The organism is Streptomyces sp. NPDC090119 (assembly GCF_044747085.1).
Lineage (GTDB): Bacteria > Actinomycetota > Actinomycetes > Streptomycetales > Streptomycetaceae > Streptomyces.
On sequence record NZ_JBIVDK010000008.1, the window covers coordinates 1 to 115,343 of the forward strand.

General features: G+C 72.4%; 90 protein-coding genes, 2 pseudogenes and 2 riboswitches (1 of these 94 running past the window's edge). Of the genes and pseudogenes, 42 read left to right on the plus strand and 50 right to left on the minus strand.

Features of this window, described 5'->3' with window-relative positions:
• Window positions 1–90 precede the first annotated feature (90 nt).
• Window positions 91–2,004 carry a glycoside hydrolase family 5 protein gene (locus ACIPPM_RS29150; protein ID WP_401453148.1) on the minus strand — a complete coding sequence of 638 codons (1,914 nt, stop codon included), beginning with the start codon at window positions 2,002–2,004 and terminating at the stop codon, window positions 91–93.
• Between the two features lie 112 nt (window positions 2,005–2,116).
• The gene (locus ACIPPM_RS29155) at window positions 2,117–4,189 is read right to left on the minus strand and encodes a SpoIIE family protein phosphatase (protein WP_401453150.1); all 2,073 of its coding nucleotides are present in this window, start codon (window positions 4,187–4,189) and stop codon (window positions 2,117–2,119) included.
• A 107-nt stretch (window positions 4,190–4,296) separates the two neighbouring features.
• On the opposite strand from ACIPPM_RS29155, the gene ACIPPM_RS29160 reads away from it, so the two are divergent.
• Window positions 4,297–4,884 carry a thioredoxin domain-containing protein gene (locus tag ACIPPM_RS29160; protein WP_401453152.1) on the plus strand — a complete coding sequence of 196 codons (588 nt, stop codon included), beginning with the start codon at window positions 4,297–4,299 and terminating at the stop codon, window positions 4,882–4,884.
• A 106-nt stretch (window positions 4,885–4,990) separates the two neighbouring features.
• Window positions 4,991–5,377 (plus strand): NUDIX hydrolase, encoded by a 387-nt coding sequence (locus ACIPPM_RS29165; protein WP_401453154.1) that lies wholly within the window; start codon window positions 4,991–4,993, stop codon window positions 5,375–5,377.
• Window positions 5,378–5,561: 184 nt separating this feature from the next.
• Here the strand turns inward: ACIPPM_RS29165 and ACIPPM_RS29170 are convergent, their stop codons facing one another.
• Both ACIPPM_RS29170 and ACIPPM_RS29175 read right to left on the minus strand, forming a co-directional pair.
• Entirely contained in the window at window positions 5,562–8,087 is a 2,526-nt protein-coding gene (locus tag ACIPPM_RS29170) for an ATP-dependent Clp protease ATP-binding subunit (RefSeq protein WP_401453156.1), read from the minus strand.
• A gap of 100 nt (window positions 8,088–8,187) precedes the next feature.
• A complete protein-coding gene (locus ACIPPM_RS29175; protein ID WP_401453158.1) occupies window positions 8,188–9,942 on the minus strand; it encodes an FUSC family protein in 1,755 nt (584 codons plus the stop codon).
• Between the two features lie 298 nt (window positions 9,943–10,240).
• On the opposite strand from ACIPPM_RS29175, the gene ACIPPM_RS29180 reads away from it, so the two are divergent.
• A complete protein-coding gene (locus tag ACIPPM_RS29180; RefSeq protein ID WP_401453160.1) occupies window positions 10,241–10,876 on the plus strand; it encodes a DUF1345 domain-containing protein in 636 nt (211 codons plus the stop codon).
• Here ACIPPM_RS29180 and ACIPPM_RS29185 read toward each other — a convergent pair whose 3' ends face one another.
• From ACIPPM_RS29185 to ACIPPM_RS29215, 7 genes are all read right to left on the minus strand, one after another.
• Window positions 10,877–11,320 (minus strand): molybdenum cofactor biosynthesis protein MoaE, encoded by a 444-nt coding sequence (locus ACIPPM_RS29185; protein WP_401453162.1) that lies wholly within the window; start codon window positions 11,318–11,320, stop codon window positions 10,877–10,879.
• Between the two features lie 52 nt (window positions 11,321–11,372).
• Window positions 11,373–11,648 carry a MoaD/ThiS family protein gene (locus ACIPPM_RS29190; protein WP_401453164.1) on the minus strand — a complete coding sequence of 92 codons (276 nt, stop codon included), beginning with the start codon at window positions 11,646–11,648 and terminating at the stop codon, window positions 11,373–11,375.
• Window positions 11,649–11,695: 47 nt separating this feature from the next.
• On the minus strand, window positions 11,696–12,907 hold the full coding sequence (locus ACIPPM_RS29195) for a molybdopterin molybdotransferase MoeA (protein ID WP_401453166.1): 1,212 nt from the start codon (window positions 12,905–12,907) through the stop codon (window positions 11,696–11,698).
• Window positions 12,904–13,161, minus strand: coding sequence for a DUF6457 domain-containing protein (locus ACIPPM_RS29200; protein ID WP_401453459.1), 258 nt, complete (start codon window positions 13,159–13,161; stop codon window positions 12,904–12,906). Before ACIPPM_RS29200 ends, ACIPPM_RS29195 begins: the two co-directional genes overlap by 4 nt.
• Window positions 13,162–13,201: 40 nt before the next feature.
• Window positions 13,202–14,257, minus strand: a complete 1,056-nt coding sequence (gene moaA / locus ACIPPM_RS29205) for a GTP 3',8-cyclase MoaA (protein ID WP_401453168.1) — start codon at window positions 14,255–14,257, stop codon at window positions 13,202–13,204.
• 326 nt (window positions 14,258–14,583) lie between these two features.
• Window positions 14,584–15,618, minus strand: a complete 1,035-nt coding sequence (gene cydB / locus ACIPPM_RS29210) for a cytochrome d ubiquinol oxidase subunit II (protein WP_401453170.1) — start codon at window positions 15,616–15,618, stop codon at window positions 14,584–14,586.
• A 23-nt stretch (window positions 15,619–15,641) separates the two neighbouring features.
• Window positions 15,642–17,207: a cytochrome ubiquinol oxidase subunit I gene (locus tag ACIPPM_RS29215; RefSeq protein WP_401453172.1), complete on the minus strand. Its 1,566-nt coding sequence runs from the start codon at window positions 17,205–17,207 to the stop codon at window positions 15,642–15,644.
• Between the two features lie 315 nt (window positions 17,208–17,522).
• Between ACIPPM_RS29215 and ACIPPM_RS29220 the strand changes: the two genes are divergently transcribed.
• The 3 genes from ACIPPM_RS29220 to fdhD all read left to right on the plus strand — a co-directional run bounded on the left by ACIPPM_RS29220 (window position 17,523) and on the right by fdhD (window position 22,325).
• Window positions 17,523–19,823, plus strand: coding sequence for an FdhF/YdeP family oxidoreductase (locus ACIPPM_RS29220; protein ID WP_401453174.1), 2,301 nt, complete (start codon window positions 17,523–17,525; stop codon window positions 19,821–19,823).
• Between the two features lie 319 nt (window positions 19,824–20,142).
• Window positions 20,143–21,321 carry an MFS transporter gene (locus ACIPPM_RS29225; RefSeq protein ID WP_401453176.1) on the plus strand — a complete coding sequence of 393 codons (1,179 nt, stop codon included), beginning with the start codon at window positions 20,143–20,145 and terminating at the stop codon, window positions 21,319–21,321.
• 167 nt (window positions 21,322–21,488) lie between these two features.
• Entirely contained in the window at window positions 21,489–22,325 is an 837-nt protein-coding gene (gene fdhD, locus ACIPPM_RS29230) for a formate dehydrogenase accessory sulfurtransferase FdhD (protein WP_389000087.1), read from the plus strand.
• A 50-nt stretch (window positions 22,326–22,375) separates the two neighbouring features.
• Here fdhD and ACIPPM_RS29235 read toward each other — a convergent pair whose 3' ends face one another.
• Entirely contained in the window at window positions 22,376–23,311 is a 936-nt protein-coding gene (locus ACIPPM_RS29235; RefSeq protein ID WP_401453179.1) for a LysR family transcriptional regulator, read from the minus strand.
• Window positions 23,312–23,623: 312 nt separating this feature from the next.
• Between ACIPPM_RS29235 and ACIPPM_RS29240 the strand changes: the two genes are divergently transcribed.
• The 4 genes from ACIPPM_RS29240 to ACIPPM_RS29255 all read left to right on the plus strand — a co-directional run bounded on the left by ACIPPM_RS29240 (window position 23,624) and on the right by ACIPPM_RS29255 (window position 30,583).
• A complete protein-coding gene (locus ACIPPM_RS29240) occupies window positions 23,624–25,393 on the plus strand; it encodes an FUSC family protein (RefSeq protein WP_401453181.1) in 1,770 nt (589 codons plus the stop codon).
• Window positions 25,394–25,598: 205 nt separating this feature from the next.
• Window positions 25,599–26,567, plus strand: coding sequence for a Dyp-type peroxidase (locus ACIPPM_RS29245; protein WP_401453183.1), 969 nt, complete (start codon window positions 25,599–25,601; stop codon window positions 26,565–26,567).
• Window positions 26,568–26,683: 116 nt separating this feature from the next.
• Window positions 26,684–28,120 (plus strand): glutamate decarboxylase, encoded by a 1,437-nt coding sequence (locus tag ACIPPM_RS29250; protein WP_401453185.1) that lies wholly within the window; start codon window positions 26,684–26,686, stop codon window positions 28,118–28,120.
• A gap of 165 nt (window positions 28,121–28,285) precedes the next feature.
• Window positions 28,286–30,583 (plus strand): FdhF/YdeP family oxidoreductase, encoded by a 2,298-nt coding sequence (locus ACIPPM_RS29255; protein WP_401453187.1) that lies wholly within the window; start codon window positions 28,286–28,288, stop codon window positions 30,581–30,583.
• Between the two features lie 63 nt (window positions 30,584–30,646).
• Here the strand turns inward: ACIPPM_RS29255 and ACIPPM_RS29260 are convergent, their stop codons facing one another.
• The gene (locus tag ACIPPM_RS29260) at window positions 30,647–31,090 is read right to left on the minus strand and encodes an Hsp20/alpha crystallin family protein (protein ID WP_401453189.1); all 444 of its coding nucleotides are present in this window, start codon (window positions 31,088–31,090) and stop codon (window positions 30,647–30,649) included.
• A gap of 189 nt (window positions 31,091–31,279) precedes the next feature.
• Between ACIPPM_RS29260 and ACIPPM_RS29265 the strand changes: the two genes are divergently transcribed.
• Entirely contained in the window at window positions 31,280–33,922 is a 2,643-nt protein-coding gene (locus tag ACIPPM_RS29265; RefSeq protein WP_401453191.1) for an ATP-dependent Clp protease ATP-binding subunit, read from the plus strand.
• A 19-nt stretch (window positions 33,923–33,941) separates the two neighbouring features.
• Complete coding sequence (locus tag ACIPPM_RS29270) at window positions 33,942–34,229, plus strand: hypothetical protein (protein ID WP_393597613.1); 288 nt, start codon at window positions 33,942–33,944, stop codon at window positions 34,227–34,229.
• Between the two features lie 74 nt (window positions 34,230–34,303).
• Here the strand turns inward: ACIPPM_RS29270 and ACIPPM_RS29275 are convergent, their stop codons facing one another.
• Entirely contained in the window at window positions 34,304–34,780 is a 477-nt protein-coding gene (locus tag ACIPPM_RS29275; RefSeq protein WP_401453194.1) for a GreA/GreB family elongation factor, read from the minus strand.
• Window positions 34,781–34,823: 43 nt separating this feature from the next.
• Window positions 34,824–36,239, minus strand: coding sequence for a glucose-6-phosphate dehydrogenase (locus ACIPPM_RS29280; RefSeq protein WP_401453196.1), 1,416 nt, complete (start codon window positions 36,237–36,239; stop codon window positions 34,824–34,826).
• Between the two features lie 217 nt (window positions 36,240–36,456).
• Here ACIPPM_RS29280 and ACIPPM_RS29285 point away from each other — a divergent pair, with 217 nt between their 5' ends.
• Window positions 36,457–36,534, plus strand: a complete 78-nt coding sequence (locus tag ACIPPM_RS29285; RefSeq protein ID WP_370443954.1) for a 50S ribosomal protein bL37 — start codon at window positions 36,457–36,459, stop codon at window positions 36,532–36,534.
• Between the two features lie 85 nt (window positions 36,535–36,619).
• Here the strand turns inward: ACIPPM_RS29285 and ACIPPM_RS29290 are convergent, their stop codons facing one another.
• Complete coding sequence (locus ACIPPM_RS29290) at window positions 36,620–38,065, minus strand: sugar porter family MFS transporter (protein WP_401453198.1); 1,446 nt, start codon at window positions 38,063–38,065, stop codon at window positions 36,620–36,622.
• A gap of 241 nt (window positions 38,066–38,306) precedes the next feature.
• Between ACIPPM_RS29290 and ACIPPM_RS29295 the strand changes: the two genes are divergently transcribed.
• Window positions 38,307–39,296: a cation diffusion facilitator family transporter gene (locus ACIPPM_RS29295; RefSeq protein ID WP_401453200.1), complete on the plus strand. Its 990-nt coding sequence runs from the start codon at window positions 38,307–38,309 to the stop codon at window positions 39,294–39,296.
• Window positions 39,297–39,303: 7 nt separating this feature from the next.
• On the opposite strand, the gene ACIPPM_RS29300 is transcribed toward ACIPPM_RS29295, so the two are convergent.
• Window positions 39,304–40,593, minus strand: a complete 1,290-nt coding sequence (locus ACIPPM_RS29300) for a YhgE/Pip domain-containing protein (protein WP_401453202.1) — start codon at window positions 40,591–40,593, stop codon at window positions 39,304–39,306.
• Between the two features lie 269 nt (window positions 40,594–40,862).
• Between ACIPPM_RS29300 and ACIPPM_RS29305 the strand changes: the two genes are divergently transcribed.
• Together ACIPPM_RS29305 and ACIPPM_RS29310 are read left to right on the plus strand one after the other, a co-directional pair.
• Window positions 40,863–41,405: a DoxX family protein gene (locus ACIPPM_RS29305; RefSeq protein ID WP_401453204.1), complete on the plus strand. Its 543-nt coding sequence runs from the start codon at window positions 40,863–40,865 to the stop codon at window positions 41,403–41,405.
• A gap of 306 nt (window positions 41,406–41,711) precedes the next feature.
• Window positions 41,712–44,015: an FdhF/YdeP family oxidoreductase gene (locus tag ACIPPM_RS29310; protein ID WP_401453461.1), complete on the plus strand. Its 2,304-nt coding sequence runs from the start codon at window positions 41,712–41,714 to the stop codon at window positions 44,013–44,015.
• Between the two features lie 82 nt (window positions 44,016–44,097).
• Here ACIPPM_RS29310 and cydB (ACIPPM_RS29315) read toward each other — a convergent pair whose 3' ends face one another.
• From cydB (ACIPPM_RS29315) to ACIPPM_RS29325, 3 genes are all read right to left on the minus strand, one after another.
• Window positions 44,098–45,099 carry a cytochrome d ubiquinol oxidase subunit II gene (gene cydB, locus ACIPPM_RS29315; RefSeq protein ID WP_401453206.1) on the minus strand — a complete coding sequence of 334 codons (1,002 nt, stop codon included), beginning with the start codon at window positions 45,097–45,099 and terminating at the stop codon, window positions 44,098–44,100.
• Window positions 45,100–45,111: 12 nt separating this feature from the next.
• Entirely contained in the window at window positions 45,112–46,647 is a 1,536-nt protein-coding gene (locus tag ACIPPM_RS29320) for a cytochrome ubiquinol oxidase subunit I (RefSeq protein WP_401453208.1), read from the minus strand.
• A gap of 289 nt (window positions 46,648–46,936) precedes the next feature.
• Complete coding sequence (locus ACIPPM_RS29325; protein WP_401453210.1) at window positions 46,937–48,196, minus strand: helix-turn-helix domain-containing protein; 1,260 nt, start codon at window positions 48,194–48,196, stop codon at window positions 46,937–46,939.
• 155 nt (window positions 48,197–48,351) lie between these two features.
• On the opposite strand from ACIPPM_RS29325, the gene ACIPPM_RS29330 reads away from it, so the two are divergent.
• Complete coding sequence (locus ACIPPM_RS29330; protein ID WP_401453212.1) at window positions 48,352–50,094, plus strand: DUF3556 domain-containing protein; 1,743 nt, start codon at window positions 48,352–48,354, stop codon at window positions 50,092–50,094.
• Window positions 50,076–51,524, plus strand: a pseudogene (locus tag ACIPPM_RS29335) (phytoene desaturase family protein); the annotation flags it as partial. The gene ACIPPM_RS29330 and the pseudogene ACIPPM_RS29335, both read left to right, overlap by 19 nt.
• On the opposite strand, the gene ACIPPM_RS29340 reads toward ACIPPM_RS29335, so the two are convergent.
• From ACIPPM_RS29340 to ACIPPM_RS29350, 3 genes are all read right to left on the minus strand, one after another.
• Window positions 51,509–52,087 carry a hypothetical protein gene (locus ACIPPM_RS29340; RefSeq protein ID WP_401453214.1) on the minus strand — a complete coding sequence of 193 codons (579 nt, stop codon included), beginning with the start codon at window positions 52,085–52,087 and terminating at the stop codon, window positions 51,509–51,511. The pseudogene ACIPPM_RS29335 and the gene ACIPPM_RS29340 sit on opposite strands and share 16 nt — an antisense overlap.
• A 52-nt stretch (window positions 52,088–52,139) precedes the next feature.
• Window positions 52,140–53,135 carry a type I glyceraldehyde-3-phosphate dehydrogenase gene (gene gap / locus ACIPPM_RS29345; protein WP_401453216.1) on the minus strand — a complete coding sequence of 332 codons (996 nt, stop codon included), beginning with the start codon at window positions 53,133–53,135 and terminating at the stop codon, window positions 52,140–52,142.
• A 94-nt stretch (window positions 53,136–53,229) separates the two neighbouring features.
• Complete coding sequence (locus tag ACIPPM_RS29350; protein ID WP_401453218.1) at window positions 53,230–54,186, minus strand: GlxA family transcriptional regulator; 957 nt, start codon at window positions 54,184–54,186, stop codon at window positions 53,230–53,232.
• Between the two features lie 129 nt (window positions 54,187–54,315).
• On the opposite strand from ACIPPM_RS29350, the gene ACIPPM_RS29355 reads away from it, so the two are divergent.
• The 4 genes from ACIPPM_RS29355 (at window position 54,316) to ACIPPM_RS29370 (ending at window position 59,151) form a co-directional block, all read left to right on the plus strand.
• The gene (locus ACIPPM_RS29355) at window positions 54,316–57,066 is read left to right on the plus strand and encodes a BTAD domain-containing putative transcriptional regulator (RefSeq protein ID WP_401453220.1); all 2,751 of its coding nucleotides are present in this window, start codon (window positions 54,316–54,318) and stop codon (window positions 57,064–57,066) included.
• Between the two features lie 144 nt (window positions 57,067–57,210).
• A complete protein-coding gene (locus ACIPPM_RS29360; protein ID WP_401453222.1) occupies window positions 57,211–57,906 on the plus strand; it encodes a DUF4232 domain-containing protein in 696 nt (231 codons plus the stop codon).
• 60 nt (window positions 57,907–57,966) lie between these two features.
• A riboswitch (cobalamin riboswitch) is annotated at window positions 57,967–58,116 on the plus strand.
• A 35-nt stretch (window positions 58,117–58,151) separates the two neighbouring features.
• Window positions 58,152–58,373, plus strand: a complete 222-nt coding sequence (locus ACIPPM_RS29365; protein WP_130330563.1) for a CbtB-domain containing protein — start codon at window positions 58,152–58,154, stop codon at window positions 58,371–58,373.
• Window positions 58,374–58,395: 22 nt separating this feature from the next.
• Complete coding sequence (locus ACIPPM_RS29370; protein ID WP_401453224.1) at window positions 58,396–59,151, plus strand: CbtA family protein; 756 nt, start codon at window positions 58,396–58,398, stop codon at window positions 59,149–59,151.
• Between the two features lie 35 nt (window positions 59,152–59,186).
• Here the strand turns inward: ACIPPM_RS29370 and ACIPPM_RS29375 are convergent, their stop codons facing one another.
• The 3 genes from ACIPPM_RS29375 to ACIPPM_RS29385 form a co-directional block, all read right to left on the minus strand.
• A complete protein-coding gene (locus tag ACIPPM_RS29375) occupies window positions 59,187–59,756 on the minus strand; it encodes a histidine phosphatase family protein (protein WP_401453226.1) in 570 nt (189 codons plus the stop codon).
• A gap of 70 nt (window positions 59,757–59,826) precedes the next feature.
• Window positions 59,827–62,139, minus strand: coding sequence for a 5-methyltetrahydropteroyltriglutamate--homocysteine S-methyltransferase (gene metE / locus ACIPPM_RS29380; RefSeq protein WP_401453228.1), 2,313 nt, complete (start codon window positions 62,137–62,139; stop codon window positions 59,827–59,829).
• Between the two features lie 157 nt (window positions 62,140–62,296).
• Window positions 62,297–62,516, minus strand: a riboswitch (cobalamin riboswitch).
• Between the two features lie 69 nt (window positions 62,517–62,585).
• Window positions 62,586–63,914 carry an amidohydrolase gene (locus ACIPPM_RS29385; RefSeq protein ID WP_401453230.1) on the minus strand — a complete coding sequence of 443 codons (1,329 nt, stop codon included), beginning with the start codon at window positions 63,912–63,914 and terminating at the stop codon, window positions 62,586–62,588.
• Window positions 63,915–64,099: 185 nt separating this feature from the next.
• Between ACIPPM_RS29385 and ACIPPM_RS29390 the strand changes: the two genes are divergently transcribed.
• Complete coding sequence (locus ACIPPM_RS29390) at window positions 64,100–64,273, plus strand: thiazolylpeptide-type bacteriocin (protein WP_018548797.1); 174 nt, start codon at window positions 64,100–64,102, stop codon at window positions 64,271–64,273.
• A 110-nt stretch (window positions 64,274–64,383) separates the two neighbouring features.
• Here the strand turns inward: ACIPPM_RS29390 and ACIPPM_RS29395 are convergent, their stop codons facing one another.
• From ACIPPM_RS29395 to ACIPPM_RS29435, 9 genes are all read right to left on the minus strand, one after another.
• Window positions 64,384–66,315: a TOMM precursor leader peptide-binding protein gene (locus ACIPPM_RS29395; RefSeq protein ID WP_401453232.1), complete on the minus strand. Its 1,932-nt coding sequence runs from the start codon at window positions 66,313–66,315 to the stop codon at window positions 64,384–64,386.
• The gene (locus ACIPPM_RS29400) at window positions 66,312–67,064 is read right to left on the minus strand and encodes an ABC transporter permease (protein WP_401453234.1); all 753 of its coding nucleotides are present in this window, start codon (window positions 67,062–67,064) and stop codon (window positions 66,312–66,314) included. Before ACIPPM_RS29400 ends, ACIPPM_RS29395 begins: the two co-directional genes overlap by 4 nt.
• A complete protein-coding gene (locus ACIPPM_RS29405) occupies window positions 67,061–69,322 on the minus strand; it encodes an ATP-binding cassette domain-containing protein (RefSeq protein ID WP_401453236.1) in 2,262 nt (753 codons plus the stop codon). Before ACIPPM_RS29405 ends, ACIPPM_RS29400 begins: the two co-directional genes overlap by 4 nt.
• Window positions 69,319–70,434: a lantibiotic dehydratase C-terminal domain-containing protein gene (locus ACIPPM_RS29410; RefSeq protein WP_401453238.1), complete on the minus strand. Its 1,116-nt coding sequence runs from the start codon at window positions 70,432–70,434 to the stop codon at window positions 69,319–69,321. Before ACIPPM_RS29410 ends, ACIPPM_RS29405 begins: the two co-directional genes overlap by 4 nt.
• Entirely contained in the window at window positions 70,431–73,148 is a 2,718-nt protein-coding gene (locus ACIPPM_RS29415; RefSeq protein WP_401453240.1) for a lantibiotic dehydratase, read from the minus strand. The genes ACIPPM_RS29410 and ACIPPM_RS29415 overlap by 4 nt, the downstream gene beginning before the upstream one ends.
• Before the next feature lie 64 nt (window positions 73,149–73,212).
• Window positions 73,213–74,799, minus strand: a complete 1,587-nt coding sequence (locus ACIPPM_RS29420) for a nitroreductase family protein (RefSeq protein WP_401453242.1) — start codon at window positions 74,797–74,799, stop codon at window positions 73,213–73,215.
• A 94-nt stretch (window positions 74,800–74,893) separates the two neighbouring features.
• Window positions 74,894–76,810 carry a TOMM precursor leader peptide-binding protein gene (locus tag ACIPPM_RS29425; protein WP_401453244.1) on the minus strand — a complete coding sequence of 639 codons (1,917 nt, stop codon included), beginning with the start codon at window positions 76,808–76,810 and terminating at the stop codon, window positions 74,894–74,896.
• Window positions 76,800–79,028, minus strand: coding sequence for a TOMM precursor leader peptide-binding protein (locus ACIPPM_RS29430; RefSeq protein ID WP_401453246.1), 2,229 nt, complete (start codon window positions 79,026–79,028; stop codon window positions 76,800–76,802). The genes ACIPPM_RS29425 and ACIPPM_RS29430 overlap by 11 nt, the downstream gene beginning before the upstream one ends.
• A 38-nt stretch (window positions 79,029–79,066) precedes the next feature.
• Complete coding sequence (locus ACIPPM_RS29435; protein WP_401453248.1) at window positions 79,067–80,155, minus strand: BTAD domain-containing putative transcriptional regulator; 1,089 nt, start codon at window positions 80,153–80,155, stop codon at window positions 79,067–79,069.
• 269 nt (window positions 80,156–80,424) lie between these two features.
• Here ACIPPM_RS29435 and ACIPPM_RS29440 point away from each other — a divergent pair, with 269 nt between their 5' ends.
• A complete protein-coding gene (locus ACIPPM_RS29440) occupies window positions 80,425–80,616 on the plus strand; it encodes a hypothetical protein (RefSeq protein WP_393597672.1) in 192 nt (63 codons plus the stop codon).
• Window positions 80,617–80,637: 21 nt separating this feature from the next.
• Here the strand turns inward: ACIPPM_RS29440 and ACIPPM_RS29445 are convergent, their stop codons facing one another.
• On the minus strand, window positions 80,638–81,615 hold the full coding sequence (locus ACIPPM_RS29445) for a DUF5996 family protein (protein WP_401453251.1): 978 nt from the start codon (window positions 81,613–81,615) through the stop codon (window positions 80,638–80,640).
• Between the two features lie 266 nt (window positions 81,616–81,881).
• On the opposite strand from ACIPPM_RS29445, the gene ACIPPM_RS29450 reads away from it, so the two are divergent.
• The 4 genes from ACIPPM_RS29450 (at window position 81,882) to ACIPPM_RS29465 (ending at window position 86,567) form a co-directional block, all read left to right on the plus strand.
• The gene (locus ACIPPM_RS29450; protein WP_401453463.1) at window positions 81,882–82,994 is read left to right on the plus strand and encodes an LLM class flavin-dependent oxidoreductase; all 1,113 of its coding nucleotides are present in this window, start codon (window positions 81,882–81,884) and stop codon (window positions 82,992–82,994) included.
• Window positions 82,991–83,596 carry a CE1759 family FMN reductase gene (locus tag ACIPPM_RS29455; protein ID WP_401453253.1) on the plus strand — a complete coding sequence of 202 codons (606 nt, stop codon included), beginning with the start codon at window positions 82,991–82,993 and terminating at the stop codon, window positions 83,594–83,596. Before ACIPPM_RS29450 ends, ACIPPM_RS29455 begins: the two co-directional genes overlap by 4 nt.
• 165 nt (window positions 83,597–83,761) lie before the next feature.
• Window positions 83,762–85,621, plus strand: coding sequence for an arabinofuranosidase catalytic domain-containing protein (locus tag ACIPPM_RS29460; RefSeq protein WP_401453255.1), 1,860 nt, complete (start codon window positions 83,762–83,764; stop codon window positions 85,619–85,621).
• Between the two features lie 151 nt (window positions 85,622–85,772).
• On the plus strand, window positions 85,773–86,567 hold the full coding sequence (locus tag ACIPPM_RS29465) for an SDR family NAD(P)-dependent oxidoreductase (RefSeq protein WP_393597679.1): 795 nt from the start codon (window positions 85,773–85,775) through the stop codon (window positions 86,565–86,567).
• Here ACIPPM_RS29465 and ACIPPM_RS29470 read toward each other — a convergent pair.
• Window positions 86,543–86,869: pseudogene (locus ACIPPM_RS29470) on the minus strand (GNAT family N-acetyltransferase); the annotation flags it as partial. The gene ACIPPM_RS29465 and the pseudogene ACIPPM_RS29470 overlap by 25 nt on opposite strands.
• 99 nt (window positions 86,870–86,968) lie before the next feature.
• Between ACIPPM_RS29470 and ACIPPM_RS29475 the strand changes: the two are divergent.
• Window positions 86,969–87,766: an SAM-dependent methyltransferase gene (locus tag ACIPPM_RS29475; RefSeq protein WP_401453257.1), complete on the plus strand. Its 798-nt coding sequence runs from the start codon at window positions 86,969–86,971 to the stop codon at window positions 87,764–87,766.
• 95 nt (window positions 87,767–87,861) lie between these two features.
• On the plus strand, window positions 87,862–89,502 hold the full coding sequence (gene pgm / locus ACIPPM_RS29480; protein ID WP_401453259.1) for a phosphoglucomutase (alpha-D-glucose-1,6-bisphosphate-dependent): 1,641 nt from the start codon (window positions 87,862–87,864) through the stop codon (window positions 89,500–89,502).
• A 28-nt stretch (window positions 89,503–89,530) separates the two neighbouring features.
• Here pgm and ACIPPM_RS29485 read toward each other — a convergent pair whose 3' ends face one another.
• The gene (locus ACIPPM_RS29485; protein WP_401453261.1) at window positions 89,531–90,430 is read right to left on the minus strand and encodes an SGNH/GDSL hydrolase family protein; all 900 of its coding nucleotides are present in this window, start codon (window positions 90,428–90,430) and stop codon (window positions 89,531–89,533) included.
• Window positions 90,431–90,623: 193 nt separating this feature from the next.
• Between ACIPPM_RS29485 and ACIPPM_RS29490 the strand changes: the two genes are divergently transcribed.
• From ACIPPM_RS29490 to ACIPPM_RS29505, 4 genes are all read left to right on the plus strand, one after another.
• Window positions 90,624–91,280, plus strand: a complete 657-nt coding sequence (locus ACIPPM_RS29490) for a 1,4-alpha-glucan branching protein (RefSeq protein ID WP_401453263.1) — start codon at window positions 90,624–90,626, stop codon at window positions 91,278–91,280.
• A gap of 203 nt (window positions 91,281–91,483) precedes the next feature.
• The gene (locus tag ACIPPM_RS29495) at window positions 91,484–93,337 is read left to right on the plus strand and encodes a M1 family aminopeptidase (protein ID WP_401453265.1); all 1,854 of its coding nucleotides are present in this window, start codon (window positions 91,484–91,486) and stop codon (window positions 93,335–93,337) included.
• A 126-nt stretch (window positions 93,338–93,463) separates the two neighbouring features.
• Window positions 93,464–94,315, plus strand: a complete 852-nt coding sequence (locus ACIPPM_RS29500) for a lysozyme (protein WP_401453267.1) — start codon at window positions 93,464–93,466, stop codon at window positions 94,313–94,315.
• 137 nt (window positions 94,316–94,452) lie between these two features.
• Window positions 94,453–95,073, plus strand: a complete 621-nt coding sequence (locus ACIPPM_RS29505) for a hypothetical protein (RefSeq protein WP_401453269.1) — start codon at window positions 94,453–94,455, stop codon at window positions 95,071–95,073.
• On the opposite strand, the gene ACIPPM_RS29510 is transcribed toward ACIPPM_RS29505, so the two are convergent.
• Entirely contained in the window at window positions 95,070–96,248 is a 1,179-nt protein-coding gene (locus ACIPPM_RS29510) for an AI-2E family transporter (RefSeq protein ID WP_401453271.1), read from the minus strand. The two genes, ACIPPM_RS29505 and ACIPPM_RS29510, sit on opposite strands and share 4 nt — an antisense overlap.
• 118 nt (window positions 96,249–96,366) lie before the next feature.
• Window positions 96,367–97,794 carry a carotenoid oxygenase family protein gene (locus tag ACIPPM_RS29515; RefSeq protein WP_401453273.1) on the minus strand — a complete coding sequence of 476 codons (1,428 nt, stop codon included), beginning with the start codon at window positions 97,792–97,794 and terminating at the stop codon, window positions 96,367–96,369.
• 213 nt (window positions 97,795–98,007) lie between these two features.
• Between ACIPPM_RS29515 and ACIPPM_RS29520 the strand changes: the two genes are divergently transcribed.
• The 7 genes from ACIPPM_RS29520 (at window position 98,008) to hypE (ending at window position 106,098) form a co-directional block, all read left to right on the plus strand.
• The gene (locus tag ACIPPM_RS29520) at window positions 98,008–99,717 is read left to right on the plus strand and encodes an enoyl-CoA hydratase-related protein (RefSeq protein ID WP_401453275.1); all 1,710 of its coding nucleotides are present in this window, start codon (window positions 98,008–98,010) and stop codon (window positions 99,715–99,717) included.
• Window positions 99,714–100,307: a hydrogenase maturation protease gene (locus tag ACIPPM_RS29525; RefSeq protein ID WP_401453277.1), complete on the plus strand. Its 594-nt coding sequence runs from the start codon at window positions 99,714–99,716 to the stop codon at window positions 100,305–100,307. Before ACIPPM_RS29520 ends, ACIPPM_RS29525 begins: the two co-directional genes overlap by 4 nt.
• 66 nt (window positions 100,308–100,373) lie before the next feature.
• Entirely contained in the window at window positions 100,374–101,168 is a 795-nt protein-coding gene (hypB, locus tag ACIPPM_RS29530; protein WP_401453279.1) for a hydrogenase nickel incorporation protein HypB, read from the plus strand.
• A complete protein-coding gene (hypF, locus tag ACIPPM_RS29535; protein ID WP_401453281.1) occupies window positions 101,165–103,516 on the plus strand; it encodes a carbamoyltransferase HypF in 2,352 nt (783 codons plus the stop codon). Before hypB ends, hypF begins: the two co-directional genes overlap by 4 nt.
• 47 nt (window positions 103,517–103,563) lie before the next feature.
• Window positions 103,564–103,854, plus strand: a complete 291-nt coding sequence (locus tag ACIPPM_RS29540) for a HypC/HybG/HupF family hydrogenase formation chaperone (RefSeq protein ID WP_393597707.1) — start codon at window positions 103,564–103,566, stop codon at window positions 103,852–103,854.
• Window positions 103,851–104,996 carry a hydrogenase formation protein HypD gene (gene hypD / locus ACIPPM_RS29545; RefSeq protein ID WP_401453283.1) on the plus strand — a complete coding sequence of 382 codons (1,146 nt, stop codon included), beginning with the start codon at window positions 103,851–103,853 and terminating at the stop codon, window positions 104,994–104,996. Before ACIPPM_RS29540 ends, hypD begins: the two co-directional genes overlap by 4 nt.
• 112 nt (window positions 104,997–105,108) lie before the next feature.
• Entirely contained in the window at window positions 105,109–106,098 is a 990-nt protein-coding gene (gene hypE, locus ACIPPM_RS29550) for a hydrogenase expression/formation protein HypE (RefSeq protein WP_401453465.1), read from the plus strand.
• 60 nt (window positions 106,099–106,158) lie between these two features.
• Here the strand turns inward: hypE and hypA are convergent, their stop codons facing one another.
• From hypA to ACIPPM_RS29595, 9 genes are all read right to left on the minus strand, one after another.
• Entirely contained in the window at window positions 106,159–106,506 is a 348-nt protein-coding gene (gene hypA / locus ACIPPM_RS29555; RefSeq protein ID WP_401453285.1) for a hydrogenase maturation nickel metallochaperone HypA, read from the minus strand.
• Between the two features lie 7 nt (window positions 106,507–106,513).
• Window positions 106,514–106,723, minus strand: a complete 210-nt coding sequence (locus tag ACIPPM_RS29560) for a hypothetical protein (RefSeq protein WP_401453467.1) — start codon at window positions 106,721–106,723, stop codon at window positions 106,514–106,516.
• A 29-nt stretch (window positions 106,724–106,752) separates the two neighbouring features.
• Window positions 106,753–106,959, minus strand: coding sequence for a hypothetical protein (locus ACIPPM_RS29565; protein ID WP_401453287.1), 207 nt, complete (start codon window positions 106,957–106,959; stop codon window positions 106,753–106,755).
• A gap of 20 nt (window positions 106,960–106,979) precedes the next feature.
• Window positions 106,980–107,570 carry a DUF5947 family protein gene (locus ACIPPM_RS29570; protein WP_401453289.1) on the minus strand — a complete coding sequence of 197 codons (591 nt, stop codon included), beginning with the start codon at window positions 107,568–107,570 and terminating at the stop codon, window positions 106,980–106,982.
• Window positions 107,567–108,133, minus strand: a complete 567-nt coding sequence (locus ACIPPM_RS29575) for a NifU family protein (protein ID WP_401453291.1) — start codon at window positions 108,131–108,133, stop codon at window positions 107,567–107,569. The genes ACIPPM_RS29570 and ACIPPM_RS29575 overlap by 4 nt, the downstream gene beginning before the upstream one ends.
• On the minus strand, window positions 108,126–109,919 hold the full coding sequence (locus tag ACIPPM_RS29580; RefSeq protein ID WP_401453293.1) for a nickel-dependent hydrogenase large subunit: 1,794 nt from the start codon (window positions 109,917–109,919) through the stop codon (window positions 108,126–108,128). The genes ACIPPM_RS29575 and ACIPPM_RS29580 overlap by 8 nt, the downstream gene beginning before the upstream one ends.
• Window positions 109,920–109,985: 66 nt before the next feature.
• On the minus strand, window positions 109,986–111,077 hold the full coding sequence (locus tag ACIPPM_RS29585) for a hydrogenase expression protein HypE (protein ID WP_401453295.1): 1,092 nt from the start codon (window positions 111,075–111,077) through the stop codon (window positions 109,986–109,988).
• A gap of 85 nt (window positions 111,078–111,162) precedes the next feature.
• Window positions 111,163–112,668 (minus strand): hypothetical protein, encoded by a 1,506-nt coding sequence (locus tag ACIPPM_RS29590; RefSeq protein ID WP_401453297.1) that lies wholly within the window; start codon window positions 112,666–112,668, stop codon window positions 111,163–111,165.
• Window positions 112,669–112,799: 131 nt separating this feature from the next.
• Window positions 112,800–113,450, minus strand: a complete 651-nt coding sequence (locus tag ACIPPM_RS29595) for a DedA family protein (protein ID WP_401453299.1) — start codon at window positions 113,448–113,450, stop codon at window positions 112,800–112,802.
• A gap of 163 nt (window positions 113,451–113,613) precedes the next feature.
• Here ACIPPM_RS29595 and ACIPPM_RS29600 point away from each other — a divergent pair, with 163 nt between their 5' ends.
• Window positions 113,614–115,170 carry a hypothetical protein gene (locus ACIPPM_RS29600; RefSeq protein WP_401453301.1) on the plus strand — a complete coding sequence of 519 codons (1,557 nt, stop codon included), beginning with the start codon at window positions 113,614–113,616 and terminating at the stop codon, window positions 115,168–115,170.
• Here ACIPPM_RS29600 and ACIPPM_RS29605 read toward each other — a convergent pair.
• A protein-coding gene (locus ACIPPM_RS29605; protein WP_401453303.1) for a LysR substrate-binding domain-containing protein crosses the window boundary here: on the minus strand, window positions 115,137–115,343 show its final stretch. Its footprint extends 825 nt past the window's final position; the window shows 207 of its 1,032 coding nt (coding positions 826–1,032); the start codon falls outside the window, past its right edge — the gene reads right to left on this strand; its stop codon occupies window positions 115,137–115,139. The genes ACIPPM_RS29600 and ACIPPM_RS29605 overlap by 34 nt on opposite strands.

Consider the following 115,343-nt stretch of genomic DNA (forward strand, 5'->3'; position numbering starts at 1 on the left):
AACGGAGCGATCAACGCCCACGACTCATCGGTCAGTTCATGCCTACGCACCACGAACGGACCAACGAGCCATCGACTTTCCGGACACCCCCTAGGGCAGGGTGCGGCACAGCAGCGCCGCCGGACCCTGCCGGGCACCCAGCCGCGTGGTGAACGCGATCCCGGCCGCGTACTCGTTCACCTGGCACTGGCCCTTGTACGCGCCCTGGGCGAACTCGCCGCCCACCCCGTCCGGGGGCCGGTTGTCCGAGCGGTCGAACCACACGGTCCGCCCGCCGCCCGCCAGCGCCGTCCGGGCCGGTGCGCACAGCGCCGACGACACCCGCTCGCCCCGCAGGCCGTAGCCGATCAGGAACGCGCCCGACGGGCACTGGAGCTTGGTGTACCCGGACGCCCAGTCGCCGCCCGAGACGAACCGCTCGTCCTTGACGACGCTCTGCGCCCCGTCCGCCGCCCGGAGATCGGCCGCACCCGCGTCCGTGCACAGCCCGCGCCCGCCGGTGCTGCTCAGCCCGGCCAGCCGCAGCCCGTCCGGGCAGGCCGCCTTGTACGCGCCCGCGTCCCAGTCCCCGGTACCGCGCACCCGCAGCGACTCCACGGAGTCCCCATGGTCGGTGTTGAGCATCTTCCACACGGCGGCCGTCGGTACGGGCCCGGTCTTCCCCGGTGTGTCCATCAGGTGCCGCCAGGCGGTGGCCCGCCAGTCGCCCGAGTCGAGGAGACCGGAGCGGCGGCCGCCCTCGTCGTACCGCAGCAGCGCCCAGTCGTCGTGTCCGTCGAAGCCGACCAGCGGCCAGTACGCGAAGTCGGCGTCGTGGTCGGTGAAGTAGTCGGTGATGTTGCCGAACCAGGCGCGGGTCGCGGGGTTGGTCTCCCCGGCACCGGCGCCGAACTCGCTGATCCACACCGGCGCGGTGTAGTGGCGGCCGGACTCCTCCACGAAGAACGCCTCGTCGGTGAGCGCCGCGTTCAACTCGCCCCGTGACAGGTCCTGGTAGCGGGCGTCGTGCGTCTCGCCGATCCCCGTGGCACCGCTGTGCCGGGGGCCGGTGTAGCCGTAGAAGTGGGCCGAGTAGACCAGCTTGTGCGAGTCGACCAGGGTGTGCGAGAGGGTACGGGCCGGGGCCAACTGGGGGCGGCCGTGCGGGAGTCCGTCCACCGGGAGGCCGGTCCAGTTGATGCCCTCGATCACGATGAGCAGCCTGGGGTTGGCCTCGGTGAGGATGCGGTCGCCCGCCGTCTGGGCCGCCGCGTACCAGTCGTGCGCGTCGCCCAGGCCCCAGTTGGGGTCGTCCAGGATGTCCCGGCGGACCTCGTTGTACAGGTCGGCCCCGACCACGCCGGGTACGTTCGCGTAACGCCGGGCCATGAACACCCAGTCGTCCGCCCATGCTTGCGTGGACTGGCCGCTGTTCCAGCGCTCGTTGCCGTCGATGCCGCAGCACCAGCGGGACGTGTTGGTGTGGTTGTTCAGGATCACCGCGAACCCGGCCTGACCGAGCGCGTCCACCACCGCGTCGTACACCTGGAGCGGGGTCTTGCCGCGCAGCTGCGGGTTGGCGGTGACCGCCGCGTCCGGGACGGGAGTCGTGCGGTGGACCAGCTCGTTGGAGAAGGGCAGCCGGATGGTGTTCACGCCCAACTCGCGGAAGTCGGCGAGCAGTCGGGCGATCGGCACCCGGTCCAGGCCCAGCGGGATGTCGTGCGCGTTCTGCCCCGCGTGGTGGTTGGCCGGGTCGTCCACACTCCCGCTGCCGGTCCAGGAGCCCTGTGCGCCGTCCCAGTTGGCCGCCTTCAGCCGGAACCGGTTCCCCCGGCTGTCCACGATGTACCGGCCCCGCGTCGACAGCGGGGCCGACCAGTCGGCGGCAACCTGCTTGGCGGACTGCGCGACCGGCGCCGGTGTGGGCACCGGTGCGGCGTGGGCCGTGATGGTCAGGCTGGAGGCGAGCAGCAGCCCGGCGGCGGTGGCGGCCAGACGCAGGGAACGGGGAGCGGTCGGCATGGAGGCGGCCCTCGGCTGTGATGGGGGGTGGGAGCGCAGTGTCCACCACGGCGCGGCCGTCACGGAAGGCACCCGGGCGGCCGGTCCCGTCACATCCGTTCACACCCAACTCTCAAGCGTTCACGGCCAGTTCGGCCCAGATGGTCTTACCCCGGTGCTCCCGCCGGGTGCCCCAGCGCTCGGTGAGCTGGGAGGTGATGGTCAGACCGCGGCCGTGCTCGTCGTCGTCCTCGGCCTGCCGCAGCTGCGGGGCCGTACTGCTGTCGTCGGTGACCTCGATGATCAGCGCCTCGTCCCGGACCAGGCGCAGCCGGATCGGCCCCTCCGAGTAGCGGACCGCGTTCGTGACCAGCTCGCTGACCACCAGGGTCGCGGTGAACGACAGGTCCCCCAGATGCCAGTGCCCGAGCCGCTCGTCGGTGCGCTCACGGGCCAGCGAGACCGCCTGCGGCTCGTTCGGCAGCGACCAGGACGCCACCTTGTCGGCGCCCAGGGTGAGCGTGCGGGCGACCAGCAGCACCCCGTCGTCGGCCGGGTGGTGCGGCGCCAGATCATGCAGCAGCGCGTCGCAGATGTCCGGCAGCGGCCGGTCTCGTGGCTGCAACGCGCTGTTCAGCCGGGTCAGTTGGTCCCCGGAGTCCGGACTCGCGTCCCGCAGCAGCACCGGGTTGCACAACACCATCAGCGTGCCCGCGGGCACGTCGAAGTGCCCCGCGCGATAGCGGGGCGCGCCCCGGCCCAGCGCCGGGCCGACCGGCACCTGCGCGAAGGTCACCGGCTCGTCCGGCCGGGCCACCGCGGGCGGCGGATGGCCCGCGCTGGCCACCGTGCACCGGCCCGCCATCGGGTCGTACACCGCGTACAGACACGAGGTGCCCGCGCGCAGGCTGTCCAGGGACTCGTCCGGGTGCCGCGACTCCTCCGCGTCCAGCCGTCCCACCAGGTCGTGCAGCCGCTCCAGCAGCTCCTCGGGCGGCAGGTCGAGCGAGGCCAGCGCGCCGATCGCGGCCCGCAGACCACCCATCGTGACGGCGGCCCGGATGCCCCGCGTGGGCGGCTCCCCGACGACCAGGGCCACCCGCGCCCCGGACAGCGGGATGATGTCGAACCAGTCCCCGCTGGTGCTGCTCGGCAGATAGCTGTGCGCCGTGGCCACCGCGCTGTGCCCCGGCACATGTGCCGGACGCAGACTGAGCTGGAGGATACGGGCCACCGAGCGCTCCCGCGTGTACAGGCGCGCGTTGTCCAGGCACAGCGCGGTGTGCCGGGTCAGCTCGGTCGCCAGCCGCAGATCGTCCTCGGAGAACGGCGCGGTGCCCCGGCCCCGGTAGAAACGCGCGAGCCCCAGCACCCCGCCCCGCGCGGCCAGCGGCACCGCCATCTTTGAGTGCGCGCCGTCCGCCTGGGCGACCTCCTGCCCGCGGTGTCCGACAGGTGCCTCCTCGTGCCCGGTGTCGAGCAGCGGGCGCCCCTCGGTCAGCACCTGCTTGAACTGCGAGGTGAGCCCCGGTTCCATCACACAGCCGACCTCCACCGCCCGGTGCCCGTTGGCCGCGCGCACCGACCGGTACCCGGCGCAGCGCAGCAGCAGATCGTGGCCGAGCGCCTCCGCGTCCGGCACATCGCCCCGCAGCACCGCGTCCAGCACGTCGATCACCACCGTGTCGGCCAGGTCGGGCACGCTGACGTCCGCCAGCTCCTGCGCCGTGCGCACCGTGTCGAGGCTGGTGCCGACCCGGGCGCTCGCCTCCCGCAGCACGCTCAGCCGGACCTGCGCCCGGTGCCGCTCGGTGGCGTCCACGACGCTGAGCGCCACCCCCGGCCGCCCGCCGTCCGCGTCCCGCAGCCGGAACGCGGACAGCGCCAGCACCCGGTCCGGCGCGTCCGGCGTGGCCCCGCCCGCCACCTCCACGTCCCGCCGGGGCTCCCCGGTGGCCAGCACCTCCCGCAGCATGGCCTCCACCGGCTCCTGGTGCAGTCCCGCCGCCCAATGGTGGAACGGCTGCCCGAGCGCCCCGCCCAGCGGCAGCGCGCCGAAGTCCCCGGCCGCGTCGTTGAAGCCCACCAGCCGCAGCGTGCCGTCGAGCACGTACAGCGGGTGCGGCGAGTCGGCGAACAGCGCGTCGAGCACGGCCCGGTCCAGGTCACGTCCTCGGTCGGGGGCCCTGTGGTGGGATGTGTTCACCCCTCCAGACTGCGCCGCGAGCCACGTCGTGTCGTGCCGACCGCACCCCCGCCCACCTGCCGTGCGCACCGTTCGTGCGCCACGCCCATCTGTGCCAAGCTCGACACATGACTCCCGCAAACACGACCGGCAACGAGGGCACCACGCTGTACTACGGCGACCTGTCCGCGCCGCACGTGCTCCAGGTCTTCCTGGAGATGCGCGACCGTGCCTCCGCCCGTATGGCCAAGACGCTCCTGGACACCATCCAGCAGGGCGCCGACGACGGAAAGTACGCGGTGAAGTTCCACTTCGCCGGGACGATGGACGACACCGTGGGCGGCAACGGCGACCAGAAGGCGCTCAGCGCCCTCGCCGCCGCCAGTGACGAGGGGCAGAAGCAGTTCATCGAGTACCTCGGCGCCCTCTTCGACCACCAGCCCTTCCCGCCCGCGGAGGACAAGTTCTCCCAGGGCTCGGTGCTGCTGTCGGTCGCCGGTGACGTGGACGGCCTGCGCTCCACCGACTTCGACCACAAGGTCTCCGACGAGACCTATCTGACCTGGGCCGGGGAGTCCATCGCCACCTTCGAGACCTTCGGCCTGCCCGGCACCCCGGCCGTCTGGTACGACAAGGACAACATCCCCGTCACCACGGTCGAGGGTGAAGTGGACACCGATCCGCAGAAGTTCCTCGCCGCGATCAAGTCGTCCTGACCGCACCGGATGCGCGGCCCGGCCGCTGGGTAGGGAACGACCGTCCGGCCGTCGGGCCGGGCGGTCGACGCGTGTGTGACGGGCACGCAGGGAGGGGACAGGGCACATGACTTCCGAGCGGGAGGCCGGTGGCCGGGTGCTGGCGGTCGCGGTGTACGACGGGCGGCTGCTGCTGGTGAGCCAGGGGGACGACGCCTCCTGGACCCTGCCCTCCGGCACCGCCGAACCGGCCGAGACACCGGGCGCGACGGCCGAGCGCGTCGTGTACGAACTCACCGGCTACCTCGTCGACGGCACCGAACCGCTCGGCCCGCCGGACGGAGAGTCCCCGGACGCCGTCCCGGCCGTGGTGTGCCAGCTGCTCACCGACTCGCCCTCCGGCGGGGCCTCGCTCCCGGCCGAGCAGATCCGCTGGGTCCCCTTCGCGGACGCCGACCGGGACGCGCTGCCGTCGGCCGTGCGGGCCTACCTCCAGGGCCACCGTCCCGTCTGATCAGCCGCCGAGGAACTTCTCCCGGTCGACCACCGCCCGGTCGATCCCGCCCTCCGCGACCGGCGCGCCCGAGCCGTCGACGGCCCGCACCACGAAGGTGAGCCGTCCGCCCGACGTGCCCGGCTACGACAGGGGCGGTACGGAGAGATCCCCGTACCGCCCCTTCACCGGCCGCCGTGCGGTGTCACTCGGCGGACGCCTGCTCCTTCTCGCCGGACTCGTCCGGCTCCGGGTGACGCACACTCAGGTGCAGTGAGTCGTCCCGCACGTCGGCGACGATCGTGTCGCCCTTCTCGACCCCGCCGGACAGCACCAGCTCCGCGATCCGGTTGTCCAGCTCGGTCTGGATCGTGCGGCGCAGCGGACGCGCGCCGAACTCCGGCTTGTAGCCGTGCGCCACCAGCAGCTTCTTCGCCGCCTCGGTGACCTCCAGACCGATGCCCTGCGCCCGCACCCGCTTGGCGCTGCGCGCCAGCAGCAGGTCGATGATGTGCCCGAGGTTCTGCTCGCTGAGCGCGTGGAAGACGATCGTCTCGTCGATCCGGTTCAGGAACTCCGGCGGGAAGTGCCCCTGGAGCACCGACTCCAGCTCGCCCCGGATCTCGTCCACCTTGCCCTGGTGGGCGAGGATCAGTTGCGAGCCGATGTTGCTCGTCAGGATGACCACCGTGTTGCGGAAGTCGACGGTACGGCCCTGCGAGTCGGTGAGGCGGCCGTCGTCCAGCACCTGGAGCAGGGTGTGGAAGACATCCGGGTGCGCCTTCTCCACCTCGTCGAACAGCACCACGCTGTACGGCTGGCGGCGCACCTTCTCGGTGAGCTGGCCCGCCTCGTCGTAGCCGACGTAGCCGGGCGGGGAGCCGACCAGGCGGGAGACCGTGTGCTTCTCCTGGAACTCGCTCATGTCGAACCGGATCAGCCGGTCCTGGTCACCGAAGAGCAGCTCCGCGAGCGCCTTCGCCAGCTCCGTCTTGCCGACGCCCGTCGGACCGAGGAACAGGAAGGAACCCACCGGACGGTCCGGGTCGCCCATGCCCGCCCGGTTGCGGCGCACCGCCTGGGCGATGGCGAGGACCGCCTCGTCCTGGCCGACCACGCGGTCGTGCAGCGCGTCCTCCAGCTTGAGCAGGCGCTCCTTCTCGCTCTCGGTCAGCTGCGCCACCGGGATGCCGGTGCGGCGGGACACGATCTCCGCGATGTCGTTCTCGGTGACCGCGACCACGCCCTCACGGCGCTCCTCGATCTGCGCGAGCTCGGTCTCGATCTCGGCGATGTGGTGCTTGAGCTCCTTGGCGCGGTCGAACTCCTCGGTGGCGACCGCCTCGTCCTTCTCCCGGTTCAGCCGGGCGAGGGAGTCCTCGCGGTCCTGCACCTCCTTGGACTTGCCGCGCGAGCGCAGCCGCACCCGCGCACCGGCCTGGTCCAGCAGGTCGATCGCCTTGTCGGGCAGGAACCGGTCCGCGATGTACCGGTCCGACAGCTCGGCCGCCGCGACCAGCGCCGCGTCGCTGAACCGGACCTGGTGGTGCGCCTCGTAGGCGTCCCGCAGCCCCTCCAGGATCTGGACGGTCTCCTCGACGCTGGGCTCGGGCACCTTCACCGGCTGGAAGCGGCGCTCCAGCGCGGAGTCCTTCTCCACGTACTTGCGGTACTCGTCCAGCGTGGTGGCGCCGACGACATGCAGCTCGCCGCGGGCCAGCGCGGGCTTGAGGATGTTCCCGGCGTCCATCGAGCCCTCGCCGCCGGAACCGGCGCCGACGACCGTGTGCAGCTCGTCGATGAAGAGGATCACGTCCTGGGACGCGGACGTCACCTCGTCGATGACCTTCTTCAGCCGCTCCTCGAACTCGCCGCGGTACTTCGCCCCGGCCACCAGACCGGCCAGGTCCAGCTCGACGACCCGGCGGCCCTCCAGCGTGCGCGGCACGTCACCGGAGACGATCCGCTGGGCGAGGCCCTCCACGATGGCGGTCTTGCCCACACCGGGCTCACCTATCAGCACCGGGTTGTTCTTGGACCGGCGGGACAGGATCTCGATGGTCTGCTCGATCTCCTCACCGCGCCCCACCACCGGGTCGAGCTTCCCGGAGCGGGCGTCGGCGGTGAGATCGCGCCCGTACTCGTCCAGCGTGGGTGTGCTGCTCGGCTCCTGCCGGGCCTCGGCCTTCGCGGCGGAACCGGCGTCGCGGGCCACCTTGCCGGTGTCCACGCCCAGATTGCGGGCCACCGAGGCGGCCTGGTCGTTGCCCGGGTCGAGCAGCGCCTGCAGGATGTGCTCCGGGCCGATGTACGAGGCACCGGTCGCCTGGGAGACGGCGTGCGCCCCGATCAGTACGCGCTTGGCGGCCGGGGTCAGCCCCGGCTCGGCCGACGGGGTGCCGCTGCCCGCGGGCAAGGCCGCCTCCAACTCCTTGGCCAGGTCGTCCGGGTCGGTACCGGAGCGGGCGAGCAGGGTGCGGGACGGCTCGACCTGGGTGGCCGCCCACAGCAGATGCTCGGTGTCCAGGTCCTCGCTGCCGTCCTCGGCGGCGCGCTGCGAGGCACGCGCGATCAGCTCACGCGCGGAGTCGGTCAGCAGCCGGCCGACCGGAACGCGCTGTACCGCCGGTGGCGAGGACGCCGCGGACATCCCGAAGAAACGATTCAACAGGTCGGAAAACGGGTCTGACGATCCGAAAGAACCGAACGCACCCATAGGTGGCACTGACATATGCGCATCAGCCTCCTCTGTCTTCCCTCACGGGAACCCCAGCTAATCACAGAGGAGTTACGGAAGTCGCCGTCCATCACACATCCAACTCCGGCCGTGCTCAGTGGTGGAGAAGCCGCGCGAGCAGCAGGTAGGCGCGTTGTTCCGCCGCCGCGAGCGCCGCCGGATCGATGCCCGCCGAGAGCAGTTCGCCCGCCGCCGCGTCGTCCGCCTCACGCAACTCCACCACGGCCACGGCGAGATGGACCGGGATCACCGGATGCGGTGGCCGGGAACGGAACACCAGCGCGCGCTCGGCCCGTTCGGTCGCCTCGGTGCACTGCGCGAGCGCCCGCTCCACCCGCACCGCCGCCCGGTCGTGCACCACCAGCAGCGCGCACACCAGCCCGATCGTGATGCCGAGCAACGACCCGAGCCCCCGGTCCACGATCAGCTCCTCCGGGGACTCCGGGTCGGCCAGATCGCTCAGCAGCAGCGCCAGCGGGGTCAGGAAGACCACGCCCAGGCCGTAGTTGCGTACGACCATGTACTCCATCAGGAACTCCAGCGCCACGACCACCAGCGCCAGCAGCACCGGACCCGGGTGACCCGCCAGCACCCCGAGGGCGATCATCAGACCGAGGGCCGTGCCCAGGGTGCGCTGGACGGCCCGCTGGACCGTGGTGCGGACGTTGACCGAGTGCAGCACCGCCGCCGCCGAGATCGCCGCCCAGTATCCGTGCCCGAGGCCCAGTGCCAGCGCCGCACCGCCCGCCACCAGCGTGCCCAGCACCATCCGCAGCGCGGGCACCAGCAGCACCGACACCGGCTTGCGCCCGCCCGGCCGACCTCGCACCAGCACCCAGGCCCGCCGCGCCCCCGGATCGTCCGGCACCGGCGCGCGCGGCGAGAAGCGGCGGCCCGGCTCGCGGGGCAGCGAGGAGTACGCGGCGAGGTCGGCCAGCACCTGCGGATACCGCTGCTGCCGGTCGGCCAGCATGGCCGCCTGGGTGCGCAGCAGCCGGGCCAGCTCCGGCGGGTCCTCGGGAGTGCCGCGTGTGGAGTCGATCAGCAGCGACCAGGACAGGTCCGTCAGCCGCACACAGGTGTTGTCCTCACCGGGCCGCTTGGCGGTGGTCGGCGGCGCCAGCCCGAGCGAGTCGTACGCCTGGAGCACCGCCCCCGTCGCCCGGTGCCGGGAGCGGCCCACCCCGCCCATCGCCGTGTCCAGCAGCTCGGCGAGCTGGCGCAGGGCGGCGGCCACCGCCAGCCGCTGCGGGCGGTCGGGATGGACCAGGCGGCCCAGCACCGCCAGCACCCACGCCAGCAGCGAGCCCGCCACCGCCATGCCGGTGCGCGGCAGCACCTGGCCCGGCGTGGTGGTGGCGTTGGCGGCCACCGCGAAGGAGAACAGCAGCAGGATCGCGCCCAGCCCGCCGAGCCCGGTCGCGTCGCAGACGTACTTGCACACGCCCGCCACCAGCGCCGTCGCCGCGACCACCACCGCCGCTCCGGCCACGCTGGACCAGGGGCGCGCCACCGACGCCAGCGCCGAACCGAGGCCCACACACGCCGTCATGGCCAGCGCGACCCACGCCAGCGCCTTCGCCCGGCGGCGGTAGGGCAGATTCCGGCCGAACGTCGTGGTGAACGCCCCGAGCATCCCGTACACCGCGAGATCGGGCCGTCCGGCCAGCACCACCGGCAGGCCCGCCAGCGCCATGGCCAGCGCCGCGCGCACCGCGAACAGCAGCGCGCCGTCCACTCGCTGCAGGGCCAGCACCCCGCGCGGGAACAGCACCTGCCCGACGCCGGAGGTGTCCCACCGACGCCCGCCGCCGCTGCCGGCGGGGGAGGAACGGCGCGAAGGGGACATGTTCGGTGTATACCACCTGGCCCGGCCCCAGTCCTGATCGACTTGGGGGGAGAGGAGGGGCCTTGTGCGGGCGATGTCATCTGCCGGGCCGGAAGCGGCGGACGGGCTAGGCCCTGTCGTCACATTCCCGGCGTCCGCCCGAAGGGCGGGCGGGGCGGCGTCAGGTGCGTGCTCTCGGCGTGCCGGGCGCGGGCCCTCGTACTGGACGTACGTGGGCTCGCGTCCGGTGCGGCGAGAGTGCGTGCATGGCGTCGCCCCGCAGGCGGGAATGTGACGACAGGGCCTAAGGTGGGGCCGTATGAGCATGTGGCTGTCCGCGGTTCCCAGGCTTGCCGGTTCGCTCGTCGTCGGAGCGGTCGTCGGTGTCGTCATCGGGCTGACCGGTCATCCGGCGTCGCTGGCCACCCTGTGCGGCATCGCCGCGGTGGGCACCGTCTTCGTGGTCACCGGCTGGATCGCGCTGTGGCCCATGGACGCCGAGGCCACCCACGCCAACGCCCGGCGTGAGGACTTCCGGCCCGCCGTGGACGAACTCGTGGTCGTCGGCGTCTCGCTGTGCGGGCTCGGCGGCATCGTGCTGATGCTGGTCGCCCACCGCAGCGACGACGACACCGGCGCGGCCGCGGCCGTCGCCCTGCTCGGCGTCCTGATGGCCTGGGCCGCGCTGCACCTGATGTACACGACCCGCTACGCCTACCTGTACTACGGCCCGGCCAAGGGCGGCATCGACTTCAACTCCGAGCTGAAGCCCGCCTATCCGGACTTCTTCTACTTCAGCTACAACCTCGGCATGACCTACCAGGTCTCCGACACCAGTGTCTCCCACCCGCTGATCCGGTCGGTGGCGCTCCGGCACTGTCTGCTGTCGTACCTGTTCGGCATCAGCGTGCTGGCCACCACCATCAACCTGGTCGCGGGCGTCGTCACCGGCTGATCAGCAGGCGCCGACCCACTCGGTGGCGCCGTCCGTGAAGATCTGCCGCTTCCAGATCGGCACGTCGTGCTTGAGGGTGTCGATCAGCTTGCGGCACGCGGCGAACGCCTCCGCGCGGTGCGGGCAGGAGACCGCGGTGATCACCGCGACGTCCCCGATCGCCAGCAGACCCGTACGGTGCACGGCGGCCAGCGCGCGCACCGGGAACTCGGCCGCGATCTCCTCGGCCACCCGGCGCAGCTCGGCCTCGGCGGACGGGTGCGCGCTGTACTCCAGGGACGACACGGACCTGCCGCCGTCGTGGTCGCGGACCGTGCCGACGAACAGGGCGGTGCCGCCCGCCGCGTCGTCACCGACCGCGCCGTACACCTCGTCGAGGGAGAGTGCGGTGTCGCGCAGGCCGAGCAGGCGGATGGGGGAGGGGAGCAGGGTGGGGAGCGACATGAGGTGATCCGGTTTCCGGGTGAGAGGGGAGATGGGCGGGGTACGGGGCCGGTCAGCCGCCCGCGAAGGGCGGGAGCACCTCGACCGTGGCGCCGTCCCGCAGCGTGACCGAGGCGTGGTCGCGGACGCCGACCGGGTCGCCGTCCACCAGGAACGAGCAGACCTTCAGCACCTGCGCGAAGCGCGGCTCGTGCGCGTGGCGGGACCGCGCCTGCTCCAGTGCCTGCGCGAGGGTCCCCGCGCGGTAGGGCTCCTCCGCCGTGCCCGCCGCGCCCTTGGCCGCGGCCCAGTAGCGGATGGTCCCCGTGGATGCCGTCTTCGTCTCCATGTCCTTCGCCTTCTCGGGTGGGTCGTGTCTGAGGTGGTCGGAGTGGGTCAGCCGGTGGGCAGCGGCAGCAGCTCCACCGCGTCCCCGGCCGCCGCGCCGCCGGGCGGGACCACGGCCAGCGCGTCGGCGAGGGCCAGCCCGCGCAGCATCGCCGGACCGTCGTACGGCAGCGGGGCCACCCCGGTGCCCGCCGCGCGCACCGGCAGCAGCCGGGTGTCACGCGGGTGGCCGGGGAGCGCCTCGGCGGTCACCGCCGTGCGCGGCCCGGGGTCGGCGTGGCCGCCCAGCGCGCGCAGCAGGGGCGCGGCCAGGGTGGCCGTACCGGCCACGGCGGCCAGCGGGTTGCCGGGGAGCCCGACCAGACGGCGGGCGCGGCCGTCCGGCGTGGCGGGCAGCTCGGCCAGCAGCATCGGGTGCCCCGGCCGTACCGAGACGGAGTCGACGATCAGCCGCGCGTCCAGCAGCCGCAGCGTCTCGTGCAGGAAGTCCACGGGTCCGGCCGCCGTGCTGCCGGTGGTGATCACGACGTCGGCGGGGGAGTGCGCCACGGCCTCCCGCAGCTCCGCCAGCCGGTCGGCCACGCGGTGGTGACCGATCACCTCCGCGCCGAGCCCGCGCAGCCAGGACGGCAGCAGCGGACCGAGCGCGTCCCGGACCCGGCCGCCGCGCGGCACCCCCGCCTCCAGCAGCTCGTCACCGAGGACGAACAGCTCCACGCTGGGCCGCCGGTGCACCACCAGCCGGTCGTAGCCGCTCGCGGCCGCGAGGCCCAGGACGGGCGGGGTGACGGCGGTCCCGGCCGGGAGCAGCGGCTCGCCGCTCGCGCACTCCTGCCCGCGCGGGCGCACGTCGTGGCCCTCGGGGAGCGGACCGGCGCCGGGGGCGGCGAGGTGGAGCAGGCTCGTGGACCGCTCCACCTCGCCGTGCTCGCGGCGCAGTACGGCGCTCGCACCCGGCGGCAGCGGCGCGCCGGTGGCGATCGGCACGGCGGCGCCCGCCGCGAGCGGTTCCGGCTGCTGACCGGCGAGTACGCCCCGCTCGCCCAGCCGCCACGGGCCGGGACCGGACACGGCCCAGCCGTCCATGGCGGAGGTGGCGAACGGCGGCAGATCGGTGAGCGCCGTCAGCGGCTCGGCCAGCGCGTGGCCGAGCGCGTCCTGAAGGGTGCGCGGCACACCGGGCAGCGGAAGCCCGGCGGTGGCACGCGCCAGGGACCGGGCCCGCTCCCAGGACGGGTGGTGTGCCGGGAGGCCGGTCATAGCGCCGCCGTGCCGTTCTCACGCTCGGCGGCCCACTGCTCGGCCAGCTCGGTCACCTTGCGGTTCGCCTCGGACACCGCGTCGGCGCCGCCGCCCTGCAGCGCGGCCGCGTAGCCGACCAGGAAGGAGGTGAGCGGGGCGGCCGGGCGGGCCACCTCGTGCGCGACCACCTTGGTCATGTCCAGCAGCCCGGCGACGTCGACATCGAGGTCGATGCCCAGCTCGGACTTGGCCGCCGCGATCCATTCGTGCATCTTGTTCACTTCGTCGGTCCTCACTCGTGGGTTACGGGTCTCAGCCGCCGATGGCCGACATGGGCCGGTCGGGACGGCGGAAGTCTTCGCTGTTGATGGCGTGGCCCGGGCCCTTGACGGCGATGCAGGAGCGCCAGGCGGCCTCCAGCGCGTCGTCGTCGGCGCCCGCCCGGAGCAGGGCGCGCAGGTCGGACTCCTTGGTGGCGAACAGACAGTTGCGCAGCTGCCCGTCGGCGGTGAGCCGCACCCGGTCGCAGTTGCCGCAGAACGGCCGGGTGACGCTCGCGATGACCCCGACGAACGAGTCGGTGCCGTCGATCCGCCACTCCTCGGCCGGCGCGTTGTCCTCGCGGGGTACGGGGGTGAGGGTGAAGCGCTCGCCGATCCGGTCCAGGATCTCGGCGGCGGTGACCATCTTCTCCCGCTCCCAGGCGCCCTGGGCGTCCAGCGGCATCGACTCGATGAACCGCATCCGGTAGCCGTTCTCCACGGCGAACGCGGTCAGGTCCGCGATCTCGTCGTCGTTGACCCCCCGCACCGGTACCGCGTTGACCTTGACCGGGTCGAGACCGGCGGCGCGGGCCGCGCGCAGCCCCTCCAGCACGTCGGTGAGCCGGTCGCGCCGGGTGATGGACGCGAACCGCTCCGGACGCAGGGTGTCCAGGCTGACGTTGACCCGCCCGAGCCCCGCCTCGCGCAGCGCGACCGCGGTCCGGGCCAGCCCGATGCCGTTGGTCGTGATGGACAGCTCGGGCGGCGTGTCCAGCGCGGAGATACGGGCGATCAGACCGGGCAGACCCCGGCGCACCAGCGGCTCGCCGCCGGTCAGCCGGACCTCGGTGATACCGAGCCGCCCGGTGGCGATGCCGACCAGGCGGACGATCTCGTCGTCGCTGAGCAGCTCGTCCTTGGGCAGCCAGGCCAGCCCCTCGGCGGGCATGCAGTACGTGCAGCGCAGGTTGCAGCGGTCGGTCAGGGACAGGCGGAGGTCGGTGTGGACGCGGCCGAAGCGGTCCACCAGCGGCTCCGGGGCGGGGCGCCGACGCGTACCGGTGACGGCGGAGTCGCTGTGCTGGTCGGTGAGCGGTCGGGACACGGGCCTGCCTTCTTCCTGTGCTGCCGGGCGGCGGTCGTACGGTGTGCGGTCTTCCCGCATCGGGCGGCGGTGGCGTGCTCCGGGTGGGCGTGTGGTGCGCACCGGCCACCCGGCGCCGGGGACGCCGCCCGGCCCGACCGGACGCGGCCGGGGCGCGACGCGTCCGCGACGCCGACGCGACCGGGACACACTCCGATGATCATCTCGGTCGGCGCCCCGGCCCCCGGACATCGCCACGCCGTCGGCCGCCTCCCCCCGGCCCGCGCGCTCGGCGCGGGCACGGGAGAGGCGGCGCAGGGCGCGGCACGTCATGGCGCGTCGGGTGTTCACGACGCGACGCGGTGGACCGGTGCGTGGGCGTGCGCGCTGACGGGGATGTGCTGGACGCCGATCCGCTTGCGGAACACCCAGTAGGTCCAGCCCTGGTAGAGCAGCACCAGCGGGGTGGCGAACCCGGCGACCCAGGTGATGATCCCCAGCGTGTACGAGCCCGCCGCCGCGTTGGTCGCGGTCAGGCTCCACGCCGCGTTCAGGCTGGACGGCATCACCTCGGGGAACAGCGCGAGGAAGAGCATCGCGGTGGACGCCACCACACTCAGCCCCGAGGCGATGAACGCCCGCCCCTCGCGGGCACCGAAGTTGAAGCCCAGCGACACCAGCACCGCGAGGACGGCGACCGCCTCCGCGATCAGGCTGCGCACGTTGCCGGTGTCGACCTGGGTCCAGGTCAGGAAGGCGAGCAGCAGCAGGACGGTCAGCACACCGGCGTTCTGCGCCAGATGCCGCGCCCGGTGCCGGATGCTGCCCACCGTCTTCAGCGAGGCGAACACCGCGCCGTGGAAGGTGAACAGCACGGTCGTGGTCACACCGCCCAGCAGCGCGTACGGCTGGACCAGTTCGGCGAGGCCGCCGTGGTACTCGTGGTCGGCGCCGATCGGCAGCCCGTGGACCATGGCGGCGAACAGCACGCCCCACAGGAAGGCCAGCACCAGCGAGGTGACGAAGACGATCGCCTCCCAGTTGCGCTTCCAGCGCTCACCGTCGCGCTTGTGCCGGTACTCGAAGGCCACGCCGCGCAGGATCAGGCAGACCAGGATGACGAACATCGGCAGGTAGAAGCCGCTGAACATCGTCGCGTACCAGTCCGGGAAGGCGGCGAAGGTCGCACCGGCCGCGGTGACCAGCCAGACCTCGTTGCCGTCCCAGACGGGGCCGATGGTGTTGAGCAGGACACGGCGCTCGGTCTCGCCGCGGGCGAGCACGCGGGTCAGGATGCCCACGCCGAAGTCGAAGCCCTCGAGGAAAAAGTACCCGACCCACAGCAGGGCTATGACGAAGAACCAGAGGTCATGGAGATGCACGGTTCCGGACTCTCTCTAACTGATCAGTAGGCGAAGGCGAGCGGCTTGTCGGCGTCCGCGGGGGCGCCTTCGAGCGTCGAGGCGCCGCCGAGCTTGATGTCCCGCAGCGGTGGCCGCTCGGAGGTGACCGGCCCGCCGCCCGCGTACTTCACCAGCAGCTTCAGCTCGACCACGGCGAGCGCGATGTACAGCAGGCTGAAGCCGATCAGGGTGATGAGCTGCTCGGTGAGCGAGACGTTCGGGGAGACCGCGTCGACGGTGCGCAGCAGGCCGGTGACGGCCCAGGGCTGACGGCCCATCGCGGTGAAGATCCAGCCGAAGGAGTTGGCGATCACCGGGAAGGCCATGGTGAGGATGCCCGCCCGCCAGGCCAGACCGCTCGCCATCGCACCGAGTTCGCGGTTCCTGGTGAGCATCAGCTTCGGCACGTCGAAGGAGCCGGTGCGGTGCTCGGGGGCGACCCAGAACTTCCGCCGCGTCAGCCAGAGTCCGGCCGCGCCGAGGGAGAAGGAGGTCATGCCGAACAGGATCATCGCCCGGAAACCCCAGTACGTCATGGGGACGTTCGGGATGTACTCGGCCGGTGAGCCGCCGTACTTGGCCGCTTCGGCCTTGGCGGTGTCGTTGATGCCGGGGACCGCCGAGTGGAAGTCCTTGTGGGCGAGGAACGAGAGCAGGCCGGGGACCTGGATGTCGACGCTGTTGCGCTGATGGGCGACGTCCGGGACGGCGAGGGCGGAGAAGGGGGCGGGTGCCTCCTTGTCCCACAGAGCCTCGGCGGCGGCCATCTTCATCGGCTGCTGCTCGAACATCACCTCGCCGAGCTTGTCACCGCTGATCGCGGTGCCCAGGCCGAAGACCACGGCCAGCACCAGGCCGAGCCGCAGCGAAGTCCGCATCGCCGCGACCTTCTTGAGGTCGGTGGGCCTGCCGCGGCGCTGGAGGCGGGCGGCGCGCCAGAGGTGGATGGCGGAGATGCCGATGACGAAGGCCGCGCCGGTCAGGAACGCGGCGGTCAGGGTGTGGGCGACCACCACCAGGTTGAGCTTCTGGAAGAGCACCGCGCCGATGTTCGTCAGATGCGCCTTGCCCGCCGCCTTGTCCAGGCTGAAGCCGACCGGGTTCTGCATGAAGGAGTTGGCGGCGAGGATGAAGTACGTCGACAGGATGGTGCCGATCGAGACCATCCAGATGCACGCGCAGTGGATCTTCTTGGGCAGCTTGTCCCAGCCGAAGATCCAGAGCCCGATGAAGGTGGACTCGAAGAAGAAGGCCAGCAGGGCCTCCAGGGCGAGCGGTGCGCCGAAGACGTCGCCCACGAAGCGGGAGTAGGCGGACCAGTTCATGCCGAACTGGAACTCCTGCACCAGCCCGGTGACGACACCCATGGCGATGTTGATCAGGAAGAGCTTGCCCCAGAACTTGGTGGCGTGGAAGTACTTCGTCTTCCCCGTGCGGACGTACGCCGTCTCCAGTCCCGCCGTGATCGCCACCAGGCTGATGGTGAGGGGCACGAACAGGTAGTGGTAGACGGTGGTCATCCCGAACTGCCATCGCGCGATGGTGTCCGGGGCCAATGCCAGGTACACGGCAGGTCGCTCCTGAATGTGAATTATTGCTTGCTGTTCGTCGGCCAGCGTCGGGGAATTTCCCGACCAAGTCAAAGAGGGGCGGTCGATCGGGTAATAGGCGGTAGTTATCCTCGCCTCCCGGCACCCTGCCCCGTCCACATCATGCCTGGTCACGCCCCTGTTGGGAAATGTGTCATGCTTCCGATGGCGAACGGAACCGGAAGATAAGCGATACCTATCGCGTGATCGATACGACCTCTTTGACTTTCCCTCGCGGAATCAAAGAAAATGCCGTTCGGCGGGATTCGTATTCACGAAAGAGGCAGACACACCATGAGCAGCAGCATCGAGGACCCGATCGACGAACTGACGGTCACGCCTCCCAAGACGTGGGCGACGGGTGTCCCGGCCGTGACGCACGCGCTGGAGTACTCCCTCAGCCAGACGTCCCCGCGGCGCACCATGCTCACGCTGCTGAACATCAATCAGATCGACGGCATCGACTGTCCCGGCTGTGCCTGGCCCGAGGACAAGAAGCGGCACTTCAACGAGTACTGCGAGAACGGCGCCAAGCACATCAACGACGAGGCCACCTCGCGCCGCGTCACCCGTGACTTCTTCCAGCAGTACTCGATCGCCGAGCTGGACTCGAAGTCCGACTACTGGCTCAACCAGCAGGGCCGGCTCACCGAGCCCATGGTGAAGTGGCCCGGCGCCACCCACTACGAGCCCATCAGCTGGGAGAAGGCCTTCGAGGTCCTCGCCCGGGAGCTGAAGCAGCTCACCTCCCCCGACGAGGCGATGTTCTACGTCTCGGGCCGACTGAACAACGAGGCCGCCTTCCTCCTCCAACTGTTCTCCCGCGCCTTCGGCACCAACAACCTCCCCGACTGCTCCAACATGTGCCACGAGTCCACCGGCTGGGGCCTGGGCGCCGCGCTCGGCATCGGCAAGGGCAGCGTCTCGCTGGACGACATCCACCACTCCGACCTGATCTTCCTGGTCGGCCAGAACCCCGGCACCAACCACCCGCGCATGCTCGCCGCGCTGGAGGAGACCAAGCGCAACGGCGGTGAGGTCGTCGCGGTCAACACCCTCCCCGAGGCCGGCCTGATGCGGTTCAAGCACCCGCAGAAGGCGCGCGGTGTCCTCGGCAACGGCACCCAGATCGCCGACCAGTTCGCGCACATCCGCGCCGGTGGCGACATGGCCCTCTTCCAGGGCCTGAACAAGCTGCTGCTGGACGCCGAGGACGCCGCCCCCGGCACCGTGCTCGACCACGCCTGGATCCAGAAGAACTCCCGCGGCTTCCTCGAGTTCACCGAGAGCGTCCGCAAGATCTCCTGGGACGACATCCTCCTCGCCACGGGCATGACCATGGACGAGATCAAGGAGATCCACGAGCGGGTCATGAAGAGCAAGAGCGCCATCGTCTGCTGGGCGATGGGCGTGACCCAGCAGAAGCACGGTGTCGCCACCATCCGCGAGATCGTCAACTTCCTGATGCTGCGCGGCAATCTCGGCAAGCCCGGCGCCGGTGTCTGCCCCGTCCGCGGCCACTCCAACGTGCAGGGCGACCGCACCATGGGCGTCTGGGAGCAGATGTCCGACGCGTTCCTGGACGCGCTGGGCCGCGAGTTCGGCTTCGAGCCGCCCCGCCACCACGGCTACGACGCCGTACAGGGCATCCGGGCCATGCACGAGGGCAAGGCCAAGTTCTTCCTCGGCGTGGCGGGCAACTTCGTCCGGGCCACCCCGGACAGCGAGTACACCGAGCAGGCCATGCGCAACTGCAGCCTGACCGCGCACATCTCGACCAAGCTCAACCGCTCCCACACCGTCTGCGGCGACACCGCGCTGATCCTGCCCACCCTGGGCCGCAGCGACCGGGACATGCAGAACGGTGTCGAGCAGTGGATCACCGTCGAGGACTCGATGAGCGACGTCCACCGCTCGCACGGCAAGCTGCCCCCGGCCTCCAAGCACCTGCTCAGCGAGGTGGCCATCATCAGCCGCCTGGCGGTCGCCACCCTCGGCGACAAGTACGGCATCCCGTGGAAGAGCTTCGAGGCCGACAACGACAAGATCCGTGACCGGGTCTCCCGCGTCGTGCCCGGCTTCGAGAACTACAACGAGCGCGTCCGCCGGCCCGGAGGCTTCAACCTGCCGAGCCCGGTGAACAGCGACACGTTCCCGACCCCCAGCGGCAAGGCCGAGTTCTGGGCCAGCAAGTTCGAGATGCCGCACGTGCCCGCCGGTCACCTGCTGCTCCAGACGTTCCGCTCGCACGACCAGTGGAACACCATCTGGTACGCGCCCAACGACCGCTACCGGGGCATCCACAACGCCCGCCGCGTCGTCATGGTCAACCCGGCCGACCTGGAGCAGTTCGGCTTCCGGGACGGCGACATGGTCGACCTGGTCAGCGTGTGGACCGACAAGGAGCGCCGCGCCGAGTCCTTCAAGGTCGTCGCCTACCCGACGAGCCCCGGCTCCGCCGCCGCGTACTACCCGGAGACCAACGTGCTGGTCCCGCTGGACAGCGTCGCCGACATCAGCAACTGCCCCACCTCCAAGGGCGTGCTGATCCGGCTGGAGCCGTCCCGCGTCCCGGCCCCCGGCCTCGTCGGCTGATCCGGCCCATGAACTCCCCTCCCGACGGTCCGGGAGGGGAGGTGAGCCGTGGACGGCCCGGTACCCGCTGCCCCGGCGGGACCGGGCCGTCCACGGCTGCCACCGGAACCCGCACCACCCCCGCGGGCCCCGGCGTACGACCGCGCCGCCCCGGCACCGGCAGACCCCCGGCCCGGCCCGGCGGCCCCTTCCGCCCCCGCCCGCGACCGGCACGCCGTCACCCCGCCGGTCCCCGGGCGACGGACCGGCGCCCCCAGCAGACCTCGTCCGCACGATGCCCATTCGCGTGACCCACGCGTACAGAAAGGCACTTCACGGCATGTCCGCTTCCCGCACCGCGCACGGCTGGCTCCCGGCCGCCGGCGCGGTGTTCGCCGCAGGATGGGGCGCGAACCAGTTCACCCCGCTCTCCTCGGTCTACCGCACCCGCGAGCACTGGCCCTCCCTCCAGGTCGCCCTGATGTTCACGACCTACCTGGCCGGCTTCCTGCCCGCGCTCCTCACCGGCGCCACGGTCGCGGGCCGCCACGGGCGGCGCCGCGTGGTGCGGCCCGCGCTGCTCCTGTCCGCCGCCGCCAGCACGCTGCTGGCCGCGGCCGCCTTCGTCCGCCCCGCCGTCTACGCCAGCCGGTTCGCCACCGGCGTCGCGGCCGGACTCCTCCTCTCGGTGGGCAGCGCCTGGCTGCGCGAACTCTCCGCCGCCGACGGCCCCGCCAAGGCCGCCCGGCGCGTCACCTGGGCCACCGGCTCCGGCTTCGCCGCGGGCGCCCTCACCGCGGGTGTCCTCGCCCAGTGGCTTCCGCACCCCCTGGTGCTGCCCTGCCTCCTGCACGGTCTGCTCGCCCTCAGCGTCCTCGTCGCGCTGCGCCGCACACCGGAGACCGCGCCACCCCCGGCACGCGACGACCCGGCCGGTCCGTGGCCGCCCACCGTGACCCACCCCCGCTTCGTCCGCGTGGTGCTCCCGGCGGGCCCGGCCGTCTTCGCCGCCTCCACCGTCGCCTACGTCGTGCTGCCCCCGCTGGTGGCCGAACGGACCTCCGGCTACGCGCCGCTGTTCAGCGGACTGGTCACCGCCCTGACCCTGCTCACGGGCCTCGCCGTCCAGCCGCTGGCCGCACACCTCGACCACGCCCACAGCGCCCGCGCCACGCTCACCGCCATGGCGACGGTCATCTGCGGCCTGCTGCTCAGCGCGCTCGCCGTCCACGACGGCTCCATGGGCCTGGTCCTGCTCGCCGCCGTCCTCCTGGGCGCCGGATACGGGCTCACCCTGGCCTCGGGACTGCGCGAGATCGAACGGCTGACCAGGCCACGCGCCTGTCCTTCCACCGTCTCCGTCTACCACGGTGTCACCTACAGTGGATTTCTCACACCACTGCTGCTTGCCGTCACCGCAGGAGCCGCCCCCTACCCCGCCCTGCTGGCGGGTCTGGCCGCCATCGGCCTACTGTGCCTCATGATCACGGCGTGGCACAGCCGCCGGCACCTTCCCTGACCCGCGGGAGCGGCGGCTGCGCGAACCGCAGACCCGCCGCCGACCCGACCCACCCAGACCCCGGCGGCACCGGCACGGTCCGGCCCGCCGACCCCACCCAACCAGGCACACACCGGCTCCCGGCGACCACACCGCCCCGGCCGGAGCCCGAGGAGAGGAACAAGACCATGGGACGAGTGACCGTGCGGCGTCGAGTGCTCCGCATCCGCGACGGCGCGTCCTCGCACCGCCCGGACACGCTGGCCGCCGAGGAGCCGATGGAGATCCGGGTCGGCGGCCGCCCCCTGACGGTGACCATGCGCACCCCCGGAGACGACTTCGACCTCGCCGCCGGATTCCTGGTCAGCGAGGGCGTCGCGCACGCCGAGACCGACGTCGCGGGCATCCGCTACTGCCTGGGCGCCACGGACGACGGCTCCAACACCTACAACGTGGTCGACGTCGTCCTCGGCCCCGGAGTCGAGGCCCCCGACGCCTCCCTGGAGCGCAACTTCTACACCACGTCCTCCTGCGGCCTGTGCGGCAAGGCCAGCCTGGACGCGGTCCGCACGGTCGCCGCCTGGTCCGTCGCCGAGGACGAGCTGCGGATGAGCCCGGAGATGCTGGCGACGCTGCCCGAGAAGCTGCGCGCCGCGCAGAAGGTGTTCGACAGCACCGGCGGCCTGCACGCGGCCGGGCTCTTCTCCTCGGACGGCGAACTGCTGTGCCTGCGCGAGGACGTGGGCCGTCACAACGCCGTCGACAAGGTCGTCGGACACGCCCTGCGCTCCGGGCTGCTCCCGCTGCGCGGCTGCGTCCTGATGGTCAGCGGCCGCGCCTCGTTCGAGCTGGTGCAGAAGGCGGTCATGGCGGGCATCCCGATGCTCGCCGCGGTCTCCGCCCCGTCCTCGCTCGCCGCCGACCTCGCCGCCGAGAGCGGCCTGACCCTGGTCGGCTTCCTGCGCGGCGACTCGATGAACGTCTACACCGGCGCCGAACGCCTGGAACCCCAGCCCGTCGCCTGACGGCACCCGCCCCGGTGGCCGCGCCTCACCGGGCGCGGCCACAGCCGGTGCTACGCGAGCGGCAGCGCGGGGCCGCCGGGCAGGCGCTCCAGGGCGCCCGCCACGTCCGTGTCCCTGGCCACCTCGGCCAGCGCGCGGGCCATCACCGACCCCGGCTGCTGGGACGTCGTCACCAGGCCCACCGGCACCGTCCAGTCCGGCTCCACCAGCGGCACGGCCCGCATGCCGTGCGGCACCCCGAACACGTGCAGCCAGGCATGCGGGACGACGCTCGCCCACCGGCCGGTCCTGACGTGCGCGAACAGCGCGGCGACGGAGTCGGTCTCCACCCGTGGCGTCGGCTTCGCCCCGGCCTTGGCGAACACGTCGTCCAGCACCCGCCGCCCCTGCATCGACTCGTTCAGCAGACACAGCGGGAGCCGGGCGGCCTCCGCCCAGGTCGCCGTCGACTGATGCGCCAGACCGTCGGCCGCCGTGATCAGCAGTACATAACGTTCCTCGTACAGCGGAATGGCGTGGAAATGCCCCGAAAGTTCCTCAGGGAGATACGTGATTCCGGCGTCGATCTCGAAATGCTGGAGCTGGCGGAGAATGTCCTCCGACTGGAGGTCCGCTATCACTTCCACGGTGACCAGCGGATGCTCCGTGCAGAACGGACCGGTCAGCAGCGAGACGGCCGCGGACGCGGTCGGCACCGAGCCGATCCGCATCCGGCCGCTGAGCCCGCAGCGCAGGGCACCGACCTCGTCCCGCAGCGCGTCACGGTCCGCGAGAATCCGCTGCGCCCACACGACGATGCGCTCGCCCTCCGGGGTGAGCCCCTCGTACTTGCGGCCACGGCGGACCAACGGCACGTCAAGCTCGTCCTCCAGCTTCCGGATCGCCTCGGAGAGCGCGGGCTGGGAGACGGAGCACGCCTGGGCGGCGCGGGCGAAATGGTGCTCCCTCGAGAGAGCGACGAGGTATTCGAGTTGGCGAAACAGCACGTCATGGGTGTACCCGACAGCTGACCGAAAAGCCAATCGGCGCAGCGGCCGGACCGCCACCGGCGGACCGCGCGGACGGCCGCCGGGCCGGGGGGAGACGGCGCGCGAGCACCTTCGCCGCATGAAGACCGTATGCGAATTCACACAATGCCGGACTTCCCTTAGGGATTGTTCGGCAATTGACCGAGTGTAATGCGCGAGGGCGCTCGGCCCTCCCCGATTTGCTAGAGTTAGTGATCTATGAACCGCGGCAACACCTCTCAGCTCATCGCTGGACTGGCCCGTGTTCTCTCGCCACGTGGCTCATTCGCCATGGCCAAGGTCAGCGGAGCGCTCCCTTTCGCGCTGCGGGCCGCGCTCACCATGGCGCTGCCCACCCTGCCGCTGGTGCTGCTCGGCCATCCGAACCTCGCCGTCTTCCCGGCTCTCGGCGCCTTCACCATCACCTTCGAGCGCAGCCTGCCGCTCCGTCGCCGCAGTCGGCTCCGGGTGCTCGCGCTGGTCGCCCTGGCGATGACGGCCGCCGTCGGACTCGGCTCGCTGCTCGCCGTCTGGGTGGGCCCCTCCGGCCCCTGGAACCAGGGCCTCGCCGCCGTGGTGGGCATGGCCGCGGTCGCCGGACTCGCCAAGTTCGGCTGTGACTACGCCGGGCTGCGCGGCCTGGGCGCCGTACTGATCCTGGTCGCCTTCGCCATCACCGCCGAAGGCACCCCCGCCCTCACCGACGTACTGCCGCACACCGCGCTCACCGCGCTCGGCGCGGCCATCGCCTGGCTGGTGTGCCTGCCCAACTCCCTCCAGCCGCAGCGGCTCCAGCGGCTCGCGCTCGCGGACGCCCTGGAGTGCTTCGCCCGCGCCCTGGAGGCCGCCGGGCCGATCGAGACCTCCAAGGCCCGCCACCAGGCCATCGTGGCCGCCCTGCGCGCCTACCACGCCCTGAACGACCCCGACGACAGCGACGGCGTCCTCGGCCTCACCCGGCGCCCCTCCGGCCGCCCCGCCGCCACCGGCTACTCCGCCGACTACGTCTGGGCCCTGCTGACCACCGACGCCTGGCGCGACGCCGAGGGCGAGGTCGTCGCCCGGCACCTGCGCGAACAGGCGCGGATGCTCTCCGACCGCCGCTGGCACACCTTGCTGCCGCTCCCCGAGGAACTCCTCGACGGCTCCGGCCACTCCCACCCGGCCGACACCGCCCCCGGCCGTCCCGCCCCCGTGCTCGCTCCGCCCGAGCCCCGCCCACCGACGCCCCTCGCCCCGGCCGCACCCGGCGACGGCCCGCCGCGCAGGCCGCGCGGCCGACGTCGCCGCCGCGCCGCCGCCCTGCTGCCGACCGCCGTACGCACCTTCGTCGGCACCGCCGCCGCGGGCGGACTCGCCCTCTTCCTCGGCGTCGGCCACAGCTACTGGGCCGCGATCTCCGCCGCCGCCGTGCTGCACTCGATCAACGTGTGGAGCACCATGCAGCGGGCCGTGCAGCGCACCCTCGGCACCGCCATCGGCCTGCTGCTGACCAGCGCCGTCCTCGTCCTGCACCCCGGCCCGGTGGCGATCATCTGCCTGATCATCGTCTTCGAGTTCTTCCTGGAGTACGTCGTCGCCCGCAACTACGGCCTCGGCGTCATCTTCCTCACCCCGCTCGCCCTGCTGCTCAGCGAACTCTCCACGCCCGTCTCCGCCTCCCGGCTGCTGCACGACCGCGTCATCGGCAGCGGCATCGGCATCAGCGTCGGCCTGGTCTGCGCCCTGTTGCTGGTGCACGGTCGCGCCGCCGTCCGGATGCGGGAGGCGCTGCACCTGTGCACGGTCGTCTCCGACCAGGCCGACCACGCCCTGCACAGCACGGCCGCCCGGCGCCGGATGGCCCAGGTGCAACTGGCCGCGGCCGCCGTCGAACTGTACGAGGCCAAGGAAGCCGCCAGCGGCGAACTGCGGCCGACCGGCGTCGACCCTGCCGCCATCGCCGACGCCGAGCACCGCGCCTACGACCTGCTGGGCCGACTCAGCCGCGCCGTCCTGGCCGACGACCGCGCCAGACGCGGCCGGGGCCGCAGACGCCCCGGAGCGGCTCGGACATCGTGAGTCGTAAAAGTGTGAGTCGCAAAGGCTCAGCTTTACTTCCATAAACCCCGCTGCGCGGCACCGACGCAATGTGCGGCGCGACGAACGCGCGGAATTCGGCGCGGCCCCTGGGAACGGGCCGCGCCGTCGGCGTGAATCCGCACGACAAGCCGCCCGGAGCGTCTATGTTCGTCTCGCGTGCAAGCTGATCAGAAAGCAGGTTTCCATGACCGAGACACAGCCCGTCGTCGCTCCTCCGGCCAGGGCGGCGGTATTCCTCGTGGTCACCATCGACAAGGGCGGCGAGGACACCGTACGAGGCTTGCTGGAGGACGTGCAGTCGCTGCGCCGCTCCACCGGATACCGCGATCCCGACGCCCAGTTGAGCTGCGTGGTCGGCATAGGCTCCGCGGCCTGGGACCGCCTCTTCACCGGGCCGCGCCCCGCGGACCTGCACCCCTTCGTCGAGCTGGACGGTGAGCGCCACAAGGCCCCCGGCACCCCCGGCGACCTCCTTTTCCACGTCCGCGGCCGCCGCATGGACATCGTGTTCGAGCTGGCCCGGCAGTTCGCGCAGCGGCTCAAGGGCGCAGCCACGGTCGTGGACGAGGTGCACGGCTTCAAGTTCTTCGACGACCGTGACCTCCTCGGCTTCGTGGACGGCAGCGCCAACCCCGAGGGGGAGCGCGCCACCGACTCCGTGTACGTCGGCGACGAGGACCCGGACTTCGAGGGCGGCAGCTACGTCATCGTGCAGAAGTACCTGCACGACATGGACGCCTGGCACGCCCTGACGACGGAGGAGCAGGAGCGCGCCATCGGCCGGTCCAAGCTCGCCAACATCGAGTTCCCGGACGACGTGAAGGCCCCCGACTCCCACGTCATGCTGAACACGATCGAGGGCAAGGACGGCCGCGAGCTGAAGATCGTCCGCGAGAACATGCCGTTCGGCACCATCGGCGACGACGAGTACGGCACCTACTTCATCGGCTACGCCCGTACCCCCGACGTCACCGAGCAGATGCTCCGGAACATGTTCCTCGGCCGTCACCCCGGACAGCACGACCAGATCCTCAACTACTCGACCGCGGTCACCGGCTGCCTCTTCTACGTCCCCACCATCGCCTTCCTCGACGAACTCCCGGCGGCCCCCGAGAAGGCGGCCGAGCGGGAGATAGCCCTCGACGCCTCATAGCCCCACCACGCCTGAACGGACGGCACCGGCCCTCTCTCAGGGCCGGTGCCGTCCGTTCGTTCCGGCGCACCCCCGACCCCCTGCCAGCGGACGCTGATCGGAAACAGGAAGCACTCATGTCGCCTCTCTCGCACGGCACTTCCCAGCAGCCCGACGAACCCGCCCTCGCCGTCAACCCGTTCTTCGGGCAGGCGAACCCGGTCAGCGGAATGACCGAGGACCCGCCCAAGCACCGCCTGGCGGAACGGCCGTTGGCCCCCGACACCGCCTACCAGGTGGTCCACGACGAGCTGATGCTCGACGGCAACGCCCGGCTCAACCTCGCCACCTTCGTCACCACCTGGATGGAACCCCAGGCCGGGCGGCTGATGGGGGAGTCGCGGGACAAGAACATCATCGACAAGGACGAGTACCCGCGCACCGCGGCCCTGGAGCAGCGCTGCGTGGCGATGCTCGCCGACCTGTGGAACGCCCCCGATCCCTCGCAGGCCGTGGGCTGTTCGACCACCGGGTCCAGCGAGGCGTGCATGCTCGGCGGGCTCGCCATGAAGCGCCGCTGGACCCAGCGCAACGCCGACCGCTATCCCGGCAGCGCCCGCCCCAACCTGGTCCTCGGCATCAACGCCCAGGTCTGCTGGGAGAAGTTCTGCAACTACTGGGAGGTGGAGGCACGCCAACTCCCCATGAAGGGCGACCGGTTCCACCTCGACCCGCATGAGGCGGTCGAGCTGTGCGACGAGAACACCATCGGCGTCGTCGGCATCCTCGGCTCCACCTTCGACGGCTCCTACGAGCCCATCGCCCAGCTGTGCGCCGCCCTCGACGACTACCAGGAGCGCACCGGCATCGACATCCCGGTCCATGTCGACGGCGCGTCCGGTGCCATGATCGCCCCGTTCCTCGACCCCGACCTCGAATGGGACTTCCGGCTCCCGCGCGTCGCCTCGATCAACACCTCCGGCCACAAGTACGGCCTGGTCTACCCCGGCGTCGGCTGGGCGCTGTGGCGGGACAAGGCGGCGCTGCCCGAGGACCTGATCTTCCGGGTCAACTACCTCGGCGGCGACATGCCGACCTTCGCCCTCAACTTCTCCCGCCCCGGCTCCCAGGTCATCGCGCAGTACTACACCTTCCTGCGCCTGGGCCGCGAGGGCTTCCGCGCGGTCCAGCAGGCCACCCGCGACGTCGCCATGTCGCTGGCCCAGAAGGTCGAGGACATGGGCGACTTCAAACTGCTGACCCGAGGGAACCAGCTGCCGGTGTTCGCCTTCACCACCGCCGACCACGTCACGTCGTACGACGTCTTCGACATCTCCCGCCGGATGCGGGAGACCGGCTGGCTGGTGCCCGCGTACACCTTCCCGCCCGACCGCCAGGACCTCGCCGTGATGCGGGTGGTGTGCCGCAACGGCTTCACCCGCGACCTCGCCGACCTGTTCGCGCGCGACCTCGCCCGGCTGCTGCCCGAACTCCGCGACCAGCCGCACCCGATGGTCAGGGACCGCAAGGCCGAGACCGGCTTCCACCACTCGGAGAACCGCGAGGAGCGGTAACCCCGCCAAAAAGGTTCCCTGTACAGGCACTTGCCGTCGCCCCACGCCGCACGCGCGCCGTGGGGCGACGCCGTTCCTGGTCACGGCCGCGCCCAAGTGTCCTAGGCTGGGCGGCACTCGCGTCATGTGCACGCAGCGAGTCGGCCTGGAACACAGGGAGTTGTGATGAGCCAAGACACGTCGGGACGACCCACCGAAGACGCCGAGAAGCGGGCCCCGGAGTTCCAGCCCTACCACCACCCGGCGGCAGGCTGGGGCGCCGCCAAGAGCGTCACGCGCTTCCTGATACGTGAGCGCGAACTCCTCGAGGGCCCCAAGGCCATCCAGAAGATGAACCACGAGGGCAAGGGCTTCGACTGCCCCGGCTGCGCCTGGCCGGACGACCTCAAGGGCCTCAGGCTCGACATCTGCGAGAACGGCATCAAGCACGTCACGTGGGAGATGACCCACAAGCGCGTCGGCCCCGCCTTCTTCGCCGCCCACACCGTCAGCGAACTCGCCACCTGGAGCGACGCCGCGCTGGAGGACCAGGGCCGCCTCACCCACCCCATGCGCTACGACGCGGACACCGACACCTACGTCCCCATCTCCTGGCAGGACGCCTTCGAACTGGTCGGCAGCACCCTGCGCGGACTCGACAGCCCCGACCAGGCGTCGTACTACACCTCCGGACGGCTCGGCAACGAGGCCACCTTCCTCTACCAGTTGATGGCGCGCGAGCTGGGCACCAACAACCTGCCCGACTGCTCCAACATGTGCCACGAGGCCAGCGGCCGGGCCATGCAGGCCGCCCTCGGCACCGGCAAGGGCACCGTCGACCTGGAGGACTGGGAGAAGACCGACGCCCTGTTCATCATCGGCGTCAACGCCGCCTCCAACGCCCCCCGCATGCTCACCTCGCTCGCCGAGGCGTACAAGCGCGGCGCGAAGATCGTGCACATCAACCCGCTGGTCGAGGCCGCCGCGACCCGCACGATCATCCCGCACGACTTCGTGGACATGGCGCTCAACCGCGCGACCCCCACCAGCTCGCTCAACCTCCAGCCGCGCATCGGCGGCGACATGGCGCTGCTGCGCGGCATGGCCAAGGCGATCTTCGCGGAGTCGGAGACCAACCCCAAGGCGCTGGACCAGGAGTTCATCGACCGGCACACCTCGGGCTTCGCCGAGTACCGGGCCGTCGTCGAGGCCACGCCGTGGGAGGAGCTGGAGCTGCAGTCCGGGCTCGGCCGGGCCGAGATCGAGGCGGCCGCCCGCATCTACCGCGACGCCGACCGCTCCATCTTCAGCTGGTGCCTGGGCGTCACCCAGCACGAGCACGGCGTGGACACCGTCCGCGAGATCGTCAACGTCCTGCTGCTGCGCGGCAACCTGGGCCGTGAGGGCGCCGGTCCGTCCCCGGTGCGCGGGCACAGCAACGTGCAGGGCAACCGCACCTGCGGCATCGACCACCGGCCGTCCAAGGAGTTCCTGGACCGCCTCGCCGACGTCTGCAAGATCGACCCGCCCCGCGAGCACGGCCTGGACACCGTCAACACCATCGAGGCCATGCACACCGGCGACGTGAAGGTGTTCGTCGGCATGGGCGGCAACTTCGCCCTCGCCGCGCCGGACAGCGTCTACACCTTCGACGCGCTGCGCAAGTGCGAGCTGACGGTGCAGGTCAGCACCAAGCTCAACCGCAGCCACCTGGTCCACGGCAAGCAGGCGCTCATCCTGCCCTGCCTCGGCCGCACCGAGAAGGACGCGCAGCTCACCGGCGAGCAGGGCACCTCGGTCGAGGACTCGATGTCCATGGTCCACCTCTCGGTCGGCATGAAGCGCCCCGCCTCCAAGCACCTGCTCTCCGAGCCCGCGATCATCGCCGGGATGGCACGGGCCGCGCTGCCCGACAGCGCCACCCCCTGGGAGTGGTACGTCGAGGACTACGACCGCATCCGCGACACCATGGCCAAGGCGCTGGAGGGCTTCGAGGACTTCAACCGCCGGGTCCGGCTGCCGCTGGGCTTCCGCATCAAGCAGCCCGCCCGGGAACTCGTCTTCCGCACCTCCTCCGAACGCGCCGAGTTCTCCAGCGCCCATCTGACCGACGTCATCCCCGAGCCGGGCATGCTCAAGCTCGGCACGATGCGCTCCCACGACCAGTGGAACACCACGATCTACTCGGACGACGACCGCTACCGGGGGGTCAAGAACCTGCGCACCCTGATCTTCATGAACAAGGAGGACATGGCCGAGCGCGGGCTGAAGCTCTTCGACGAGGTCGACATCACCAGCATCGCCAAGGACGGCAGCAAGCGCAGCGTCCACGGCTACAAGGTGATCCCCTACGACATCCCGCAGGGGTGCGCCGCCGGGTACATGCCGGAGATGAACGTGCTCTGCGCGATCGGCGACTACAGCACCCAGAGCGACCAGCCGCTGATGAAGAACGTCAACGTCGTGGTGACGCCCACCGCTTAACGGGCACACGAAAGCGGTCGGCCCTTTTCATGGGAGCCGACCGCTTTCGAATGTGCGGACTTCTCAGAAACCGATCTCGATCGTGCGCCGGGTCGCCGCCTGGGATTTGGGCAGCCGGACCGTCAGTACGCCGTCGGAGAGATCGGCCTGTACCGCCTCGACATTCACGTCACCGGGTACCCGTACCCCGTAGGAGAAACTCCCCGACCTGCGGCGCAGGGCGTTGCCCTCGGTGTTCTCGTCGAGCGCGCCGTGAATGTGCAGTTCGCGGCCGTCGACCTCGATGTTCACGCTCTCCCGCGGAATGCCGGGCAATTCGGCGCGGACCAGATAGGAGTCGCCCGCGTCCTCCTCCTCGACCAGCGGCATCCAGTGCCGGGTCGGCTCGGTGGGCTGCGCGGACTGCTCCACCAGGCGGCTGACCTCGCCCCACAACTGCTGGAGCTCCACCACGGGATCGTGTCCGGCCCACCAGGCCGACCTCGCAACGCCCGCACGTTCGCTCATGCCCGGACTCCTCTGCTTCTCGCGTGCATATAAGGAGTGTGCACAACCCGCTCGACACCGGCAGCAAGGCCCTGGCAAATGGGTGAGGGAAACCCGGAAAACCCTTGGGGGAGCTAACTTCCTCGGGTTGCGAGGCCCTGGACATCGCGGTTCAGTGAAAACCTGATCCGTCGCGCCCCAGGAGCTGCCATGTCGATGTCGTTCGGTTCACCGTTCGGTTCCTCCGACCCTTTCAGCGACCTGCTGAACCGGTTCTTCGGCATGTCACCGGCGTCATCGCCCCCCGCGGTACAGCGAGTTCCCATCGGACGGCTGCTGACGGAGTCCTCGCAGGAACTGCTCAACCTGGCCGCGCAGAAGGCCGAGGAGGACGGCACCTCCGACCTGGACACCCAGCAGCTCCTGTGGGCCTGCACCAAGGTCGAGCCCTCGCGCAGGCTGCTCGCCCAGGCCGGGGTCGACCCCGACAAGCTCGCCGACCAGATCGACGCGGTGCTGCCCGCCGAGTCCGGCACCCCGTCCGCCGAGCCGGGCCTCACCCCCGCCGCCAAGCGCACCCTCGCCGACGCCTTCGCACAGTCCCAGGCGGCCGGCAACTCCTACATCGGCCCGGAGCACATCCTCGCCGCGCTGCTGGACGACGCCGACTCCGGCGCCGGACGCCTGCTGACCGCCGAGGGCGTCGACGGCAGGAAGCTGGCGTCGCGCACCGAGCAGGCCGCCCGGCAGGACCAGGGCAAGGGCGCCGGCGGACCCACCAGCACCCTGGACGAGTTCGGCCGCGACCTCACCGAGGAGGCCAAGCAGGGCAAGCTGGACCCGGTGGTCGGACGCGCCGACGAGATCGAGCAGACGGTCGAGATCCTCTCCCGCCGCTCCAAGAACAACCCGGTCCTCATCGGCGAGCCCGGCGTCGGCAAGACCGCCATCGTGGAGGGCCTCGCCCAGCGCATCGTCATCGGGGACGTCCCCGAGACCCTGAAGGACAAGCGGGTCGTCGCCCTCGACATGTCCGGCCTGGTCGCCGGTGCCCAGTACCGCGGCCAGTTCGAGGAGCGGCTGAAGAAGGTCATCGAGGACGTCCAGGCGTCCGAGGGCGAGATCATCCTCTTCATCGACGAACTGCACACCGTCGTCGGCGCCGGTGCCACCGGTGAGGGCTCGATGGACGCGGGCAACATCCTCAAGCCCGCCCTCGCCCGCGGTGAACTGCACGTGGTCGGCGCGACCACCATCGACGAGTACCGCAAGTACGTCGAGAAGGACGCCGCCCTGGAGCGCCGCTTCCAGCCCGTCATGGTGCCGGAGCCGAGCGTCGCGGAGACCGTGCTGATCCTCGAAGGGCTGCGCGACGCCTACGAGGCCCACCACCAGGTCCGCTTCGAGAACTCCGCGCTGGAAGCCTGCGCCGGGCTCTCCGACCGGTACATCACCGACCGCTTCCTCCCGGACAAGGCCATCGACCTGATGGACCAGGCCGGTGCCCGCGTCCGGCTGCGCAGCGCGGCCCGCTCCACCGAGGTCGTCGCCCGCGAGGACAAGATCGCCAAGCTGCGGCGCGAGCTGGACGAGGCCGTCTCGGGCCAGGACTACGAGAAGGCGAACGACATCAAGGGCAAGATCGCCGAGGTCGAGGGCGAGGTCGCCGGGATCGAGGAGCGCCGCGAGGGCGTCATCACCGTCACCCCGAACGACATCGCGGACATCGTCTCCCGCCGTACCGGCATCCCCGTCTCCCAGCTCACCGCCAGCGAGAAGGAGCGGCTGCTGAAGCTGGAGGAGGAGATGCACGCCCGCATCGTCGGGCAGAACGAGGCCGTCACCGCCGTCTCCCAGGCCGTGCGCCGCAACCGCGCCGGAATGGGCGACCCCGACCGCCCGGTGGGCTCCTTCCTCTTCCTCGGCCCCACGGGTGTCGGCAAGACCGAACTCGCCAAGGCCCTCGCCGAGCTGCTGTTCGGCGACGAGGACCGCATGATCCGCTTCGACATGAGCGAGTTCCAGGAGAAGCACACCGTCTCCCGCCTGGTCGGCGCGCCTCCCGGATACGTCGGCTACGAGGAGGCCGGGCAGCTCACCGAGAAGGTCCGCCGCCAGCCGTACAGCGTGATCCTCTTCGACGAGATCGAGAAGGCGCACCCGGATGTCTTCAGCACGCTGCTGCAGATCCTGGACGACGGGCGGCTGACCGACGGGCAGGGCCGTACCGTCGACTTCCGGCACACCGTGATCATCATGACGTCGAACATCGGCGCCCATCTGATCCTGGCGCACCAGGGCGACGTGTCCGAGATCAAGGACGAGCTGCTGGAGGAGCTGCGCGGCCGCTTCCTGCCGGAGTTCCTCAACCGGATCGACGACATCATCATCTTCCACAGCCTCACCGAGGACGACCTCTCCCAGATCGTCGACCACCTGCTGGAGCAGACCCGGCGCCGGGTGGAGTCCCAGGGGTTGCACCTGGAGGTCACCGAGGCGGCGAAGAAGCTGCTCATCGCGCACGGCAACCAGCCGGAGTTCGGTGCCCGGCCGCTGCGCCGCACGATCCAGTCCGAGCTGGACAACCGCATCGCCGAGCTGCTGCTCAGCGGTCAGACCGAGCCCGGTGACACCATCGTCGCCGACGTCAAGGACGACTCGCTGCACGTCACCGTGCGGGGCCCGGGCGACAAGAAGGCCGAGAAGTCGGAGAAGGGCGACAAGGGCGACGAGCCCGCCGGGAAGAAGGCGGCCGCCAAGAAGACCGCGTCCGGCGGCAAGAAGAAGGCCGACACCAAGGACGCCGACGCGAAGGACGCCGGTACCAAGGACGCCGACGCGAAGAAGGACTGACGGCGGCAAGGAGAACCCCATGGCGCACCACCACAAGTCCAACAAGGAAGTCGAGGGCGACCCCGACTACGGTCACGGCCGCGGCCTGCCGCGCCGTCCGGACGAGCCGCAGCTGCAGGAACGCACCCAGGAGGACCGGCGCGACGTCGGCCTGCCCGTCCGGGAGCAGGAGAGCCCCGAGCGGAGTTACGAGCAGGAACGCGCCGAGATCGACCGCCAGGTGGACCGGGGCGAGGTGGACACGGGTGACCTGACGCGCCGCCAACGCGAGGAGGAGGACCCCTTCCCGCCGTCGCACTACGACTGACCCCGCCGACGACGAGAGCCTGGGCGGACCGGACATCGCGTCCGGTCTGCCCAGGCTCTTCGTCGTGTGTGCTCTCAGCCCTTGTCGCCGGGCGCGCCCAGGGAGACCACGACCGCGGTTGCCTCGCCGTCCGGGGCGTCGTAGCTGACCGAGTCGCCGGGGACGCGGCCCATGAGCGCGCGGCCCAGCGGGCTGTCCGACGTGACGAGCTTCGGGTCGCGGGCGTCGGCGATCTCGCCGATGTGCAGCGTCTCCGTGGTGTCGTCCGCGAACCGGACGGTGACCGTCGTGCCCACCCCGACCACGTCGGTGGACACCGGACCCCCGATGTCCGCCTGGCGCAGCCGGTCCTCGACCCGGTCGATACGTTCGTCCAGCCGGTTCAGCTGGTCGGCCCGCTGGATCTCGTCGGCCTGGTCGGCGCGGTCGCCGACCTCGTCGGAGTCCTTCAGCGTCGCGGCGACCGTCTTGCGCTCCTCATGCAGATCGGACAGTTCCTGCTCGAGCGCCTCGCGTGCGGCGGCGCTGATCGGCTCGGGGTCACCGGTCATTCTCGCTCCAGTGCTACAGAAGGAAGTGCTGGACAGCAGCACCCTACTGGCGCGACCCCGGAGCGGGCGGCACCTCGGGCACCCAGGGCCGCTGCCAGGGCGGGCTGCCCGCCACCAGGGCGTCGGCCTGCGGCGGGCCCCAGGAGCCCGGCGGATAGGGGTGCACCGGCGGGGGATAGGTCAGCAGGGGCTGGACGATGCGCCAGCACTCCTCCACCGCCCGCTGCGGCGCGAAGTACTTGTCGTCGCCGGTCAGCGCCGCGTACAGCAGCCGCTCGTACGGGGCCAGCGGCTTGCCGAGTTCGCGGGCGAAGATGGTGTCCAGCGGGACCAGCCGCCAGGTCGACGCCTCGTCCAGCGCCGAGAGTTGGAGCCGCATCCCGGCCTCGGGGTCGATGCGCAGCACGATCTGGTTCCCGGCGACCCGGCCGGGGTCGGGCAGGAAGCCGAGCCGGGGCGGTTCGCGCAGGATCAGCCGCACCTCGGTCACCCGCACCGGAAGCCGCTTGCCCGCGCGGATGAACACCGGCACCCCGGCCCACCGCCAGTTGTTGATCTCCAGCCGGAGCGCCGCGTACGTCTCCGTGGTCGAGTCCGGTGCCACGCCCGGCAGTTGCTGGTAGCCGAGGTACTGGCCGCGCACGTACTCGTGGACGTCGGCGGCGGGCATGGCGCGCAGCACCTCGATCCGCTTGTCCCACAGGTCGGTCGCGCTCGGCCCGACCGGCGGGTCCATCGCCACCAGGGCCAGCACCAGCAGCAGATGGTTCTGGATCACGTCGCGCAGCGCGCCCACTTGGTCGTAGAAGGCGCCGCGGTCCTCGACGCCGAACTCCTCGGCCATCGTGATCTGGATGGAGACCACGCTGTCCCGGTGCCACAGTTCGGCGAGAGCGGAGTTGGCGAACCGCAGGTACTCCAGCTCGATGACGGGTTCCTTGCCGAGGAAGTGGTCGACCCGGAGGATCTGGTTCTCGTCCAGCACCGCCGTCAGCCTGCGGTCCAGCGCGCGCGCCGAGGCCAGATCGTGCCCGAACGGCTTCTCCAGCGCCACCCGCGCCTGCCCCAGCAGCCGGGCGGACGCCAGCTGGTCCACGATCGGCGCGAACAGCGAGGGCGGGGTCTCCAGATAGAACAGCGGGCGACGGCGCCGCCCCAGCTCCTGGGTCAGCCGCACATAGGTCTCGGGCGCGGTGAGGTCTCCGGACACATACGCCAGCCGTGCGGTCAGTCGGTCGAACACCGCCGCGTCGACCGACCCCTCCGCCTCCTCCACCGACGCACGCACCAGCCCGGCCAGCTCCTCGTCGCTCATCTCCCGTCGGCCGACCCCGATCACCGGGCAGTCGAGCAGCCCCCGGCCCTCCAGCTTGTACAGCGCGGGGAACGTCATCTTGCGCGCGAGATCCCCGGTCACCCCGAAGATCACCAGGGCGTCGGCTTCCCAGGTTCCGGCCATCGGCGGATGCTCCTCACCCCGGCGGCGGGCGCACGACGGCGCCCCCTTTCTCGGTCCCTCGTATCGTCCGTGCCCCGGACCCGGCGCGCGACTCGGGGCGTGCGCCCCGGCGACTGTGCTCGAGGGGCATACCGGCATGTATGGTGTCCGGACCGCGGGGCAGGAGATCATCCGTCCCCGCACCGAACGTGCCCGACCACGCCAGAAGGAGGCTCGCATGTCCTCGAAGCGACGCCGCAAGAAGAAGGCCCGCCGCAAGAACGGCGCCAACCACGGCAGCCGGCCCCAGTCCTGAGACGACGGCCGCACCGGGCCCGGTCACCTCACCCCGAGGCGGCCGGGCCCGGCTCTTTTCCCGCGCCCGGCCCTTTTCCCACCCCTCAGATCCGGCTGCGGTCCCCGGCCCGGCGGCCGGTGTCGTCCCCGGCCGGGCCGGAGCGCCCGAACCGGGCCTGGAGGGCCGCGTCGACCTCCTCGAAGGACCGGTCCTTCGTCTCCGGCACGAACCGGGCCACGAACAGCAGCCCGCAGAAGCAGATCGCCGCGAACACCAGGAACGTCTCACCCTGCCCGATCGCGGCCGCCACCGGCAGGAACGCCTGGCTGACCGCGAAGTTGGAGATCCAGTTGGTGGTCGTCGCCGTGCTCGACCCCAGCGCCCGCACGGACGGCGGGAACACCTCGCCGACCAGCACCCAGAAGATGGGCCCGAGACCGCCCGCGTAGGCGGCGATGTACAGGATCATGCACAGCAGGGACAGCTCGGAGTTCCAGCCCGCGATGAAGCTCAGGCCCAGCAGCGCGACCAGCACCGCCATCCCGGCCAGCGAGATCAGCAGCAGGGTGCGCCGTCCCGTCCGGTCGATCAGCCGGGTCGCCACGATGGTCATCACCAGGTTGATGACGCCGATGAACACCGAGTAGAAGATCGAGTTGGAGGCGCTGAGCCCGGTCTTCTCGATGATCGTCGGCGCGTAATAGATGATCGTGTTGATGCCGCCGAACTGCTGGATGACGGCCATCACCACGCCCACGATCAGTGCCGGCCGCACCTTCGGGCCGAGCAGCGTCCGCCAGCCGGGTCGGGGCGCGTGGGCGCCGTCCCGGTGCCGCAGCCCGGTCACCACCCGCTCCGCCTCGTCCTTCGGCAGCACCAGCGTCAGCACTTCGCGGGCCTCGGACCAGCGGCCCTTGCGCACCAGCCAGGGCAGCGACTCCGGGAGCACCAGCAGCGCGCACAACGTCAGCACGGACGCCGGGACCGCGCCGAGCGCGAACATCAGCCGCCAGTCCCCGCTGCCCGAGAAGGCCAGGTCGATCAGATACGACACCAGGATGCCCACCGTGATCATGAGCTGGTTGGCGCTCAGCACCCGGCCCCGGATCGCGGTCGGGGAGATCTCCGAGAGGTACACCGGCACGGTCGCCGAGGCCGCGCCCACCGCGAGCCCGAGCACGACCCGGCCGACCAGCAACTGCCAGTACGTCGGCGCGGTCGCGGCGATCGCCGTACCGAGGATGAAGACGGCACCCTCCAGCGCCACCGCCTTCTGGCGCCCGATGGCGTCCGCGAGCCTGCCCGCGAGCAGCGCGCCCACCATGGCGCCGACCAGCAGGACGGAGACGATGGTGCCCTGCTCGGCGGCCGACAGGTGGAAGTCGCGGGTGATGAACAGCAGGGCGCCGGAGACCACCCCGGTGTCGTAGCCGAAGAGGAAGCCGCCGACGGCGATCAGCGCGGCCCAGCGGTAGATCTTCCGCAGGCCCTCCGGGGGGACCTCGGTGACCGGTCCGTGCGTCCCCGGCTCACGGGAGAAGCCCTGCATCTGCACGTCCTGTCGTCGTCGGGCACGGGAGGCGGCCGTCACAGCGCGGCGCGGGCAAGGTGTTCCGCGCCCGGGCCCGGCCGAAACGGCACCCGGACCCGCCCGGCCCCGAATCCCCCGTACGGACCGGCAACGCTGGCCGCCGCGCGGCGCACCACCGACCCTGGGGTGGCGGCACCCCGCGATCTCCGCCACGGAAGAGGGCTACTGTCCGGCTATGAGCGAACAGGGTGAACCCGGAATGGAACGAGGGACGAACGCGGGCAAGGGCCCCTACCTGGACGCCCGCGTCGGCTCGGCCGGCGGGCCCGGCGCGGGTGGATCGACCTTCACCGTGCTCGTGGCGGCCGCCGCCAACTTCGGCGTCGCCCTCGCCAAGGCGGTCGCCGGTGTCCTCAGCGGCTCCAGCGCCATGCTCGCCGAGGCCGGGCACTCGGTCGCCGACACCATCACCGAGGCCCTGCTCTTCGTCGCCCTCAAGCGCAGCAAGAAACCCGCCGACGACGACCACCCGCTGGGCTACGGCCCCGAGCGGTACATCTGGGCCCTGCTCGCCTCCGTCGCCACCTTCGTCGGCGGCGGCGTCTTCGCCGTGTACGACGGCATCCACGCCCTCACCCACGACGAGAAGCCCGGCAACCCGCTGGTCTCCTACATCGTGCTCGCCGTCGCCTTCGTCCTCGAAGGGCTGTCGCTGCGCACCGGCTGGCGGCAGGCCACCGGCCGGGCCGAACACTTCCGGGTGCCCATCCTCCGCTACCTCCAGCACACCCCCGACACCGCCGTGAAGGCCGTCGTCATGGAGGACTCCGCCGCCCTCGTCGGCCTGGTGCTCGCCGCCCTCGGCCTGCTCGGCGGACAACTCACCGGCTCCGGCGTCTTCGACGGCATCGCCTCCATCCTCATCGGTGTGCTGCTGGTCGTCGTGGCCTACATCCTCGGCCGCGCCAACACCGAACTCCTCGTCGGCCGCGCCCTGCCCAAGCCCATGCGGGAAGCCGTACTGCGCGAACTGCGCTCCGTGGACGCCGTCCAGGACGTGATGGAGCTGACCACCCTGGTGCAGGGGCCGGGGGAGATCCTGATCGCCGCCAAGGTCGACTTCCGCGACGTCTCCACCTCCGCCCAGATCGAGTGGGCCTGCGAGGAGGCGGAGACCCGGCTGCGCACCCTCATCCCGGCCGTCAAGCGGGTGTACCTGGACCCGACGCCGCCGCGCCTGCCGGAGTAGCGGGCGCTCACCCCGGCTGCGGCACCATCCGGTGCAGGCCCCGGCGGTCGTAGTAGCGGGTCGCCGCGAAGCCGAACGCCAGGGCCACCACGAAGCCGATCGCGATCATCACCCAGCCGCGCCCCAGCCCGGCGTCGGCGCGGGCGTCGAAGTAGAGGATCGCCCGTACCCCGGCCGCCAGTTGACGCATCGGCTCGAAGGCGCCGAGGAACCGGTAGAACCCCGGCACCGCCTCCAGCGGCACGGTGGCGCCCGAGGACGGCAGCGCGAACGCGATGAAGACGAACATCGACACGAGCTGTCCCAGGCTGCCGAAGGCCGCGTTGATCGCCTGCACCCCGAGCCCCACCGTCAGCACCGCGCAGTACGAGAACACCCACAGCAGACCCGGATGCGGGGCGTCCATGCCCAGCACGCCGATCGTCGCCAGCATGATCAGCGAGGTGGTCAGCAGCGCGAGTCCCGCCGTCATCACCATCTTCAGCACCAGCGTCTGGGTCCGGCTGATCTCCACCGTCGGGCGGCGCGAGTGCCAGGGGCCGATCTCGGTGTCCGCGTAGCCGAGCGAGCTGTCGACGCCGTTGTGGACGATGTTGCCGCCGATGAACCCGGCCAGCACCAGCAGCAGTGCGTAGTAGAAGGCGCTCAGCCCCAGACCGCTGTGCGCGCCGATGGGATGGCCCACCTCGATACGCACCTCCACCGGGTCGGCGACCAGCAGCCGGGTCGTCGCGCTCGCCCGCTTCACCTGCGGGGACGCCGACAGTTGCTCGCCGACCGAGACCGACACCCGGTGCGCCGCGGTCTGGGTGATCCGGCCCGCCAGCGAGGAGGCCAGGCTGCCCACGCCGGGGTTGGTCAGCGTGGTCAGCGCCGGGCGGCTCTTCGCGTCCGCGGTGGCCAGCGCGCCGACGGTCGCCGTGAAGTCCGCCGGGATGACCAGGGCGCCGTACACCTTGCCCGACGCCAGCTGGTCCTGGGCCTTCGCCCGTGACATCGGGCGCCAGCGGACGCGGCCGTCGGAGGTGCCGGAGGAGAGGATCGAACGGGCGGCCTGCGTGCCGATGTTGGCCTGCTGGCCCGGCAGCGGCTTGCCCTCGTCCTGGTTCACCAGCGCCACCGGCATCCGGTGCAGGCTGCTCTCGGGGGTGAGGATGCCGCCCATGTACAGCAGCGACAGCACCAGCGCGACCAGGGAACTGAGCACGGCGGGCATCAGCCACAGCTTCCACCGCCCCAGCAACCGCGACGCGCTCACCCTCGGTCCGGACGCGTGCGGGGGCATCCCGGCAGCCATACCACTCCAAGAGGTGCAGTCGGCGGCAACCGCCGAACGGGCGGCGGCGAGGGGCCCGCACCGTACGTTCGGCCGCCGGACCGCACCGCCTGCGGACGCAAGCCGACGATAGAGCGCGGACACCGGAACGTGCCGCCACGACACCGGCCATCTGCTCCGGACGCCCGCGGGGGACGGACCTCGTCCGTGTCTTTCGGGGGGCGTACGGCCCCGTTGGTCGCTAGCGTGTTGCGCAGTTCGGACCGCTCCGCAGACGGAAGGACCTCCCCATGGGCCGACGCAAGGACCTCGGACTGCTGGCCGTACGCCTCGGCACCGGCGGCGTACTGGCCGTCCACGGCGCGCAGAAGCTGCTCGGCTGGTTCGGCGGCGGAGGCATCGAGGGCACGGGCAAGTTCATGGAGTCCATGGGCTTCAAGCCCGGCAAGGCCAGCGCCATCGCGTCCGGCTCGGCCGAGCTGGGCGGCGGGGTCCTGCTCGCCCTCGGCCTTGCCACCCCGGCCGCCGGTGCCGCCGTGGCCGGGGGGATGGGCGGCGCCGTCTCCGTGCACGTGCCCAACGGGTTCTTCGCCACCGCGGGCGGCTACGAGTACCCGGCCTACCTCGGCTACGTCGCCACCTGCATCGGCCTGTCCGGTCCCGGCCGTTACTCCCTGGACCGCCTCATCGGCTACCGGCTCGACCGGCCCCGCCTGGTCCTGCTCTCCTTCGCGCTGAGCGCGGCCGGAACCGCGGTCGTCGTGGCCCGCCGTGAGCAGGTGCTCGCGGCCCAGCGGCGCGAGGAGACGGCGCCGGTCACCCCGGCTCCATGACCGGGTCGCATATGCGAGCATAAACCGTCGAATTGCCTCGGTATTGCGGCACGGAACTCGGTCGCCGGGATCGGATTCCGTGCCGTTAATTGTCCTCGGGAAATGATTTGCTGACGTCCGGGAAAGAATTCACGAGGTCCCCCGGAAAAACCCCGCTCGGCCTTTGTTTTCAAGGGCTGCGCGTCGCGTGGCGGGTGCTGAAACGCCGACATACTCTGGCCTAGAGCTCCATATAGAGATATGGACGCACGCCGCGACGGCGGAAGGGTGAGAGCCTTGAGCACCTTGGACGAAGAACAGTCACGGATGATGGAGGCGGAGTCGGATCTCGAGCCCCGCGTGGGCCCGATCCCCAAAGGGGAGCCGTACTTCCACCCCTACCACCACCCCGCCGCGGGATGGGGCGCCGCCAAGAGCGTGACCAAATTCCTGCTGGACGAGGGAACGCTGATCGAGGGCCCGCGGGCCATCATGAAGATGAACCACGAGAACGGTGGTTTCGACTGTCCCGGATGTGCCTGGCCGGATGACACCAAGGGCCTGAAGCTTGACATCTGTGAGAACGGAATCAAGCACGTCACGTGGGAACTGACCCACAAGAGGGCCGACCGTGAGATGTTCGCCCGCCACACGGTGAGCGAAATGCACGAGTGGAGCGACTACAAGCTGGAGGACCAGGGCCGACTCACCGAGCCCATGGTCTACGACGCGGCCACCGACCACTACGTCCCGATCTCCTGGCACGACGCGTTCGAACTGGTCGGACGCCACCTGCGCAACCTGGAGAACCCCAACCAGGCGTCGTACTACACCTCGGGGCGGCTCGGCAACGAGGCCACGTTCCTCTACCAGTTGATGGCCCGTGAGCTGGGCACCAACAACCTGCCCGACTGCTCCAACATGTGCCACGAGGCCAGCGGACGCGCCCTGACGGCATCCCTCGGCACCGGCAAGGGCACGGTCGACCTGAAGGACTGGGAGGCCACGGACGCCCTGTTCATCATCGGCGTCAACGTCGCCTCCAACGCGCCCCGCATGCTCACCTCGCTGACCGAGGCGTTCGACCGCGGCGCGCAGGTCGTGCACATCAACCCGTTCATCGAGGCGGGCGCCACCAAGGCGATCATCCCGCACGACTTCCTGGACATGGCCACCTTCCACGCCACCCGGACCAGCACCCTGGACCTCCAGGTGCGGGTCGGCGGCGACCTGGCGCTGCTGCGCGGCATGGCCAAGGCGGTCCTGGAGCAGGCGAAGACCGACCCCAAGGCCATCGACAGCCAGTTCATCCAACGGCACACCGCCGGCTTCGACGAGTACCGGGCGCTGTGCGAGGCCACCCCGTGGGAGGAGCTGGAGCGTCAGTCCGGGCTCAGCCGCGCGGACATCCTCAAGGCGGCGCGGATCTACACCGACGCCGACCGCTCCATCATCAGCTGGTGTCTGGGCGTCACCCAGCACGAGCACGGCGTGGACACCGTCCGCGAGATCGTCAACCTGCTGCTCCTGCGCGGCAACCTGGGCCGCGAGGGCGCCGGTCCGTCCCCGGTGCGCGGGCACAGCAACGTCCAGGGCAACCGCACCTGCGGCATCGACCACCGCCCCGAGCCGCAGTTCCTGGACCGGCTGGCGGAGGTCTGCAAGATCAACCCGCCGCGCGAGCACGGCCTCGACACCATCGGCACGCTCCAGGCGATGAACCGGGGCGACGTCAAGGTGTTCGTCGGCATGGGCGGCAACTTCGCCCTCGCGGTGCCCGACTCGCCGTTCAGCTACGAGGCGCTGCGCAACTGCGACCTCACGGTCCAGGTGAGCACCAAGCTGAACCGCAGCCACGTCGTGCACGGCAAGGAGGCGCTGATCCTGCCCTGCCTCGCCCGCACCGACAAGGACCACCAGCGCACCGGCGTGCAGAGCATGTCGGTCGAGGACTCGATGTCCATGGTCCACCTGTCGGTCGGCATGAAGCGCCCGGCCTCCAAGCACCTGCTCTCCGAGCCCGCCATCATCTCCGGCATGGCGCGCGCCGCCCTGCCCGCGAGCCCCACGCCGTGGGAGTGGTACATCGAGGACTACGACCGCATCCGCCACACCATGTCCGAGGTGCTGGACGGCTTCGAGGACTTCAACCGCCGGGTGCGGCTCCCGCTGGGCTTCCGCATCAAGCAGCCCGCCCGTGAGCTGATCTTCCTCACCGAGTCCGGCAAGGCGGAGTTCTCCCACGCCAAGCTGCCGGACGTGGTGCCCGCGCCGGGCATGCTGACGCTCGGCACCATGCGCTCGCACGACCAGTGGAACACCACGATCTACTCGGACAACGACCGCTACCGGGGCATCAAGAACCTGCGCGAGCTGGTCTTCATGAACGAGGACGACATGCGCGAGCGCGGCCTCTCCGAGTTCGACCCCGTCAACATCGTCTCCACGGCGAAGGACGGCAGCCACCGCTACCTCGACGGCTACCTCGCCATCCCGTACGACATGCCGCGCGGCTGCGCCGCGGGCTACATGCCGGAGATGAACGTGCTGATCGCCCTGTGCGACTACAGCACCCAGAGCGACCAGCCGCTGATGAAGCAGCTCAAGGTCCACATCACCGCGGCGACCTGACCGGCGAGGCGACGGCACACACCACACGGGCGGGCCCCCTCCGATTCGGAGGGGGCCCGCCCGTTCCGTCACGCCGCGGTGCTCAGTGACCGGCCGGGATGTGGTGCACCCCGATCCGCTTGCTGAACACCCAGTACGTCCAGCTCTGGTAGATGATGATCAGCGGGGCGAAGATCGCCGCGACGATCGTCATCACCGTCAGCGTGTAGGAGGCGGACGAGGCGTTGGCGACCGTGAGCGACCAGGCCGGGTTCAGCGTGGACGGCATGACGTCGGGGAACAGCGTCAGGAACAGCATGGCGAACGACGACACCACCGTCAGGGCGGAGAAGACGAACGCCCAGCCCTCCCGGCCCAGCTGGTTGAAGAACAGGGCCACGAGGATCGCCGCGAACGCCACGATCATGACGCCCAGGCTCTGGCCGTTGCCCGAGTTCGCCTGCGTCCACAGCAGGAACGCGAGCAGCAGCAGGAGCGAGGCCAGGCCCAGCACGGGCACCAGCTTCCGGGCCCGCTCGCGGATCTCACCGTCGGTCTTCAGCGCCGCGAAGATCGCCCCGTGGCAGGTGAACAGCACCAGCGTGGCGAAGCCGCCCAGGATCGCGTACCCGTTGAACAGGTCACCGGGCGAGCCCACGTAGGACTTCTCGCGGTTGATGGCGACGCCCTGGACCATGTTGGCGAAGATCACGCCCCACAGGAACGGGATGATCACCGAGGTCCAGAAGGTGACCTGCTCCCAGCTGAGCTGCCAGCGCATGCTGTCGCGTTTGGCGCGGTACTCGAAGGACACGCCGCGGCCGATCAGACAGAGCACGATGATGAGCAGCGGGATGTAGAAGCCGCTGAACAGGGTGGCGTACCAGTCCGGGAAGGCGGCGAAGGTCGCGCCCGCGGCCGCGATCACCCAGACCTCGTTGCCGTCCCAGACGGGGGCGATCGTGTTGATGAGGACGCGCCGTTCGGTGCTGTTGCGGGCCATCGTCTGGGTGAGGACACCGACCCCGAAGTCGAACCCCTCGAGGAAGAAGTAGCCGACCCACAGCAGGGCGATCAGGATGAACCAGAGATCGTAGAGATGCATGGCCGTCCGTCCTCAGTAGGCGATGGAGAGTGGCTTGTCCTGGTCGTCCGGGGACATGCGCAGGCTGGGGTCCTTGGTGGGCGGCCGTTCGTCGACGTCGGGCCCCGGTTTCGCGTACTTGACCATGAGGCCGCCCTCGACCACCGCGAGGATCGCGTAGAGGACGCTCAGCGCGACCAGGGAGCCGACCTGGGTGCCGACGCTGACGTTCGGTGATACGGCGTTCGCGGTCTTCATCAGGTGGAACACCACCCACGGCTGACGGCCCATCTCGGTGAAGATCCAGCCGAAGCTGTTGGCGAGCAGCGGGAAGCCGAGGGTCAGCGCGACGACGCGCCAGCTCCACTTGGTGAAGAAGTCGTTCATCTTGATCTTGTCGGTGATCATCAGGTTCGGCGGCTCGTCCTCACCCGTGCGGTACCGGGGTTTCAGCCAGAACTTCTTCCGGGTGAGCCAGATGCCGATCACGCCGATGGTGAAGCTGGTCATGCCGAAGAAGATCATGAGGCGGAAGCCCCAGTACGTCATGAAGATGTTGGGGATGTAGTCCTCGCGGCTGCCGCCGAATTGCTTCACCTGTTCGTCGGCGCGGTCGTTGATGCCGGGCACGGGGGAGTGGAAGTTGCTCTTGGCGAGGAAGGACAGCGCGCCGGGGACCTCCAGCGCGACGTCGTTGCGGCCCTTACCGACATTGCCGACCGAGAAGATCGAGAAGGGGGCCGGTCCTTGCGTGTCCCACAGGGCCTCCGCCGCCGCCATCTTCATCGGCTGCTGTTCGAACATGACCTTGGCCAGCCGGTCGCCGCTCAGCGCGGTGAGGATGCCGGCGATGGCGCAGACGACCAGGGCCAGCTTGAGCGAGCTGCGCATGGCGGCGATCCGCTTGCGGTTGGTGTCCTTGCCGCGCTTGGCCCGCCACAGGTGGTAGGCGGAGATGCCCATGACGAAGGCGGCGCCCGTGATGAACGCCGCCGTCAGGGTGTGGAAGACCTGCACCAGGGTGGTGTCCTGGAACAGGACCCGCCAGATGTTGGTCAACCGCGCCTTGCCGTTCGCGGGGTCGATCCGGTAGCCGACGGGGTGCTGCATGAAGGAGTTGGCGGCCAGGATGAAATAAGCGGAGAGAAGGCTGCCGATGGTCACGATCCAGATGGTCGCCAGGTGGATCTTCTTCGGGAGCCGGTTCCAGCCGAAGATCCACAGTCCGATGAACACGGACTCGAAGAAGAAGGCGATGAGTGCCTCCATGGCCAGCGGAGCGCCGAAGACATCACCGACGAAGCGCGAGTAGCTCGACCAGTTCATGCCGAACTGGAACTCCTGGAAGATGCCCGTGACCACACCCAGCGCGAGGTTGATCAGCAGGAGCTTTCCCCAGAACTTGGTGGCGTGGAAGTACTTCTCCTTCCCGGTCCGCACCCAGGCCGTCTCCAGACCGGCGACGATGCCTCCGAGGCCGATGCTGAGCGGGACGAAGAGGAAGTGGTAGACGGTCGTGACACCGAACTGCCATCGGGCAATGGTCTCCTGAGCGATTGCAAGTTCCACTACGTCCTTCTCTCGCTCGATCCGGCCGCAATCTGGATAAAAGGTATCTCCAGGGCATAGTCGCGTCGACTCGGGGAAAGGCGTTCGCGCACCTGCCCGGCGCCGTTCGAGTGAGGCGTGAATCGCGGGGAACGCCGGGGTGGCGATAGGGCTGGCATCTGCGTGCTTCATCGGGCATTGAGGTTCTCAAGTGCGTATCTAGATACCTGTTTCCGAGCCCGCGCCCGCTATGGGCGGACGCGAATAGATGCGTATTTCTTTATTGCCTGTCATCACTTATCGCCTGCCATCACTTGAGGACGGCGTCCCCGAGCCAGTGCGCGGCGAGCAGCGCGGCCCGCACGTTGAAGTCGTCCGACGAATCGTCCGACGATCCGTCCACTCCGGCCGGGAGCAGCGCGATGGCCCGGCGCACCCGGTACTGGACCGAGTTGCGGTGCAGGTTCATCGCCCGCGCGGCCGCCGCGTGGCTGCGGCGATGGGCGAGGAACACCCGCAGCGTCTCGCGCAGGGTGGCACCGCGCGCGTCCCGCCGGGCCAGCTCCCCGAGCGTGTCCGTCACGAAGTCCCGTACCGCCGGGAGGTCACCGGCCATCAGCGCGACCGGTGCGACCTCCGCGAAGTGCACCCAGTGCGCGCCGCCCGGCGCGGCCGCCCCGGAGAGCCTCGTGGCGAGGATCTCCCGGACCTGAGCTGACTGGCGGGCCGAGGTGCGGAAGCCGGGAAGGCCGACGCCCGGCCGCCCCACGGCGGCATGCAGGACGGTGCCCTCGGGCGCCGCCAGGCCGTCCCGCCACCGCCGTTCGCCCCCGGCGGGCAGCGCCAGCCACAGCCGGGCCTCGCGCTCGTCGGTCGGCACCACCAGCGCGGCGCGGGCCCGCAGCACCGCCACCGCGTGCGCCCGTACCTCGTCCACGGCGGTGACCAGGTCGAACGAGGTCATCGCGGCCACCGGCCACAGCGTGCAGGCGACATGCACCGCGTCCAGCGGATAGCGCAGCGCCCGCTCGGCGGCCGCGCGGTCCACCGGGCCACCGCCGAGCAGCGCGCCCACCCACTGCTGGCGCACCCCGCCCTGGCTCGCCACCCAGCGCTCCCGCTCCCGCTCGTAGGCGCGTCCGACCTGCTCGCAGACCTGGTCGATGAACAGCGCCGAGCGGCGCACCACGTCGAGGACGAGCGAGACCCGCTGCTCGGCGGGCAGGTCGTCGAGGTGCGCGAAGGCGTGGTCCAGCACCCGGGAGTGGCCGATGCGATAGGCGCGGACCAGCGCGGAGAGCGGCACATCGCGCTGGGCCAGCACCCGCGCATAGGCCAGGGCCGCGGACGGGGCCTCCAGCAGCTCCGGGGCGAAGTCCTGCTGGAGGAAGTTCAGCCCGGCCACCACGTTCTCGCTCAGGCTCGCCTCCAGCAAGGAGCGGGTCGCGGCGTCGTGGTCGAGGGCGTCGATCTGCACCAGGGTCAGCCGGACCAGATCCGCGATCATGGCCTCCCGCGTCCCGCGCAGCCGGTCCACCAACTGGCCGACCAGGGCCTGTTCCATCGGCATGACCGCACTGTAGAGCCGCCCGGCGGCCACGCCAGTGTGCTCGGCGCACAAAGGCGCCCGCCGATGTTGTGACGCGCGGCCGTCGTCAGCGGGCTCCGCGCGCCCCTACCTTCGGCTGGACTCCGTACGGCCCGCCCAGCGAAGGCGTGATCCCTATGGGCTTCATGAAACCCCGGCTGCTCCCCGTCGACCCCGGCACCTACCGCACCCTGCCCCGCCGCGACCGCCTGGAGGCCCTGACCCGGCACTGGGTCGAGCACGGCTTCGGCAGCCCCTCGTCGGTGTATCTCTTCTACGTCGTCAAATGCGCGCTCTACCTCGGCGGAGCGGCGCTGGTGATCTCGACGACGCCCGGCCTCGGACCGGTCACCGAGGTGGCGTCCTGGTGGTCCGAGCCGGTCGTCTACCAGAAGCTGATCGTCTTCACCCTGCTGTGGGAGGTCATCGGGCTCGGCTGCGGTTCCGGCCCGCTGTCCTCCCGCTTCCTCCCGCCGATCGGCTCCGCCCTGTACTGGCTGCGCCCCGGCACCGTCCGACTGCCACCCTGGCCCGGCAAGGTGCCGTTCACCCGGGGCGACCGGCGCGGGCTCATGGACGTGACGCTCTACGCGGCCGTCCTCGCCTCCGGCGTCCGGCTGCTGCTCGGCCGCCCCGACGACACGGGGCTCCTCGACCCGACCACCGCCGTGCCGCTCATCGTGGCCCTGGCGGTGCTGGGGCTGCGCGACAAGACCGTCTTCCTCGCCGCGCGCGGGGAGCAGTACGGGCTGTCGCTGCTGGTGTTCTTCTTCCCCTACGACGACATGCTCGTCGGCTTCCAGCTGATCATACTGGCCATCTGGTGGGGAGCGGCCACCTCCAAGCTCAACCACCACTTCCCGTTCGTGGTCGCCACCATGATGAGCAACGCGCCCCTGGTCCCCAACCGGCTCAAGCCCCGCTTCTACCGCGACCACCCGCGCGACCTGCGCCCCTCCCGCCTGTCGTTCCTGCTCGCGCACGTCGGCACCGCCACCGAGTACCTCGTCCCGCTGTATCTGGTCCTCCTCGGCGACGGCGGCCCGTGGACCTGGGCGGCCCTGCTCTACATGGTCGTCTTCCACCTGCACATCCTGTCGACCCTGCCCATGGGGGTGCCGCTGGAGTGGAACCTGTTCTTCGTCTTCTCGCTGTTCTTCCTCTTCGGCGCCCACGGCGACCTCACCGTGTGGGACCTCCACTCGCCCTGGCTGCTCGTGGTGATCCTGCCGAGCCTCGTGCTGCTCCCGCTGCTCGGCAACCTCCGCCCCGACCTCGTCTCCTTCCTCCCCGCGATGCGCTACTACGCGGGCAACTGGGCCACCAGCGCCTGGCTGTTCACCGGGGACGCGCTCGAGAGGCTGGAAGCGGGCCTGACCACGAGCGCCCGGCTCGCCCCGCACCAGATGGCCACCCTCTACGACGCCGACACCGCCCTGCTGCTTGCCGCCAAGGCGGAGGGCTGGCGCGCCATGCACTCCCACGGCCGCGCCCTCAACGGCCTGGTGGAACGGATCACCGACGGCCAGGACGGGGTCACCGTGCTGGAGGGCGAGCTGATCGCGGGGTTCGCCCTCGGCTGGAACTTCGGCGAGGGCCACCTCCACGACGACCAACTGCTGCGCGCCGTACAGGCCCGCTGCGCCTTCGCGCCCGGCGAGATCCGGGTGATCTGTTTGGAGGGTCAGCCCCTGCACCGGCAGACTCAGTCCTATGAGATCCACGACGCCGCCCTCGGCCTGCTGGAGAGCGGCCACGTCGCGGTGCGCGACATGCTGACCCGTCAGCCCTGGCCCACCGACGGCCCCGGCTACCCGGTGTACGACGTACGCCGGACGCGCCCGCTGTCCGAGCCGCGCCCGCTGGACAGCACCTCATGACCTCGGCCGTGGTCGTCGGCGGCGGACCCAACGGGCTCGCCGCCGCCGCCCTCCTGGCCAAGGCGGGCCTCGACGTCACCCTCCTGGAGGCCGCCGACGAGGTCGGTGGCGGTACCCGCAGCTACGAGGCCCTGCTGCCCGGACTGCTGCACGACCACTGCTCCGCCATCCACCCCATGGCCGTCACCTCACCGGCCCTGCGCGAACTGGACCTGGCCCGGCACGGCCTGCGCTGGCTCCTGGCCGACATCGACTGCGTCCACCCCCTCGACGACGGCACCGCGGGCGTACTGATGCGCTCCGTCGCGGACACCGCCCGTCTCCTCGGCGCCGACGGCGACCGCTACCGGGCGCTGATCGAACCCTCCGTACGGCACTGGGAGGCGCTCGCCGGAGAGGTCATGGGCCCGCTGCTGCGCATCCCCTCGCACCCGCTGCTGCTCGCCCGGTTCGGCCTGCCGACCACGCTGCCCGCCACCGCCCTCGCCCGGCTCTTCCGTGAGCCGTCGACGCGGGGTCTGTGGGCCGGGATCGCCGCCCACGCCTTCCGCCCGCTGACCCGCCCGCTCACCTCGGCCATCGGCCTCGGCATCCTGGTCTCCGGGCACGCCGCCGGATGGGCGGTGGCGGAAGGCGGCTCGCAGTCCATCGCCCGCGCGCTGGAGAAGGCGCTGCTCGGTCACGGCGGCACGGTCCACACCGGGGTACGCATCACCGACCACCGCCAGATCCCATCCGCCGACGTCACCCTGCTGGACCTCGACCCCGGCCAGGCCGCGAGCATCTACGGGGATCGGCTGCCCGCCCGGACCCGGTCCGCCTACCGGCGGTTCCGCCGGGGCCCCGGCGCCTTCAAGATCGACCTGGCGGTCGAGGGCGGTATCCCCTGGACTCACCAGAAGGCCCGGCGCGCCGGGACCGTGCACCTCGGCGGCACGATCGACGAGATCGCGCGGGCCGAGCGGGACGTGACGGCCGGACGCATGCCCGAGCGGCCGTTCGTCCTGGTCGGCCAGCAGTACCTGGCCGACCCCGGCCGCTCGGTGGGCGACGTGCACCCCGTCTGGGCCTACGCCCACGTCCCGAACGGCTACACCGGGGACGCCACGGAGGCGATCCTGCGGCAGATCGAACGGTTCGCCCCCGGCGCCCGCGACCGCATCGTGGGCGTACGCGCCACCACCCCGGCCGGTTTCGCCGCCGCCGACGCCAACTTCGCGGGCGGCGACATCCTCACCGGCGCCAAGACCGCCCCCCAGCTCATCCTGGGCCCCCGCCCCACCCTCGACCCGTACACCACCGGGCTGCCGGGCGTCTTCCTCTGCTCGGCAGCCACCCCACCGGGCCCGGGCGCCCATGGCATGTGCGGGGCGGGCGCGGCGGCTTCGGCGCTGCGGTACCTGGGCGCCGCCTCTCACCAGCCGAGCTGAGCCTCGCCCAGGACCTCGCCGCCTGTGCGGGCGGCGAGGTTCCGGGCTCTGGGCAGGTCGCCCCACTTGTCCACATGGACGAAGACGGTGTGGTGCTCGGTCCACCTGTTCCACTGCGCCGCGTCGCCGTGGAACACCACTTGGACGCCGTCGTGGTTGACCGACCCCTGCGGCCGGTCCGCCTCCAGGTCCTCGGGCCACCGGCCCCACCAGATCATCGCGGCCGTCCCCTCGCCGAGGGCCGCCACGAAGCGGTCTTCGACGCGCCCCGCCGGGCAGTCGTACGAGAAGTCCACCGGCAGGTGCGGCTGGACCTCGGCGTCGGCAGCCGTCCGCAGATCGAGGTCGGGCCCGCCGGAGTCGTGGGTACGCACAGGCACGTGGATCTCCGCGTCGGGCAGGCCCGCGGCCATCCTCCGGACATCCGCGACCGTCCGCAGGTCGGCGGAGAGCCAGACCTCGTCGTCACGTCGCGCCAGCAGCGCGCACAGGCGCGCGGCCTGTGCGTACGCCGCCGACTTGTCGGTGGTCCGGAACACCGGATAAGCCCGGGAGTTGCCCATGGTCCGAACCCTCACACGTCCCCGTCCACCTCCACCAGCGAGTATCGGGTGGTCAGCGCGCGAGCAGCTCCAGCGTGTCGATCACCCGGTTCGAGAAGCCCCACTCGTTGTCGTACCAGGCGACCACCTTGACGTGGCGGCCGTCGACGCGGGTGAGGGCGGAGTCGAAGATGGAGGAGTGCGGGTTGCCGACGATGTCGGAGGAGACCAGGGGGTCCTCGGAGTACTCCAGGACACCGGCGAGCGGGCCCTCGGCGGCCGTGCGGTAGGCGGCGAGCACCTCCTCGCGGGTCACGTCGCGGGCGACCGTGGTGTTCAGCTCGACGATCGAGCCGACCGGCACCGGCACCCGGATCGAGTCGCCCGACAGCTTGCCGTCGAGGTTCGGCAGCACCTGGCCGATGGCCTTGGCCGCGCCCGTGGTCGTCGGCACGATGTTCACACCGGCCGCGCGGGCCCGGCGCGGGTCGCGGTGCGGGCCGTCCTGGAGGTTCTGCTCCTGGGTATAGGCGTGCACGGTCGTCATGAACCCGTGCTCGATGCCCGCGAGTTCGTCCAGCACGGCGGCCAGCGGGGCCAGCGCGTTGGTCGTGCAGGAGGCGTTCGACACGATGGTGTGCAGCGCCGGGTCGTAGGTGTCGCTGTTCACCCCGTACGCCAGCGTCACATCGGCGCCGTCCGAGGGGGCGCTCACCAGCACCCGCTTCGCGCCCGCGTCGAGATGGGCGCGGGCGGCCTTGGCCGAGGTGAAGCGGCCGGTAGCCTCCAGCACGATGTCGACGTCCAGGTCCGCCCAGGGCAGCTGGGCGGGCTCGCGCTCGGCGAGGACCTTGATGCGGCGGCCGTCGACCACGAGGGTGTCGCCGTCCACCTCCACCGGGCGGCCGAGCCGTCCGGCCGTCGAGTCGAAGGCCAGCAGCCGGGCCAGGCCCGCGGGTTCGGTGAGGTCGTTCACCGCGACGACCTCGAGGTCACTGTCGCGTTCGAGCAGAGCCCGCAGCACGTTGCGTCCGATGCGGCCGAATCCGTTGATGGCGATGCGCGTCATGAATGGTGTCCCTTCCGTTCGCCATCAGGTTCGCGGGCGGGAGACTGGCGGGGTAGTGGCAGGAGCGCCACGGTTCAGAAGGATCGCGCCAGCGTCACTCGCCCCGGGCGAACGTACGCCGGTAGTCGCTCGGTGTCGTGCCCAGGACCCGTTGGAAGTGCAGCCGGAGGTTGGTGCCGGTGCCGAGCCCGACCTCGTCGGCGATCTGTTCCACGCTCCGCTCCGAGCGCTCCAGCAACTCCCGCGCCAGGTCGACCCGGGCCCGCGTCACCCACTGCATCGGCGTGTACCCGGTGTCCTCCACGAACCGCCGGGAGAACGTCCGCGGCGACACCGCCGCGTGCCGGGCCAGCGACTGCAGGCTCAGCGGATCGCCGAGCCGGTGCAGCGCCCACTCCCGGGTCGCGGCGAACCGCTCGCCCAGCGGCTCCGGCACACTGCGCGGCACGTACTGCGCCTGACCCCCGCTGCGATAGGGCGCCGCGACCAGGCGCCGGGCCGCGTGGTTGGAGGCGGCCACCCCCAGCTCGCCGCGCAGCATGTGCAGGCACAGGTCGATGCCGGAGGCCGCCCCGGCCGACGTCAGCACGCTGCCCTCGTCCACGAACAGCACGTTCTCGTCCACCCGGACCAGCGGATACCGGGCCGCCAGCGCGCGTGCGTAATGCCAGTGCGTGGTGGCGCGTCGGCCGTCCAGCAGACCGGTGGCCGCCAGCGCGAACGCCCCCGTGGAGATCGCCGCCAGCCGCGCACCCCGCCCGTGCGCCGCGACCAGCGCCGCCACCACCGGCTCCGGCGGGTCCTCCCGGTCCGGGAACCGGTAGCCCGGCACGAACACCACGTCCGCCCACTCCAGCGCCTCCAGCCCGTGCGCCACGTGGTACGACAGCCCGTCCCCGCCCGCCACCAGCCCCGGCGCGGCCCCGCACACCCGCACCTCGTACGGCATGCTCGCGCGGGTCGTGAACACCTGCGCCGGAATCCCCACGTCGAGCGGCTTGGCGCCCTCCAGGACGAGAACGGCGACACGGCGACGGCGGGAGGAGGGCACGGTCAGCAGGGTACGCAAGGCGCGGCGCGGCCATGGCGCGAAACCCCCGCCGAGCGCCGGACAACCCCCCGATATGCTGCTGTTTTTCCCGTACCGGCCGCCCATGGCCGCCCTCGGAAGGACCGACCCGTGGAGTTCCGGCTGCTCGGCACCGTCTCCGTCGACACCCGCCGGGGACCACTGCCGCTCGGCCCCGCCAAGCGCCGCAGCGTGCTCGCGGCGCTGCTGCTGTCGGCCAACACCCCCGTGCCGATGCACCGGTTGACCGCCTGCCTGTGGGACGACGAACCCCCGAGCCAGGCGCGGAGCGTCATCCAGGGCCATGTGTCCCGGCTGCGCGCCCTGCTCGCCGAGGGCGACGCGGAGGCGTACGGCGTCGAACTCCTCACCGCCGGGGACGCGTACGCCCTGCGGCTGCCGGAAACCCTGCTCGACGCCCAGCGGTTCGAGGAACTGCTGACCCTCGCCCGCGAACAGCGCGACCCCGCCGACACCGTGCTGATGCTCGGCGACGCCCTCGCGCTGTGGCGCGGCCCCGCCCTCGGCGGCGCCTTCGCCGGACCGCCGCTCCAGGCCGCCGCACACTCCCTGGAGGAGTCCAGGCTCGCAGCCGTGGAGCAACTGGCGCTCGCCTACGGCAGGTTGGGCGAGCATCACCGAGCGGCAGCCGTGCTGCGCACCGAGGCCGTCGCGCATCCGCTGCGCGAATCGCTGTCCGCCGCGCTGATGACCGCCCTGTACCAGGCGGGCCGCCAGTCGGAGGCGCTCGACTGGTTCCACCGCACCCGCAGACTCCTCGCCGACGAGCTCGGCATCGACCCCGGCCGCGAACTCGCCGACGCCTACGGGCTGATCCTGCGCGGCGACCCCGTACCGGAGCTGCTGGCCGCGCGTCCGACGCCCGAGGCCGAACCGGTGCGGCCGCCCGTGGCACCGCGCCCCGCTCTCGTGCCCGCCGAGGCGCACGCCGACCTGCTGCCCCGCGCGCCCCGCGGCTTCCACGGGCGCGGCCCGGAACTCGCCGCGCTCGGCCGGGCCGCCGCCGGGGAGGCGCCCGTGTGCCTGGTCACCGGGCCCGCCGGGGTCGGCAAGACCGCCCTCGCGCTGTGCTGGGCGCACCGCAACGCCGACACCTTCCCCGACGGACGGCTCTTCGCCGACCTGCACGGCTTCAGCGACACCGGCGAGCCGTCCGTCACCGAGGTGCTCCGCGAGTTCCTGCTCGCCCTCGGCGTGCCGCCGCGCCGGATACCGGAGTCGGCCGCGGCCGCCGCCGCACTGTTCCGCACCCTCACCGACCGGCTGCGCCTGCTGGTCGTGCTCGACAACGCGCGCGACTCCGCCACCGTCCGCGCCCTGCTGCCCGGCGGCGCCGACTGCGTCACCGTCGTCACCAGCCGCCACCGGCTGGAAGGGCTCATCGCCTCCGACGCGGCCCGTCCCGTCCCGCTCGGCACGCTCGACGCGCGGGACGGCACCGCACTCCTCGCGGGCGTCCTCGGCGAGGAACGCGTCCTCGGTGAACCGGTGGCCGCGCGCAGGCTCGCCGAACTCTGCGGCGGACTCCCGCTCGCCCTCCGGGTGACCGCCGCCCGGCTCGCGGGCCGCCCCCAGTGGACCCTGGCCCACCTCGCGGACGAACTCGCCGACGAGCGCGGCCGGTTGGCCCACCTCGCGGTCGACGACACCGGTGTCCCGGCCGCACTCCGCCTGACCCTGCAGCACCTCCCCGGCGAGGCCGTGCAGCACTTCGGCAGGCTCGGCCACCACCCCGGCACCCACTTCGACCCCTACACCGCCGCCGCCCTCTCCGGCACCGACCCGCCGGCCGCCGCCCGCGCCCTGGAACGGCTCGGCGCCGCCCACCTCGTCACCGAGACCGCGCCCGGCCGCTGGGAACTGCACGACCTCGTACGCCTCTACGCCCGCGACCTCGACCCCGCGAGCGGCCTCCAGGCGCTCACCGGCGTCCTGGACCACTACATCGCCACCGCGTTGGCCGCCGCCGAGACGGCCCAGCCGGGCGGCGAGCCCTGCTTCTCGCTGCCCGCCGACTTCCGACGCCCGTCCGCCGTACGGGGCTTCACCGACCGGGCGGAGGCGATGGGCTGGCTGGCCGCCGAACGGGAGGACCTGGCCCGCGCGGTGACCGCCGCGCGGGCCGCCGGGCTGGACGACCGGGCCTGGCGGATCATCCTCCTCCAGTGGCCGCAGGTGGTGTGGCGCTCGCGGGACAACTGGGTGCCGCTGCTGTCCACGGCCCTGGAGTGCGCCCAGACCGTGGCCGACCCCTACGCCGAGTCCCGCGTCCGCACCCTGCTCGGCTGGGTGCTGAGCGAGGAGGGCCGCCTCGCGGACGCCCGCACCCTCCTGGAACCCTCACCCGCCCTGGCCCGCCGCACCGGCGACCGCCTCGGCGAGGCCACCGCCCTGATCAACCTGGCCGTCGTCCAGTCCGCGGAGGGCGACCTCGACGCCGCCCGCACCCACTGCGCCCGAGCCGCCACCCTGGCCCGCGAGGAGGGCAACCCGCACACGGAGATGCTCGCCCTCCTCCACCTCTCCCGCACCCACCTCACCTCCGGCGCCCCGGAACAGGCCCTCCGCGTCGCCCGCACGGCCCTGGACCTCGGCCCCGAACACGAGGAAGCGGCCCGCACCTCCCTCCTCCACACCGTCTGCGGCGAGGCCCACCTCGCCCTCGGCGACGAACCCGAAGCCCTCCGCCTCCTGGAACGCGCCGCCGACGAGGCGGAGTCCACGGGATACGACGAGGGAGCGGTCCGTGCCCTGGAGGTCCTGCTACGGGTCAGCGGCCGCGCGGACCACCGGAAGCGGCACGAGGCGGCGGTACGCAGGCTCGCGGGGGAGGACTCGTAGCGGGAGCCGCCGTCAGAGGGGCGTCAGCCGGACGTCAGTGGGACGTGAGCGGCGGCGGTGAGAGTGGGGATGTCAGCAGGTCAGAGGCTGACCGGCGGCCGGAAAGGGCCGTTGTCGACGTTTCACCTCCCGGGGGAAATCATCATGAACGCATCGCGCCGCACGGCCCTCTTCTCCGTCGCCGCCTCCGCCGCGCTCGCCCTGTCCCTGACCGCCTGCCAGAGCGGCGAGGGCACCAAGGCCGAGGGCGCGCCGGTCGCCCAGGACACGGCCTCCGCCGCTGCCTCCGCCACCGCTTCCGCGCCCGCGGCCGGTACGAGCACCGACACCGGTACCGCCACCAAGGGCACCAGCACCGCCGTCGGGACCGCGCACAAGACGGGCACCGGTTCCTCCGCGGCCAAGAAGGGCACCGCCGCCACCCCCCTCTGCCGCGCCCAGGACGTCAAGGTCAGCTCCGAGCGCCAGGACGGGCCGCCCTACACCCACATCATCCTCACCGCGCGGAACACCTCCGGCCACCGGTGCGAGATGGCGAGCTTCCCGCACATCCAGTTCCTGGAGAGCCACAAGCAGGACGTGCCGTCCGTGGCCAAGAGCAAGCCCGCCGTGCCGACGGTGCTGAACCCCGGTGACCCGGCGTTCGTCCTGGTCAAGCTCTCCGACGGCGGAGTGGACGAGGACAACGAGGTGGTGAACGCGTTCCAGCTGGTGCTGCAGGGCGACTCCACCGTCATCGCGGTGAACTCGTCGGCAGGCGGCGGCCTCGCCGTCGACCCCGCCAAGACGCTCACCGGCTACTGGACGACCGAACTGCGCAACGGCGCCGACGACTTCTGACCCGCACCCCCGGCGACGCACCTTCGGGAGAGGAAGATCACCCGAGGGTGCGTGGTCTTGGCCAGGCAGAGCGCACGCGGTACCGTCGGGGCGATATCGACGACGGCGAAACGGAAGCCGGTGGGAAACCGGCACGGTCGCGCCACTGTGTGCGCGGTCCCGCAAGGGGGCGCGCGAGTCAGACCCGTGGCCGTCGTCCTGTGCACCACCGAGATGGGACGCGAACTCCCAGAGGAGGTACTGCCATGGCGCAGACCGTCGCTCAGCCGACCGCCGGAAACCCGGCCGCTCCCGCCACCCTGCCGCTGAAGGAGATAGCGCCCTGGGCGGTCTTCTTCGGCGTCCTCATGCTGGTCCTGCTGTACTTCGTCGGCGCCGAGCAGGGCGCCACCTCCGTGTTCAACGGCACGGACGTCCACGAGTGGGTGCACGACGCCCGCCACCTGCTCGGTTTCCCCTGCCACTGACGCGAGGGACGCCGCACACACCATGAACTCCGCAACCGTGAGAAACCTCCTCGTGCGGGGCATGCTCGCCGGCCTCGGCGCCGGAGTGCTCGCCCTGATCGCCGCGTACTTCCTCGGCGAGCCCAGCGTGGACAGCGCCATCAGCTTCGAGGGCCACCACTCCCACGAGCACGAGGTCGAAGTCGTCTCCCGCTCGCTCCAGTCCACCGCCGGACTGGCCACCGGCGTCCTCGTCTACGGGGTCGCCTTCGGCGGCATCGCCGCGCTCGCCTTCTGCTTCGCGCTCGGCCGCGTCGGCCGCTTCGGCCCCCGCGCGACCGCGCTGCTGCTGTCCGGCACCGCGCTGCTCGCCGTGTACGTCGTGCCGTTCCTGAAGTACCCGGCGAACCCGCCCTCGGTCGGCGACCCGGACACCATCGGCAAGCGCACCACGCTGTACTTCCTGATGATGCTGCTCAGCGTGCTGCTGGCGGTCGGCGCGACCCTGCTCGGCAAGCGGCTCGCCCCGCGCCTGGGCAACTGGTACGCGACCTTCGCCGCCGTGGCCGTCTTCGCCGTGGCCATCGGGCTGGCGTACACCTTCCTGCCGGTCATCAACGAGGTGCCGCACGACTTCCCGGCCACCCTGCTGTGGCGGTTCCGCCTCTCCGCGCTGGCCATTCAGACGGTGCTGTGGGCCGGATTCGGCCTTCTCTTCGGTGAGTTGGCCGAGCGGCTGCTGAATCCGCGGCCCGCAGCGGCCCGCGACACGGGCCGGGCGGTCGCCGCCTCCCACTGAGCCGAAGGGCCCCCGGAAACTTCCGGGGGCCCTCTTCAGTCGGCCGCGAGCGGGCGTCCCAGCCGCAGGTTCCAGCGCCCGGCCCGCCCGGACAGCTCCGTCGCGGTCAGTGGCGCCACGTCCAGCCGCCAGAACGCCTCGGCGGGCAGCCCCAGCGCGTGCACCACGGCCGCCCGCACCACGTCGGGCTCCACCACGGCGACCGTACGGCCCTCGGGCAGCGACGCGAGCCAGCGCCCCACCCGCGCGCACACCGCCCGCACCGACTCCCCGTCCGGCGCCACGCACTCCGGGTCGGCCAGCCACCGGGCCAGCGCCTCCCCCTCGGCCGCCGCGACCTTCGCCAGCGCGCGCCCCCGCCACCGCCCGGCGTCCAACGGCGCCAGCTCAGCCGCCACCACGCCCCGCAGCCCCAGCGCCCCGGCCGTCTCCCGGCACCGCGCGCCGGGCGACAGCACGACCCGCGCCGCCTCCGGCACCGCTCCCGCCGCCGCCCGCGCCCGAGCGGCTCCCGCCTCGTCGATGGACGAGGAACCGTCGTAGAAGCGGGCCTCTCGCAGGGCGACCCCGATCGCGGGCGGGACGAGCACCAGCCGACTGGTCACCCGGGAAACCTCCTGAGGAAGAGAACGCGCCCCGGCCCCACCACGGGGCCGGGACGAACGGACGGTCGGACTAACCCAGTTCACCCCGCACGGTACGGGCCGCCGTCACCAGGTTCTCCAGCGACGCCCGCGTCTCCGGCCAGGCGCGGGTCTTCAGCCCGCAGTCCGGGTTCACCCACAGCCGCTCGGCGGGGATCGCCTTCAGCCCCGTACGCAACAGCTCGGCCGCCTCCTCGGCGCTCGGCACACGCGGGGAGTGGATGTCGTACACCCCCGGACCCGCCTCGCGCGGGTAGCCGTGCGCGGCCAGTTCGCGGGCCACCTGCATGTGCGAGCGGGCCGCCTCCAGGCTGATGACATCGGCGTCCAGGTCGTCGATGGCCCGCACGATGTCACCGAACTCGGCGTAGCACATGTGGGTGTGGACCTGGGTGTCCGGCCGGACGCCCGCCGTGGTCAGCCGGAACGCCTCCGTCGCCCAGGCCAGGTAGGCGGCCCGGTCGGCGGCGCGCAGCGGAAGCGTCTCGCGCAGCGCGGGCTCGTCCACCTGGATCACCGAAGTGCCCGCCTGCTCAAGGTCGTTCACCTCGTCGCGCAGGGCGAGCGCCACCTGCCGGGCGGTGTCCCCGAGCGGCTGGTCGTCGCGGACGAAGGACCAGGCGAGCATGGTCACCGGTCCGGTCAGCATGCCCTTGACCGGGCGGTCGGACAACGACTGGGCGTACGTCGTCCAGCGCACCGTCATCGGCTCGGGGCGGGAGATGTCACCGGCCAGGATCGGCGGACGCACGTAACGGGTGCCGTAGGACTGGACCCAGCCGTGCTGGGTGGCGAGGTAGCCGGTGAGCTGTTCGGCGAAGTACTGCACCATGTCGTTGCGTTCGGGCTCGCCGTGCACCAGGACGTCCAGGCCGGTCTTCTCCTGGAAGGAGATCACCTCCTGGATCTCCGCCTTGATGCGCTCCTCGTACCCGGCCGTGTCGATCCGGCCCGCGCGCAGGTCGGCGCGGGCGGTGCGCAGTTCGCCGGTCTGCGGGAACGAGCCGATCGTGGTGGTCGGCAGCAGCGGCAGCCCGAGGTGGGCCCGCTGGGCGGCCGCCCGCTCGGGGTACGGCTGGGCGCGGCGGGCGTCCGCGTCCGTCACGGCCTCCGCGCGGGCCCGGACGGCCGGGTCACGGGTGATGGGGGAGCCGGTGCGGGAGGCCAGGTCGGCCCGGTTCGCGGCGAGTTCGGCGGCGATCGCGTCCGTGCCGCGCGCCAGCCCCCTGGCCAGGGTGACGATCTCGGCGGTCTTCTGCCGGGCGAAGGCCAGCCAGCGCAGGATCTGCGGTTCGATGTCCCGCTCGGGGGCGGTGTCCAGCGGCACGTGCAGCAGGGAGCAGGAGGCGGCGACGTCGACCCGGTCGGCCAGCCCGAGCAGGGTGCCCAGGGTGGCCAGGGACTTCGACAGGTCGTTGACCCAGATGTTGCGACCGTCGACCACACCGGCCACCAGCCGCTTGCCGGGCAGCCCGCCGACCGCGGCGAGCGCGTCCAGGTTGGCGGCGGCGGCCTCGGTGAAGTCCAGCGCCAGCCCCTCCACCGGCGCCTTGGCCAGCACCGGCAGCGCCTCGCCGAGACGGTCGAAGTAGGAGGCGACCAGCAGCTTCGGCCGGTCGGTGAGCGCGCCCAGGTCCCGGTAGGCGCGCTCGGCCGCGTTCAGCTCGGCCGGGGTACGGTCCTGCACCAGCGCGGGCTCGTCCAGCTGCACCCACTCCGCCCCGGCCGCGCGCAGATCGGCCAGCACCTCGGCGTACACCGGGAGCAGCCGGTCCAGCAGGGTCAGCGGATCGAAGTCGGCGGGGACACCGGGCGCGGGCTTGGCCAGCAGCAGGTAGGTCACCGGACCGACCAGCACCGGCCGGGCGGCGAGGCCCAGCGCGAGGGCCTCCTTCAGCTCCGCGACCTGCTTGGCGGAGTCGGCGGAGAACACCGTGTCCGGGCCCAACTCGGGCACCAGATAGTGATAGTTGGTGTCGAACCACTTGGTCATCTCCAGCGGCGGCACGTCCTGCGTGCCGCGCGCCATGGCGAAGTAGCCGTCCAGCGGGTCGGCGGCGACGGCCGCCCGGTGCCTGGCCGGGATCGCGCCGACCATGACGCTGGTGTCCAGCACGTGGTCGTAGTACGAGAAGTCCCCGGTCGGGACCTCGTCGATGCCCGCCTCGGCGAGCGCCTGCCAGTTGGCGCGGCGGATGCCCGCCGCGGTGGCCCGGAGGGCGTCGGCGGTGACGCGGCCCTTCCAGTAGCCCTCGATGGCCTTCTTCAGTTCCCGGTCCGGGCCCTGACGCGGGTAGCCGTACACGGTGGACCGTGCTGCCGCGGCTGCGGACTTCGGTGTCACGGAGATCTCCTTCACGAGATGAATCCCTGAGGTCCCGGCGACGGGACGAGCACGTGAAGGGGTGACGACCAGGCGGCCCGGCCCGCGCGACGCGGTGGTCCGTCCCTATGCGTACGCCGACCCGCCCTCGAGGTCACCGGAACTCCGTACGCGAACGGGTCGCGCACGGGCAGATGGCAGGTCTTCGGACTCACGGGCGCGTCCTCACCAGGAGGACACCTAATGGCCGTCGCTTCCCAGGTCCGTGCGTCGGACCCAGTGCGTATGACGGCGGTCGTTCCCGTTCACCGCTGCGGGGCAGTCCCGGATTCCCACCGGGTTCCCTCTTACGACACCCCGTCTGGCGGACGGGGCGAACCAGCTGCACGGTCAGCCTACGGGCCGTGACCGCCCGCCGCCGGTACCGTCCGGCATTCGGATGGTGATCCGGGCCACGCGCATCGCGCTCACCCCGCCGCCGGGCCCAGTTGGGCCAGGGCCGCCGTCACCAGCGCGGCCGTGCCGGTGTCCAGGGTGAGGCGGACGCTGGGCAGGAAGCGGGGGGAGTGGTTGTTCGGCAGGCTCCGGAACTTCTCCGCCGGGCCGGTGCCGGGGGCGGCCGCCCACTGGGTGGGGCCGACCGAGCCGAGCATCCAGTAGGCACCCCGGATGCCGGGACGGCCGTGCAGATGGCCGCCCGCGCCGGTGAGCAGCGGGAAGTCCTCGGTCGCCGCGGAGGCGGGCCAGCCGGTGACGCGGGCGGCGCCGAACGCCCCCTGGTGGGCGGCGCGGACGGCCGCCGTGACACCCGGATCGGGGCGGGTGACGCCGGAGCGGGCCAGCTCGCGCACGGTGACCCGGGGCGGCAGCCCAGCCGACGCGGCCTCCGCGCGCACCACCCGCTCCACCGCCGCCGTGCCCCGCACGAGCGCCGCCTCCGAGAGGGCGCGGACGGTGACCCGCAGCTCGGCGCGGGTGGCGATCACGTTCCCCGAGCGCCCGGTGTCCCCGGCCCGCAACGAGGACGCGGTGACCACCAGCCGCTCGGCCGGGTCCGTCTCGCGGGCGGCGACGGCCGGGAGCCGGGTCACCGCACCGGCCGCCGCGAGCAGCGGATCGGCCGTCAGATGCGGGGTGGCCGCGTGCCCGCCGTCCCCCTCGAACACCACCTCCAGCGTCACACTGCCCGCCATCAGCGGCCCGTCCGCGTGCGCCACCATTCCTGCCGGGAACGCGGCGGTGTGCTGGGCGAGGACCACGTCCGGCGCGGTGATCCGGTCGTACAGGCCGTCCTCCAGCATCGCGCGGGCACCGCTCAGCGTCTCCTCGGCGGGCTGCCCGACGACCAGCAGGGTGCCGCGCCAGCGGTCCCGGTGCCCGGCGAGCCAGCGGGCGGCGGCGGCCGCGCACGCCAGATGGGCGTCATGGCCGCAGGCGTGCATCACCGGCACCGGCCGCCCGTCCGGGCCCGGCGCGGTCGCGGTGCTGGCGTACGGCACGCCGGTCTCCTCGGCCACCGGCAGCGCGTCCAGCTCGGCGCGCAGCAGCACGGCCGGGCCGTCGCCGTTGACGAGTTCGGCGGCGACCCCGTGGCCGCCGACCCCGCGCAGCACCCGGAAGCCGTCGGCCGTCAGCCGGTCCGCGAACGTGGCGGCGGTGCGCTCCTCCGCGCCGGACAGCTCGGGGTGCCGGTGCAGGTCGAGATACAGCTCGGCGGTGGACGCCAGCAGGGCGTCCAGACCGGGCGGCACACCACCGCCCACGGTCACGGACGGACGGGACTGGTCGCTGCTCACGGCGGGGACTCCAGAGGGTCGTCGTACGGGGGTGTCAGCGAAGTGACAGCCATCGGTAAGGGAGTTGGTGTCGGACGCGCGTAGAAAGGGAGATGTCGGGGGGACGCTCCTCCGGCTGGTTCAGCGCACCACCGGACGGGGCCGTCCCGGCCGGCCGCAGGTCACCTGACCCGGAAGGAGCCATCATGGCTGACAACAACCTCGCCTCCCTCGCCCAGGAGATCCTGGACCTGGAGTCGGAGACCTTCGAGATCACCGACTACTCGGACGCCAGCGAGGTCATGCTCGGTTCGTCGACGAGCTGTTCCTCCACCAGCACCTGCTCCAGCACCACCAGCACCACCTCCTGCACCGCCTGACCCAGGCGTTCGCACCCACGGTCCCCGGCCCGCCACGGCGCGCCGGGGACCGCCGGTGTGCGCGGGCCCCTTGACGGCCCGCGCACCGACGAGCGGTACGCCTGCCCCGCTCACGGGAACGGATGCGGCACCCGCCGCAACTCCTCCTCATCGAGCGGCGCCGGGACCATGCCCGCCCGGTACGGCGCGGTACGCAGCCTCGGCATGGTGAGCGCCCGCTGCCTGAGCCAGCCGAAGTCGATCGGCAGCAGCCCCGGAGCCAGCGTGGCGACCGTGCGCAGCCCCATCCGGCGCTGCTCGGGAGTGGTCTGGTCGACGGCGATCACCTCGCACCCCGCCTCGCCCAACAGGTCCCGCACCAGCAGCAGATCGTCACGGAGGTCCCCGGTGCGCGGCCGCCGCTCCTCCCACCCGGCGAACAGTTCCTCCAGCGGGGCCGTGCGGGGCGGCTTCAGATAGCCGGTGGCGTGCACGCGCATCGCGGGCAGCCCGAACAGCGCCGCGTGGTCCGGGAGCCGCTTCACCAGGTCGAAGTCCTCGGCCATGGAAGCGAGTTCGGCGGGCCGCTCGGCGACCTGGCCGGGCAGGTGCGGGATGTAGGTGAGGATCTCGGAGACCGCCGACTCCACGGCCGTCTCCGGGTCGAAGGACGCGCCCGCCGCGAACGCCAGCGAGCCCGGCGCGTCGTCGCGGCGCACCGCGAGCCCGGTGACCACGGGCACCGGCAGGTCCACCCGGTTGTCGAAGACGTGCACGTCGTAGCCCTGGAGCGCGGCCCGTGCCACCATCGCGCGCACGCTCGGCGAGCGCACCGAGTCCAGGTCGATCTCGGGCAGTGGCAGATCGCCGTACCAGCCGAGCAGGAAGGCGTCCCGCTCGATGAGTTCGAGCAGCCCGAAGAACACCGCCTCCTCCCAACTGCTGCCGGTGGCACAGCCGTTGGAGCATTCGAAGACGAAGTTGTCGGCGGCCGTGCCCGCGCTGTAGTAGACCAGCCGGGCCGGGACCAGCACCGGGCGGCCGTCCCGCAGCGACCAGCCCGTCACCCACGGGATCGGCCGGGCCGGGTCGAAGGGCTCGACCATCGGGTCCTCGGCGTAGGTGCGCGGTCCGTACAGCCCGCACGTACGCGGGTCCAGGGCGCGGTCGCCCAGCTCCTCCAGGGAGGCCGTCACCACCGGGGCGCGGTGTCGGCGGTGGGTGCCCGCGTACCGTTCCAGGCCCTCCAGGAAGGCCAGGTCGCGGCTGTCGGCGAAGGAGTTGGCCTGGCCGCTCCAGGTGACGTCGGTGAGACCGGCGTACCCCCGCATGAAGACGCTGCCCGCGACCGGCGCGGTGGTGGGGGAGGTGACGTCGATCCAGGTGCCGCCGCCGAGCACCCCGCACACCGGGTTGGCCAGCGCCTTCACCGGCAAAGGATGGTCCGACGCCCGGCGCAACCGGTAGGAGTCCGGGCGCGGCTTGGGCAGCGGGCCCGGCGCGGGCAGGGTCGCCTCCGCCGCCGCGCGCGCTTCCGCCTCCTCGGCGAACGGACGGCAGTGGGGGCACATCGGTTCCGGCAGCAGCGGGAACGTCCGCACCCGCAGCGTCTCCAGGTCGACCTCGGTGACCTGGGGCAGCTCGGCGTCCGGGCCCTCGGCGGAGTGCCGGGCGGCGCCGGAGGCGATCAGCCGGTGCAGCGACCACACCGCGTCCACCGTGTGGTCCGGCAGCACCGGCCAGACCCCGGCCGCCGTGGTCTCCGTGCCGGTCTCCAGCGCCTCCCGCTCGGTGCGGGTGCGCAGCCGCTGCCGCCGCATCGCCAGACAGGTGCCGCAGGCCGGACCGGCCGCCGCGGTGCCGCCCCACGGGCCGAGCAGCACGGCCTGCGCGGTCAGGTGCACGGCGGCCGGGCCGACAGGGTGCGCGGCCGTGCCGAGCACGTTGCTGTCGCCGATCCGGGAGACGGCGGGCGCGGGCACCCCGGCGGCGGTCGCGCGTGCCGCCAGCCGGGCCTGGAGGTCCGCCCGCGCGGCCTCCAGCGCGGTCATCGTCGTCGTCATGTCCGGTTGCTCCAGCGGAAGATCCGGGTGGCGACCACCCCGAAGACCAGGGCGAACACGGCGAGGCCCGCGCAGTCCAGCGCGATGTCGCCCAGGTCGCCACGGCCGCCCATGGCGTCGGTCAGACCGTCGTTCAGATAGTGCAGCGGCAGCACCTTGGCGGCCGTGCGGAGCCAGCCCGGCATCAGATCGTCCGGGAAGAACGAGCCGGACAGGAACGCCATCGGCACCATCACCAGGTTGGCGATGGCCGCGACCGCCTCCGGGGTGTCCGCCAGGCTGCCGACCACCAGCCCCATGGCGAGGAACGCGGTCACCCCCAGCACCAGCAGCGGCAGCGCCGCCCACCACGGGCCCATCAGCTTGAGCCCGAAGAACGGCAGCAGGGCGACGGCGGTGAACAGCACGGTCTGCGCCAGCGCCACCCCCATCGCCACCGTCCACCGCGAGGCGATCAGGGTGCGCAGTGGGGTCGGGGTGCGCCAGATCAGCCGCAGCAGATCATCCCGGCGCCACTGCATCAGCGCGAACCCCACCGAGAACACGGCCGCGTTGCCCACACCCCAGGACAGCACGCCCGGCGCGATGTAGTTGATGGAGGCCAGCCCGCCATTGACCTTGTCCCCCTGGAAGATCAGACCGAACAGCACCAGGAAGGCCAGCGGGAAGGCGAAGGTGAAGAAGAGGGTCGTCTTGTCGCGCACGCTCGCGACATAGGTGGCCCTGGTCAGGGCGGCGTAGGCGCTCAACGGTGGTGCTCCGATCCGGTGCCGGTCAGCGAGAGGTAGGCGTCTTCGAGGGTGGGGGTGCGCACGGAGACCGAGTCGATGTCCACCAGGTCGCCGAGCGCGGGCAGCACCCGGTTCGGCACCGTCGTCTCGATCACCAGGTCGGCGCCCTGGACGGTGGCCCGGTCCACGCCCGTCAGCGCGAGCGCGGCCTCGGGGGAGACCTTGTCGGCGGGCACCAGCAGCCGGGTCGGCGCGGCCAGGGCGCGGATCAGGTTGCGGGGCGAGTCCAGTGCGACGACCCGGCCCCCGGCGATGATCGCCACCCGGTCGCACAGCGCCTCGGCCTCGTCCAGATAATGGGTGGTGCAGATGATGGTGCGCCCCTCCGAGCGCAACGACCGCAGCAGCTCCCACAGTTCACGGCGCGCCTCCGGGTCGAGGGCGGCCGTAGGCTCGTCCAGGAAGATCAGCTCCGGCTCGTTGAGCAGCGCGGTGGCCACCGCGAGCCGCTGCCGCTGGCCGCCGGAGAGATGGTCGACCCGCGCGTTCTCCTTCTCGGTCAGCCCGACCCGCTCCAGCGCCGTCCTCGCCGCCTCCGGTGCCATGCCGTACAGCGCGGCCACCGTGCGCAGATGCTCGCCCGCCGTCAGCCGGGCGAAGAACGCCGACGCCTGCGTCTGTACGCCGATCCGGGCCAGCAGCGCGATGTCGCGCGGCCAGGGACTCTGCCCGAACACGGCGACACTGCCCGAGTCGGCCTCCCGCATGCCCTCCACGATCTCCACCAGGGTGGTCTTGCCCGCGCCGTTCGGCCCGAGGATGCCGAAGAACTCACCGTGCCGCACCTCCAGGGAGACGCCGTCGAGCGCCGTCACCTCCCCGTAGCGCTTGCTGACGCCGTCCAGGGCGACGACGGTCTCGGTGCGGGCGCCGCTCGGGGCGGGTTCCGTCCTGCTGTCGGGTGCGCTCATCTCGCCTTTCCTCAACTGGGTTACCGCGGAAGGGGCTTGCCGCCCCGGTTCGGGGGTGGGGGAGGCGGCTGGAGCCGCCCCGGTGGTACGCCGGTCCCGCAGGCGCCGGCCGAGCCCGCCCAGCGCCCACAGCAGCAGGACGGCGGCGAGCAGCGCGGGCGGCAGCGACCAGGCGAGCACCGCCAGACCGTCCGGCAGCATCGCCCGCAGCACGGCCCCGCACAGCACCAGCAGCGCCGCGCTCTGCACCGCCGTCAGCAGCGCGAACCCGCCGTACAGCAGCCGCAGCCGCGCCGGGTACGCGGCGATGCCCGGACCGCGCCGGAACAGCGCCCGCACGGCCAGCCCGGTGAAGGTGCGGGCGCCCTCGGAGAGCCCGGAGACGCCGAGCGCGTGCCCGAGCGCCTTGTAGCCGTCCAGCGGGGGCAGCGGCAGCAGGTTGGCCACGCCGAGGACGGTGCCGAGCAGCAGCAGCGCCCCCAGCGCGGGCCGGGCCTGGGCGTCGGCCGGGAGCAGCGCCCACACCGGGTAGAACGGCACCAGGAACAGCAGGTTCGCGAAGACGCCCGCGCACGCCGTGGCCACCTTCCGGGCCCGGCCGCCGAGGAACTGGACGTCCTCCACCTCGCAGTACAGATAGGTGGCGAAGCAGATCCAGCGCAGCCCGATCTCCGTGACCCGGCCGCCCCAGGCCCGCGCGAACAGCCCGTGCGCCAGCTCGTGCAGGGCCAGCCCGCACCACAGCACACAGCCGATCGCGAACAGCAGCACCGGCTGCCGTGCCGCCTCCTCCGTCTGCCGCCACAGCGTCCCGGCCTGCACCACGACCGCGACGAACACACCCACCGCCAGCGCGGTCAGCACCGCCAGCACGGCCGGTCGTCGCGCGGGCGCGGTCAGCCGGTGCAGCCGGTCCATCAGCGCGGGCGCGTCCGACACCATCCGGGTCCGCCCGGCCAGCATCCCGTTCGGCGGCCGCTCGGGTCCGGCCGGGGGCGCCGCGGACGGCGCGGGGGAGCCCTCCAGCAGACCCCGGCCGTGCAGCAGCCGCAGCAACTGCCCCCACTGCGCCTCCCCGAGCCGGGCACCGAACGCGCCCGCGTACTCCCCGCCGATCTCCTCCAGCGTCCGGGAACCGTCCAGCCGGGTGATCAGGAAGTGCTCCTTCGGGCCCAGCTCCAGCCGCCGCCCGGTACGCGGGTCCTTCAGCAGATGGATACGGGCCGCACCGCGCACCAGCCGGGGCCCGGCCACCAGGTCGGGGCGCACCCGGGGGCGGCTGGCGAGGAACGTGCCGGTAGTCACCCCTCACCCCCGCGGCGCCAGCCCGCCAGGGAGGCACCTGCGTCGCCCTCGGCGCTCTTCGCGCCGCCGTCCCGCAGGGCGCGAGCGAGTACGTACGACAGGAACGCCTCGTCGCGCACGGTCGTGCTCAGCCGGTTGTTGGTCATGTGCAGATACGGCGACAGCAGCATCGGCAGTGCCTGGGCCGGGTCGGTGGGGCGCAGGTCGCGGGTGCCGTCCCAGGAGCGGAACACCAGCTCGCCGTCACGGGTCAGCGCCGTCGCCCGGTCGCGCAGCTCGGCGCAGTGCTCGGCCCAGCCGCGCAGGAACGCCGGGAGCCGCCCGGTCTCGCCCGCCGCGACCGCGTCCCGGATGTCCCGGAAGCGGCCGGGCAGACTCGCGCCCATCGCGGTGTACGCGCGGTCGTAGCCCTCGTCGGCGGTGTAGTTGGTGCTGGAGAACGCCCGGTTCCAGAAGGTGTGGTAGCGGTCCAGGAAGGCCAGCAGGGCCTCGTCGTCCCGCAGGAACGTCCCGGACATCACCATCATCAGCTGGGCGGACAGCCCGAGCAGCACCGTGCGCAGATGGAGGTTCATCGAGCGGGCGGCCTCGATGACCAGGTCGCTGGAGTGCTGGAAGTGCCACTCCGCCAGCTCGATCCCGGCCGGGCCGCCGTACTTGCCGTACTCGGGCTCGTAGGGGCGGTCCTCGAAGGAGTTGTTGGGGCGCAGCAGCATCCGGCCGTCCGGGCCCAGGTACCCCGAGCGTTCCTGGTCGCCGAACTCCAGGGCGAACAGGGTCTCGTAGAGGTCGGCGAAGAAGCCGTCCTTCACCTCGTACAGCGCGGGCCGCTCGCGCAGGAACGTCTCCAGCGCGGTGTGCGCCCGCTCCCGGACCAGGTCGGCGTCGGCGGCGCGAGCGGGCTTCAGGCGCAGCCGCAGATGCGGGCCCTCCAGCCAGTAGTTGATGAAGAAGTACCCGGCGAGCAGGCCCTCCTCGGTGAGGGCGTCGACCAGCGGCCGAACGCAGTTCAGGAGCAGCGGGCGGGGGCTGGCCGCGTAGAAGACGTGGACGGCCAGCCACTCGCCGGGCGCCTGACCGGGCAGGGCGGAGGCTTCGGTGGGAGCGGTCATGGGGTGGCGTCCTTCTCAGGTCGGACGGGCAGCAGTTCGACGGCGAGTTCGGCGACGTGCCGCCCGCGCGGTGAGGTGACGTGCAGTTCGTCCTCGGCGGGGAGCATCTCCTCGAAGACGGTCCGGGCCCGTTTCCCGGCGAGGAGCCCTTCCAGCGCGGTGAGCGAGAGCGGGCTCTCGAAGTCCACGTACTGCGGTTTGGACCCGCCGAACCAGGCGGCGCCCTGGCCGTCCGCCGTCTCCTCGTGGACGGTGGCGAACACGCGGGCGGGCAGGCCGTGCCGGACACGCCAGCGGTGCCAGGCGAGATACCAGTCGGCGTCGGCGGTGCCGGGTGCCCGCAGCGGGAGGTGGCCGTCGGCGACGGTCCAGGAGCGCCGCTGGAGGACCAGCGCGTGGTGGCGGACGCGGGGGCGCCGGGTGACGCCGTCCACCGCCTCCCCGGTCGGCACCCCGCGCCACACGTCCGGCACCGAGCGGGAGGTGGGGGAGAACAGCAGCAGGGTGCGCGGGATCTCGGGCAGCACCATCGGCACCAGATAGCCGAGGTAGACGGGGACGACCTCACGGTCCAGACGCCGCGAGCGCAGCAGCAGCCGGTCCTCGGACTCGTCGTGCACGGCGTACAGATCGTCCAGGTGGAGCCGGGCCTCCTCGGGGGCGGTGCTGTTCTCGCCGGGGCAGACGATCTCGTAGTCGGTCAGCCTGCCGTGCAGATTGAGGTTGGTGGTCGCGGCACCGGCCGTCACCTCGGCGAGGACCGCGCCGGACGGCGGCACCGCACGGAGCCCGTCCCGCAGGGCGCCCGTGAGCCCGTCCGTACCGTCGAAGCAGTGCGTGAAGCGGGTGAAGGGGAAGCACAGGCCGCCGTAGGAGTTGTTCAGCACCGCCAGCGGACCATCCTCGCGGCGGGCCAGCTGGAGGAAGTGGCTCTGCGGGCGGAAGACGGGCGCGGCCGTGCCGAGCGCGTCGGCCATCTCGTCCACGGTCACGTCGTCGAGGACGAACTCCTCGGCATCGGCGGGGATTTCGGCCCAGCGCTCCCGCATCCGGGCGGTCAGCGTGGCGCGGGCCCGGTCGACGGCGGTGATCTCCGGAACGCCGAGCCAGTTCTCCTCCGGGGCGTGGCTGCCGTCCGGGAGGTAGCCGTCCTTGGCCGCCGTGAACTGGAGGTACTGGCGGAAGATGTCCTCGTGGAAGTCGTGGACCAGCCGCAACAGGTCCTCGCAGCGGCCACCGCGTCCGTACCGGGCGATGAAGAAGCCCTTGAGTGTGAGCCGTTGGGGCAGTGCCACGTCGAAGGCGGGCAGCACCCGGCCGATCGACCGCAGCGGCGCGGCGACCGGCTCGGCCCAGTCGGTGAGCGGCGCGCTGGTGGTGCCCGCCGACACGTCCTCGTAGAGCAGCGTCTGCGGGAGTACGGGGCGTTCGGCACCCAAGTCGGTCTGGAGGGAGCTGAGTTCGGTACGTAGTCCGGTGAGGAGGGCGCGCCGGGTGGGCACGTCGGCGGCCCCGTACCGGGCGACCGCCTCGGCCGGGCCGTCCAGCCGGGCGGCGACGGTGTCCGCCCAGGCCACCCCCAGCCCGCGCAGCGCCCGCTGGAAGGCGCGCAGCGGGTCGGGACTGTGCACGCTCGTGTCCAGGGAAGGGAGCTGGAGCATGCCCAGGTCGCGCAGCGCGGTCAGATAGTGGCCCGCCTCCTCCTCCCCGGCGCCCGTGGTCGCGGCCAGCCAGCGCGCGAGGTCGCCGTGGGTGAGCGTGCCCTCGGTGTCGCGCAGCAGCGTCAGCATCCCGTCCAGGGCACCCTGCCTGCGGAGGAAGAACAGCCGGTCCTGGGCGGCGTCGAAACTCACCGGCGCGCTGTCGTCCCCCGCCGTGACCGCCCGCCGGACATAGCGCACCCGGTCGTCGTCGAGCTTCCAGCCCGAGGCGGGCGCCACCGGCAGGTCGGCGCGGCGGGCCGGGTCGGCCACGATCAGCTCGGCGAGCCGGGAGAGGACGACCACGTTCAGCCGGGGGTGGCTCGTCCAGGCGTCGCCCACCTCCGCCAGGTCGCCGCCCTCGGCGAAACCGCCGAGCGCGACCCCGGTCAGCGTGCTGAACGGGCTGGTCTTGCAGGCGGTCCGATACAGGTACGACAGCAGCGAACGCTCCATCTTGCGGGCCCGCTTGCCCGGTGCCGGGTTCCGGTCGGCGGCGAACGCGTCCAGCCGCTCCTCCAGCGTGGGCGAGGCCAGCAGAAGGCCCCGGCGGAGCCGGTCGTCCAGCGCCAGTCCGCGCAACGCGTCGCGGGTGCGGGCCAGCGCGCCACCGATCACCGTCTCGCCCTCGGCGCGCAGTTCCTCCCAGCGCAGGCGCGCGTCCAGCCAGGCGGTGAGGTCCGTGCCGGTGTCGCCGTCGAGTCCGGAAGCGAGGTCGCGGGCGGCCGGGAGGTCGGCGGGCAGACGATTGTTGAACACCTGGCGGCGCAGCGCGAGCAGGCGGCGGCGCAGCGCCGCGTCCTCGGTTGCGCCGACCGCGGCCGAGAGCGGATCGCTCAGCCGGGCGCCCAGTGCGCGCAGCCTGTCCTCCTCGGCCGCCGTGCGCGCGGCCCAGTCGGCGGTCTCCGGGGCGCGCAGCACCTCGACGGTCTCGGCCGGGAGCCCGGCCACGCGCAGCATGAAACGGTCGTGCAGGGTCACAGTGGTCTCGGCGACTGTGCTGGCCGGGCTCATACCGTGCTGCCCCTCTCGTGTCGGAACTCCCGCGGACCGGGCAGGAGACGGTCGGTCGGGCGGGTCATGGGGCGACGATGTCGTAGCGGTAGTCGGCGGGCCGGGGCCGCTCCTCGCCGATCATCATGATCAGCAGCGGCACCTCGCCCCGGTCGGCCACCCCGAACTCCTCCGCGTACGACACGCAGTCGAAGCCCAACGCGACCCCGCAGCCGGTCCCGGCGGCGGAGGCGGCGGTGTACACGGCCTGGGCGATGGCGCCCACGGCGGCGTTGACCAGCCGCAGCCCCCGGTCGCCCACGGCGTCCAGCACGGCGTACGTCCGCGCCACCGGCACCAGGACGGCGGCCGCCTGCTCCAGGTTGTAGTTGGCGAGGAAGTAGTTCTCCTGGAGGAACGCCCCGAACTCCCCGGACTTCAGCAGCACCAGCTCGCCGGTGTCCCGGTCGTACTCGTACAGGCCGGGCGGTACGTCGCGGACATGGTTGACGAAGACGTGGAACCGGGTCAGCGGCGCCCCGCCCGGTGTCTCCACGTCGCTGTCCAGCGTGGCGGCCGTGACGGCGGCCGCGAGCGTCACCGCCAGCTTGGCCGGATCCAGCGGCGCCCCCGCGGTGAACCGGCCGAAGCTGCTGCGCCGTTCGCGCAGCGCCCGCCGCACGGTGGTGTCCAGCGGCGCCGGATCGGGCAGCGGTACCCGCTCGCCGGGCCCCGCCGGAGCCGCGAGCGCCGGGTCCAGCCTGCCGGGGGCGGGCCGGTCGGCGGCACCCTCCAGCGTGGCGGTGTGCACCCGGTCGAGGGTGGGGAAGGTCAGCGTCCGCCGCGAACGCTCGTCCGGCACCCGCCGAACCGCCGCCCCCGGTGTCCGGGGGGCGGCCTCCTCCGGCGCGGGCGCGTCCCAGCGCAGCGGCACCACGGCGAACACCCCGTCCTCCGCAGGGTCCAGGCCCAGCAACCCCCCGATGCGCGGCTCGTCGAACCACAGGGCGGTGCCCAGCCGCAGCCCGTGCGCCCGCGCCCATATCCGCCAGGTCTCCAGCAGGGCGCCGATGTCCATCGTCACGGCGTGGTAGGAGAAGCTGTTGTACTTGAAGGCGTTCTGCCAGAAGGTCACGCCGAGCACCAGGAACTGGTCGGTGGCGGCCTCCGTCAAGTCGCGCAGGGCGGACCGGACTTCGCCGGTGACGTCACCCGACAGCAGCCGGTTCAGCCGGTGGTGCGGGGTGTCGTAGTAGTAGACGCCCGGGGTGAGCGGGCCGCTCGCGCCGGTCACCCAGTGCACGCCGATCGGGTACAGGCCGCCGCCCGAGGCGGTGCCCCGCGACCAGTTGGCGTGGGTGTGGAACGGCAGCGAACCCAGGTCCGTGTTGGCCTGCACGGCCAGTCGGCGTCCGGTCAGCCCGTAGGAGTCCCGGAGCATCGCGCCCAGCAGGGGCAGGGTGAACGCGCCCGTGCCCGGCTCGCCGAACAGGCCCCGGCCCAGCGTGGCGTCGTCCGCGCAGCCGCCGTCGGGCAGCGGGAAGGAGGGCACGCCGGGGAAGTACTTGCCCTTGCGGGGCCGGTCGGCCCAGTCCGGCACGAAGTCGGCCGGTTCCATGGGGGTTCTGCCCCGCCGCATCACCGCGGTCGCGTACTCATGGGCGTATCCCATGGTCACTCCCTAGTCAGCTCGTCTGTGGCGGGCGCCCGGCGGCTCGGGCCGGGCGCCCAGGATTTCGTTGTGCCGCGTTTCGGCCGCGGGGCGGTCAGGGGAAGGGATGCGGGGCCGGGTTGAGGTCGTCCGGCGTCAGATCGGCCGTACGCAGCCCGGCCTCCCGCAGCGCCGTACGGGTACGGGGCAGCCACGGGCCGCGCTGACGGCTCCACCCGAAGTCGATCGGGAGGAGACCGGGCACCAGCACCTTGGCCGTGCTCAGCCCCGACTCCCGCTGCTCCGGCGCCGTCTGGTCGACCACCACCACATCGAACCCGCGCGCGGTCACCTCCGCCACTACCGACTCCACGTCCGCCCGCAGATCCGCCGGGCGGGGCCGGGGCCGGTCCGGGGCGAGCGAGGCGAGCGGGACCCGCTCCCCGTCGTCCCGGCCACGCAGCAGGAAGTCGGTGTACCAGCCCATCTCCGGCAGCCCGTACAGCAGCGGATGGTCGTGCAGCACCCGCACCTCGTCGAAGTCGGCCGCCATCCGGCGCAGCCGCCGCTCCTCGCGGGCGGTACGGCGGCGCAGGTTCACCGAGTCGGTGGCGATCTCGCACAGCCCGCCGGCGAGGGCGTCCTCCGGGTCGAGGGAGGCACCCGCGCCGAAGCACAGCAGTCCTGGCCCGCCGTCCACCCGCTCGGCGACGGCGGTCACCACCGGCACCGGGAAGCTGATCCGGGTGTCGAAGAACCGCGCCCGGTACCCGTACATCGACAGCCGGTCCACCATCGCGCGGGTCGCGGGCCGGGTGCTGCTCGCCGGGTCGATCTCGGGCAGGCGGGCCCGGCCGAACCAGGCGAGCAGGAACGCGTCCCGCTCGATGGTCTCCATCAGCCCGTGATGGACGGCCTCGGTCAGACTCCCGCCGGAGGCGCAGCCGTTGGAGCTCTCCTGCACGAACCGGCGCCGGATACCGCCCGGCGCGTGGTAGTACGCGACCACCTCGGGCACGAGGACCGGCCGGGCGTCGCGCAGCGACCAGCCCCACACCCACTCGATCGGCCGGTCCGGCGCGAAGCGGGGCGCGCCGACCGCCTCCGCGTCGAAGCTGTCCGGGTACAGCCCGGTGATCCGGGGGTCGATGGCCGTGTCCCCCAGCTCGTCCAGCGTGGCCGTGACGACCGGGCGCCGCGCGCGGGCCCGCATCCCCGCGTACCGCTCCAGCCCTTCCAGCAGCCCGACGCGCACACTCGTGCCGTACGCCCCGGTGTGCCCGCCCCAGTAGCACTCGCGCAGGTAGGCGCCGGAACGGGTGGTGAAGGCGCCGACCGCCGACGAGGTGGAGGCGGAGGTCAGATCGGGTGCCACGGACGGGCCGAGCATCCCGGTCACCGGGTTGGCGAACGCCTCCACCGGCAGGTCGTACGCGGACAGCGGACGGATACGGAAGCTGCCCGGCGTGTGCTCCGGAGCGGGCTCCAGGGCGATCCGGGCACCCTCGGCCGTGTCGTCCGGGCGGCCCGCGCAGGACGGACACTCACCGTCCGGCACCAGCGGGAACCGGGAGACCCGCAGCGTCTCCAGATCCAGCAGCCACACCCACGGATGCCGTACGGCACGCGGGTGCCGGTCCGCCGCCGAGACGAGCGCGGCCAGCGCGTCCACCACGAAGTCGGCACCCCACGGCGGAGTCCCGGCCGCGACGGTCGGCCCGCCCCGCTCCAGCGCGTCCCGCAGGAACCCGGCACGCACCGCCTGCCAGCGCCGGGCCAGACAGCGCGGACAGCCACGCCCCTCCACGGGAGCCACCGGGCCGACCACGGCGTGATGCCCATACAAGCCCACCGGGATCGTGTCCGAATCGAACTCCACTTCCGCATCGGTGAGTTCGTCGCGGACCCCCAGCGCCGTCACCTCGGCCGGGCGGCCGGGCACGCGGGCGGCGAGCGCGGCGGTCAGCCGTGCGCACACCGTGTCCCAGGGCGCGTCGACGGCGACCGGCGCCGCCTCCGTGTCAGTGGGCACCGGGCTCGCCACCGGTCAGCAGCACTCGCACCGCGTGCACCTCGCCCACCGCCAGGTCCGGCGCGGTCACCGGCACCGCGAACGCGTCCCGCCCGGCCGCCGCCAGCGCGTCCAGCACCGCACCCCAGTCGGTCCCGGCCGCGCTCACCGGCACCGGCTCGCCCTCGGCGACCAGCGCGGCCGCCTCCAGGTCGGCCCACAGCGGGTCACCGAGATCCGGCTCCGCCCCGGCCCGCCGCAATTGCTCCGCGCCCAGCAGATCGCGCAGCGCCTCCAGTACCGCCTCGCGCGGACGCAGACCGCTGCCCGCCGCCCAGCGCACTCGGCCGCTCTCCGGGTCGGTGCAGCGGGCCAGGGCCACGGGCAGTCCGGCCGCCCCCTTGGTCAGGTCCAGCACCTCCACCGCGACGCCCAGGTTCTCCGCCGAGCGCAGCAGGAACACCAACTCCGCGTCCCCGGTGAGGGAATCGAGGTCCACCAGCCTGACCGGGGCTGCCCGGCGGATCGCCCTGCGCAGGGCGTCATGGGCCAGGGCGGAGCGCAGGGCGCGGGCCAGCGCGGCGCGGGGAGTGCCCGCGGCGCCCGTACCCGCCGAGGTGCGCTCGAAGAGGCCCTGGTCGTTCCAGCCGCCCAGGGCGCGCACCGCGCCCGTGGGCACCAGCACCGTCCGCCCGTCCAGCAGCGAGGTCGCCTCCGACCACGCGGCGACCTGATCCAGGGGCACGTCCAGCCCGCTGGACAGGGCGAGTTGGACCGGCGCGACCCGGCTCCCCTCGCCGCCGACCCGAGGCGGCACCACATGCTCGGCGTACACCTCGGCGCCCCGGAACAGCGCGGCGAGCCGGGCCCCGGCCACATGGTGCACGTCGATCGCGGAGACCTCCCGCACCCGGCCGGGGGAGACCCCCAGGCGTACGGTGCTCACCTTCAGCGGGGTCTGCTCCCAGTCGTCGTCGGCATAGCCGCCGAAGACCCCGGCCGCCTCGCGGACCAGGACGTCCCGCAGCTCCAGCGCGGTCAGCGCCCCCTTGGCCGCCGCCTCGTCGGCCGGGCCGTCGGCGGGCGGTGGCACCGGCTCGTCGTCCGCGTGCGGCACCCGCAGCGCGGCCCCGTCCGGGACCTTGGGCTCACCGGAGGCGCAGAAGGCGCAGCGGGGGTGCGGCAGCAGCGGCTCGGCCAGCACGTCCAGGGAGTCGAGATCCTGCACGACGACCTGGTTACGGGTCTCGGCGGGCAGCGCCTCCGTCACCAGCCGGAACACCTCGAACGACAGCAGATTGCCGAGCATCCCCGCGAGCGGCCCGGTGGGCACCCGCGCGGGCGCCCCCAGCGGCGCGGCCGGACCCAGCGAGGCCCACAGCTCGGCGCTGTCGGCGGCGTCGGCACCCGCGCCCAGCCGCAGCGCCGCGCAGGACCAGCAGCCCGGCGTCCCGGCCGTCATCACCGGCCCGACCACCGCCCGCCGTCCGAACGTCCACGCCCCGAGCAGCCGCCGCCCGTCCGGTACACCCTCGCCGAGCAGCCGGAGCAGCTGACGCGGTGCGTCGGGCCCGGTCACCAGCACGGTGTCCCAGCCGTCGAGGTCGGCCCAGCCGAGTGTCCCGCCGCCCAGCCGGGTCAGCGTGGGCGCGCAGCCCGCCTCGGCGAGACCGGTGACCTCCGCGTCGAGATCCGCCGTGCCCCGGGGCTCGTGGTCGAGGGCGCCCTCCGCCGCGTCCTCGACCGTGATGCCCACCGTGGCGCAGCCGTTGCGCAGCAGACCCAGCGCGGCCCAGCGCGCCATCTCGTCGGCACCGAGCACCGCGACCGGTGTGTCCCGGAACCGGGCGAACCTGCCGTGCGCGTCGTCCGCGTAATGATCCAGATAGTCGAGCTGATGGGCGAAACGCTCCGTCACCTGCGGCGACAGTGTGCTGCCGGTGGGTCTCGGCCCGGCATCCCGGGCAAAACCACGCGCGTAGAGTGCGCGCACGAGTTGGACCACCATGTCGCGCTGCTTCTCCCCCAGACCGGCGCAGAGTTCCTCCACGCGCCGCTCCCCGTCGAGATGGGGCACGATCAGCGCGGCGAAGCGGTACGCGGACTGGGTGACGACGTTGAACCCGCCGTGCGCGTTGTGGAACAGCACACCGTTCGGGGTCCGGGTGAACAGGACGTCCCTGCGGATGCGGGGCCGCGACCGGGCGATCTCCTCGTGGGACGAGGGAGCATGGACCATGCTGGCGAAACCTCCGGGAAAGAGGGCGGGGGGAGCGGTCAGTCGGCGGGGGGTGGGGGATTCTCCGCCGGGTCGTGCGGTGCGGTGGCCGGGAGGCTGGTGCCGGCCGCCTGGACGAAGAGCCGCAGCAGGTCGTGGACCCGGTAGCGGCCCGACGGGTCCTCCTCCAGCAGTCCGGCGTCGACCAGTGCGCGCAGCACCAGCGCGCCCGGCGCCGGGGGAGAGGCCCGCTCCAGGGCGGACGGCGTCCCGGCAGGCGTCGACGGCGGCACACCGGAGGCGGGCAGCGCGGGGCGCCCGCCGTACGGCTCGCCCCGCAGTACGGCGAGCTGGAGCCCGCGCAGGCCCGCACCCGGCTCCACCCCCAGCTCGGAGGTGAGGTGGGCGTGGATGCGCCGGTACTCCGCGAGTGCCTCGGCCCGGCGCCCCGAGCGGTACAGCGCCTCGATGAGCAACGCCGACAGGCCCTCGTGACCGGGCTGGACGCGCACCGCCTCACGGGCCTCGGCGATCATCTCCCGGTGCCTGCCCAGGCGGAGTTCACCGTCGAAGACCCGCTCCACGGCGAGCAGCCGCTCCTCGGCGAGACGCGGGACGTGGTCGCGGTGCAGCTCGTCGGAGTGGACGTTGCCGAGCAGGGGCCCCTTCCACAGTCCCAGCGCGGCCCGCGCCAGCCGCAGCGCGGCCTCCGGGTCGTCGCTGGCCGAGGCCCGGCCGAGCAGGTCACGGAAGTGGAGGAGGTCCAGGGTGTCGGCGTCCGCCTGCAGCCGGTAGCCGCCGGGCACCGCCTCGATGGCACGGTCGGCGACCCCGTACTTGGCGAACAGACGGCGCAGTCTGAGGACACAGGTGTGCAGCGCGGATCTGCCACCGGACGGCGGCCGGTCGCCCCACACCACGCGCTGGAGCAGCTCGCCCGAGACCACGGCACCGGGGTGCAGCAGCAGGGCGGCCAGCAGAGAGGTCGGTTTGGAGGGCTGGAGGACGACGGTCTCGTGGCCGTCGGTGATGGCCAGCAGGCCGAGGACCTGGAAGCGGGGGCGGTCCGGACGCGCCGTGGCGGCCCGCTGATCGGGAAGGGCGCCGTCGGGCGCGGGAAATCCGGTCTTCACCACAGCCTTTCGCATCGCACGGTGAGTGATGCACCAACTGCCTCGCACGACAGGGCACTTGTTCACACCAGGGGTGTAGGACGTGAACAAGTGATCTGTTGAGACGGGAACTTAGAAGCGAACCGGCCGGTCCGTCCAGTGGTTGACGCGAAACACCTGATGACGAACACGGGACGCGAAGGCTTTTGCGTCGAACGGTGTTGGCGAGCGCCCTGCCAGGGCATACCCTCCCGGTGAAGTGGCGCGGCGCCCTCCCGTGACGGCCGCGCAGGGGAGGAACAACCATGCCGTGGTGGGCGCTGATCCCGGTCGTCTCGATGATTACCGGACCGGTCGTGCTGTTTGTCCTGAGTCGTCGCAAGCGGAATTCCGACGATGACGACGAACGGTACGAGGAGCTGTCCCACAAGTACGACGAGCTGCTGGCGGAGAACCGGCGCCTCGAACCCCCGGCCGCCGGGGACCAGCGCGGCTGATCCCCGGCGCGCCCGGTCCGCTCAGCCCTGCCGCCCCACCTGCTCGGTGTGCTCGGTCGGCTGGTGCTCGCTCATGTACCAGCCGTCGACCCGCGGCCCGACCAGATCGGTCGGCCAGTCCGCCCGCTGGACGGCCGCGTCGTACACGGCGTCGCCGAACCGGACGATCGCCCCGTGCGGGTCCGGCAGTCGGCGCAGGTTCTGCCACGGCAGCAGCGCGAGGCCCAGGTCCGGATGCCAGTCGGCGCCCTCGACACCCCAGGACCGGCCGGTGAGGCCGTCCGGCTGCGGCCAGATGTAGGCGTACATGCCGATGTCCAGCGGGCTGCTTCCGTCGCCGTGGGTGTTGTCGAAGGAGAACCCCACCGACACGTACTCGTGCAGCTGCGCGTTGCGCATGAACGGCGGCCCCTCGGGCCCGGGGTCCGTGCGCTTCGGGCGCCACCGGGTCGCCGACAGGTCGAACCCGCCCCACATCACCCCGACCCGCGGCCGGTGCCCGAGGAACGGGGCCTGCCACGCCTCCAGTCCGGCCGCCGCGAGGTCGAACGCCTCCCACATCAGCCGCGCCGAGTGCGCGTCCCACACCCGCTCCACCCGGTCGTCCTCGAAGTTCGGCGGGGCGGCGGGGATCTCGCAGATCTGCGCGCTTCGCGGATGCGGGATGCCCAGCCTGGACGCGGCCTGGCAGAAGTGCTCGTAGAAGTCGGCGACCGAGGTCCGCCCCAGCGACAGGGTCCGGGCGGCACCGTCCGTCTCGATCACCACGTCACCGTCGAGCAGCCGGTAGTGCACCGTGAAGGTCACCCCGTTCCGCCGGAACGTCGGCGTGCGCAGCCCGCGCGGGGTCACCTCCAGCACGATGTTGCCCCAGCCGACCTCGAAGGGGTCGTCCAGCGAGTACTTGCCCGCGACCTGAACCACCCGGTTCACATACTCGATCATGGGGCCCAGTTCCGCGTGGTCCAGCACCGGCCACGCCTCGGGACGTTCGCTCACGGGAGCCTCCCGGCGGATCGATCCACAAGTCCTCGGCGGCCGCACTCCGGCTGTCCCACATCGCCTGATTTCCGGCATGACAGTCGAACGACCGCACACCCCCCGATTCTCCCACGCGCCCCGGAGCCCCGCCTCCGCCCGCGCCGGATCGCACCCGGCGTGACACGATGACGGAACAGCGGCAACCCCACCTCAGCACGCCAGTTCCGCAGCAGCGTCTGAAGGAGCCCAGCATGGCGTCGTCCGAAACGACCGGCGCGGCCGGGATGCAGTTCGGCATCTTCACCGTCGGGGACGTCACCCCCGACCCCACCACGGGCCGTACCCCCACGGAGGCGGAGCGCATCCAGGCGACCGTCGCCATCGCGCGCAAGGCCGAGGAGGTCGGGCTCGACGTCTTCGCCACCGGCGAGCACCACAACCCGCCCTTCGTGCCGTCCTCGCCGACCACCCTGCTCGCCTACATCGCCGCCCAGACCGTGCGGATCATCCTCTCCACCTCCACCACGCTGATCACCACCAACGACCCGGTGAAGATCGCCGAGGACTTCAGCGTGCTCCAGCACCTGTCCGGCGGCCGCACCGACGTCATGCTCGGCCGGGGCAACACCGGCCCCGTTTATCCGTGGTTCGGCCAGGACATCCGCCAGGCCATCCCGCTCACCGTGGAGAACTACGACCTGCTGCGCCGCCTGTGGCGCGAGGAGACCGTCGACTGGGAGGGCAAGTTCCGCAGCGCGCTCCAGGGCTTCACCCTCGCGCCGCGCCCGCTGGACGACGTACCGCCCTTCGTCTGGCACGCCTCCATCCGCACCCCCGAGATCGCCGAACTGGCCGCCTACTTCGGGGACGGCTTCTTCGCCAACCACATCTTCTGGCCCGCCTCCCACACCAAGCAGCTCGTCGAGCTCTACCGGCGCCGGTTCGCCCACTACGGCCACGGCACCCCGGAGCAGGCCATTGTGGGGCTCGGCGGGCAGGTGTTCATGCGGGCCAACAGCCAGGACGCGGTGGACGAGTTCCGGCCCTACTTCGACAACGCCCCGGTGTACGGACACGGGCCCTCGCTGGAGGAGTTCACCCGGCAGACCCCGCTCACCGTGGGCTCACCGGCCGAGGTGATCGAGAAGACCCTGAGCTTCCGCGCGTACGTGGGGGACTACCAGCGGCAGCTGTTCCTCATCGACCACGCCGGGCTGCCGCTGAAGACCGTCCTGGAACAGCTCGACCTGCTCGGCGGCGAGGTCGTCCCCGTACTGCGCCGGGAGTTCGCCAAGGACCGGCCCGAGGGCACCCCGGCGGCCCCCACCCATGCCTCGCTGCTGCGCGCACGCGAGAACCGAGAGCCGGCCGGCGACGGCGCCCCGGAGGCACGATGAAGATCACGATCATCACCGGCGGGCTGCGCGAGCCCTCCTCCACCCGGCTCCTCGCGGACCGGCTGGCGGCGGCCGTCACCCGCGAACTCGAGGCGCAGGGCGAGCCGGTGGAGCTGTCCTTCGTCGAACTCCGCCCGCTGGCCCACCCCATCATGGACGCGATGCTCACCGGCTTCACCGGCGAGGCGCTGGACACGGCGTTCGAGACGGTCGCCGGGGCGGACGGCGTCATCGCCGTCACCCCCGCCTTCAACGCGTCCTTCAGCGGCCTGTTCAAGTCGTTCTTCGACGTGCTCCCAGAGGAGACCCTCTCCGACATGCCCGTCCTCATCGCCGCCAGCGGCGGCACCGAACGGCACTCCCTGGTCCTCGAACACGCGCTGCGCCCGATGTTCTCCTACCTCCACGCCATCGTCTCCCCACGCCCCGTCTACGCCGCCACCAGCGACTTCGGCACCCAGAACGGCGCGGCCCTAGGCGCCCGTATCAACGCGGCCGCCGCCGACTTCACCCGCCTCCTCCGCGCCTGCGGCCCCCGCACCCACCAGACCCAGGAGGACACCGACCTGGCGACGATGCGGGGGCTGCTGGGCGGAAGTTGACCGCCCGTCCCGCCCAAAGCAACAAATCACCACACAGGCAAAACCCTGGACAAGTCTGAAGCAACAAATCTTGACGTGTTCGATCGCGCTTCGTACGTTCCCGAGCGGCCGTGAGGAGTCACCGACTCCGCCTCCCCACCGCACGGCCGGCCGAAGGAGCAGACGATGCGCGCATTCAGATCCGCCGTGTTACCAGGTCTACGGGGGCGCCTCGGGGCCGTCCTGTCCGTGCTCGCCCTGCTGCTCGGCGCGCTCGCCGGGCTGAGCGCGCCCGCCCAGGCCGCCGGGTCGGCGCCCTGTGACATCTACGCCGCCGCAGGCACCCCCTGCGTCGCCGCGCACAGCACGATCCGGGCGCTGTTCTCCGGCTACAACGGCCCGCTGTACCGGGTCACTCGCGCCTCGGACGGCGCCGCCACCGACATCGGCCTCCTGGCGGTCGGCGGCTACGCGGACGCGGGCCGCCAGGACACCTTCTGTGGCGGCACCACCTGTCGCATGACCAAGATCTACGACCAGACCAGCCGCCACAACGACCTCAACCCCGGCCCGGCGGGCACCGCGGGCATGGGCGCCGACCGCGCCGCCGACGCGAGCGAACTCGCCGTCACCGCGGGCGGCCACAAGGTCTACGGCATCTGGATCTCGCCCGGCGTCGGCTACCGCTCCACCGGCGCCGCCTCCGGCACCGCGGTCAACGGCCAGCCCGAGGGCGTCTACATGGTGGCCAGCGGCACCCACGTCGGCTCCGCCTGCTGCTTCGACTACGGCAACGCCGAACGCACCCCCGCCGACACCGGCAACGGCCACATGGACGCCGTCTCCATCGCCACCACCTGCTACTTCGCCCCCTGCACCGGCAACGGCCCCTGGGTCGAGGCCGACCTGGAGAACGGCATGTTCCAGGGCGACAACGGCTCCAACCTCGCCAACCGGGGCAACAGCAGCACCTACGTCACCGCCGTGCTGAAGAACGACGGCCAGACCCGGTACGCCCTCAAGGGCGGCAACGCCCAGACCGGCTCCCTGAGCACCTGGTGGGACGGCGCGCTGCCCTCGCGCGGCGGCTACCGGCCCATGCAGCAGGAGGGCGGCATCATCCTCGGCACCGGCGGGGACAACAGCAACTGGAACATGGGCACCTTCTTCGAGGGCGCCATGGTCTCCGGCTATCCCTCCGACGCCACCGAGAACGCGGTCCAGGCCAACGTCGTCGCGGCCGGATACTCCGGCCAGACCAACGTGCCCAACGGCCCCCAGGGCACCATCACCGGCCCGGGCGGCAAGTGCGTGGACGTCGCCGCCGACGACACCGGGGTCAACGGCACCGGCGTCCAGCTGTGGGACTGCCAGAGCTACGCCGAGGACCAGCACTGGACCCACAACCCGGACACCTCCCTCGGCACCATCTCCCGCTGCCTCGACATCAACGGCAACGGCACCGCCAACGGCACCGAGGTCGAGCTGTGGGACTGCAACGGGGTCGGCGGGCAGAAGTGGGTCCAGCAGGCCGACGGCTCGCTGCGCAACCCCCAGTCCGGCCGCTGCCTCGACGCGCCCAACGGCACCTCCACCAACGGCACCCGGCTGCGGATCTGGGACTGCAACGGCTCGGCCGCCCAGAAGTTCGCCGTCAACGGCGGAGCACCGGTCGCCGCGCCCGGCGGCAAGTGCGTGGACGTCGCCGCCGACGACTCCGGCGTCAACGGCACCGCCGTCCAGCTGTGGGACTGCCAGACCTGGTCCGTCGACCAGCACTGGTTCCACCGCGCCGACACCTCCCTCTCCACCCTCGGCCGCTGCCTCGACATCAACGGCAACGGCACCGCCAACGGCACCCAGGTCGAGCTGTGGGACTGCAACGGCGCCGGGGGCCAGAAATGGGAGCAGCAGGCCGACGGCTCGCTGCGCAACCCCCAGTCCGGCCGCTGCCTCGACGCCCCGAACGGCACCACCACCAACGGCACCCGACTCCAGATCTGGGACTGCAACGGCGCGGCCGCGCAGAAGTACAAGCTGAACTGACGGTCCGCAGGCAGGGCTTTCCTTCCGGACAGCGGGGAGCCGCGGGGGAGGGGGGAACACGCGGGTGGACGGTGCTTCTCCGTCCCCCGCGCCCCGCCCCCGCAGACTGGGCGCAGCCGCCGCACCCGTACCGGAAGGAAACCCTCGCCCCATGCACCTCGACCTGACCGGCCGTACCGCCCTGGTCACCGGCTCCACGCAGGGCATCGGCGCCGCCATCGCGCTGGGCCTCGCCCGCGCCGGTGCCCGCGTCGCCGTCAACGGCCGCGACAAGGAGCGCGTCTCCGCGGCCATCGCCGAGTTCGCCGAGCAGGCCCCGGACGCCGAGTTCGTCGCTGCCGCCGCCGACGTGTCCACCGAGGAGGGCGCGCAGCAGCTGCTGCGCGAGCTGCCCCAGGTGGACATCCTCGTCAACAACCTCGGCATCTTCGGCACCGCCGACCCGCTGGAACTCACCGACGACGAGTGGCGCCGCTACTTCGAGATCAACGTCCTCGCCGCCGTCCGCCTCACCCGGCTCTACCTGCCCGGCATGACCGACCGCGGCTGGGGCCGTGTGCTGTACATCGCCAGCGACTCGGCGATCGTCATCCCGGCCGAGATGATCCAGTACGGCATGTCGAAGACCGCCCTGCTCGCGGTGAGCCGGGGCTTCGCCAAGAAGGCCGCGGGCACCGGCGTCACCGTCAACTCCGTCATCGCGGGCCCCACCCACACCGCGGGTGTCGAGGACTTCGTCTACGAACTCGTCGACAAGAAGCTGCCCTGGGACGAGGCCCAGCGGGTCTTCATGCGCGAGTACCGCCCGCAGTCCCTGATCCAGCGGCTGATCGAGCCGGAGGAGATCGCCAACATGGTCGTCTACCTCAGCTCCCCCCAGGCATCGGCCACCACCGGCGGAGCCCTCCGCGTGGACGGCGGCTACGTGGACGCGATCCTGCCCTGACCGTCCCGCCGCCGTGCGTGCAGGCACCCGTCGAGGGGATACTCGGGCGGCGCGGCGGGCAGCACCCCGGCCGGCGCGTAGCCGCACTTGAGCGCCACCCGGCAGGACGCCGTGTTGTCCCTCTGGTGCAGCAGCTCCAGCCGGGTCAGCGCCCGGCCCGCGCCGCCGTCGAACGCCCACCCGGTCAACGCCGTCAGCGCGCGCGGGGCGACGCCCCGGCCCCGCGCCCGCGCGGCCGTCCAGTAGCCGACCTCGGCGCGACCGCCACCGGAGAGCACCTCCTTGAGGACGACGTGGCCCAGGGGCCACTCCCGTCACGGCCCAACATGCTTGCACACCAACCCTGTTGGGCAGAGAGATCCGGAAGCAGGCCCCCCACCGGAGCAGAGGAGAACGCCCCCGTGTCCGACACCGAACGACAGCCGACGGCCATCGACACCAGCAAGCCCCACCCGGCCCGGATGTACGACTGGTTCCTCGGGGGCAAGGACAACTACCCGGTGGACTGGGCCGCCGCCGAAGAGGTCCAGAAGCTCTTCCCCCAGGTGCCGGAACTCGCCCGCGCCAACCGCGAGTTCATGCACCGTGCCTCCCGCACCCTGGCCGAGCTGGGCATCCGGCAGTTCCTCGACATCGGCACCGGCATACCGACCCGGCCGAATCTGCACCAGGTGGTCCAGGCCGTCGCCCCCGAGTGCGGGGTCGTCTACGTCGACAACGACCCGATCGTGCTGCGCCACGCACAGGCCCTCCTGAGCAGCGCCCCCGAGGGCGGCACCGCCTACATCCAGGCCGACGCCCGCGAACCCCGGAAGATCGTCGAGGCCGCCCGCGAGCTGCTGGACCTCACCCAGCCCGTGGCGCTCTCCATGGTCGCCCTGCTCCACTTCGTCCCGGACGAGGACAACGCGTACGACGTGGTCCGTGAACTCCTCGACCCGCTCCCGGCGGGCAGCTGTCTCGTCCTCTCCCACGCCACCGCCGACGTCGACCCGGACACCTGGCATGCCGTCGTGGACGTCTACCGGCGCGGCGGCACCAGCGTCCAGGTCCGCTCCCGCGCCGAGTTCGCCAAGTTCTTCGCCGGACTCGACCTGCTGGAGCCGGGCATCCGCTTCGTGACCGACTGGCGCCCCGACACCACCGGCCGTCAGCAGGGCGAGCGGCTCCCGCTGTACGCGGCGGTGGGGCGCAAGTAGGCACCGCCCGGAGCGGGTCCATTCGCCCGCACGGCCCCTGACAAGCCAAAATGGCCCCGAGCGTTCGAAAATCACTGATGCGGAGGAGCGGACCCATGGCGCACGAGCGAGCCGGCCGTCCGGCCGGTCCCGAGGACCTTGTCGATGTGGCCCGCCTGGTCACGGCCTACTACGCGCTGCACCCCGACCTGGCCGACCCCGCGCAGCGGGTCGCCTTCGGCACCTCGGGGCACCGGGGCTCGTCCCTGGCGGCCGCGTTCAACGAGGACCACATCGCCGCCACCAGCCAGGCGATCTGCGAGTACCGCGCGGCCCAGGGCATCGACGGCCCGCTGTTCCTCGGCGCCGACACCCACGCCCTGTCGGAGCCCGCGAAGGTCACCGCGCTGGAGGTGTTCGCGGCCAACGGCGTCACCGTCCTCATCGACAGCGAGGACGGCTACACCCCCACCCCGGCCGTCTCGCACGCCATCCTCGCCCACAACCGGGACCGCACAGGCGGCCTCGCGGACGGCGTCGTCGTGACCCCCTCGCACAACCCGCCTGCCGACGGTGGCTTCAAGTACAACCCCCCGAGCGGCGGCCCGGCCGCCTCGGACGCCACCTCCTGGGTCCAGGACCGCGCCAACCAGATCATCGCGGGCGGCCTGAAGGACGTCCGCCGCATCCCCTACGCCCGCGCGCTCGCCGCCGACACCACCGGTCGGTACGACTTCCTCGGCACCTATGTCCGCGACCTGCCCAGCGTGCTGAACCTGGACGCGATCCGGGACGCCGGGCTGCGCATCGGCGCCGACCCGCTCGGCGGCGCCTCCGTCGGCTACTGGGGCCGGATCGCCGACGAGCACGGCATCGACCTGACCGTGGTCAACCCGCACGCCGACCCCACCTGGCGCTTCATGACGCTGGACTGGGACGGCAAGATCCGCATGGACTGCTCCTCGCCGTACGCGATGGCCTCGCTCATCGAGCAGCGCGACCGGTTCGACCTGTCCACCGGCAACGACGCCGACGCCGACCGGCACGGCATCGTCACCCCGGACGCCGGGCTGATGAACCCCAACCACTACCTCGCCGTCGCCATCGACTACCTGTACCGCAACCGCGACCAGTGGCCCGACGCCACCGGCATCGGCAAGACCCTGGTCTCCTCCACGATGATCGACCGCGTCGCCGGTGACCTGGGCCGCCGTCTCGTCGAGGTGCCGGTCGGCTTCAAGTGGTTCGTGGACGGCCTGCTCAGCGGGGACCTCGGCTTCGGCGGCGAGGAGTCGGCGGGCGCCTCCTTCCTGCGCCGCGACGGCTCGGTGTGGACCACCGACAAGGACGGCATCCTCCTCGCCCTCCTCGCCTCCGAGATCACCGCCGTCACCGGCCGCACCCCCTCCGAGCACTACGCCGGGCTCACCGAGCGCTTCGGCGAGCCCGCCTACGCCCGGATCGACGCCCCGGCGACCCGCGAGCAGAAGACGCTGCTCGCCAAGCTGTCCCCGGCCCAGGTCACCGCCGACACCCTGGCCGGTGAGGAGGTCACCGCCGTCCTCACCGAGGCGCCCGGCAACGGCGCCCCCATCGGCGGCATCAAGGTCACCACCGCCAACGCCTGGTTCGCGGCCCGCCCTTCGGGCACCGAGGACGTGTACAAGGTGTACGCCGAGTCGTTCCTCGGCCCGGACCACCTCGCGCGGGTGCAGGAGGAGGCCCAGGGCGTCGTCCTCGGCGCGCTCGGCGACTGAGCCCACCGGACACGGGGTGCGCGGCCGGTCAGCCCCGGCCGTGCCCCCGGTCCAGCTTCGCCAGCACCGCGCGGGACATCGCCGCCTCGCCCCGCTCGTTGGGGTGGGCGGGCGCCGCGGGGGAGGCGGGCCGCAGCGGCTCGATCCAGCGCTCGGCGGGCGCCTTGCACATGTCGTGGCCGACCGTGGGCCCGTAGGTGTCGACGTACTCCACCCGGTTCCAGGCCGCGACCAGCCGCAGCATCAGGTTGACCCGCTTGCCCGTGTCGCGCAGATACGGGAAGTCGCCGCGCGCGAACGGCACGTCGGGGAAGCAGCCGGAGCCGTCGTCGGGCAGCAGGTCCGGGTAGCCGACCAGCAGGACGCGGGCGTGCGGCGCCCGTGCGTGGACGGCCCGCAGCACCCGGTCGACCTTGGGTGCCGCCAGGGCGATGGCCGCCGTCAACTCGTCGTATCCGGCGGCCCGGTAGGAGCGCTGGCACGGGTTGCCCGTCGGGTCACCGGCGCCGAGCCGGGCGCAGGTGGCGATGATCGAGCCGAACCCGACGTCATTGCCGCCGATCTGCACCGTGACCAGGTCCGTGCCCCGGTTCAGCGCGTCCAGCTGGGGGCCGTTGGTGCCCTGCGCCCGCCACATCTCGGCGGTCGTCGCACCGGAACAGCTCACGTCCTTGAACGTGCCCACCCGGCGTCCGGCGGCCACCAACGAGGGGTAGTTCCGGTCCGAGCGGGCGCAGTTGGCGTCCACCTGGTCCGGTATCAGCGGCCCGGAGGTGTACGAATCGCCGAGCGCCACGTACTCCGTCCCGTGCCCGGTGGGATGCGCAGCCGCCGGGACCACGGAACCGGCGACCAGGGCACACCCGCCCAGCACCGCCCCCAGCCCGGCCCGCAGACGCCGTCTCCCCGTCTCTCCGCCTCGCACCATGAGATCGTCCCCCTCGGACTCGGATCAGGACCGGCGCTCCCGGCGCCCTCGACCGGCCTTGTATACCGCCGAGTAGCCCTCCAGGACCAGAAGCCGGACCAGCTCAACTGCCGCACCGCAGGTCACAGTTGCCCCACGTGAGGTATGGAAGACTCCGGAGGCCCCGTCACCGTACGCAGAAGGGCCCCGCTCGATGGCCGTCATCCACCGGACCACCCTCACCCCGACCAAGCTCGAACTCCTCACCCCCTGGCTCCCCACCCGCCCCTGGTACCGCGGTTCCGGCGCGCCCGAGCTGGAGCGGACCGGCGGCTTCCGCCTCGACGACCCCGAGGGCGAGGTCGGCATCGAGTTCATGGTGGCCACAGACGGCACCACCCCCGAGCCCACGGCGTATCTGGTCCCGCTCACCTACCGCGCCGGGCCCCTCGTCGGAGCCGAGGACGCCCTGATCGGGACCACGGAACACGGCGTGCTCGGCAAGCGCTGGGTCTACGACGGCTGCCACGACCCGGTGCTGACCACCGAACTGCTCGCCCTGATCGGCGGTACCGCCCGGGCCATGGCCCAGAGCATCACCGACACCCCCGACCACGAGGTGGTCCGCTCCTACACCGGCGAGCCCCTCCCCACGGCCGCGCACACCCCGGCCCCCGCCGACGACGCGGACGGCACCGCCCTGCCCGCGCCCCACGGCACCGTGCTCCGGGTCCACCGGGTGCTGCGCCCGGTCCCCGGAACCGAGCCGCCCGCCTGCCCCGAGGGCGCGGCCGGGCATGTGGCGACCGGCTGGCCCGGCCCGGACGGCACCCGGCTGCGCGCGGTCTTCATGGAGCTGCGCACCGCCTGACCCGGCCCGACCCGGTGGCACCAGCACCTCTGCCGACCATCTGGCATGCCCTGGTCAAATCTGTCACTCTTTCGGCAGCCACGCCCGCCTGGGCGTGGCGCAGTGCTCGCGCAACCCCGCCCCTCGGCCGCCCCGGCGCACTCCCCGTCCGGCAAGCGGCCACCGAGCAGGCCGCACCCCGGCCGCCGCCAAAGGAGTAGCGTGTGAGACCCACCCCCCACCGGGCGCTCGCCACCGGCGTGTTCACCACAGCCGGCCTGATCGCCCTCGCCCTCCCCGCCACCGCCGCCCAGCCCGACACCTCGGCCGCCGCCGCGTGCACCCCGGCCCAGACGGTCGTCAACGGCGGCTTCGAGAACGGCACTTCACCCTGGACCGAGTCCCCCTCCGGGCTCGTCACCAGCCGCACCGGTCAGAGCGCCCACGGCGGCACCTCGTTCGCCTGGCTCGACGGCAGCGGCCGCACCCGCACCGACACCCTCACCCAGAGCGTCACCGTCCCGAGCGACTGCGCGACCGCCACGCTCAGCTTCTACCTCCACGTCGACACCGCCGAGACCACGTCGTCCACGGCCTACGACAAGCTCACGGTGAAGGCGGGCTCCACCACCCTCGCCACGTACTCCAACCTCGACCGGGCCTCCGGCTACGTCCGCAAGACGGTCGACGTCTCGTCGTACGCGGGCCAGACCGTGAACCTCGCCTTCACCGGCACCGAGGACTCCAGCCTCCAGACCAGCTTCGTCCTGGACGACATCGCCCTCGACACCTCGGGCGGCACCACCCCGCCCCCGGCCGACAGCGTCCGCACCCCGGCCGCGCCCGGCTACACCGTCAGCCTCAGCAGCGACAGCACGGGCACCGTCTGGAACGGCCACCAGAGCGCCACCTTCACCAACGCCTCGGCCACCGCGCTCAGCGAGGTCTACCTCCGGCTGTGGGACAACTACCACGGCACGTGCTCGGCGCCGCCCATCAAGGTCAGCAACGTCACCGGCGGCACGGCGGGCGACCTCTCCGTGGCCTGCACCGCCCTGAAGATCACGCTTCCGGCCCCGCTCGCCCAGGGGCAGAGCGCCACCATCGGCTTCGACCTTGGCATCACGGTGCCCGACGGCGCCGACCGGTTCGGCCACGACGGCGCCTTCAGCTTCATCGGCAACGCGCTGCCCGTCCTCGCGGTACGCGACGGCGCGGGCTGGCACCTCGACCCGTACACCAACAACGGCGAGTCCTTCTACTCCCTCGCCGCCGACTTCAAGGTCACCCTGGACCACCCCAGCACCCTGCTGGTCCCCGCCACCGGCACCTCCACCGACACCCCCGGCAGCAGCGGCCGTACGGTGACCACCGCCACCGCGTCCAAGGTGCGTGACTTCGCCTGGGCCGCCGGGCCCTTCAGCAAGATCTCCGGCACCTCGCCCGGCGGGGTCCCGGTGAACGTCTACTCCGTCTCCGGCATCAGCTCCGCCAACGCCCAGTCGATGCTGAGCACCGCCAAGAGCGCCGTCGACGCCCACGCGGGCCGCTTCGGGGCGTACCCCTACGGGGAGCTGGACGCGGTCATCGACAACAACTTCTGGTTCGGCGGCATGGAGTACCCCGGCTTCGTCCTCGACCTGGTCAGCACCACCGCCCTCACCCATGAGATCGCCCACCAGTGGTGGTACGGCATCGTCGGCGACGACGAGTACAACACCCCCTGGCTGGACGAGTCCTTCACCGACTACGCCACCGACCTCGCCCAGGGCAAGACCGGCTCCGGCTGCTGGAGCAGCGTCTCCTGGGCCTCCAGCGCCGAGAAGATCACCAACTCGATGGCCTACTGGGACACCCACTCCTCCCGCTACTCCACCGTCGTCTACGGCTACGGCAAGTGCGCCCTGCACGACCTGCGCCGCGTCCTCGGCGACACCGCGATGGCCAAGCTGCTGAAGGACTACGCCACCGCCCACTGGTACGGCGTCTCCACCACCGCCGAGTTCAAGGCCGCCGCCCAGGCCGCCACCAGTACCGACCTCACCTCCTTCTGGACCCAGCACCGCATCGACGGCTGACCCGAGCCCCGTCGGCCCGGCCGGGACCTGTCCTCCCGGCCGGGCCACCCACATGGCCGAAGGACCGGCCGCACCCGCCTTCGCCCGGCGGTACCCGGCGTGCGGTACGGCCCGATGGCGGGTCAGATGGAGGACGTGCGAAGCGACATACTCCTCCCCAGCGGCCGCACCTCACGCCTGTGTCTCACCGGCGTCCTGACCGGCCTTCTCCTGTTCCTGTCGCCCCCCGCCGCCGTGCCCGACTCCGGCGGGCCGACCGCCCCGCGCGGCAGCGCCTACATGGGCGTGGGCGTACGCGCCCACGACGGGGGCGCGTCCCTGACCGACGACCGGTCCGCCGCCCTCCGGGTGACCCAGACCGAGGGCGTGGACGTCTCCAGCCACCAGGGCAACGTCGCCTGGTCCACCCTGTGGGGTGCGGGCACTCGGTGGGCCTACACCAAGGCGACCGAGGGGACGTACTACAAGAACCCCCACTTCACCCAGCAGTACAACGGCCCCTACACGACGGGCATGACCCGGGGCTCGTACCATTTCGCCACCCCCGACACCACCAGCGGCAAGACCCAGGCCGACTACTTCGTCGACCACGGCGGCGGCTGGTCCAAGGACGGCAAGACCCTGCCCGGCGTCCTCGACATCGAGTGGAACCCCTACGGGGCGTCCTGCTACGGCAAGTCCAAGAGCGGCATGGTGAGCTGGATCAAGGACTTCCTGAAGCGCTACAAGGCGCGTACCGGCCGCTCCGCCGTCATCTACACGGCCACCAACTGGTGGAAGGACTGCACCGGCAACTACTCCGGCTTCGCCGCCTCCCACCCGCTGTGGATCGCCCGCTACGCCTCCACCCCCGGCACCCTGCCGGCCGGCTGGTCCACGCACACCATGTGGCAGTACACCTCCACCGGCAAGACCGTCGGAGACCACGACAAGTTCAACGGCTCCCTCACCAGGCTGCGCGCTCTCGCCAACGGCTGACGCACCGGCAGCACACCGTGCGCGGGACCCGGCCCCCCGGCCGACCCGCGCACCGTCGTGCGACGACCACCCGCCAGGTGCGGCACCTGAGTACCCGCACTCAGGCGTACTTCCGCCCGGTCGGGCAGGCTGAGGGCATGACAACGCCATCACCGAACACCCGGGCACCACGGCGCGAGCGCGGGCACGGGCGACTGTGGGCGGGGCTCGCCGCGCTCGGCGTGACCGTCGCGTGCGGGGGTGCCGCGCTCGCCTGGCCGGGCGACGAAGGCGGCAGACCCCGGGTGAACGACACCCGCGCGGGCGTCTCCTACGCCGTGCCCGAGGGCTGGCGGCACGATCCGGCGGCGGACCGGGAGTTGATCGGCGCGTTCTCCTCCCGGATCACCCGCACCTCCGACGCCACCCCGGCCGAGGACGCCACCGTGCTGACCGGCGCCGCCGGACGGCCCGTACCGAGCGGTGAACTGCGCCGGACGGCCGAGGGCGCCGCCCGCTCCAACGCCGAGTTCTTCTTCCCCGACGCGCCGCCCACCCTCGCCGAGTCCCGCCGCACCGAACTCGGCGGCCACCCCGCGCACACCGTCGCCCTGGACGTCCCGCACGACGGTGGCACCGCCCGCCTGGAACTGACCGTGGTCGCCGGTGACCACGCCGCCTTCCTCCTCGCCCTCGCCGCGGACGCCGACGACACCGGCGCCCTCGCCGACGTGCACGCGGTGGAGGCCAGTGTCGCGCTGGGCGGTACCGAGGGCTAGGGCTTCGGGGGCGCCCGCATCGCGCCGAGTACCGCCCACACCACCGACACGAACGGCACAGCCACCACCGCGCCGATCACCCCGGCCACGATGCTCCCCGCGATGACGGACACCGCGACGACCAGTGGATGCAGCCGCACCGCCCAGCTCATCACCAGCGGATGCAGGACATGCCCCTCCAGCTGGCCGATGACCACGATGAGCACCAGCACCGCGGCGGCCGTCAGCGGACCGCGTCCCGCCAGCGCCACGACCGTCGCAACCCCGAGCGCCACCGGCGAACCCACCAGCGGCACGAACGCGGCGAAGAACTCCAGCAGGGTCAGCGGCAGCGCCAGCGGCACCCGCAGGACGAACAGCACGATGCCGACCAGGATCGCGTTGGTCGCGGCGATGATGATGATGCCCCGCGTGTACCCGGCGAAGGTCCGCCAGGCCGCGCGCCCGGCACGGTCCCACCGCGGACGCGCGCCGCGCGGCAGCAGCCGGAGGCTCACCCAGCTCCACAGCTTGTCGCCGGAGTGGATGAAGAAGACCGAGGCGAACAGCGCCAGCGCCCCGCCGGTGACCACCTCCACCACCCGGCCGAGCCCGGACACCGCACTGCTGAACAGGCTGGCCCGGTGCCGGGAGAGATAGTCCGTCACCTCCTGCTGGAGCGCCGCCAGCCGCCCCGCGCTCAGCCGGAACGGCGGCTGCCGCAGCCACTCCTCGATCCGGTGCACCCCGCCCCGGAACTCCCCGCTCAGCCGCGCCGACTCGCCCGCCACCGCGTTGCCCACCAGCGCGAGCAGCCCCAGGACCAGCAGGATGCTGCCGATCAGGGCGACGGCCACGCTCAGCGGCCGGGGCATGACCCGGTCCAGCAGATCCGCGAGCGGCCGTAGCACCGAGGTGACGACCAGTGCCAGGAACAGCGAGACGGCGATGAGCTGGAAGCGGCCCAGCACGCTGAAGATGCCCCAGACGACGATCCCGACCAGGATCAGCCGCCACGCGTAGGCGGCGGCGACCCGCAGCCAGCCCACGGTCCGCTCGGCCACCGACGTACGCGGGATGGACCGGGTGATCGAGGGCAGCCGTACGGTGTACGCCGGACGGCTGCCCGGCACCGCGCCCCGCGCGGCCGGACCGGAACGCTCGCGCCCCGTCCGCCGCCCGTCACCACCCGCCACGCGCCCGCCTCGCCTCCGCCGAGCTGACCGACGATCACCTCCGACGAACGCTACGGGCAAACCGGACACCAGGGGACGCCCACTGGGCCGCGTGGGCTACTCCCCGGCCTCTCCCCGGCTACTCCTCGGTCGGCAGCCAGTTCCCGTGCAGCCCGAGCGGGACCCGCACCGGGATGCGCACGCGGGCCACGGGTCCGCTCTCCGGCTCCTCGGCGGGGAACACCAGGAGGCGGGCGCCGTCGTCCGTGCGGTCGGTGGCGAAGGCCAGCCAGTACCCGCGGTCCTCGCCGGTGTGGCCGGGCGAGGGCGCGAAGGAGGGCTCGCCCACCGACAGCTCACCGCCGTACCAGCTGCGGGACGGGGCACCGGACGCGCCGGTGTCGTACCAGCGCAGCGAGTCGAACTCGCCCGGCAGCAGACCGGGGGAGCGCGCGCTGTCCCAGGCCACCGCCACCCGGCCGTGTCGGCCGCCGATCTTGCGGTCGTCGACGCGCGGGAACTCGACGCGGGCGTCGTCCAGCGTGGTGCGCCGCATCCGGCCGGTCGCCGGGTCCAGCACCGCCCGGACCAGCGTGCTGCGGTTCGGCCCGTCGCCGGAGTCGCCGCCGAGGGACAGCCGCGACCACTGCACGTACTCCAGCACCACCGTGCCGTCGGCCTCGTCGTGGGCGTTGACGGTGTGCCAGAGCCAGAAGGCGTCGTCCGCCAGCTCGCGGACCGGGGAGCCGTCGCGCGGGATCAGCAGGACGCGGGTGCCCGCCTCGGGACGCCAGTCGATCAGCGAGCCGCCGCTCATCGCCGCGGGCAGGTCGAAGAAGACGGGGGCGAGGACCAGCACCAGGTAGTGGCCGGTGAGCGCCAGGTCGTGGATCATCATCGGCTCGTCGACGCCGTCCACGGGCACCGGACCCCGCGTCACCGTCCCGTCCGGGGCGATCAGCGACCAGGTCAGGTACGGCGGCTCCAGCGCGTAGCAGAACACCGCCATCTCGCCGGTGACCGGATCGACCTTCGGGTGCGCGGTGATCCCGGCGGGCAGGGCGCCGCCGAAGGTCTCCCGGCCCGCCGTCTCCAGCTCCGGGGTCATCCGGAACGGGCAGCCCGACTCGGCCAGCGCCAGCACACGGCCCGCGTGCCGGACCACGTTGATGTCGGGCAGGTCCCGGAAGGTGTGGGCCAGCTCGGGGCCGACCTCCTGCTCGTCCGGGGTGATCATCGACTCCAGGCCGCCCCACAGCGCCCGGCCCGCCCGCTCCTCGGCGACCACGGCGGGGGTGCGCACGAAGCGGTTGCGGTAGCGGGCCCGGCCGCCCTCGATCCACACGCCGTGCAGCATTCCGTCGCCGTCGATCGGATACAGGAACGAGCCGATCGGGGTGAAACGCGGATTGGGGCCGTTGCGCAGGTAGACGCCGTCCAGGTCGTCCGGCAGCTCCCCCTCGACGACGAGGGAGACCTCGTCCACCTCCTCGGTGACGGGCGCGAACCGCCCGGACAGCTGGGCCACACGCGCCGGGTCGAAACGCCCGGTGGCGGAAGCGGTCATGGGACCTCCCCGACGGAGGAGAACGGGCCGACGTACCCCCATCGTCACCCGGTCGGACGATCCCCGCATCCGAACCCCAGACCGGTGACCGAACGTCTGCTTGGCTCGAAAAGCCCGGAATGCATGGGTATGCGCGGAAGCGGCCGAGTAGGGGTGAGGAAACGTTCCGATGGTCCTACATGACGCCCGGAACATGGACGAATATACGGTCTCATGGACATTTTGCTGGTCGCCAGCGCGTTCAACAGCCTCTCCCAACGTGCCTACGCCGAACTCTCGGACGCGGGCCACCGGGTGGACGTCGTACTCGCCACGCACGGTCCCGACCCCGTCCGCGCCGCCGTGCGCGAACTGCGCCCCGAACTGATCGTCGCGCCCCTGCTGAAGACGGCGCTCCCCGAGGACATCTGGCGGGCGCACACCTGCCTGATCGTGCACCCCGGCCCGCCCGGCGACCGGGGCCCCTCCTCGCTGGACTGGGCCGTCGCCGGGGACGTCACCGAGTGGGGCGTCACCGTCCTCCAGGCGGAGGCGGGCATGGACGCGGGCCCGGTCTGGGCCGATGAACCCTTCCCCGTGCCGTCCGTCGGCAAGAGCGACCTGTACCGCAACGAGGCCGCCGACGCCGCCATGGCCGCCCTGCACCGCGCGGTGCGCCGGTACGCCGACGGCGACCACAAACCCCGCCCCCAGACCGCCGACTGGCCCTCCGTGACCTGGCGCGACTTCTACCGCCAGGACCGGCGCCGCATCGACTGGGAGCACGACGACACCGAGACCGTGCTGCGCGGGCTGCGCGGCGCCGACTCCCAGCCCGGCGTCCTCGACGAACTCCACGGCCGCGAGGTCTTCCTGCACGGCGGCCACCCCGAGGACCAGCTCCGCGGCCGCCCCGGCGACCTCCTCGCCACCCGCGCCGGAGCCGTGTGCCGCGCCACCCGCGACGGCGCCGTGTGGATTCCGGAGCTGCGCCCCCGCAAGAACTCCGGCGACCCCGCGCCCTTCCGCCGCCCCGCCGCCACCGTCCTCGCCTCCTGGAGCGCCCCGCACGCCCCCGCGCTGCCCGAGATCCCGGCCCCGCTCGACCTCCCCGCGGACCGCCGCACCTACGCCGACATCCGCTACCGGGAGCAGGGCACCACCGGCTTCGTCACCTTCTCCTTCCCCGGCGGCGCGATGAGCACCGACCAGTGCCGCAGACTCCTCGCCGCCTACCAGTACGCCCTCGCCCGCCCCACCTCCGTCCTCGTCCTCGGCGGTGCCCGCGACTTCTTCTCCAACGGCATCCACCTCAATGTCATCGAGGGCGCCCCCGACCCCGGCGAGGAGTCCTGGCGCAACCTCGACGCCATGGACGACCTGGTGGAGGCCGTCCTGCGCACCACCGACCGGCTGGTGATCGCCGCGCTCGCGGGCAACGCCGCCGCCGGAGGCGCCATGCTCGCCCTCGCCGCCGACGAGGTGTGGTGCCGCACCGGCGCCGTCGTCAACCCGCACTACCGGCGCATGGGCCTGTACGGCTCCGAGTTCTGGACGTACTCCCTGCCCCGCCGCACCGGCCCCGAGACCGCGCGCCGCCTCACCACCGAGGCCCTGCCGGTCAGCGCCGCCCGAGGGGTACGGCTCGGCCTGGTCGACCGGCTCGTCCCCGCCGCACCGGCCGACTTCGCGGGCACCGTCGAGGCCATGGCCACCGCACTCGCCACCGCCCCCGGCCTCGCCGACCGGATCGCCGCCAAGGCCGCCGCCCGCGAAGCGGACGAGGCCGTACGCCCCCTCGCCGACCACCGGCGCGACGAACTGGCCCGGATGCACGCCATCTTCTCCGACCCCACCGCGCCCTACCACGCCCTGCGCTCGGCCTTCGTCCGCAAGATCCCCTCGGGCACCACCCGCCCCCTGCACCCCGGAGACGGAAGATGACCACCGGCACCCCCGAACCCCTGCTGGTGGCAGGCGTCGGCAACATCTTCCTCGGCGACGACGCGTTCGGCCCCGAGGTGATCCGCGCCCTCGACCGGCGCCCCCTCCCGCCCGGCGCCCACGTGCGGGACTTCGGCATCCGGGGCATGGACCTCGCCTACGCCCTGCTCGGCGGCTGCGCCACCGCCGTCCTCGTCGACGCCGCCCCGCGCGGGCAGCAGCCCGGCACCCTCTCCCTGGTCGAGGCCGACCCGCCGGACGGCACCGTCGTGCCCGAGGCGCACGGCATGGACCCGGAGAAGGTGCTCGCCCTCGCCACCCACCTCGGCGACGAACCGCTGCCCCGCGTCCTCGTCCTGGCCTGCGAGCCCGCCGTGCTGCCGAACCCGGACGAGGACATCGCCCCCGGCCTCAGCGAACCGGTACGCGCGGCCGTCGAACGGGCGGTCGACGTGCTGCACACCCTGATCCCCGTCCTGCTGGCCGACCCGGCCGCACCCCCGCCCCCGTTGGGCCGCCCGATGGAATCCCGGCCCCCGCACGCGGCTGCGCTGCCCGGAGCCGGGGACCTGGCAGCCGAAGATCGGTGAGATCCCTGGGTCGTGCCCGGCACGGCCCAGGGCCTAGGCGCCCGATCTTCCCGAGGAGCTGTGCCCATGTGCCGGTCCGACGTCAAGCAGGCCGTCCTGGCCAAGAACGACGATCTCGCCGCCCGCCTCCGTGCGGACCTCGCCGAACGGGGCGTCACGGTCGTCAACCTGCTGTCCAGCCCCGGCAGCGGCAAGACCGAACTCCTCGGCCGCGTCCTCGCCCGCGCCGTGCAGCGCGGCGTCCCGGTGGCCGCGCTCACCGCCGACCTGGCCACCGAGAACGACGCGCAGCGCCTCGCCCGCTCCGGCGCCCCCGTCCAGCAGCTCCTCACCGACGGCCTGTGCCACCTGGAGGCCGGCCAGGTCCGCGACCGCCTGGACGGCTGGCTCCCCGCCGACACCGAGGTGCTGTTCGTGGAGAACGTCGGCAACCTCGTCTGCCCCGCCTCCTACGACCTCGGCGAGACCCTGCGCATCTCCCTGATGGCCGTCACCGAGGGCGAGGACAAGCCCCTGAAGTACCCCACCGCGTTCGGCTCCGCCCACCTGGTCGCCATCACCAAGACCGACCTCGCCGAGGCCGCCCGCTTCGACGAGGCCGCCTTCCGGGCCAACGTCCAGCGGGTCAACCCCGGCGTCGAGACCGTACGGACCTGCGCCCGCAGCGGCGACGGCGTCGACGCCCTGCTGGAGCGCGCCCTCGCCGTCCGGCACGCACCGCCCGCCCACCGCCCGCCACTGGCCCCCGGCCCGCACTCCCACGACCACGGTCACGGCGGCCACTCCCACGACCACGACGGCCACTCCCACGGCTCCGAAGGCCACCCCACGCACCACCCCGCCGCCGCCCCCCGCGCATGACCGCCCCCGCGACGGGCCGGGTGCGCCGCCGCCTCACCGTGCGGGGCACGGTGCAGGGGGTCGGCTTCCGGCCCCATGTGCACCGGCTCGCCGCGGAGCACGCCCTCACCGGGTTCGTCGGCAACACCGCCGACGGCGTACTCATCGAGGTCGAGGGACCCATGGCCGAAGTAGAGCTGTTCTGCGCGCGGTTGGCCGAACGGCCGCCCCCGCTCGCCGCCGTCACCGGCATCGGTCACGAGGACCTCCCCGCCACCGGAACCGACGACGCGTTCACCATCCAGGCCACCGCACACACCACCGGCCGCACCCAGCTGCCGCCCGACACCGCCACCTGCGCCGACTGCCTGCGCGAACTCGCGGACCCGGCCGACCGCCGCCACCGGCACCCCTTCGTCACCTGCACCCACTGCGGCCCCCGCTTCACCATCGCCACCGCGATGCCCTACGACCGCGCGGCCACCACCATGGCCCGCTTCCCGATGTGCCCCTCCTGCGCCCGCGAGTACGGCGACCCGCTCGACCGGCGCTTCCACGCCCAGCCCGTCGCCTGCCCCGACTGCGGCCCCCGCCTGAGCCTCGTGGCCGCCGAGGGCACCGGAGCCCGCCCGGCGCGCGACGCCGACGCGCTCACCGCCGCGCGGGCCCTGCTCGCCCAGGGCCGGATCGTGGCCGTCAAGGGCCTCGGCGGCTACCACCTCGCCTGCGACGCCACCGACACGCGCGCCGTCACCACCCTGCGCGCCCGCAAGGAACGCGGCGGCAAGGCGTTCGCGGTGATGTGCGCCGACCTCGCCACCGCCGGACGCGTCGCCCACCTCACCGAAGCCGCACGCGCCGCCCTCACCGGCCCCGGACGCCCCATCGTCCTGCTGCGCGCCCGCACCACGCCCGACGGCCCCCGCCTCGCCGACGAGATCGCGCCCGGCAGCCCGCACATCGGCGTCATGCTGCCCTACACCCCCGTGCACACCCTGCTGTTCGGCCTGCCCGGCGATCCCCCCGGACCCCGCGCGCTCGTCATGACCAGCGGCAACCGCTCCGGCGAGCCCATCGTCACCGACGACGCCGAGGCACTGGTCCGGCTCGCCGGACTGGCCGACGCCTGGCTCACCCACGACCGGGCCATCGCCGCCCCCTGCGACGACTCCCTGCTCCGGGTACGCCCCGACGGCACCGCCCAACTCCTGCGCCGCTCCCGCGGATACGTGCCCCGCCCGCTGACCCTCCCGGTATCGGTCCGGCCCGCGCTCGCGGTCGGCGGCGACCTGAAGAACGCACTCTGCCTCGCCGAGGACGACCAGGCGTGGTTCGGGCCGCACATCGGTGACATGGGCGACCTCGCCACCCTGGACGCCGCCCGCCGCGCCGAGGCCCACCTCGCCGCCCTCACCGGCGTCACCCCGCGCCTGATCGCCGCCGACCGGCACCCCGGCTACCACTCGACCGCCCACGCCCGCCGCCGCGCCACCGAAGCCGCCCTGCCGGAACCGGTGACGGTCCAGCACCACCACGCCCACATCGCCTCCGCCATGGCCGAACACGGCCTCGACGGCACCACCCCCGTCATCGGCGTCGCCTTTGACGGCACCGGGTACGGCGACGACGGCACCGTGTGGGGCGGCGAGATCCTGCTCGCCGACTACACCGGGTACCGGCGCTTCGCCCACCTCGTCCCCGCCCCGCTGCCCGGCGGCGACGCGGGCGTCGCCAACCCCTGCCGACAGGCGCTGGCCCGGCTCTGGGCGGCCGGACTCGACTGGGCACCCGACCTGCCGAGCGTCGTCGCCTGCACGGAGAGGGAACTCGCCGCGCTGCGCGCCCAGTTGGACCGGCAGGTCGCCTGCGTGCCGACCAGCAGCATGGGGCGCCTCTTCGACGCCGTCTCCTCCCTCACCGGCGCCTGCCACCGCGCGGGCCACGAGGCGGAGGCCGCGCTCGCCCTGGAAGCCCTGGCACTCGCGGCGCGGGACGCGGACGGCGGGGAGTACGCCTTCGGCATCGCACACGGACCGCGGGCCGACCCCGCGCCGATGCTGCGCGCCCTCCTCGCCGACCGCCGCAGGGGCGTACCCGCGCCCGTGCTCGCCGCCCGCTTCCACCGGGGCGTCGCGGGAGCGGTGGCCGAGCTGTGCCGACGGGCCCGCGCGGAAACCGGTCTGACCACCGTCGCCCTCACCGGCGGGGTCTTCGCCAACGCCCTGCTGGAGGAGGACAGCACCGCCCGGCTCACGGCCGACGGCTTCACCGTCCTGCGGCACGGCCAGGTACCCCCCAACGACGGCGGGCTGGCGCTCGGCCAGCTCATGGTCGCGGCCCACGTGCCCCGGCCGGACCGAGCCCGCTGATCCGCCGACCCGGCCATCAGCCCACCCCAGACGAGACGGAGTGACCCATGTGTCTTGCAGTGCCCGGCAAGGTCGTCGCCATCGACGAAGGCGCCGACCCGCTCACCGGGCTCGTCGACTTCGGCGGAGTGCAGAAACAGGCGTGCCTGGAGTACCTGCCCGATGTGCGGGTGGGGGAGTACGTCATCGTGCACGTCGGCTTCGCCCTGCAGAAGCTCGACGAGGAGTCGGCCCGCGCCTCGCTGGAACTGTTCGAGCAACTCGGTCTGCTGGAAGAGGAGTTCGGCGACGCCTGGGAGCAGGCCGAGCGGCAGGGAAGCGGAGTCGAGAACCAGTGAAGTACATCGACGAGTTCAACGACCCCGCGCTGGCGCGCCGCCTGCTGGACGAGATCCGGGCCACCGTCACTCGGCCCTGGGCCCTGATGGAAGTGTGCGGCGGCCAGACCCACTCCATCATCCGCCATGGCATCGACCAACTCCTCCCCGATGAGGTCGAGTTGATTCATGGGCCCGGCTGTCCGGTGTGCGTCACCCCGCTCGACGTCATCGACAAGGCCCTCGCGGTCGCCGCCCGCCCCGGGGTGATCTTCTGCTCCTTCGGCGACATGCTCCGCGTGCCCGGCACCGACCGCGACCTGTTCCGGGTCAAGGGCGAGGGCGGCGACGTACGCGTGGTGTACTCCCCGCTCGACGCGCTCGAACTGGCGCGCAAGAACCCCGACAAGCAGGTGGTGTTCTTCGCCATCGGCTTCGAGACCACCGCACCCGCCAACGCCATGGCCGTCCACCAGGCCCGCCGCCTCGGCCTGGACAACTTCAGCCTGCTGGTCTCCCACGTTCGGGTCCCTCCGGCGATCGAGGCCATCATGACCGCCCCCGAGTGCCGGGTGCAGGGCTTCCTCGCCGCCGGGCACGTGTGCAGCGTGATGGGCACCGCCGAGTACCCGGAGCTGGCCGAGCGGTTCCGGGTGCCGATGGTGGTCACCGGGTTCGAACCGCTGGACATCCTGGAGGGCATCCGCCGCGCCGTGCACCAGCTGGAGCGCGGCGAGCACCGGGTGGAGAACGCCTACCCGCGTGCCGTGCGCGAGGAGGGCAACCCGGCCGCGCTGCGCATGCTCCAGGACGTCTTCGAGGTCACCGACCGCAACTGGCGCGGCATCGGCCCCATCCCGGCCAGCGGCTGGCGCCTCGCCGAGGCCTACCGCGCCTACGACGCCGAGCACCGCTTCGACGTCACCGGCATCCGCACCGAGGAACCCGCCGTCTGCCGGGCCGGGGAGGTGCTCCAGGGCCTCATCAAGCCCACCGAGTGCGAGGCGTTCGGCACCGCCTGCACCCCGCGCACCCCGCTCGGCGCCACCATGGTCTCCAGCGAGGGCGCCTGCGCCGCCTACTACCTGTACCGCCGCATGGAAGGCGGACCCACGCCGCGCGGATCACGCATCCCGCGAGAGGAGATGAACCCCGTTGGCTGACCTCACCGAGACCCTCACCGAGACCCTCACCGAGACCCTCACCGAGGGCCCCGCGACCGACCCCGCCAATTGGACCTGCCCCGCCCCCCTGCGCGACCAGGGCGTGGTCGTCATGGGCCACGGCGGAGGCGGCGCCCTCTCCGCCGAACTCATCGACCAGGTCTTCGCCCCCGCCTACGGCAACCCCACCCTCGCCGGGCTCGCCGACTCCGCCGTGCTCGAACTCGGCGGCGCCCGGCTGGCGTTCTCCACCGACTCCTACGTGGTGCGCCCGCTGTTCTTCCCCGGCGGCTGCCTCGGCGACCTCGCCGTCAACGGCACGGTCAACGACCTGGCGATGAGCGGCGCCCGACCCGCCTACCTGTCCACGGCGTTCGTGCTGGAGGAGGGCGTCGAACTGGCCGTCGTCGACCGTATCGCCCGCGCGCTCGGCGCCGCCGCCCGTGCCGCGGACGTCACCGTCGTCACCGGCGACACCAAGGTCGTCGAGTCCGGCCACGGCGACGGCGTCTACGTCACCACCGCGGGCGTCGGCCTCGTGCCCGACGGCGTCGACATCCGGCCCCAGCGGGCCCGGCCCGGCGACGCGGTCATCGTCAGCGGACCGATCGGGCTGCACGGCGTCGCGGTGATGAGCGTGCGGGAGGGGCTGGAGTTCGGCGTCGAGATCACGTCCGACACCGCCCCGCTGGCCGGGCTGGTCGCGGCCATGCTCGCCGTCACCAAGGACGTACATGTGCTGCGCGACCCCACCAGGGGCGGCCTCGGCGCCTCCCTGAACGAGATCGCCCGCGCCTCCGGCACCGGCGTCCGGATCACCGAGCGCGCCGTGCCGGTACCGGACGAGGTCGCCAACGCGTGCGGCTTCCTCGGCCTGGACCCGCTCTACGTCGCCAACGAGGGCAGGCTCGTCGCCTTCGTACCCCGCGAGCACGCCGACGCCGTGCTCGCCGCGATGCGCGCCCACCCGCAGGGCGCCGGAGCCGCGCTGATCGGGGAATGCGTGGCCGAACACCCCGGCATGGTCACCGTCGCCACGGGACTCGGCGGCACCCGGGTGCTCGACCTGCCGCTCGGGGAGCAGCTGCCCCGCATCTGCTGACCCGGACACGCGCGAACCGGCCCCCCCTCGGAAGGGCGGGGCCGGTTCGCGCGTACGGGGTCAGGGCACCGCCTCCACGGCGATGATCTCCAACTCCCGTCCGCCGCGCAGATCCTGCGACGGCTGGTCGCACGCCGGGCACCAGAAGAACGGGGGCATGCCCACCGCGAACTCCGCCGCGCACCCGCCGCACCAGGCCACCGCCGTCACCTGCTCCACCACCAGCCGGGCCGAGGCGAGCGGGGTGCCGTCCCGGGCCACCTCGAAGGCGAACTGCAGCGCGTCCGGCACCACACCCGCCAGCTCGCCGACCCGGACGGTCACCGAGGAGACGTCCCCGGCGCCGTCCGCGCGGGCGATCTCCCCGGCCTGCTCCAGGATCGCGGTCGCGATCGACAGCTCGTGCACCGGTGTCTCACGGGTGCCGGCGGGCCGTGCGCAGGCCCCCGGTCATCCGGTAGATCTTGATCTCCCGGATCATGCCGGGGACCTCCTTCACGAGCAGCAGCAGCGTCAGCCCGGCGAGCACGGCGGCCTGGGCGACGAGCACCCGCCGCCCCGTCCACAGGGTCCGCTCCGCCTCTTCGACGGCGCGCGCGGCCTTCGCGGCCTTCTCGATCTTCATGGCGCTCACTTCCTGCCTCTCCTCCCGGCTCATCCCGGCGGAATGTTCGGCATGACGTCGAGGATGGCGTCGTGCCGCTTGCTGCGGATACCGGTGGAGCGGCTCGCGTCGGCGGTGCCGTCCTCGTGATGGCCGGTCTGCTCCTGGTAGGGGCCCTGGTTTCCCTCGTGGAGGCCCGGCACGTGCGTCGGCGTGTCCGGCTTCACCTGGGGACGGCCCACTCTGATCTTGCCCATGATCGTCTCCTCTCTGGACTTCACGAACGCTCGGTGAGCTCCGCGAAGAACCGTTCGACGGCCGGCCACACCCGGCCGCCGCCGGACAGCCCCTGCCACTCCGCGCGGACCAGGGCGACCATCCGGAAGCAGTCGTCGATCGGTACGATCCAGTGCTCTTCCTGGCCGCGCACCGTGTTGATCAGGAGCGCCTCCACGTCGGGTACCACGGAGGCGAGCGGCGGACACACGGCGGCCAGCCCGTGCCAGGCGCCGGAGTCCACCTCCCACCGCATGGCCCCGGCCGGGCTCGGCCCCTGCGCGGTCACCGCGCCGTCGGCGCGCGGCACGAAGAACACCAGACCCACCGGCACGCCCAGCGCGGCCGTGTCGACCGGCGCGAGCCGCACCCGGCGCCGGGGCACCAGCCGGTACCGGCCTCCGCCCGCCCCCTGCTCGGCGAACAGCACCGAGCAGGGCCCGCAGACACAGCGGACCTCGTCGGCCGCCGTCTCGAAGAGATGCCGGTGCTCCTCGGCCACCGGGGCGGCGCACAGCTCGCACACCTCGGCCCGCCCGGCCCCGGCCAGGGCCGGGCCGGAGCGGATCAGCCGGGCCAGCGCCCCGCTCACCGCGCCTCCTGCGGGCGCTCCGCCCGGCGTGTGGTCAGCGTGGCGAGCGGCACGAACGCGGGCGGCTTCGCCCGCTCGGCCGTGACCGCCTCCACCGACCGCAGCTCCGGAGCGGCGGCCAGTACGGTCGCCCGCACCACCTCGGCGACATCCGCGCCGCCCCCGCCGCACCCGGACCCGCAGCCACCGCCGCCGGAGTCGACCCGCACCCGGGCCACCTCGCCCTCGACGCCGAGCCACTGGAGGTCCCCGCCGCGCTCACGCACGGCCGGACGCAGCCGCTCCACCGCGCGCTCGGCACGCCGCTCGGGCGGCTCGGGGTGCAGGGAGTGCAGCACCAGCAGATGCGCCAGCAGCTCGTCGCCCGCCACCCGGTCCAGCAGGGCGGCGTCCGCGCCGTCGAGCATCCGGGCCAGCGCCTCCCCGTACACGTCGGTCAGCAGGCCCACCGACTCCAGCGCCTCGGCCGAGTCGCCCGCCGACTCCAGCCGCTCCAGCAGCTCGTCCAGCCGGGCGAGCCGCGCCTCGACCGCCGGGTCGGCGAACCGGGCGCCGTCAGCCATGGTTCACGCCGAAGGTGGGGGAGTGCACGACGTCCAGCGTCTTGCCCTTGCCCATGTACATGTGGACACCGCACGGCAGACAGGGGTCGAAGCTGCGCACGGTACGCATGATGTCGACGCCCTTGAAGTCGTCCGGCCCGTTCTCCTCGAAGATGGGCTGGCCCTGGACGGCGTCCTCGTACGGGCCGGGGGTGCCGTAGATGTCGCGGGGGCTCGCGTTCCACGGGGTCGGCGGGTACGGGTGGTAGTTGGCGATCTTCTTGTCCTTGATCACCAGGTGGTGCGAGAGGACCCCGCGCACGGCCTCGTGGAAGCCGCAGCCGATCGCCTCGTCCGGGACCTCGAAGTCCTGGAACACCTTGGTCTCGCCCGCCCGCAGCAGCTCCATGGACTCCTCCAGGAACTGCAGCGCCATCGCGGCCGCGTACGCCACGAAGTAGGGCCGGGCGCGGCCGCGTTCGATGGTGTTGCTCCACTGCGGGATGTGCCACTCCAGTGTGGTCTCCGGCAGGGACTCGCCCTTGGGGAGCTGGATGCGCACCTTGCCGTCGCCCGAGCTGACGTACCGGGTGTCGACCAGGCCGCTCAGCGCGGTCGACCACAGGCGCGCCAGCGGGCCGCCGCCGGTGTCCAGCGCGAGGTGCTTGTCCGTCTCCTGGTGGTACCAGCGCGGGCTCATCACCCAGCTGTAGTTGCCGTCGAACTCGCGCTTCTGCGGCACCGGGACGGTCGTCTGGTTCCACGGGTGGCGCATGTCCACCGGGTTGCCCAGCGGGTCGTGCGTGACGAAGGGCTGCTCGTTGACCCAGTCGTCGTAGTACGAACTGCCCAGCATGATGCGCAGGTTGAGGTTGATGTCGATCAGGTTGTTGGTGACGAGCTTGCCGTCGACGACGACGCCGGGGGTGACGTACATCGCCTTGCCCCACTCGTTCATCGTGTCGTAGCGATAGTCGGCGACCGCCGGGTTCTGCCACGCGCCCCAGCAGCCCAGCAGGATGCGGCGCCGGCCGACCTCCTCGTAGCCCGGCAGGGCCTCGTAGAAGAAGTCGAAGATGTCGTCCGCCATCGCCACCGACTTCTTGACGAAGTCGATGATGTGCATCAGACGGCTGAGGTAGTCGGTGAAGATGGCGGGCTGCGGCATGGTGCCGACGCCGCCCGGATAGAGCGTCGAGGGGTGCACGTGGCGGCCCTCCATGAGACAGAACATCTCACGGGTGACCCGGCTGATCTTCAGCGCCTCCTTGTACACCTCCCCCTCGAAGGGGTTGTACGAGCGCATGATGTCGGCGATGGTCCGGTAGCCGTGGATGTGGCCGCGCGGTGCCTCGGTGCGCTCGGCGCGGGCCAGGACACCGGGGTTGGTGGCCTTGACCATCGCCTCGCAATAGTCCACGAACAGCAGGTTGTCCTGGTAGATCGTGTGGTCGAACATGTACTCGGCGGCCTCGCCGAGGTTGGTGATGTGCTCGGCCATCGGCGGGGGCTTGATGCCGTACGCCATCTGCTGGGCGTAGTTGGAGCACGTGGTGTGGTTGTCCCCGCAGATACCGCAGATGCGCGAGGTGATGAAGCCCGCGTCGCGCGGGTCCTTGCCCTTCATGAAGACCGAGTAGCCGCGGAACAGCGACGAGGTGCTGTGGCACTCCGTCACCTCCCGGTTGGCGAAGTCGATCTTCGTGTAGATGCCCAGGTTGCCGATGATCCGGGTGACCGGGTCCCAGGACATGTCCACGATCTGGGCGGGTTTGCGTCCCGTGGGCCGTGATTCGGTGGTTGTCATCTGCGGTACTGCCCTCGCTGTCGGGGTGTGCGGGTGGGTGTCGGGCCTGCCGCGGCCGACCGGGCGTCAGGGACGCCAGTACGGGTCGTAACCGCTGGTGAGCTTGCGCTTCTTGTGCCGCCACTTGGGCTCGTGGTTGACCATCTCGTTGGTCACGCCGCGCAGTCGGCGCACGATGGCGCCGTACGGCTTGATGACCAGGGAGGACAGGGTGCCGCCGGGCGGCTCGTCCATGAACGGCATGAACGCGTCCGGGAAGCCGGGCATGGTGCACCCGATGCAGATGCCGCCGACGTTCGGGCAGCCGCCGATCCCGGCCATCCACCCGCGCTTGGGCACGTTGCAGTTGACCACCGGTCCCCAGCAGCCGGTCTTCACCAGGCACTTGGGGGAGTTGTAGTCGAGCCCGAAGTCGCCCTGCTCGTAGTACGAGCCCCGGTCGCAGCCCTCGTGGACGGTCTTGCCGAACAGCCACTGCGGCCGCAGCATGTGGTCCAGCGGGGGCGGCGGCGCCGAACCGGCGGCGTGCTGGAGCACCCAGATCAGGGTCTCCATGAAGTTCTCCGGCTGGATCGGGCAGCCGGGCACGTTGACGATGGGCAGTCCGGCCGTCGACTTGTAGTCCCAGCCCAGGTAGTCCCCGAGGCCCATGGAACCGGTCGGGTTGCCCGCCATGCCGTGGATGCCGCCGTAGGTCGCGCAGGTACCGGCCGCGACCGTCGCCCACGCCTTCGGGGCGAGCTGGTCGATCCACCAGTTGATGGTCTGCGGCTGCCCGGTCGCCGGGTCGTTGCCGAACGACGTCCAGAAGCCGTCGCCCTCGATGATGTCCTGGTTGGGCACCGAGCCCTCGATGACGAGGATGAACGGGGTCTCCAGCTCGCCCCGCGCCGCCTGCCGGTAGGGGGTGAGGAAGTCCTCGCCGCCCAGGCTCGGCGAGAGCACCTTGTTGACCAGGTTGACCTTGGGGAGGCCGGGGATCAGGCCGAGGACCACGTCCTCGATGGAGGGCTGCATGGCCGCCGTCAGGGAGACGGTGTCGCCGTCGCAGCTCATCCCCTCCGAGATCCAGAGGATGGTGATCTCGTCTATCCCCTCGTGTTCCTCGGATCGTTCGATGCGCTCACGTGCCGCGGTGGTGTGGCTCTCGGTCGTCATGTCGCCTGCCTTCGCTGCGGTCGGTCGGCCGCTGGGGGAGGGGGTGTCGCCGTCAGGGGCGTCCGGGGCTCGGGTCCGGCTGGGCTCAGGGTCGGGGCTCGGCGCCGTCGCCGAGAGGCTGGAGTTCCTCGGGCCGGAAGTAGTGGAAACGGCCGTACCAGCCGTGCAGTTCGGCCGCCGGATCGTCGTCCACGGTCACCGCCAGGTGCACGCTGCCGTCCACGTCGTGGAAGACCCCGGCCACCTCGGCCGTCCGCCCGACCAGGAACATGTCCTGGGCGTCCGCCCCGCGCAGCCGCGGGTTCAGCCGCACCTTGCTGCCGGTGCCGAGCGGGACGCCGTCCACCGCCACGGTGTCCGTCGTCGGGGACAGTCCGGCGTCACCGCCCTCCTGCCACCAGGCGGGCCGCGCCTCGGGGGTCCGTGCCACGGGGGTCGCCTCGGGGGTCTGCGCGACGGGGGTCAGCGAGCGGATCGCTCCGTGCAGCTTGGAGAAGACCTCGGGCGGCATCGTGTCGACCCGGTCGAGGATGCGCGCGGCGCGCGGGTCGGTGGCCCGGGCCTCGGCCTTCTCCTCGTCGGTCAGCAGCATCGTGCGCAGCGTCAGGATCTCGTCGATCTCCGCCGCGTCGTGCAGATCGCCGGGACTCTCCGGCGCCACCTGGGGATGGTCCGGCAGGATGATCGGCGCCGAGAGCAGTACGGGACCGGTGACGCCGTCCCCGTCCTTTCCGGCTTCCCCGCCCTTCCCGGCCGGTCCGCCGAGCACCGGGAAGGTGAAGGCGCTGCGGCAGCCGCGCGCCCGCTCCCGCAGCGCGGCGGGCGGGTCGGTCTGCGACACGAACTCCAACCCGTCACCGCCGAGCAGGGTGTGCGCGGCCAGCAGCGCCTGCCGCAGCGCCCGCGCGCGGGGGGCGCGGATGTCCGGCGCCTCGCCCGCGTTCTCGGTGCGCACACTCAGCCGGTACAGGCCGGCCGCCAGCTCCTCGGCCGCGACCGTGGTGTGCGCCCGTACCCGCTCGCGGCGGCGCACGACGCGCCCGGCACCCAGGTTCTCGGTCTCGACGGCGGGCGGCGCGCCGACCTCGGCGGTGCACGGGCCGCGCAGCAACTCCGCCAACGGCCAGGCGAGGTCCACCTCGTACGGGACCGCCTCGTCGAAGCTCAGGTGTGCCGTGCCGTCGTCCGTACGCAGCGACGCCACCGGCCGGTGCCGTCCGTCCTCGCCCCGAGCCTCCACCTGCTTGCGCTGGAGCTGCAGATACCGCACCCGCACCCGCGGCACCGCGTCCGTGGCCGCCCGCACCAGGCACTCGGTGCGCTGGTACCAGGAGTCCGCCGAACCGGAGATGCCCTCGGCGACCGGTCCGTCCGCCTCCACCCAGGTACGGGGCAACAGCACCCCGAACTGCCAGCGGACGCGGTTCTTGGCCGAGGAACGGCGGTAGGGGTACAGCAGATAGCCCTCGTACAGCACGGCGTCCGCGACCGCGCCCACCTGAGTGAACGGATCGTTGGACAACCCCTCGGGGATGTCCCGGCCGGGCGTGGCGACGCACGCAGCGCCGCTCCCGCCTCCCGTGTCAGCCATGCCGCCTCCTCGCCGCCGGTGCATGGGGCCATGTCTCCCACCCACCGTCACACCGCTCACGCGGCCTCGCCCCTTAGGCGCAGCGCGGTTGAGCCGGGCGGGTGACGTGCGGGGGAGCGGGAGGAGCGGGCTCAGTCGCCGGTGTCGCCGTGCTCGCCGCGGCCACGCCGGGAGCGGAGCACCTCCACCAGCAGCGGCACCAGGGAGATCGCCACGACGAGCGCGATCAGCGGCAGCAGATAGTCGTCCACGTGCTCGACCGACGAGCCCAGCGCCCAGCCCGCCAGCACCAGGCTCTGCGACCACAGCACCCCGCCGACCGTCTGCCAGACGGTGAAGGTCCGCGTCGGCACCCCGAGCGCCCCCGCGGCCGGATGCAGCACGGAGCGCAGCATCGGCACGAACCGGCCGATCACCAGCGCCTTGCGGTACCCGTACCGGGCCAGCAGCCGTTCCGCCCGCGCCACGCCCTCCTTGACCCGGTGGCTGGAGGTGCGGGTGAGCAGCGCCCGGCCGCCGTGCCGCCCGATGAGGAAACCGACCTGGGCGCCCGCCACCGAGCCCACGGCGGCACACAGCATCACCTGCCACAGCACCAGCCGGGGCGGCTGACCGGCGTGCTGGACCGCGCTGAGCACCCCGGCCGGGAACAGCAGCGTGTCCCCCGGCAGGAAGAAGCCGACGACCAGCAGCCCGGACTCGGCGAACGTCACCGCCAGCACGCCCAGGGCACCGAAGGCGGCCAGCAGCGACGCGCTGTCCGTAGGGTTGACGGCGTTCACCGCCCATCGCCTCCCGGCCCGCCGATCGGTCGTCCGACCCCCAGTCTCACGTGAACCGGGCGCCCGCGCCCGCGCGTCGTCCGGCGCGCACACCCTCTGTCGTGACCCCGACACGGGCCGTAGACTTGCCGGGAGCGCGGGGCGGTTGACAGGGGGAGCCGACATGCCGGAAGCGCCGTACGGCCCGGACCAGCACTTCACCGTTCCGCCGATGCCGCCCGGCCCGCCACCCGCGCCGCCGAACCCACTGCGCGCGGCCGCCGTGGCCCTGCTCAACCTGAGCGGACTCGGCCTCGGCTACGCCCTGCTCCGCAAATGGGGCCCGCTGGCCTTGTGCCTGGTGGCCACCGCCGTCCTCCTCTTCCTGGCGCTGCCCGCCGACGCCGACGGCATACCCACCGGCGTACTCGTCGGCTACGGCGTCGTCCTGCTGCTCGCCGCCGCCCATGGCGCCGTCGTGGGCCTGCGTACCCCGCTGGCCCGCGCCCCGCTCGCCCTGCTGCTCGGCCTGGTGCTGCTCGCCGTACCGGTGGGCGGCGCGCTCTGGTACGACGGCGCCCGCGCGGAGGCCGAGCAGCAGGCGCTGCTCGACCGGCTGGAGAAGGCCGACGACCTGGTGGCGGCGGCCGCACGCGGAACCTTCGCCGCCTCCCGCTCCGACTACCGCTCGGCCCTCGCCGTCTACCGCGACCTCGCGGTCGACCACCCCGGCTCACGCGCCGCCGACCGCGTCCCCGCCCGGATGCGCGCCTACTACTCCACCATCGGCGCCGCGTACGGCCGGGGGGAGTACTGCCTGGCCGTCGAGCCCCTCCAGTTCCTGCGCACGGTGCCCCGCACCATGCCCGCCGACCGGCTCGGCACGCTCACCCACTGGCCCGACGACCGGCTCGCCACCTCGCTCTACGAGTGCGGCGCGGCCGACCTCACCGACGGCGGGGACGCGTGGACCGGCCACTTCCGCGAGCTGCTCGGCACCTTCCCCGGCTCAGCGGCCGCCGCCAAGGTGGTGCCCGCCGCCGACACGGCCGTCCGCACCGCCCAGCAGGGCGTGAGCGGGACCGCGCCCTGCACCGCCGTGGACCGGCTGCGCGCCCTCGGCACCCGGTTCACCGACCTCGCCGCCGCGGCCGGTGACGCCTCCACCGGCCTCACCGCGGCCGCCGCCCGCGCCGCCCGCGACGGGGACGCGGGCGCCTACGAGTGCGGGGTGGACCAGTTCAAGGGCGGTGACTTCGCCGGGGCGCGCGAGAGCATGCGGAGCTATGTCTCCGACACCAAGGGCGGTGGCAAGCGGGAGCGGGCGAAGAAGATCGCCATCGGCGCCGAGGTCGCCCAGACCCTTCCGGCCGCCGGGAAGAGCCTGCCAACCACCGCCTCCGGCGGGAGCATCTCCGTCACCGTGAAGAACGACAGCCCCCACGACATCACCGTCCTCTACACCGGCCCGGTCACCGGCAGCTTCACGCTGAAGGCGTGCGGTGGCTGCACCGCGTACTCCCTGGCCGCGACCATCACGCCCGGCTTCAAGCCGTGCTCCGACAGCGGGCGGAACTACCCCGCGCGCACCATCCGGCTGCCCGTCGGCACCACGTACTTCGTGCACCGGCCCGGCGGCACCGGCGCGGGTGCGCCCGCCTCCGACACCGCGCGGCTGCGGTCGGGCTATCTCTACACCGAATGCGCCTACACCACGCGGACGTTCGGGTCCGGTACCTGACCGGGCCGGTGCGCCGGGCCCGGCACGGTCCGGGTCATGGCGCAGAACAGGGCCGGTTCCGGCTCCGGGTCCGGTACGCGCTCCAGCCAGTCCCGGTACGCCGGTGCCTGGTGGGCCACCTCCCAGTAGGCGTCCGCCAGCTCCGGGAACCCCCGGTCGAGGTCGGTCTCGGT

What these genes read in the sequence shown, in the direction of transcription:
- ACIPPM_RS29190 (WP_401453164.1), bottom strand. Translation starts at nt 11,648, where the DNA reads ATGGAGACGAAGACGGCATCCACGGGGACCATCCGCTACTGGGCCGCG.
- ACIPPM_RS29175 (WP_401453158.1), bottom strand. Translation starts at nt 9,942, where the DNA reads ATGTCCCCTTCGCGCCGTTCCTCCCCCGCCGGCAGCGGCGGCGGGCGT.
- ACIPPM_RS29255 (WP_401453187.1), top strand. Translation starts at nt 28,286, where the DNA reads ATGAGCCAAGACACGTCGGGACGACCCACCGAAGACGCCGAGAAGCGG.
- hypE (WP_401453465.1), top strand. Translation starts at nt 105,109, where the DNA reads ATGGGCCACGGCGGAGGCGGCGCCCTCTCCGCCGAACTCATCGACCAG.
- hypB (WP_401453279.1), top strand. Translation starts at nt 100,374, where the DNA reads ATGTGCCGGTCCGACGTCAAGCAGGCCGTCCTGGCCAAGAACGACGAT.
- ACIPPM_RS29440 (WP_393597672.1), top strand. Translation starts at nt 80,425, where the DNA reads ATGCCGTGGTGGGCGCTGATCCCGGTCGTCTCGATGATTACCGGACCG.
- ACIPPM_RS29265 (WP_401453191.1), top strand. Translation starts at nt 31,280, where the DNA reads ATGTCGATGTCGTTCGGTTCACCGTTCGGTTCCTCCGACCCTTTCAGC.
- ACIPPM_RS29365 (WP_130330563.1), top strand. Translation starts at nt 58,152, where the DNA reads ATGGCGCAGACCGTCGCTCAGCCGACCGCCGGAAACCCGGCCGCTCCC.
- ACIPPM_RS29325 (WP_401453210.1), bottom strand. Translation starts at nt 48,196, where the DNA reads ATGCCGATGGAACAGGCCCTGGTCGGCCAGTTGGTGGACCGGCTGCGC.
- ACIPPM_RS29330 (WP_401453212.1), top strand. Translation starts at nt 48,352, where the DNA reads ATGGGCTTCATGAAACCCCGGCTGCTCCCCGTCGACCCCGGCACCTAC.
- ACIPPM_RS29460 (WP_401453255.1), top strand. Translation starts at nt 83,762, where the DNA reads ATGCGCGCATTCAGATCCGCCGTGTTACCAGGTCTACGGGGGCGCCTC.
- ACIPPM_RS29200 (WP_401453459.1), bottom strand. Translation starts at nt 13,161, where the DNA reads ATGCACGAATGGATCGCGGCGGCCAAGTCCGAGCTGGGCATCGACCTC.
- ACIPPM_RS29185 (WP_401453162.1), bottom strand. Translation starts at nt 11,320, where the DNA reads ATGTCGCTCCCCACCCTGCTCCCCTCCCCCATCCGCCTGCTCGGCCTG.
- gap (WP_401453216.1), bottom strand. Translation starts at nt 53,135, where the DNA reads ATGACGCGCATCGCCATCAACGGATTCGGCCGCATCGGACGCAACGTG.
- ACIPPM_RS29585 (WP_401453295.1), bottom strand. Translation starts at nt 111,077, where the DNA reads ATGACGACCGAGAGCCACACCACCGCGGCACGTGAGCGCATCGAACGA.
- ACIPPM_RS29540 (WP_393597707.1), top strand. Translation starts at nt 103,564, where the DNA reads ATGTGTCTTGCAGTGCCCGGCAAGGTCGTCGCCATCGACGAAGGCGCC.
- ACIPPM_RS29520 (WP_401453275.1), top strand. Translation starts at nt 98,008, where the DNA reads ATGGACATTTTGCTGGTCGCCAGCGCGTTCAACAGCCTCTCCCAACGT.
- ACIPPM_RS29240 (WP_401453181.1), top strand. Translation starts at nt 23,624, where the DNA reads ATGGCCAAGGTCAGCGGAGCGCTCCCTTTCGCGCTGCGGGCCGCGCTC.
- cydB (WP_401453206.1), bottom strand. Translation starts at nt 45,099, where the DNA reads ATGCATCTCTACGATCTCTGGTTCATCCTGATCGCCCTGCTGTGGGTC.
- ACIPPM_RS29275 (WP_401453194.1), bottom strand. Translation starts at nt 34,780, where the DNA reads ATGACCGGTGACCCCGAGCCGATCAGCGCCGCCGCACGCGAGGCGCTC.
- ACIPPM_RS29465 (WP_393597679.1), top strand. Translation starts at nt 85,773, where the DNA reads ATGCACCTCGACCTGACCGGCCGTACCGCCCTGGTCACCGGCTCCACG.
- ACIPPM_RS29270 (WP_393597613.1), top strand. Translation starts at nt 33,942, where the DNA reads ATGGCGCACCACCACAAGTCCAACAAGGAAGTCGAGGGCGACCCCGAC.
- ACIPPM_RS29340 (WP_401453214.1), bottom strand. Translation starts at nt 52,087, where the DNA reads ATGGGCAACTCCCGGGCTTATCCGGTGTTCCGGACCACCGACAAGTCG.
- ACIPPM_RS29490 (WP_401453263.1), top strand. Translation starts at nt 90,624, where the DNA reads ATGGCCGTCATCCACCGGACCACCCTCACCCCGACCAAGCTCGAACTC.
- ACIPPM_RS29410 (WP_401453238.1), bottom strand. Translation starts at nt 70,434, where the DNA reads ATGACCGCTCCCACCGAAGCCTCCGCCCTGCCCGGTCAGGCGCCCGGC.
- ACIPPM_RS29575 (WP_401453291.1), bottom strand. Translation starts at nt 108,133, where the DNA reads ATGGCTGACGGCGCCCGGTTCGCCGACCCGGCGGTCGAGGCGCGGCTC.
- ACIPPM_RS29420 (WP_401453242.1), bottom strand. Translation starts at nt 74,799, where the DNA reads ATGGGATACGCCCATGAGTACGCGACCGCGGTGATGCGGCGGGGCAGA.
- ACIPPM_RS29590 (WP_401453297.1), bottom strand. Translation starts at nt 112,668, where the DNA reads ATGGCTGACACGGGAGGCGGGAGCGGCGCTGCGTGCGTCGCCACGCCC.
- ACIPPM_RS29245 (WP_401453183.1), top strand. Translation starts at nt 25,599, where the DNA reads ATGACCGAGACACAGCCCGTCGTCGCTCCTCCGGCCAGGGCGGCGGTA.
- fdhD (WP_389000087.1), top strand. Translation starts at nt 21,489, where the DNA reads ATGGGACGAGTGACCGTGCGGCGTCGAGTGCTCCGCATCCGCGACGGC.
- ACIPPM_RS29415 (WP_401453240.1), bottom strand. Translation starts at nt 73,148, where the DNA reads ATGAGCCCGGCCAGCACAGTCGCCGAGACCACTGTGACCCTGCACGAC.
- ACIPPM_RS29525 (WP_401453277.1), top strand. Translation starts at nt 99,714, where the DNA reads ATGACCACCGGCACCCCCGAACCCCTGCTGGTGGCAGGCGTCGGCAAC.
- ACIPPM_RS29600 (WP_401453301.1), top strand. Translation starts at nt 113,614, where the DNA reads ATGCCGGAAGCGCCGTACGGCCCGGACCAGCACTTCACCGTTCCGCCG.
- ACIPPM_RS29450 (WP_401453463.1), top strand. Translation starts at nt 81,882, where the DNA reads ATGCAGTTCGGCATCTTCACCGTCGGGGACGTCACCCCCGACCCCACC.
- ACIPPM_RS29250 (WP_401453185.1), top strand. Translation starts at nt 26,684, where the DNA reads ATGTCGCCTCTCTCGCACGGCACTTCCCAGCAGCCCGACGAACCCGCC.
- ACIPPM_RS29300 (WP_401453202.1), bottom strand. Translation starts at nt 40,593, where the DNA reads ATGGCTGCCGGGATGCCCCCGCACGCGTCCGGACCGAGGGTGAGCGCG.
- ACIPPM_RS29160 (WP_401453152.1), top strand. Translation starts at nt 4,297, where the DNA reads ATGACTCCCGCAAACACGACCGGCAACGAGGGCACCACGCTGTACTAC.
- ACIPPM_RS29165 (WP_401453154.1), top strand. Translation starts at nt 4,991, where the DNA reads ATGACTTCCGAGCGGGAGGCCGGTGGCCGGGTGCTGGCGGTCGCGGTG.
- ACIPPM_RS29560 (WP_401453467.1), bottom strand. Translation starts at nt 106,723, where the DNA reads ATGAAGATCGAGAAGGCCGCGAAGGCCGCGCGCGCCGTCGAAGAGGCG.
- ACIPPM_RS29435 (WP_401453248.1), bottom strand. Translation starts at nt 80,155, where the DNA reads ATGCGAAAGGCTGTGGTGAAGACCGGATTTCCCGCGCCCGACGGCGCC.
- ACIPPM_RS29515 (WP_401453273.1), bottom strand. Translation starts at nt 97,794, where the DNA reads ATGACCGCTTCCGCCACCGGGCGTTTCGACCCGGCGCGTGTGGCCCAG.
- ACIPPM_RS29150 (WP_401453148.1), bottom strand. Translation starts at nt 2,004, where the DNA reads ATGCCGACCGCTCCCCGTTCCCTGCGTCTGGCCGCCACCGCCGCCGGG.
- ACIPPM_RS29285 (WP_370443954.1), top strand. Translation starts at nt 36,457, where the DNA reads ATGTCCTCGAAGCGACGCCGCAAGAAGAAGGCCCGCCGCAAGAACGGC.
- ACIPPM_RS29280 (WP_401453196.1), bottom strand. Translation starts at nt 36,239, where the DNA reads ATGGCCGGAACCTGGGAAGCCGACGCCCTGGTGATCTTCGGGGTGACC.
- ACIPPM_RS29170 (WP_401453156.1), bottom strand. Translation starts at nt 8,087, where the DNA reads ATGTCAGTGCCACCTATGGGTGCGTTCGGTTCTTTCGGATCGTCAGAC.
- ACIPPM_RS29310 (WP_401453461.1), top strand. Translation starts at nt 41,712, where the DNA reads ATGATGGAGGCGGAGTCGGATCTCGAGCCCCGCGTGGGCCCGATCCCC.
- ACIPPM_RS29260 (WP_401453189.1), bottom strand. Translation starts at nt 31,090, where the DNA reads ATGAGCGAACGTGCGGGCGTTGCGAGGTCGGCCTGGTGGGCCGGACAC.
- ACIPPM_RS29180 (WP_401453160.1), top strand. Translation starts at nt 10,241, where the DNA reads ATGAGCATGTGGCTGTCCGCGGTTCCCAGGCTTGCCGGTTCGCTCGTC.
- ACIPPM_RS29295 (WP_401453200.1), top strand. Translation starts at nt 38,307, where the DNA reads ATGGAACGAGGGACGAACGCGGGCAAGGGCCCCTACCTGGACGCCCGC.
- ACIPPM_RS29565 (WP_401453287.1), bottom strand. Translation starts at nt 106,959, where the DNA reads ATGGGCAAGATCAGAGTGGGCCGTCCCCAGGTGAAGCCGGACACGCCG.
- ACIPPM_RS29220 (WP_401453174.1), top strand. Translation starts at nt 17,523, where the DNA reads ATGAGCAGCAGCATCGAGGACCCGATCGACGAACTGACGGTCACGCCT.
- ACIPPM_RS29360 (WP_401453222.1), top strand. Translation starts at nt 57,211, where the DNA reads ATGAACGCATCGCGCCGCACGGCCCTCTTCTCCGTCGCCGCCTCCGCC.
- ACIPPM_RS29430 (WP_401453246.1), bottom strand. Translation starts at nt 79,028, where the DNA reads ATGGTCCATGCTCCCTCGTCCCACGAGGAGATCGCCCGGTCGCGGCCC.
- ACIPPM_RS29305 (WP_401453204.1), top strand. Translation starts at nt 40,863, where the DNA reads ATGGGCCGACGCAAGGACCTCGGACTGCTGGCCGTACGCCTCGGCACC.
- ACIPPM_RS29195 (WP_401453166.1), bottom strand. Translation starts at nt 12,907, where the DNA reads ATGACCGGCCTCCCGGCACACCACCCGTCCTGGGAGCGGGCCCGGTCC.
- ACIPPM_RS29505 (WP_401453269.1), top strand. Translation starts at nt 94,453, where the DNA reads ATGACAACGCCATCACCGAACACCCGGGCACCACGGCGCGAGCGCGGG.
- ACIPPM_RS29455 (WP_401453253.1), top strand. Translation starts at nt 82,991, where the DNA reads ATGAAGATCACGATCATCACCGGCGGGCTGCGCGAGCCCTCCTCCACC.
- ACIPPM_RS29500 (WP_401453267.1), top strand. Translation starts at nt 93,464, where the DNA reads ATGGAGGACGTGCGAAGCGACATACTCCTCCCCAGCGGCCGCACCTCA.
- ACIPPM_RS29390 (WP_018548797.1), top strand. Translation starts at nt 64,100, where the DNA reads ATGGCTGACAACAACCTCGCCTCCCTCGCCCAGGAGATCCTGGACCTG.
- pgm (WP_401453259.1), top strand. Translation starts at nt 87,862, where the DNA reads ATGGCGCACGAGCGAGCCGGCCGTCCGGCCGGTCCCGAGGACCTTGTC.
- hypF (WP_401453281.1), top strand. Translation starts at nt 101,165, where the DNA reads ATGACCGCCCCCGCGACGGGCCGGGTGCGCCGCCGCCTCACCGTGCGG.
- ACIPPM_RS29370 (WP_401453224.1), top strand. Translation starts at nt 58,396, where the DNA reads ATGAACTCCGCAACCGTGAGAAACCTCCTCGTGCGGGGCATGCTCGCC.
- ACIPPM_RS29290 (WP_401453198.1), bottom strand. Translation starts at nt 38,065, where the DNA reads ATGCAGGGCTTCTCCCGTGAGCCGGGGACGCACGGACCGGTCACCGAG.
- ACIPPM_RS29580 (WP_401453293.1), bottom strand. Translation starts at nt 109,919, where the DNA reads ATGACAACCACCGAATCACGGCCCACGGGACGCAAACCCGCCCAGATC.
- ACIPPM_RS29485 (WP_401453261.1), bottom strand. Translation starts at nt 90,430, where the DNA reads ATGGTGCGAGGCGGAGAGACGGGGAGACGGCGTCTGCGGGCCGGGCTG.
- ACIPPM_RS29225 (WP_401453176.1), top strand. Translation starts at nt 20,143, where the DNA reads ATGTCCGCTTCCCGCACCGCGCACGGCTGGCTCCCGGCCGCCGGCGCG.
- ACIPPM_RS29395 (WP_401453232.1), bottom strand. Translation starts at nt 66,315, where the DNA reads ATGACGACGACGATGACCGCGCTGGAGGCCGCGCGGGCGGACCTCCAG.